This is a genomic window from Microvirga ossetica (assembly GCF_002741015.1).
In the GTDB taxonomy this organism is placed as follows: domain Bacteria; phylum Pseudomonadota; class Alphaproteobacteria; order Rhizobiales; family Beijerinckiaceae; genus Microvirga; species Microvirga ossetica.
Genome location: NZ_CP016619.1, coordinates 230686 through 343737, shown reverse-complemented (window position 1 = coordinate 343737; position 113052 = coordinate 230686). Strand labels below are relative to the sequence as shown.

Here is a 113052-nt window from a genome sequence, read left to right as displayed (position 1 = left end):
AGGCCTGGTCCACGGGCGCCGGAGAACATCTCGGAGGGCTCGGTAGGACTGCGCGTGGTCGCAACCAGCATGTCGACCTGGCTCGTCCCCGGAGCGGCGGCAGGAACCGGGACAAGAACACCCCTGAGGGTCGAGCAACCGCTGAGAGTGAGTGCAAAAGCAAGGCATATGCAGAACTTGAGGGAGGCTGAGGTCATGAACGGGTCCAGCGCCGGTGATGGCGATCATTTCGATATCACATGCAGCAGCTTTCAGGACCGTCTCCTCGCGCGAGACCATTGGGCGTGCCGCGAACTGTTCCAATCGCCTGACCCTGAAAACAAAAGGCCCCAAAACGGGGCCTTTCTCATTGACTCTCCAAAGTGCCTCAATCGAATAGTTCTTCAAGAAAGGACTTCTTCCGCTTGGGATGGCCGTGCTGATGGCCGTGCCCGTACGGCTGAGCGTAGCCTCGATCATGGCCCTGATCGTACTGCGGCTTTGAAAAGGAAGGCTGTTGTACTGGAGCGGCGGCTGGTGCGTCTTGGGCGCTTCGCTCGAGGATCTTGTCGAGTTCCCCGCGGTCGAGCCAAACACCACGGCATTGGGGGCAATAGTCGATCTCGACACCCTGTCGCTCACTCATCACAAGGGAAACCTGACAGACAGGGCATGGCATACCGGCGGCGCTGGTCATAGGCGGACCTCCAAGGCTGGTAATTGGATAATGAGCCTAGCCCACCAATCAGTCTTACACTGACGAGCACCAGGCGTTCTCGCTGCGGTCCGACATCACAGCCACACGACCGTGGTTGTCAGAGGGGCCCGGCCCGCAAAGAACACATGGGGCATGGAGAGGAGCCTTCAAGCCTGACCACACAGGGCAACTTCATGAGGAGCCCGATGGAGGGCCAATATCGTCGCCAGGCGTTTTCTGCTGTTTCACCGGGGACAGGACGCGGAAGGTGAAGATCGTGAACAGGGTGACCACAATGGCGACGTCGTAGCTGCCAAGGCCAACTGCAGCTCCGACCGCCCCCGTTGCCCATAGGCCTGCCGCTGTGGCCGTTCCCTGCACGGCACCGGATTGCTTGATGATGGCGCCACCGCCGATGAAGCCGATGCCGGTAATCAGGCCTTCGATGATCCGCGCCTGCGCCTCTGGTGAGTTCCCGGTAATGCCTTCGGTGGCCTGAACGAAGCCGCAACTTGCAACAGCCACGAGCGGGAAGGTGCGCAAGCCGGCGCTTCGTTCGTTGCGCTCGCGATCCCATCCGATGGGCAAGGCAAGCATATAGGCAAAGGCAAGGGCGGCGACGTGAGGCAACACCCGCAGAGACTCGAACAAGTGCTCAATCTGTTCCATTCAACCTCTTTCCACGGCATCAAACCTGATCCCGGGAAAGACTGAGGACCTAAAGCCTTGGTTCCATGAATGGCGACCCATGAGGACGGGATTATCAACCCCAGCCTGCCACTCTCCAGAAATCACACCTTTCCTGGGCCGTCCGATCCGGAACCGCTCCTCGCCGAAGCTGCATTCGCGCTCACGCCTCTGCTGGTGTCGCTACTGCTCGCCTCGCCCCTCAGCTCACGCTCGGCTTGGTGCCAAAACTCTGCCTCATGGCCCTCGCGACTGCCGTGTTGCTCCCAGAGCTCGTAGGCGCGCTGTCTTACCCGGTCCTGTGTCTCATCGGCATGCTGTTCCATATCATTGTCCTTCCTGCGTTTCCTTCCAGAAGAATACCATCCGCACGATGGCTTATTGAGGGCAGACAGGACGTATTACCAATAAACTTATAGTGGTTTTAGATACCATCCTTATTGAAAATCTGTATGATGCATAGACAAAGCTTCTTAAGAATATGACCTCCTTGAGCAGTTGCTTGCATTAGCGCAGCATCACTTTTGGATTTACCATATAAATCGTACTGGCATCGCGCTGCGGCTTACGGCTCCAGACACGTATGGCCGGCGGCAGAAGGCGGCTTTTGTCTGGCAATCTGCCTTCCTACAGATCGGACCAATGATGAAACCGGCTCGAATTCTCCTTATGGTTACTCTCCTCAGCATGCTCGGCGCCACGCAAGCGGTGGCCGACTGCCAGATCGCTGATGCCAAACTCGAAGAAGCCATCCTGCAAAAGCCCGAACTTCGCGGGAAGGCCAATCGCCAGACGGTTCGCGATCTGCGCAACTTGCGCGACGCCGCGATCACGCTGTGGTCCTACGGGCGTCATGACGATTGCGAGCGCCTCCTGGGCAACATCCGCGAACTGCTCGCCGGCCCGCCGATAAACTCCTTGGGCGGCAACGACGGGGAGGATGCGGAGACGCAGATGAGCGCGCGCACGCCCAAGGTCCAGCGCGGCGCAGTGCAAGGTCGCCGTGCTGACAAGGACGCCAAGCCGCTCGTCCACATTGACGAGCTCGCCCCGGGCCTGAGAGCGGACCAGATCATTGGTGCCGAGGTGCGCAGCGCCGACGACAAGATCGTCGGCGAAGTGCGGAACGTCGTGTTTGGCACCAAAGACCGCCGCGATTATGCGATTGTGGCGTCAGGAGGGTTCTTCACTCCCGGCAAGGACAGCATCGTCGTGCCGATCCGGTCCCTCAAGGTCTCGCAGGAGCGGGACAGCTTCTTTCTTCCTATGCCCGAGGCGCAGGTAAGGATGGTCCCGCACATGCCCGATCAGGATTACAAGTGGCTGTCGGATGACGCATGGCGCACCCGGAACGACGCGCTCTTTGCACGTCGCCCGTAACCGAGTAGAGCCTGCGCCCACGCTTCAGTGCCACGAGCGCTCGCCCGTGGCGCTCTCAGCCCTCACGGAGCAACGCTCGGATCAGCTCGAGCAGTCTTTCAGGACGAACAGGCTTCCCCACGAAATAGGCTCCCGGCGGCAACTCCCCGGGTGCGGGGGCAATGCGCCCCGATGCGATCACGACACCAATATCCTGTCGATCCTCCCGCACTCTGCGGGCCAGCTCGAAGCCATTGATGCTCCCGCGTGGCATTTCCACGTCCGTGACGACCACTTGGACGTCGGGAGCGGCCGCGAGAATATGGAGCGCCTCGTCCGCATGAGCTGCCTCCATGACCTTGAAACCAGCATCTTCCAGCACGTCGACTAGCATCATGCGGACAAGAGCTTCGTCCTCGACAACGAGAATGAGCGCGCGAATGTCAGGTTTCTCCTCAAGCATGTCGAGTGGAATCGCGATCAATCCTCTTCGTTCCTAAGGCCACGATTATATTCGGCGTGTGCGACGCACGGCTTCAATCCGCGTCACCATCTGTTGCGATACCTGGATTGTGTTCTGGCGCCCATTGGGACGCCTCCGGAAACAAGATCGTCACCGTCAACCCAGCATCGCTGCGCACGTCGATCTCACCCCTGATCTGCTGAATGAGCGACCGAACCAAGCCATAGCCGAGCGACCCTTCCCGCAGGCTGGACATGCCGATCCCATCGTCCCGGACGACCAGTTCAACCCAGCCCGGCCGGCTGCGGCGCGCCTGAACGAGGATCGTCCCTGAGCGCGGTGCCGGGAAAGCATACTTGACGGCGTTGGTGATGAGTTCGGTGAGCACAATGCCAAGCGGAACCGCCGTATCGGCGTCCACCAGGACCGCATCCTTCATCTTCGCCTCGAGTTGGATGCGATCATCGTTTTCCGTGATCGGCCTCAAGGCCTGGCACAGGTCTGCCACGTACACGGACACGTCGACGCGTTGCGCTTTCTCCGACTTGCTGAGAAGGTCGTGCACCCGTGCCATGGCGTTGAGGCGATCGTGAGCCTCTTCGAACAGAGCCCTGACCGCCGGGTCCCGCTGCCGTCGGCCCTGGATGGCCAGCAGGGAGGCTGCAATAGCAAGGCTGTTCTTGGCACGGTGGTTGACCTCGACCAGCAGCATCTCCCGCTCGGTGACCAGAGCCGAGAGCCTGCTGTTGACGGCTTCCAACTCCCGGGTTCGGGCCGCCACTCGGGCTTCCAGTTCAGAAGCAAGGGTCCGAAGGTCCTCTTCAGCGACGTAGCGTCGGGTGATGTCGAGGTAGGAGAGGAAGTGATTGGTGACGGTACCCTGGCCATCATCCACCGGACTGGCGAACAGCATGGCCCGAAATGGAGTGCCGTCCTTGCGGTACTGAAGGATCTCCAGGTTCTCGTCCCGTCTCTCCAGGATCGCAGCCTCATAACGCCGGATGGCCTCAGGGTCGGTGCCTTGGCCGTTCATGAAGTGCGGGTCTTGCCCGAGCAACTCGTCCATGCTGTAGCCGGACAGCTTGACGAACGATTGGTTGGCAAAAACGATTGGGTTGCCGGACAGGGTGGCGTCGGTCACGAGCATCGGCATACGGGTCCGGCGAACGGCCTCGACGAACATCCCGCCTTGCTGCCGAACGGCTTCGATGTGGCGTTCAGAGACAGTTCGTTCGGCGGTGTCCGCCTTGTTCTCTTGAAACTCGTTCATGGCCAATCCGGTAGTATGTGAATGCGATAACAGAAATTCGGGTCTTCGGCTGATATTCGGCTCAGCTCACCTGCGCGCCTTGCGGGCGGCATAGCGGGCATCCCGGGCTGCCTTCTGCTCGGCCTCCAGAGCAACCTGGCGCTCGGCTCTCTGGGCTCTCTCGAGAGCCTCGTTCGCTTCCTGAGCCAGGCGCTGCTCCTGTTCGGCCGCCTGCCGCGCCTCCCGCTCTGCGGCCTCGCGGACCTGCTCGGCAGTCTTGGCGGCCTCGCGTTCGGCCAGCCGCGCCTCACGGGCGGTGCTGACAGCCTGCCGTGCTGCCCTGCGCTCGGCCACAGCCGGATCGTCGGCGCCCGGCTTTGCTCGGACGCGTTCCAGCATGGCCTTGCGGGCGTTCTCGGCGGTGCTCAGCCGATCGCCAAAACCTTGTCCCGGAAGCCACTCATGCTCTGATCTCGTGCTCCCGAACGGCACGTTCCGTCGCACCTGATCTGATCCGGTACGAGACTTCACCGGTCTCGTCAGCCGGCATGAGGCGCGTCACCTCGTAGATGCCGCTGCCAGTGGCGCGGCTGTCAGATATCGGCGCACGCACGAGACGCACCATCTGTCGAATCTTGTATTTATGAAGCATGTTGGTTCTCCAGTGTGGGAGAGCGCCGAGGCAGCGCCACGCGTGCAAACAAAAAGCCGCTCCCCATGGGGAGCGGCCTCGATGGCTCAGTGCAGATCAGTCTGCACCGAAGAGACTGGCTTTATGCCATCTCGATGTTGTTGACGGCAATCTTGCCGGAGCGGCGGTCTTCCGCCGTGTCAAAGGCAACCTTCTGGCCTTCGACCAGGCCGCGCATGCCGGCGCGCTCGAGGGCGGTGGCATGGACGAACACGTCCTTGCTGCCGTTGCTCGGTGCGATGAAGCCGAAGCCCTTTTGATCGTTGTAGAATTTTACGGTGCCCGTGTTCATGGGAATATCCTTGGGTATGCGTGAGTGCACGTGAGCTTGAGGTCGCGCAGCAGCGCGGTCCCGTGCTCGGTTCGTCGATGTTTTGGGAGAGTGTCTGAACGTGCGCCCGGCATGCCAAGGCGGAACGGCCCGATTGTTCGGCCAAAGTCGATAAAGTGAATATAGAGGTTTCTCGCCCGATTGCAAGCTTGGATGGAAAAGATACCCTCCGCAGATTCTGTGGCGACGCGGTTTCCTCTCAGAGATGGGGCATGAGCGTGAGCACGTCGGCTGATGAGCACCTCAGCTCATAGAGCTGTTCCGCAATTGGGAACCGTACCTACTCCCGATTGCGCCCGCGTGAAAAGTACCAGACCGCAGCTGCGATAATGACCACCAGCAGGATAACCCACCAGTAATCCATGATGCCCCCGCCGGTGACCCCGGCTGGGGGAGATCCGGGAGTCGCTCCAGGCGCAGGTGCCGAGGTCTGTGCCCATGCAGACGAGACAGCCAGGAAGATGAAGCCAATCAGTGCTGTGAGGTGGCTCATGCAAGTGTCTCCGATTGCGAGGTTCAGGAACCGCCTTGCCGCCAAATGGCTAAGCTTGCGCTCAACCAACGCCTTACCAGGCAACACGTTCCCTGCGAAGCGGCTTCATCAGGGTTGGATCCCGAGGAGGAGGCGGTGGAACTCGCCCGGGGGATGCTGCCGCCCGTCCGCATCTGCGATGAGGACGTCGAGCACTCCGTCAGCGATCAAAGCCCGGGCCTTCTCGACTGCTGCGGCTGCCGTCTCGCAGGTCACCGCCACCAGCCCATTCAGTCCTTGTCCCGTGACGACGAAGAACATGCTCTCTCCCCTTGGCTGGTCATGTCTGCACGAGATGGCCTCGTGAGCCGATCATCAGTCAGTTCGGATGAAGCTGATGTCAACGTCCACGTTGAAGGCTCCAGGAGCCGCCCGATGAGGCGTGAGGAAAGTGTATTGGCTCTTGGCCATTCACCGCCAGCTGGGGGGATCCCCTGAAGCTCAAGAGCCACTCGCTGGAACGGGAGTCCTCAATGTAGTCGACGACGGTCCGGAACATCCCTTTCTGGCCAGCAGCCGCCTCCTTCATGCAAGGTGGAGATGGCCGCTCGGCCCTATGTCTAGATGATGCCCAACGGTCAATAACGTCTCCTCTCTATGGGCTTCCGCAGCAAGGCCCGGAGACTTCGTGGTAATCGAGGATTGGGAGGGCTCCGCCCGGTTTTGCCCCGGCCTTCCTCAACTTGGTGAAGGAGCTACATTGATCATCGTGCACCCGGCCGGGCCCGCCTTGCGAAGAAATGCTACGTTCCGCATCAGCAAGGTCCAGGAGGTCCGTGTTACCCGGCCAATGGAGCATCGACCAAGCATTGGACCCCCGCTGAAGCGAACTCGATCCGCACGTCACCATTAAGGTCGTGAGCCAAGCTGCGTTCGATGAGCCGCGTTCCGAAACCCCGTCGAGCAGGTTTATGAACAGGTGGCCCATCGGTCTCCTTCCACATCAGGTGCAAGCGATCAGGGGTACTGGCGCCATTCAGTTTCCAGTGAACTCTGATTTGTCCGGTGCCATTCGACAGGGCCCCGTACTTCACCGCGTTGGTCGCCAGTTCCTGTAGTGCCATTGCAAGGGCAAGGGCCATGCGTGGCGGTATCTGGATGGGTGGTCCCTGCACGTGGATACGATCTTCCCCGCGACTGCGGTACGGCTCGACTGCTTGCGCGACGATGTCGTGGAGGCCCACGTCAGCCCAGCTTTGGTCCGTGAGGACGTTGTGGACTTGCGACAGGGCAATGAGGCGGCTCTCGATAGCACTGGAGGCGTGGTCCAAGTCTGGCGCGTTGCGCAGGGTCTGCGAGGCAATGGACTGCACCGTCGTCAGGGTGTTCTTCACCCGATGGTTCAACTCGTCGATGAGCAGGTCCCTGTCCTTCACCGCCGCCCGCAACTGATCCACGACCCGCAGGCGCTCAATGGCGGCTCCAAGGAGATTGGCGTAGCTCCTGAGGAACTCGACGTCGGCTTGCGTGAAGCCCCGCGGCCTTTTGCTATCCACCTGGAGAACACCGAATGGTGGGCGTCCGCTGCTGCTCAAGATCAGCACATTCGCGAAAGCCTTCACCCCATGCTCTTTCATGAAGTCGTGGTACTCGAATCGCTCCTCCTTCGCGATGTCGTTCGAGATGACTGCCCCGTCCTTGAGGGTCAGACCCTCGGGTGAGTTTTCAGCAGCGGTGACAATCACATGACCGATGACACCGGGCTCCCAACCGTAGCCTGCGCGGGCCTTGAAGGTCTTGCCATCGGGCAGGAGTTCCATGACCTTGGCCAGAGCAGTATTGAGAGCACGGCCGACGAGTTCGCAGCCTTTGTTGAGGATGTCGTCCAAGGCTTCGGTCTTGAGCGCGAGTTCGCCGAACTCTGCCAAAACCCGCTGCTGTTCCAGCACACCGTCTTGGTTTGTGTCGTATTGGTCAGCCATCTCGCGTCTTGCCAAGGTTGATACAGCAAGGTTTCCAATCCTGTTGATCGCATTATGGTTCCAAGCACGGCGATGACCGTCTCAGTCCTGAGGCTTTGGCTCGTCTGCGAGGGCAAGCCCGTGCCGGTGCTCCTTCTGGCATCGTCAAGTTAACCACTTGAGTCAGGTTCGCCCGTTCAGGAGCATCGGATCAGGCACACGCGGTGTTGCTCACCTCACTCCAGACTCGGAAGGCCTGCGCGAGGGACGTGCGATGATCAGCGGCATTGGCTCTTGCAGGACGGCGGAAGAGGTTGGCCACCTGATCATGCACTGACAGAAAGCGTTGCGCCTGACCGGCTGATTTGAAGCGCTTCATGATGCGCTCGCGTCGCCGCGTCGGCTGATGGCTGTTCTCGGCTCGATTGTTCAAGCCTTTATGCTGGCGATGCTTGACACCCGGCATGATCTCTCGCCTGGCCGCGCCGTAGCTGGCGAGTTTGTCCGTGATCATCACGCGCGGTGCGACGCCCTGCTTCTTGAGCAGCTTGCGCAACAGCCGCTCGGCGGCTTTTGCATTGCGGCGGCTCTGGAGCAGAATATCGAGCACGATGCCGTGCTGGTCGACGGCGCGCCAGAGCCAGTGCTTCCGGCCCGCGATATTGATCGCGACCTCATCCAAGTGCCACTTGTCACCGGGGGTCGGACGACGGCGGCGGATCCGGTTCGCAAAGCTCTGGCCGAACTTCAGCGCCCACTGCCGGACCGTCTCATGGCTGACCAGGATGCCCCGGGCGGCGAGCATCTCCTCGACCATCCGGAGGCTGAGTGGGAACCGAAAATAGAGCCAGACGGCATAGCTGATCACCTCAGCCGGAAAGCGGTGACGGGCATAGCGAGGATGACGGGTCTTCTTCATCCCTCATATATGCCTCAATCCGGTCACCCGCCGGTTAACCTGACGGTGCCTCTTGTCTGCAGGCGCTGTGCATTGATCAGCGGCATCGCCGAACGTTGCGAACGATGACATTTCCATTCGGAAGCCTTGTCCGCTCCCGAACCATTCGGCAATCGGGTGCACAGTTCTGGACATTCCGAACGACGACCGTTCCATTGGGGCGGACCGTCCTGACCCGGTCGGTGGTGCAAGCCATCGATGAATGGATCGTCACGAGCTGACCGGTTCTTGGATCTAGGATCGTCATGGCCGCCTCCTACGCACACTGCACGGGATGAACGCCTCAAGGCGACGATTGGCTCCATCGGGCATCAAACGTGGTTAGGGCTTCGTTACTGCCCAACCAGTTCTCTCAACCAATCCGACGGGCCGAGAATTATTGCTCAGCTGGCCTGTTTCACATCGTCCAGGACAGCCCGTATTTTCGACGCCAGCTCGGCGTAAGTGAACGGCTTGCCGATCAACTGCACGCCGGGGTCAAGCCTGCCGTGGTGGACGATCGCGTTACGGGTATAGCCTGTTGTGAACAGCACCTTCAGCTCTGGTCGAAGGCAACTTGCCTGATCGGCCAACTGGCGCCCGTTCATTCCATCCGGAAGGACAACGTCGGTAAACAACAGCTCAATCTCCGGCCGGCTCGCCAGGATTTTCAAGGCTGTGGGCCCAGTCGCAGCCTCGAAGACCCGGTACCCCAGCTCCCGGAGACTTTCCGTGCTGTAGGTCCGCAACTCCGTGTTGTCTTCGACCACCAGGATGGTCTCGCAGCCCGTTGGCACAACATCCTGCCGGATGTCCTCTTCTGGCTGCTCGGCGGCCGCTACATGGAGACGCGGCAGATAGATCTTGACCGTCGTGCCCTCGCTAGGCTCGCTGTAGATCCTGATATGCCCACCGGACTGGCGCACGAATCCATAGACCTGACTCAGGCCGAGGCCTGTTCCCTTGCCTACCTCCTTGGTGGTGAAGAAGGGCTCGAATACCTTTTCGAGCGTCGCGGCGTCCATGCCGGAGCCGGTGTCCGTGACGGCGATGAGAACGTACTGGCCTGGAGATACACCTTCGACCACCTGGGCGGCGTAAGCCTCGTCCAAGAAGGCATTCGCCGTCTCGATCGTCAGCTTGCCGCCGTTCGGCATGGCATCCCGGGCATTGACAGCTAGGTTCAGAAGCGCGTTCTCCAACTGATTGCCGTCAGCGTGCGTGCGCCACAAGCCACCGGCCAACACGGCTTCCAAGGCAACAGGTTCGCCCAAGGTCCGCCGGAAGAGCTCCGACATGCCCGCCACCAGCTTGTTGACGTCGACCGGCTTCGGATCAAGCGGCTGCCGGCGGGAAAAGGCGAGCAGCCGGTGCGTCAGCGTCGCGGCGCGGCGAGATCCCTCGAGAGCCATGTCCTTCGCCCGCTCAATCCGGTGCGTTGCCGGCGTTGGCGGAAGGGAGGCAAGATGGCGCCCGATGGTATCCAGGCCTCCGATCACAATCGTCAGCAGATTGTTGAAGTCGTGCGCCACACCGCCGGTCAACTGGCCCACGGCCTCCATCTTCTGGGCCTGGACCAGGGCGGCCTCAGCCTTGCGGCGCTCCGCCATCTCGATCTCCAGCTCGTGGGTGCGCTCCGCAACGCGTTGCTCAAGCGTCTCGTTCAGATGGCGCAGCTCGTCATTGAGGCGCGCAGCCTCAGCTAAGGCTCGCTGGAGGTCCCCCGCCTTCAGCTCGATTTCCGCCCGCGCCCCATCGAGCGCCTTGGCGAGAGCAGTCGCACGTCGCGTTGCATCACTGGCTGCGACGGCTAGTCCAGAGGCGACAGCGCAGGTACTTTCGGCTTTCAACAGAGCTGTGAGGAGAGGAAAGGCAGCGGGATCGAGATCCGAGGAGGACAGAGCTGGGTTGCCACCAATCAGGGCGAGGACCGTTCCATCAGCACTGACGAAGGCGCGGACCGATGTGAGGGTCCCTGCATCGGGGAACGCGACTTCGCCGCCGACTTCGCCGGGAGAGCCACAGCGGGCCAGGAATGTTCGCCAACTCGGCCCCCCTGGTAGTGTCTGTGGGAACCCGGGCGCTGGCTTCAGGACCCCGAGTGCGTGATCCCGGACGAGAACAAGGAGTGCGTCCGCTCCCCAATGGCAAGCGAGCTCGGCCGCGCCGGCCAGGCGGCGCTGCGGATCGGCCAGTGCGTTGACCAGCTGAATGGTTGAATGGTCCGCCAGGGTCTCTACTCCGGAAAGATACAGACCACTGCCGTGCAATTGTGGAAACCATCGAACTGTCCGCTGGCCCGAGCGATCTGCCCATGCGTGTTGCACCCGGCCAGGTCGATATCGCCAAGTCTGTCCTTGACCGCGCCCAGCTCGAATCCGAACTGGTCACCCAGCCGAAGCCGGGTTGCAACGCAATCGAAGAAGAGCGCCGCTTTGGGACGATGGCTCCGCAAGCCTTGCAGGGCGGCCTCGGTGGCTTTCTCGGCCGCATCGATCGCGGAGTGTTCCGAGCTGCGCATGATGCGCACGAGACTGCCAACCGGTACTTCTGACGCGCAGAGCACCGAGCCGTCTTCATGCACCGCCAGCGGCACTCGCAGGCGGTGACCGGCACCGACGTCGATCCCCAGGATGTTGTGCAAGAAAAAGGGAATGGGGGAGGCGGTATCGATGGTCTGCCCTGTGGCTCCAGCATGCTGCTGAAAGGCTTCAACGGCGGGAAAGCCATTCAGGCTGATGAGCCGTTTGCCCTCCGCCTCGGTGACCCGGAAGGCTTCACTTGCGGGTTGCCATCCGTGACTGACGCCGATTCCAATCGGCTTCTCGGAGAGGATCTCGAGCGCGACTGCGGCGTCGCTGAACACCTCTGTGCCGCAGAAAACCACGGTGTGCTGAAACTGCGCGTTGTCCCCGGCACCTCCTCCGAAGAACTGATACTGCCCTGCGGTGGCCACTGTGAGCTCATCGACAAGGGCCTCCGCGTGCCCGGCAAGGGCGTCGGCCATGACAAGAGCCGAGCGATAGCCATGCGGATGGTCCGCATGTCCCGCGAACCCGGATGCGATCTGTCGGGCAGCAGCCACGGCATCGCGCTGGAGGTCACGGCCAACGCTGGCAGCAAAGCGGGCATCGGCCCCTTTGAGGGCCAAGGCGCAGGCCATTCCCTCGCCCTGGACGTCGCGTGTGAATTCTCCGGCGGAGGATGCCCCGACCATCACCTTTGGACGGCAGGTATCTGCAAGAGCTTGGAGTAACGCACGATGGTCGTACTTCGGCGACGCGAAGATGATCACCGCATCCGGCGTATCGACCAAGGTCTCCCGGATTTTTGTCCCCAGATCGCGGCCGGCCTCGGACCCGTTCTCCAGGCTGGTATAAACAACGGCTGACTGCATCGCGCTCGCTTCCAAATGATTGCAGGCCAAAGCATCCCCGGGCCCTGAGATATAGTTCTCGGGACGCACAGAGTTTGAATGGCCTGTAGAACCTAGATCAACGCCAAGCTTGGCTAGGAGTTCCGAATACAGCGGTCCAGTTTCCAACCCACATCTCCTATGAGTGTCCCTGATACAGGTGAGGCTTGCGTCCCGAAAGCCCGCTGCGCATTCGCCGCCACGCCGGCCGCTCCTGTGACAGAACCCGTCCAACTTATGTCCGATCAGCCAAGCCCGTGGCAGGCGTGGCAGGAGATACGACTGCATCGCGCCCGTTCACCCCAAAGCCTGGGCATTTCTTCGAGGACTGCGCCGCATCACCAAAAAGGGCATGGAAGGTGGCAAGAGCGCCGACAAGGGTGGCCTTGTCATGGTTTAGTCTCAATGTCATCGAAGAGACTGCATAAGCAAGATTTGCCCTGCGCATGTCTCCTCGCCTGATTTCTTCCCATCCTTCTCCGGAATTTGTGGCCCGATGTCCTCTGTGCGTCTGCATCGCCTGCTGCTGGTGGCCTCGCTCCTGGTGCCTGCTATCGTGTTCGTCGCCGCAGCGGCCTGGAACCGGACGGAGGTCCTGCGCGACAACCAGGAGACGATCACCCGGACGACGGCCATCCTGCACGAGCACGCGCGCAAGGTCTTCGACACAGTGGATCTCGCCATCGGCCGGGTCGACGACCGCATCCATGCCATGTCGTGGGACGAGATCGCAGCGCCGGAGACCAGCGCGTTCCTCCAGCGGCTCAAGGCTCCCCTAGAGCAGGCGGTGTCGATCTGGATCACGGATGCCAACGGCCATGTTCGCGCCGGCAGCCAAGCCTGGGATCCTGCTGTCAGCATCGCTGAGCGTGAGTGGTTTCAGGTTCAGCGCGAGCGAGATACCGGAACCTACATCAGCGCCGCCTTCGAGGGCAAGGCAACCCGCACCCTATCGTTTGCGGTCAGCCGCCGTCGATCTTCCCTGGATGGTCGGTTCGACGGCATCATCCACATCGCGCTCAGCCCCGCATACTTCGTCCGCTTCTTCCAGGAGGCGGCTCCGCCCGGATCCCATGTCGCGACCCTGATCCGTCAGGACGGCGCCGTCCTGGCGCGATCCCCGGTCCAATCCGCCAATGCCCGTCTGGGACCGGAGAGCCCTCTGATGCAGAGCATCGCCGCCCGTCCGGACGCAGGCGGGCTGTCGGGCATTTCCTCCACCGATCAACGTGAGCGCTACTACGCCTACCGCCATGTCGCTCCCTATCCTGCCTATGTTGCCTTCGGCATCGCTACGGAGGCCGTCCTTCAGCCCTGGTACCGCAATCTAAAGGTTTACGGGGCGGTAGCAGCCCTGTCCGCCCTGACCCTCTTCCTCGTCTCCTGGCTCGCCTTGGGCCGGGCCCAGGCTGAACAGGCGGCGCTGGTCCGGCTGCGCCATGAGAGCGAGCAGCGCCTGGCCGCCGAGCAACGTCTGCTGCAGTCGCAGAAGCTGGAGAGCATCGGCCAGCTCACCGGCGGCATCGCGCACGACTTTAACAACCTGCTGGCGGTGATCCTTGGCAACCTCGATCTCTTGCGCAAGCGCATCAAAGACGATGACCGTGGTCAGCGGCTTCTGGAGGGAGCGATCCAGGGAGCACAGCGGGGTGCAGCCCTGACCCAGCGGCTGCTGGCGTTCTCCCGTCGCCAGGACCTCACCCCGCAGGCTGTTGACGTGCCGCAGCTCGTGGCGGGCATGACCGACCTGCTGTCTCGTTCGTTGGGACCGAGCATCCAGATCGTGACGCGGTATCCTCCTGCCCTGCCGCCGGTTAGGGTCGACCCGAACCAGTTGGAAATGGCGCTGTTGAACCTGGCGGTGAACGCCCGCGACGCCATGCCGGTCAGCGGCACAATCACGATCTCGGCGCGGGCCGAGGAGGTTGCCCACAGCAACGACCATGGCCTGAGCCCGGGATCGTATGTCTGCGTCTGTGTCAGCGACACCGGAATGGGCATGGATGCAGCGACGCTGGCTCGCGCCGTCGAGCCCTTCTTCACCACAAAGGGGCTCGGCAAGGGCACCGGCCTCGGGCTCTCGATGATCCACGGCCTGGCGGTCCAGTCCGGCGGGACGCTACGGCTAAAGAGCGAGGCGGGCATTGGGACGACCGCCGAGATCTGGCTGCCGCAAGGCGAGGCGGTAGCAGCCGGTGCATCTGTTGGCGAGGCGATAACGCGTCCGGCCCATCGGACCTGCACCGTGCTGCTTGTCGAGGACGATCCCCTGGTTCTGACCAGCACGGCCGCGATGCTGGAGGATCTGGACCACACGGTCGTGGAGGCCTCATCCGGCGAGGCGGCCCTTCGGATCCTGCGGGAGACCCCATCCATCGACCTTGTGGTGACCGACCATGCCATGCCGGGAATAACCGGGCTGGAGCTGGTGGAGCAGATCCGGGCGACCTGGCCTGCCATGCCGATCCTGCTGGCCAGCGGACATGCGGAGCTGCCGGAACGGACCGGGCTTGCCATCCCGCGGCTGACCAAGCCGTTCCGGCGTGACGAGCTGGAGAACGCCATCGCATCCGTGGTCACGCCGGCCTGTGAACCCGTCAACGTGGTGCCATTTCGCAGGATCTAACCAAAACAGCGGGCAGTGCACGGATCAACCCTGGGTTCTGGCAGTAAGCCGCTCAAGACCGATCTGAGCAGGGCTTCTGTTCAATGGCATGATGCGCTACGCAATCTGCTCTCCTTGTGCCCTTCAGAAGGTTCAGAATGGCTTACAAACTCTCCCGGCTTGCCTCCGGCAGCTATGACGTACTGCTCCATGGGGTGATTATTGCCAGCCTGGTGCGCAGCGGAGAAACCCATCATGCAACCTGGACTGCAGAGCTTTTGGTGAACCTGCCTCCTGGAGAGAGGCCCGCTCCGTTCACCGAGCTTGAGCATGCGTTTGGCAGCCTTGAAGAAGCCCAAAGCTGGCTCGGAGATGCTGAGGTCCATGGAGCCGGTGGAGAGGACTAGGTATGGCAGAAGTCAATGCGTTCCCCAACGTGCGGAGACGAAGACACTCCACTTTGTTGAGAAGCATGCCTTCAGGGAGATCGGCAGCCCCATGCTCTCCCTCGCGCAGGAGCAGTGCCATCCAGACGGACCCCTCACGCTCGTCCTGCTCAGAGGCGTTGACGGGTTCCTGCCGCTGGAGTCATTCGAGCGAACACCGGAAGGGTTCGAGACTGCCCAAACAGCCGGGAGGTGACGTTGCGGGCTCTTGCAGCAGGTCATCTCAACTGGGTGGAGTAGCCGCACGGTGCACCGCTGATGTCCAAAATCAGCACGGGCGGAAACCGAAATGAGAACGCCCCGGCGGGAAGCTCTTCCTTCCTCCAGCCAGGGCGCGTGCGGACCTTGAGGAAACCCGCAGGCCTGAAACTCGGCCCGTTCATCGGAGCGTCAACGCGGTGCATCCGGATCTCGCGCGACTTCCAATCTGATCGCCACGTCCAGATCAGGATTTCTCAAAGGCGATACGAGGGGTGCCTTACCGAGGGTGAACAGGGCAATGACGCTGAAGACCACATGAAGTTTTGACCGAACCATAAAGCACTTGGGTACACGACAACAGGCGCGGGATTTGCCGCCCAGACTGGCTGTGTTGCACCGATCGGTTGGTGGACGTACTAAGCCCACCCCAAGCCTTTGCTTAAGCGATGCGGACGGACTTCGGACGTCCAAGCTCAAGCATGCGGTTCAGGGCCTGAATGGCGATAGCGACCTCCGTCGTGCGACGCCGGTCCGTCCGCGAACGCAGTGCATCTCCGATCACTCGTTTAAGCCGGCCGATAGCTGACTCCACGAGGGCACGACGCGTGTACCCGGATGCCTTCTGCCAGCCGATGTGTCCATGCTCGGCGATGCTTTGGAGATGTCGGTCGCGCTGGGTCGGATCGGACTCCCCATTCTCGCTCAGCACCGCCGTTGATCGGGGTGGAACGATGACTTCAGCATCAGGATAATGCTTGCCGACGGTGCCGTAGACACCCGCTTGATCGTAGGCGCCATCACCGGTGAAGGACGCAAGTGGACCTGCGATCTGGTCGAGCAAGGGCTCAACCTGCGAGCCATCATCAACATCGCTGGTCGTCAGCTCTGAGGCGAGGATCTGCCCGGTCTCAGCATCGATGCCGATGTGCAGCTTGCGCCAGGACCGGCGCCTTCGGGTGCCGGGTTTCTCGATCAGCCACTCGCCGGGTCCGCAGAGCCGCAGGCCTGTGCTGTCGATCAGCAGGTGAATAGGTCCTTTGGAGGTTGGACGGGGCTGTGGGACCTCCAGGGTTTCGGCCCGCCGGCTCAGGGTCGAGTGATCCGGCACCGCCAAATCTAGGCCGAGGAGCCGCAGAATCGAACCGATCAGGCCTTCGGTCTGACGGAGTGCCAGCCGGAACACCGCCCGCAGCGTCAAGGCGGTTCGGATCGCCAGACCTGAGTAATGCGGCTGACCACCGCGTGTGGTGCGAGGTGCGGCCCGCCAGGCTGCGATTGCTTCCTCGGTGAACCATACTGTGAGGCAGCCCCGCTGGCGCAGGGCTGCGTCGTACGCCGCCCAATTCGTCACCCGGTGCCGCTGCTTGGGGATATGGTGACGGCGAGCGGCATTGGACTTGAAGGGCACGGCAGATGTCCGAGATCAGGAAGGGAGTGCTTCTCCTACGGCACCTGCCTCCAGGCGCCAAATGGCTCATTCCTGCAACAAAGCGCTGAAGCGTGCTTCGGCTTGGGCCTCGTACCGGTCGTACCACCGCTCAATGGCGGCCGGGATGGCGGGGACCTTGGACACGCGGTTGTCCCATCAGCCGCCGTCGCAGTCGATGCCGCCGTACACGATGGCAACTTTGCCGCCTTCCTGCAGCTCCGCGAGCTACTTCTTGAGATCAGCGCGTTGGTCAAAGAGATCAAACTTGTCGCGATTGATAAAGCGGCAAATACGGCGACTAGCGCTGCGGTTCTTGGGCGTGACCTGCATTGGATCTCCCTTCCCTTTCGTGGATTTGACGGACTGTCGGGTTCACCCAATGCTCGACTCGGAAATGGCCTTACCGTTTGCGCGTAACGGCTGGAAAATACTGACCAGGCACAGCGCCCCCTCCCCTCGCGCTGCGACGATCTAATACTGAACAGAACAGGGAACTTCGGTTCAGACGACATTCAGCGTGCGGGTGATGTAATCATCCTCACTTCGAGTTTGCGTTAAAGGCTTGGATCGACTCTGGAGACTTCACATGCGTAAGGTCGCAATTCTTGCCGCAGCCGGCATCGTGGCACTTGGGAGCCTCTCGGCATCGGACGCTGAGGCTCGTTCCAGGCGAGGAGCAGGGGCTGCAGTCGCGGCTGGTGTCGTCGGACTAGCTGCCGGAGCCATCATCGCCGGCGCGGCGTCTCAGGCCTATGCGGCTCCATCCCCATATGGTTATGCCGCGCCAGTCACATCGTATCGCTACAGCTATGATGACGGCTATTACGCCAGACCGGTTTATCGGGAACGGCGAGTGGTTCGGTATTATGAAGAGCCCCGTCCCGTGTATCGTCCCCGCGTCGTCCGGTCGTATGACTATGATTATGACCGACCCTATTATGGGCCGGGTTATTATGGCGCCTGGTAGGTACCCACCCACATCGGCATAGAAAAAGGGCGGTCGTCATGACCGCTCTTTTGTTCTTCGCACTGTGCAAGAATCTTTCAGGGGTTTGAAAATTCCTGACTGGCAAGATGACTGATCCAGAAAAAGGCTGGCCTGAACTCAATCAGGGCCAGCCTCGTGAACGGCTAAGGGTGGGAAGCGTCAGGCGGCCGCGGGAATCTGGCCGAGGAAACCCACGACCTCCTTCAGGCGCCCATTGTCCAGAGTGGCGAAGTCAGTACCTTTGATCGGTCCATCTGCGCCTTCAGGTCCGAGTTGCCACGAGAATCGGACATTGCTGCCATAGCTGTCAGGCTGGCCAATCAGGGCGAACCGGAAGGCGGGGAACCGCTGCTGCACCGCGCTGATAAGCCCATCAATCTGGTTATGGCCGCTGCCCTGCATGAGTGGGTCAATGTAAGTACCATCCTCCGCCCAGAGATCGACCAACAGAGCCTGTCGGTGGTCGGCATTCGTCTCATTTCAGAGAGCGATGTAGCGGTTGGCGATCGAGGCGGCGTCGGTCATGAGATGTCTCCTGATGGTGGGCTGGGGCAATCCCGGCATGAGGACCATGGAGGAGATGCAGCATCGGGTCGATTGCGACTGAGGTAATGCTTTACGCAGTAGTAGCGACGACATCGTCTGCCTCAGTTTCCGAGGAATGGCGGATCTCGTAGTAATTCCGAGCGTCGCCATAGCGGGCCTCGGGCATGTTTTGCTTGGCCAACTCTCCGTTCAGGGCCAGCCACTACGGCGAGAACTCTGTGTTTGCCTTTGTAGATGCAGCCTCGAGAAGGCGAAGGATGGTGTTGATGTAGTACGTCACTGATCCTCCTTGGAGAGTTGACAACGAAGGGTGTGAAACATGCCGATGCGCCGCTCAAGCTGCGAGCGGGACACACAAGGGGACGCATCGGGTGAAGTTGGGAGCGGAGCGTACGCTCGGAAGGCTGCCAAACGCAGAAGGAAAAACGCCTTGGCAGAGGTGCTGTCTTAAAACCTCAACCAAGGCGTTCGTGGTCCAAGGGAATGACACCACATTTAGGGAGATAGGCAGCGGACCGTACCCAGTCAACGCTCTCAGAACGAAACGCCCTGACAGAGTTAACCGTGCGGAGCTCACTGTCAGGGCGCATTTTGTGTGATGCCGGTTGCAACACCACATTGCCATAATACTGCAGCTGCTCCGGAGGTTCAACACAAGGCTGTGTATAAGCGAGAGTGCCCCGGCAGGAGGCTGAGCACCAGACCTCCCACCAGGGCGCCTGTGATGTGTTCCGGCATCGCACAATCTATGTCGATGCGCCGACGTCGTGCCGATGTGTGATGACGCACACCATCAGCTCCGAACGAGATCGTCGGATCGCACTGCAACCGAACCGTCAGTCAGTTTGGCTGCGGTCGACGCCAACATCGCGAAGCAAATGCGGGCTGAGTTCGTGACGCAGCGCCTGCTCAAGTTCGTGACGCAATGGTTGCTCGAGTTCGGTACCGCCAGTCTCGGAGAAGCGAGGTGGATGGCATCGCTCACAGCCCATCAAGGTCGCGATCCAGCCACCCGCGCACAGGTCTCACTTAGTCAAGGCTGGCATGAGCTTTTGGGTATCACGTGTGCGATATCGCACAGCCTCGCGAATGCTACTATGATTATATTCCCAGGTATAGCACGCTCTCAGTCGCGGGCGATCTGGAAAGAAACCATGCCCCAAGAGCGTGAAAAAGAACGCAAGCTCAATGGTTCTGTTGCAGCTTTGAACCTTGCTCAGCGCGAGCTACGACAGGAGCGGGCTGAGAGGGGTTGGCGGTGAAGCGAAATAACAAGAACCCGTTCAAGGGTCGGCAATTTACAGCGGAGGTCATCCTGTGGGCGGTGCGTTGGTACTTACAATTCCCGATCAGCTATCGCGACCTTGAGTGCATGCTTGCGGATCGCGGGGTCCGAGTTGATCACACAACCTTGTTTCGCTGGATCCAGGCCTATGCACCCGAGCTGAACAAGCGCATCCGTTCGCATCTGCGCATGACCAACGGTTCCTGGCGCGTGGATGAGACATATATCCGGGTGAAGGGTGAATGGGTCTACCTGTACCGGGCCGTCGATGCTTTTGGGCAGACGATCGACTTTCTGCTCTCGCCCAAGCGGGATGCAGCAGCCGCCCGACGCTTCTTCCGCAAGGCTCTGGGACAACCGCATACGGTCAATCCGCGGACCATCACGGTCGACAAGAATGCCGCCTATCTAATCGCGGCTGAAGCTATGAAGCAGAGTGAAGAACTCTGGCGCTTTGCCAAGCTCCGGCAGGTGAAATTTCTGAATAACATCGTCGAGCAGGATCACCGACGCATCAAGCGGCTGGTCCGGCCCGGGCTGGGCTTCAAGAGCTTCATGACGGCCTCCCGAACAATTGCGGGCTACGAAATCATGGCGATGGTCCGCAAGGGTCAAGTGGCGAGCGCACCAGCGAACGACATGAGGGCCCAGAGCGACTTCATTGCTGCTCTGTTCAGCGCTGCTGCCTGATTTGAGGCATCATTCGGCTTCCGATCAACCTACCTCGCGGCGTGCAACAGAACCGCCCGAGGCGCGTTGCCAATTGGGCATCAGACAAGCTGGCAGGCTCTGACGACTGAGCCGGGGACGACACGGCCTCTGACAGCGGTGTCGGGACGGTGAGTGTGACCTCGAACAGGTCGAGGGTTCTGGGGGAAGATCCCTTGTGCGGCATAGGCTTTATATGGGGATGCGGCAGCCCTCCTCAAAGCCAAGCGGGCCTCCACACCGGCAACTGAGGCTGCAAAAGCGCGCCTTCCTTACCTATACGCACCGCGACCGCCACAAACCGACCAGCCGTGCTCTGTGACTTTGGATCGGACGGTCACGCCTTGGAGGGCCAGGTCGACAGCTCACCCATGGTTGTTTCGTCAGCAGGCTTCCGGTTAGGGTTTCGCACCCCAAAAAGAGTCCGCGCCGCCTCTGCTCAACCCTTAACGCCAAGCTCCTTTCCAAAGCCTCTTCCTTTGGTGATCAGCGCGACCGATCCTCCCAAGCTCAGGCCTCGGTTGGGCTTGGTCGATATGCCTGGATCAAGCCGCCTGCCGATTGATTGCCGCTTCAGCCAACTGGGTCAGCAACTCGTCGGTTTTCTTCTCCTCTTGCAACGTCTGCTCAAGCAGCCTGGCCGCATCGCTCATGCCAAGCTGCGTGGCCCAGGTTCTGAGTGTGCCATAGCGGGAGATCTCGTAGTGTTCGACAGCTTGGGCGGCTGCGATCAATCCGGCATCGAGCGCGTCGGTCCCCTTGAAGTCCTCCATGACCTCTTTGCCCTCCTCGACAATGCCCTGGATCGCTTCGCAGGGTTTGCCGCGGGCCGCTTTGCCCAGCATCTCGAACACCTGCTCCAGGCGTTCCACTTGGCCCTCGGTCTCCTCGCGATGCTGCTCAAAGGCTTGCCGAAGCTGATCCGACTCCGCGGCCTTCGCCATCTTCGGCAAGGCTTTCAGGATCTGCTTCTCGGCGTGGTACATGTCCTTGAGGGTTTCCAGAAAGAGATCGTTGAGGGTCTTCTGCTTGGCAGCCACGGCAGTCCTCCTGTGTGCGTGTCTTAAACTCAACCAACCGGAGGCACGGCAGTTCCTGCCTTTGAAGCGGGGTGAATCGATCACGATAGGGTCTCTGGCGAACGACGGGACCGACCGGCGCCGATGGACGCCGCCTCCCAACGATTGGCGGAGAGACGGAAGATCAAACGTCGGCTTCGGCAGAGGAAGCCGGATGGTCATGGGTCTCGGCGACACCAAACCGTCACCGCTTTAGGATCACTGTGGGCGGTGAAGCGATTATGTGAGGGTCAGGTTTTCGTCAGTCCGGAGCATGGTGCTCCGGACTGCACAATACGGCCTTAAAACTCACTTGCGCTCTGTCGTGCCGGTCCCACTGACCCTGTTGCCGCGCTCGTCTTCGAGCTCGACCTTGGTTTCACGAACAGTGTCGGACACGGTTTCGGTGCGCTGCTCGGCCTCCTTGCGGACGACAATCTCTTCCGCGATTCGTGCCTCCTTGGAGACCACCGCCTCCTCGACCCACTCCTCGGCCTCGATGGTCCGCTCCTGGAAGGCCTGATCGGCGTCGCTCAGGGCGCGGTCGGCCGGGCGGCGCTCAATAGCAACCCGCTCCACGCACAGGCTCACCTGCGCCTCAATCGGGGTTTCCACCACATAGGTGCGGACCCGCACCCGCCCGTGGCTGACATCACGCTTGCCGATCCACAGCCTCTCTTCCACGACTGGAAGGATTTGCTCGCCGCGCTCCGACAGACTGGTTTCGGCACCGGCCAAGCTCGTTTTACCGGGGCGGGCGACCGCGTCGGCATCGCGGTCCTCCGCGCGGACGCTGGCGACAACCGGTGAGACCGAGGTGGCGGAGCCCACCCCCGTTGACGTGCCCACCCAGCCTGCCCAACCCTCCGCGCGCCAACTCTCAGCCCGCTCGTCAATGTCGATGGCGTCCTCGCTGTCCAGGATCGCCATCACGCGAGCATAGTGTTCATCGCCGGTGGTGACCGAGATCAGGTACCCTCCCCGGCTCAGGCCCTCCGCATAGACATGCCGGTCCTCGTCGGGCAGGAGCCAATCCCCGAGAGAGCCCCAGAAGCCGCGCGGCTCTGGGCGGGAGGATGCACCGGCATCATCAGAGGCATCGCCCGGCATCAAGCAAATGCGGTCGTGGGGAACGCCCGCATTGACCAGACGCCCGATAGCGTTCTCCGCAGCGCTGCGACGGTCGAAGAGAGCGGTCACCATCCTTCGAGGAGATGACGAGGTTGGGCCCGTAGCGGAAGTCATGGGTCTGTCCCTGCTGTGTGGTCCTCTGTCCAAATGCATGCGCGCGAGGCTCGCCCCTTGCTCCAGTGGCCCCGCTGCCGATCCCTCGCGCGCAGCAGCACCGCCAGCGCTGGTGCCCCGGCGCAGTCGGGCCTGGCCATGCGGAACCGCCACCTCGTCAAGCCGGTCTTCCAGCATGGCTGGGAGAACTCTACACCCCTCATCGTGGCCACATAGCGGCAAAGGTGATCCACAATGGGGAGTCGTCCGCCAGTGGGCTGTCGGGTTGTCAGAGCAAGCCCCCTGATCGAGGTCTTGCCTACTGCTCAGTGAAGAAGGTCAGCAGGACCTTGCCCTTCTCGCCGATCAGGCAGACGAAGCGGTTCGGCTTGTCGGTGTTCTCGCGCTGCAGATAGGCGTCGCCCATGATCACCATTTTCACGGGGGTGTCTTCGACCTTGGTGTTCGCCTTCGAGATCGCCAGGCCATCGATGTCAAAGGTCAGGTCCTTGATCGCCGGCGACCGCTCCTTCAGCGCCACCAGGCCGGCCAGCCGGCAGGACTCCACCTCCTCCGGCACTTGGGCCTGAGCCGGAACGGTCATGATCGTGGTAGCGAGGAACGCCGACAGGGTGATGGACCGCATGAACCGCTCTCCTCTTGGTCTTTTCGCTCCTGGGAGGCACAACCGGTCTATGGCCGCGCCGGGAGCGGTGGTTGCTCCATCTCGGCCTGCGCAAAGGTCGTCAGGGCTTTTGCCTTCGGGTTAAGGACTGCAGCAACCCAGCCGCCCGGGAACCCGCGCAATTCCTCATTGTGGGTGCGAACCGCGCTGATGAGATCGCTGCGGGCCACCACCAGCCGGTCTTCCTGACGCTGGAATTCGTGCAGGCGGTTCTGCAAGGCCGTGTCACCTGTGAGCTCGGGATAGCGCTTGATGGTCGCGTACAGCTTCTCCAGGGCATCCGAGAGGCGCTGCTGCGCCTCCTCGTAGTGCCGGAAGCGCTCCGGCTCGGACAGGAACCCATCCGCATTCCGAATGGCCACCACCTCCTCATGGGCGGCCATGACCTCGTCGAGCACCTCGCGCTCGCCTGGCGCCTTTTTGCGCACGGCCTCGACCAGCGGCGGCACCTGGTCGGCCCGTTGGCTGTATTGGGTCTGCACCTCGCTCCAAGCCTGATGGGCCCGCTCCCGCAAGGCCGAAACATCGCCAGGGTCACACGCCGCAACGCCCAAGGCGAGGCCGATAGCGAGGCTCCATGGTCTCAGACGGATGATCAACGTCACCTCCTGCCGTGCTGGCGCCGGTTACTCGCTGCTGTCGTCCGGCACGGAGCGGCCGCTCATTTTGTCGGGCCGTGGCACCTTCTGGCTCCCGACCTGCGCCATTCCCGGAGAGGCCTCGCCGGGTGCTGGGGCTTCTTCCTTCGGCTCGGGCTGCTCCTGTTGTGTCGCAGCCAGCTCACCCTCCGCTCTGTACCAATGCTCCTGGGGATCGCCTGAGCGACCCCCCTCTCCCACATCTCGTGGGCCCGCCGGCGGATCCTCTCCTCAGAGGGGCCCGTGTGCTGGTCGCTCCCGTTCGGCTCGGCATCGATCTGATGACCGGGATCGAGGCCAATGCGCGGGTTGCATCCGGACCGGATTTTTCCTGGGTCATGATGGCTCCTGTCGTGCGGTTCGCACATCAATGCCTGGCTGCGGGAATATGTTTCCTCCCAAACCTCAGAGAACTGTGCCCAGCTCGCGCAGGATCGGAATCCCTCGGATGATCGGCAAAAGGGGCCAGTTTCCGACTTCCTGTCCCAGGATCCCTTCTATCGCGTCTCCAGCACCTGGGCCGCGGCCTCCGCTAGCCGCCGGTGGGCCTGGGTGGTGGGATGAACATCATCCCAGAACAGGTGCCCCTCGCAGCGCCGGTGCTGACCACAGGGAGTGGTGATGTCGGTAAAGCCCGCTGCGGCTGGGTTGGCGCGTACCCGCTCCGCCAACTGCCAGACGTCAAGGCGATAAAGCCGCAGGCCACCTTGACTGGCGAAACCGGAGAGCGCCTGATCGAGGGCACGGTTGAAACGCTCAGCGAGCCTGTTCGCCGCCTCAACAGCCTGGCGGCCCTGGGCCCGCACGACCGGCGTGATGCCGATCGCCGGAAGATTGGGGACGAGAATGTCGGTCGCGCCTTGGTGGGCCAGATCGGCCACGATGCTCCTCATGGAGGCAACGGCGGCATCCACCATCGCAAGGGCCTGAGGCTGGCCCACAGCCGCCAGCAGATCGTTGCCTCCCCCATAGACGATGTGAAGGATGCGTCCATGGGGGCGGGACCGTCGCAAATAGGCGCTCGCCTGCGCCCGCAGGCTGGTGGTGCCGGAGCGGGGATCAAGACGAGCCCCACCAACCGCAAAGTTGGATCCGCCCGTCCGGCTCGGCTCGAGCATGAAGCCGAACCGGGTGGCCAGATGCTCGACCCAGACCGGTCCGTTCGAGGCGCGCCCCGAGTTGCCGTTGTCAGACAGGCTGTCTCCGAAGACCACGATCTGATCGAAGGTTGGTAGGGCTTGGGCGGATGAGTTCATGACGGCAGATGCTGCAACGATGAGGAGACAACGGATCAGACGAGGCAGGTTGCTATCCCAGGGAAGTCGTGACGTCACATTGCCAAACTCCTTGCGACGCAGCAAACAAGCGCGGTGATCCAATGTTCCTGTCTGCGAGGCTTTGACACCCCTCGTGACCGCTCATCCTGACAGCATTGGGACAATGACGTGGAGCGCTGTTGCGTGGGCCTAAAGCGGGAACCGTGCTCGACAGGCGCTGTTTCTAGCCATAGCGGGCTTCACACCGTGATGCTGCACCAGTCACGTGGATCGAGCGATGGGCACAGGGAGCGAGAAACATCGCAGCAACGCGAAAAGAACAAGCTGCACCAGAAGGCCAAAGGCTGATCAGCGAAGGCAAAAAGCTGCAAGGAAAGCTTGTGCGATCTGACCATCGCGGGAAGACGGCTGCTTGACGATGCTCCGGCTCGGAGACGCGCCTCTCTGATGCGGCTCTGCCGCACCATCCCGTACGGACCAGAGCATCAGCAGCGGATTGAGGCTGTCGAGACTGCGGCCAAGCGCATCCGAAGCAGCCGGTCTTGTTTCGTGCGGGTTGTCCCGACCGAGGGTGGCGTGTTCTGCGACCTGTACTTGCACGGAACTGATCCACCGGGCCCTGGAGAGATTTTCGTGCTGCGAACAACGGGTGAAGACTTTACGCGCCAAGTGGTGCCCTAGTCTGGCTGCCTCTGTGTTCTGTCAAGTCAGAACCTGCTTTAGAAACCCAGCATTCGCTTTGGTCCCCCACAAAACGGCGCCCAGCATCACTCCGCTCGGCGTCCCGAGGGCTCGCTTCAAACCATTTTGCTCCTAGCCGCTCTTATTCATGATGCGGCTGATGAGGGCTGGCGAGCGTAGCTTAAGCACTTGAAGCAGCGTAGGATTTGGTTGCTGAAGCCGATCCTGCACCCTCTTCAAAGGCTGCCACACCCGCCATGCCGGACGATACATCCGCCACCTTCCCGTTTCCAGCCGTTGGCCGCAAGAAGATCACCGCCGCTTTCGATGGCGGGCGCCTGTCGTCCGACGGCGGCGTCATGCTCCTGGCCCAGGCCGAGCGCCGGCTCGGGATCGCCGGGCGGCTGGCGCGCGTCATCCCGGATCGGCGCGCTCCAGGCCGCGTGACGCACGCGATCACCGACATGATCCGCGCCCGCATCTTCGCCATCGCGTGCGGCTATGAGGACTGCAACGACTTCGGTCCGCTGCGCGCCGATCCGGCGTTCAAGCTCGCCTGCGGGCACTTGCCGGAGACGGGCACTGATCTGGCGTCCCAGCCGACCCTCTCGCGCCTGGAGAACGCCCCGAGCCTGCGCGATGCCATCCGTCTGACCTATGCTCTGGTGGATCAGTGGATGGAAAGCTACGCCACTCCGCCCGACGGCGTGGTGCTGGACATCGACGACACCTGCAACGTCGTGCATGGCCATCAGCAACTGTCCTTGTTCAACGCGCACTATGATGAGCGCTGCTTTCTCCCCATTCATGTCTACGACAGCGCCACCGGCCGTCCGGTTGCCATCGTGCTGCGGCCCGGCAAGACGCCCTCGGGCCTGGAGGTGCGGGCGCATCTACGACGCCTCGTGCGCCGCATTCGCACGCGCTGGCCTCTCACCCACATCACGATCCGCGGCGACAGTCACTATGCCCGTCCCGAAGCTATGGACTTCTGCGAGCAGAACGGCGTCAGCTATATCTTCGGTCTGGCCGGCACGAGGCCGCTGACAACCAAGGTGCAGGATGTCGCCGATACGGTGCGCACCCAACGGGCGCTGGAAGATCGTGACGTCGTCCGTGGCTTTGCCGAGACGACGCACCGGGCCAAAAGCTGGTCGTGCGAGCGTCGCGCCGTTGCCCGCATCGAGGCCACGCGCCTGGGGCTCGACATCCGCTTTGTCGTCACCAACCTGACCGGCACCAGCCCGCGCGTCGTCTACGAGAGCCTGTACTGCGCGCGAGGCCAGGCGGAGAACTGGATCAAGTTCCACAAGGCGCAGCTTGCCTCCGACCGGACCTCGTGCCGGCGGGCCGTGGCCAACCAGGTTCGGCTCGTGCTGCACACGGCAGCCTACTGGCTGATGCTGTCATTGCGCGAGGCCATTCCGGCGATGCGTGATCTCGCCCGGGCCGAGTTCGCGACGCTGCGGCTTCGCCTGCTCAAGATCGCCGTGCGGGTGCAGGAAACCACCAGCCGCGTCCGGCTGGCCTTTGCCTCATGCTGCCCGGACGCGGATCTCGTCCGCCGCCTTGCGGGCGCTCTTGCACCCCAGCCCCGGGCAGCCTCGCCATAAGCGACGGGGCCGCCATCGCCCCGATCAACTCATCTCGTCTCTGCAACGCGTTCCCCATGTTCCAAACCTCGCCGCGGTGGAAGAAACGCAGCGGATCCGCACGCCGGGGCTGCAGATCAAATCATCCCGACCAACTCTGGTGAATACGATGGGCTAGTCATCAATGTGCAGGGTTCTTGGGCTCCCGTTGGTGTTGCTGGTCACTCCTTCCAGGACGGAATGCCCGAGCACGCTTGAGACCCCTACTGCCATGCTTACCCGTGAGCCCGAGACGGTGAGCCTTTCCGATCACGGCATTGCGCGTGACGCCTCCACCAAGCTTCTCCGCAATCATGCGGGCCGTCTCGCCTGAAAGCCAAAGGCGCGTCAGCACCGCCATTCGCCGTTTGTCCCAATGCGCGTTCATGCCGAATCCCGAATCTCACCGCCTCAGCACGCACTCGTTGAGCGCTCAGCCAGCAGACGCCGTCTCTTTCATTCCGAACCAAGTCTTGATCTTCGCAAAGAGAGGTGTGTCGGGAACTAACGTGGGAACGGTCGCTCTGGCCTGGACAGATTCCATCCTGGTCCTCACCTCGTCTGGTGTGGACACGCCTGCCTGCCGCCCAATCGCCAGTGCCCCCTCAAGAACTTTCAGGCCCTCTTGGAACGGCAGCCGCCAGCGCATGCGTACGGCGATGTACGTCTCCCGCTCCTGCTCCACCTGTGGCGTATCGGCACAGGCTAAGCGGGCGACAAACGGCAGCAGATGCTGGCGCTCCTCATCGGAGGCCTCATCGTTCAGCTGCATCGCCAAGGCGCAAATCGGACGCGAGAAACACTTCGGCATGTCGTGAACGGAACGCACAGGCTGGTAGGGGAAGCCGGCTGCCACGATGGCCGCTTCGTTGATGCAGGTGCCGCCGTCCTTTCCCGGGAACGTGTGCGAGCCTTGCTTCAGCTTCCAGTGCAGGATGTGATCGAATTTATCCATGGCGGCCATCCTTATGGCGCACCCCCACTAGGGCATGGTGATCCTCCAGGGTCCCCCCTGTCAATTGCGGGCCGCACGCGTTCTTCGACAAGACGGAGACGGTTGATCACTACGTGGCGTGGCGGTCCTTGCGGCGGGCATGCGGCGTTGTCCCGTCATTGAGTTCTGCGTGTCTTAATCGTCCGCTGCTGGAGAATCTTCAGCAGCCTCGATGGCGGTTCGACAGCGGCATAGCAGCAGTCCACCTGCCCAGTTTCTCCGCCAGGGAGAACACCACAGGTCAGCATCGGTCGCAAATGCTCTTGGTCGCCTTGTCACTCTGCTCCTGAGCGCGCTGCTCCTTCTCGGTTTCCGGTCCGATATTGCCAAGACCAGTCTGGTTCCCAGTGGAACCGGCAGCCCCTGGGCTTTGCCGGGGAACACCAGAACTGGAGCTGACCGGATTGCCACCAGAGCCGGTCGTGCCCGGCGGTATGATGGGGGGCGTCAGCGCTCCGCCCACGGCACTGTTCGGGTTCATCCCGCCGGTTGGCTGCTGGGGTGAGCCTGCGCCACCGGTTGCTGTGCTGGACGGGGTGCTGGTTGGTCCGCCGGTTCCCGCGCTTGGCGCGCCACTGCTCGTGGCTCCGCCACCACTCATGCCAGAGCCGCTTGCACCGCCGCTGGATCCCCCGCCGGAGCCGCCGCCACCTCCGCCTCCGGACTGAGCGACAGCTACAGGTACCGCAGCGAACATCAGTGCAGCCGCAATCGCCAAACTTTGCAATGAACGGGAGATCATCGGCTCCTCCGGAGATTGCTGACACCAGTCAGCATTGTCTAAACGCGATGTGACGTGTGAGGTTTCAGCTTGGTGCTCAGGATCGTGGCCAATCATCTCTGACCCTCACACTCGAGCGATGACAAAACGATGGTGCCGATCATAACAAAATCGGCTCTGCAGAGTTGGTATCCGGCCGTACACAGGCTCGTTGCCTTTGTTGGGTGCCGTAACCACAGAAGGAGACAGACCATGGATCGCCGCATCGTCCTGGCAGGCTTGGCCGCCGCAATCACCGCCCCGGCGCTGGCGCAGACCAGCGGAGCCCCCAGCACCAGACAACCAGGTGCCGCCGCCGGTTCAACCGGGGGAGCCTCTGGGGCAAGCCGCATGGGCGGGCAGCAGATGACACAGGCTGACATGCAGCACATGCAGCAGACGATGCAGCTGGGCCTGGTGGCTCTCGAGATCAGCCGGATCGCGCAGCAGAAGGCGCAGAATGCCGACCTGAAGCGGTTTGCTACCTTCGAGGTGCAGGAGCAGACCACACTGTCCGAGGTCCTTCACTCCATGATGGAGCCTGCCGCGACATCGGCCACGGGCGCTGCGTCAGGGACGAGCGCCCCAGCCATGCAGATGGATGTCCAAAGCCGGGAGATGATCCAGAGGCTTCAGAACACGCAACCCGGCGAGGCCTTCGACCGTCAGTACCTTCAGGGCCAGATGGAAGGGCACAGCGCCCTGCTGCAGGTGCAGACGCAGTATCTGCAAAGCAATCCGCAGAACCGCGAACACGTGAACGTCGCGAAAATGGCCCGCGGGGTGATCACCGAGCATATCGCCTTGTTGGAAGAGATCCAAACCAAGATGAAGTGAGCCTTTTGGCACGCGCGGCGAGCAAGGTGTATCTCGCCGCGTGTGCCGAAGCATTACAAGGGCGATTCCTACAAGGCCTGACATGACCCTGAGCACGGCATTGGCCCGCTCTATTCCTGAAACATGGATCTAATGCCTGCAAATAGAGTGTATCGAGGCTTAGACTTGAATTGATTTGAACGTCACTCTCGGCTCTTGGGTGTGTCAGAGCGATTTGGCAGGAGCCTGAATCGCTGCCTCCAACGAGCCCCGCATCGCGCGGTCGGCACCGCAGGTCCGGCATGATCCGTACGGGTTCATGGAACCGGAATCCGGACGGCACATTGGTAGGTTCACCGGATATGGCACGTACCTGTATGGCTGTGTCCCTCCACTGACGATCCATCACCGACACTCGGGATGGCATTTGCCAGTGAGGATCACCGGCTCCACCACGCGTCACAAGCCGGTTCGATCACGAAAACCTTTCAGGAGCCAACCTCATGTCCAAGACCGTCACGTGCCTCTACCAAGATCAACAGAAAGCCGGCGAGATCGTCAGCCGCCTGGAACAGGCGGGCATTTCGCGCGGAGATATCAGCTTCTACTCGACGCCTTCCGACAACCTCATCGACGATCTGGAAAATGACGGCGTGCCGCGCACTGATGCCTATGCCTATGCGGAGGGGGTGCGCCGCGGTGGGTCTCTGGTCGCGGTCGAGTGCGACGATGACGAGATTGATCAGGTTATCGACATCCTGGACGATGACGGAATTCTCGACCTGGACGAGCAGGAAACCTCGTGGCGCTCGGAGGGATGGCAGGGCTACGATGCCTCGACCTCCGGCGGCACGACCGGAAGGCTCGGCGCTGCGGCGGCCGGACTGGCCGGCAGCCTGACGGATTCGCCCGCTTCAATCCGGACCGACAAGGCGGGCGCGAGTGGACGCGACGAGGTCATCCCGATCGCCGAGGAGGAGCTGCATGTCGGCAAGCGCGAGGTCGGACACGGCCGCGTGCGCATCCAGTCCCGCGTGGTCGAGCGGCCGGTGAGCGAGCAGGTCAACCTGCGCCAAGAGCATGTCGAGGTGGAGCGCCGCCCGGTGTCCGGCACGGCACAGGCCGGTACCCTCGGCGCTGATCCCTTCCAAGAGCGCACCATCGAGGTGGAGGAGCGCGGCGAGGAGGCGGTGGTGTCCAAGGAGGCGCGTGTGGTCGAGGAAGTAGTGGTGCGCAAGGACGTAGAGCAGCGTACCGAGACCGTGTCCGACACCGTGCGCAAGACCGAAGTCGATGTCGAGGACGACCGGAATATCCGCGGCACCGGCACCACAGACTCGGCAGACGGCAAGCGCTGATTTCGCTTCCGTCGAAGCCCGGCACGACGCTGGGCTTCGACACCCTCAGCGAACCTCGCAAGGAACTGCCCGCCCTACCTGTCAGGGACAGGATCATCCGGAGCCTCACGCTCCACGATGGCACGCTGCTTGCGCAAGGTGACCGGCACCTCGACAGATTCGGTGGCGATGCGGCGCCAGATGTGCAGCTCCTCCTTGAGCACCAGGCGCTTCTCGACGACGAGCACTTCCTCGACGATCGGTAGGATCGTCACATCGCCGTCGGTTCTGATCGCGGGTGCGGTCTCGACCACCTTGTCGATGGGCACGCGGGTGACCTCGACGCTCTCGCGCTGCACCTCCGCATGAGCGAGCTCCTCGACGGTGTCGGTGATCGTCTGCACGCGCACGCGTCCAGTCACGACCTGCCGCTTCGCGATGGTCGCGATCTCCTCGGCGAGCGGAACGACCTCCTCGGACGTCGTGTGGGCGCCGCTTCTCGGCGCATCGTCCAGACTCGGCACAGGCTCAGCATCGTGTGGCGGTACGCTCGAAGGGTGAGTTGGGTCGCCCATGGCTGCTCTCTGGTAAGCGAGGACCAACGGGCGCTCGCCCCAGGGGTTCCTTGCGCCTGAACTCCGCGCAATCTTGGCGGCAAGCGCGACAAATCCTTCACCCGCAAGGCAATTCGTTGGTCTGCGCTGAACCATTTCCACACCGGGGGGTTGGCCCGCGAACAGGAGCACCGCCATGACCGACACCCATCATCCCGACACCCCGCGCAATCGCGGCGACACTGATGCCCCGCACATGAGCCCGGTCACCCCGGCTGAGGACGCCCGCACCATCATGCTCAACAAGATCGCCTGGGGGGCGGTGCTCGCCGGCGTCGTGGTCATGCTCGTCACGCAGCTTATCCTCAACCTGCTTGGCATCGGCATCGGGGCCGCCACCCTGGATCCTGCCGCCGGCGCAGGCGAGAACCCATCCGCCTCCAGCTTCTCCATCGGAGCCGGCATCTGGTTCGTGCTCGCCGGGGTGCTGGCTTCGCTCGCCGGCGGCTACGCCGCAGGTCGGCTGGCCGGCAAGCCGAAGGAGTCCACCGCAAGCTGGCATGGCCTCACCGCCTGGGCGCTGGCCACGCTGGTGATCTTCTATCTGCTCACCACCACGGTGGGCGGCCTTGTGGGCGGCGCCTATCGCACGGTGACGAGCGCCTTGGGCAACGTCACCCAGGCGGTCGGCTCGACCGCGCAGACCGCCGCCCAGGTGGCGGCTCCCAACCTGGCCGGCGCGGCGAACCCGTTCTCCGGGATCGAGCAGCAGATCCGGGGCGCCACCGGCGGCAACGATCCCGCGGCCTTGCGCGATGCGGCCGTCGCTTCCGTGCGAGCCGCGCTGACCGGCAACGAGCAGCAGGCCGCAGACGCCCGCAATCGTGCGGCGGATGCTCTGGCTCGGGCCCAGAACATCCCGGTCGACCAAGCCCGCACCCAGGTGCAGCAGTACGAGCAGCAGTACCGTCAGTCCGTCGACCAGGCCCGGCAGCAGGCCACCGAGGCGGCCGATGCCGCCGCGAGCGCCGTCTCGACGGGTGCCTTGCTGGCTGCTCTCGGCCTGATCCTCGGCGCTGTGGCTGCGTGGTTCGGCGGGCGTATGGGCACAGTCGAGCCGACGATCACGGCCCGGCTGGGCTTGAGCCGCTCCGCCGCGACAGAGCCGGTGGTCCCCAGCGGCACCACGAGCACCGTCGTCGAGACGGAACGCACGCCCCGAGCCACGACATCGAAGACAACCGGCAGCACGCGCTCGACCTGACATCACAGCCGGAGGCTGATATTCGCAGGTCCCGCAGATGCTGGAGAGGAATCGTTCGATGCCAGCATCGAGGCCGCGGGAGGATGCCACCTGCGATGCGGATCACCCAGGCGACATCTCCAGCCGGGGCTGGTTCGACATCATCACCAGACTGGTTGGGTCCCTGCGCCAGGATGGCATGTGGCTCAGGTCGGCGGGCGTGGCCTTCTGCGCCATCTTCGCGGCCATTCCGGGCATCTCCGTTCCGGTTGCCCTGTTCGGCCTTCTGGTCGACCCGGAGGCGGTGCATCGCCCCATCGAGATGCTTGGCGGTCTCGTGCCCGGGATCGCCACCACGTTCCTCGCCGATCAGATGCAGGCGATTGCCCGCACCTCCCGAACTCAGCTTGGGACTGGGCTCGGCGGCGGCTTTCTTGCCGCGCTGTGGGGCGCCTGGTCGGGGGCCTCGGGTCTGATCGCGGCCCTGAACGTTGCCTATCGCGAGGAAGAAACCCGCAGCTTCCTGCGCCGGGCACGGGATGCCTTGGTCGTCACGGTCGCCGCCGGGTTGTTCATGCTGCTGGCGTTTGCCGTCGTTGCACTGGTCCCCATTATCCTGGCCCGGCTGCCGCTCGGTCCGATATTGCACTCGGTGGTCTCCTTGGCCCGATGGCTTGCACTGGCGCTACTCTGCGTCGCAGCCCTTGCGATGCTCTACCGCTTTGCCCCGTGCCGGCGCGCTGCCAAGTGGCGCTGGGTCAGTCCAGGAGCGGCAGCTGCAACGGCCCTGTGGCTGGTCAGCTCGACCGGATTCTCGTTCTACGTCGCGCACTTTCCCTCGTACAACCAGACCCTGGGACTGCTTGGGACCATCATGATGCTGCTGACCTGGTCCTATCTGACCGCCTTTGCGGTGCTCCTCGGCGCCGAGCTGAATGCGGAGCTGGAACGGCAGACTTCGCGCGACACCACCACGGGCTCGGACCGGAGCATCGGATTGCGCGGCGCCGCCGTGGCCGACACCAAGGTACAGGCCTCGGAAATGGCTTCGTGACCAACCTTGCAGAGGATCTCGATGGCACGGATGCGGCTCGACCGTAAATCGGCATCGAATACAGACCCTTGAGCCGGCTGCCGTTACGCACATGACGTTGCTAACAAATTCGTAGTATCGGCGGAGTCATCATCGGCGCCGATCGTGACCCCACGGATTCCCATTTTGTGTCGCTAAATCCCGGCGTTGCGCTTCCCTTGGGAGGGGTCAAAGCTTCGGTGCCGTTTCACACCCATTAGAGAACAGCATCGGTCAATCCCTGCTGGTCCTCTACCTTTCGGGAACGTCTGCTCTGGCTGAGATGGCAACGCCCGTGGACCGGCGACAGTCATCACCGTCAACGATAGTGGATTGATTTTCCGCTTCAGATCGCGATCCACTCCGCTATCTTTGGCGCGGAGGCCAGCCCTGACGGAGCGGAGGAATTCGATGCGAGTGCCGGCAATCCTGCTGATGGGCCTTGTCCTGTCAGACTGCGTTTCGTCAAGCGAGCCGCCATCCCAGCCCGTTCCGCCAGCCAATCTCGGGTCGACACAGGCAGCACCTCCCGTGCCCCCGGCCGCCATCCCGGTGGCCCTTCCGCCAGGATACACCCGGCACATCACCTACAGCGATGGCAGGTTCACTCTGCCGGACGGCTCAACGGTGCCGGCCGATCCCAATGGCGGGTTCACGATCTCCACCGGGGCCTATATTCCACCCGACGGAGCAGGCGGAATCACTCTCCCGAACGGGGCGCGCTGCATTTCGGACAATGCGCGGGGCTACTTCTGCCCCTAAGGCCTCCCTCCTCGGCGATTGTTGCCTTCAAGCCGGATGTTCGACCGACAGCCCGCCACCCGCATGATCTGCTGAGGTGCTATCCGCTGTCTCGCTGGAGTTCGCACGGGGACTCCACGCCCACCTCGTCGGGAAAGGCAAAGAACGGGATCACTGCCGTCCAGTTGCGCCGCCAGGAAGCTGCGATCGCCTCGTACTTGCGGCCCCAGACAGAGGTCGCAAACGCCTCCAGGGCCGCCTGGCAGGCTTCGGCACCCTTGGCCCGGTAGATCTCTTTCAAGGCTGCCGCCACGGCTTTGTGATCCTTGTAGGACACGAAGGCCAGCGACGCGCGGATCAGATGCACGATGCAGGTCTGAACCTGGGTCTCGGGGAACACCGCCGTGATCGCCTCGGGAAAGCCCTTCAGGCCATCGACGATGGCAATCAGCACGTCCTCAACGCCACGGGTCCTGAACTCGTTCATCACCCGCAGCCAGAACTTGGCACCCTCGCTCTGCTCGATCCATAAGCCCAGGATCTCCTTGGCCCCGTCCGGCCGCACGCCCAGAGCGAGATAAACCGCCTTGTTGCGCACCGTGCCCTCGTCGCGCACCTTGACCCGAATGGCATCGAAGAACACCAGGGCGTAGAGCGCCTCCAGAGGGCGGTTCTGCCACTCGGCGATCTCCTCGAGCACCGCGTCGGTGACGGCGCTGACCAGATCCGGCGAGACCTCGATGCCATAGAGATCGCGCAGGTGGCCCTGGATCTCGCGCACGCTCATGCCGCGGGCGTACATCGACACGAGCTTGTCATCGAAACCGGGAAAGCGTCGCTGGTATCTGGCGATCAGTTGCGGATCGAAGGTCGCCAGGCGATCGCGCGGGATCTCCAGGTCGATCTTGCCGGTGTCGGTGAGCACGCTCTTGCGGCCATAGCCGTTGCGGCTGTTGCCGGCTTCACTCTCCTGATCGAGATGATGGTCCATCTCGGCATTCAATGCCCGCTCGGCGAGCGCCTTCTTCAACTCGTCAAGCAGGCCATTCTTGGCAAAGGCGGATTGGGCGTCAGCCCCGGCCAGCTGCTGATCGAGCAGGTGGTCGGGAATGCAGGGTTCCTTGCGGCGTGCCATGCGACATCTCATTCCAGATCATCGTAATGGCCCCACACGAAATTCCTGATAGTCCCGACGTGCTCCGAGATATTCTCTCCCGGCGGCCGGTACGCGATCGACGAGGCCTCCTGCATGGCTGCGAGCGTCTTCTCGACAGTTAGCGAGGCAGTCGTCTCTAAGAAGCTCAGCGCTCTTCCTGCGCTGATCGCAATCGCCGTGGCTGCCATCGAGACGTTATCCGACGCCTCCCACGGGTTGTATGCCTCGTGATCGCTGCCCTGCGCCCCATCCGGAGATCATCATCCTGCGCAAAGGCAAGGTGCTCTACGAAGCCCGCGATCCGATCCGCTACACCTACTTCCCGCCTGACGCCATCGTGGGGCTAATCAATGTCCTGGAGAAGGGCCAGTTCGTCGAGGTGGCGCCTTTTGGGCGGGAGGGGCTGTTCGACCTGATCAGCGCAATTGTTTCCCGCGAGGCCTTCGGGCGCTACCAAGGTGCAGGTCCCCGACCCCGCTCTCGCATTGCCCTCGACCGGATCCAGCGGGCCATGTGCGCCCGCGCCCGCCGTCGTCCCCCTTCCCCGGATCCAGCGGCTGGTTCTCCGCTATTCCGAGGCCCTCTTGGCCCAGACCTTCCAGACCGTCTCCTGCAATGCCATGCATACGGTGGAGGCGCGTTGCTGCAACTGGATCCCGAGCACGCGGGCTGGTCCCGTTGGATCGACAGCACGGGGCCGGCGGGCCTATAATGAGAGTGGGGTTGTCATGGAGGCCGGCGATGATGCTGTCCCTCGCCCTTGGGATCCTCCTCGCAGCCGCTCCCGGCGCGGATGCTGCCCCGCAAGCCAAACCGGGGGAACCCGAGGTGCGGAAAACCGCCCAGATGGTCACGGTCTCTGGCAAGTGCACCAAACTGATTCATGCTGGGCTTGCGGTGGACGGCTGCAAACCCATCCTGATGAACCTGAACTACAGCACTGGGGTCAGCGCGTACTGGTTTATGACCGAAGGTACGATCTTGTCCTTCTCGGGCGATGGGTCCTACCAAGTCGAGCAAGACCCAGACGCGGTTGTGCAAGCCATCGAAAGAGTCATCCGGGCGGCGACGATCGGCGTCCTCAGGGAAGAGGACACTAAGGAGGAGACCGCCGTCGGGTTCTGTCGCTTTGGCAACCCAACCATCAAGGGCTCAACGCTTGAGTGCCTGGCCCATACGCAGGCGGGCCGCTACGAAGGGGTTTTCGTGACCGATGGCAGCCCACCCAAACTTGAAGCCTTTCACGTTGATCAGTGATCATTGCGCATTCCAGCACGCGCCGCACCTGCTCACGGGTCCAGGAGCCACCGCGGGCAGCCGTGATGCCCTTGGCGTTCAGCCCAGCCGCAATCTGCCGAAGGGAGAATGCTGAACCACCTCTCCTGGTATGTTGTTTGCGGTCATCGAGGCCAACGGGAGAATAGTTATGGCCAGTGTACATTACCGGATCGTCGAGCACGAAGGTGGATGGGCCTACAAAGTCGGAGACGTGTTCTCGGAACGCTACGCCACCCATGACGAAGCCCGCGAGGCTGCGGAGCGGGCCGCCGCTGAACAGAGGCTGCCGGGCGCGACCGAAGACATCGAGTTCCAGGACGAGGCAGGCGATTGGCACGAAGAAGTGTCTCTGGGACAGGACCGGCCGGAGACAGACGTCACCGGAGGAGCGGCTGGACACCCGCCTAAGCGTGGCAGCCTTAGCCCCAAAGGTATGAATTCTTTTTGAGGCCGCTGGTGGAAGCGCGCTCGAAACCTGCGGAAGCAGCTGCAGTATTCAAAGGGGAGCGAACGTACGCCCAGGAGGCCTCTCCGCCACACAGGGAGCAGGAGATGACGAAGGCGCGAACGCTGTACTCTTGAGAGGAACAGGGGCTTGGGGCCAACGTTGATCCGCAGCCCTTGTGGGCTAAAGGGAAACATGATGCTCAACAGGCTCTACACTTTCACGGTCGTATCGCTGGCTACGGTGAACGTGGCCCTCGCCCAGGCCACGCCACCTGCTGCGCCCGGCTCTCCCGCCGCTCCCGCGACAACGGACGGCGGCACCCCTTGGTTGTGGATCATCATCGGCCTGGCTATCATTGCCGGCCTTGTCTGGTACTTCATGCGCGGACGGTCACGGGCGACAACCACCGGCACGACCGGCCCCTCCGCCACTTCCGGAACGCCCACGAGCCACCCCAAGGTGTTCGACAACGACAAGCGCAAGTAGGCAGCGGTCCACCGCGATCATGCCCCTGTGGCAGCCGGACCGCACAGGGCATGGCTGAAGCCGTCCGTCCTGAGCGGTCCTACCCAGGAACGTTGATGACGATGTGCGGTTGATTTCCTGCGGAGGCAACCTGCGCTCGCGCAGGTCTCCTTGACCGGCTTCCGTAGACTGAGCCCCGTTCACTGCCCGAACGGGGCTCCTTGTCCCTGCAACATCTGGAATGCCTATGAGGCGCAGCCCCTGCCTGGAGGTAGGAAAAGGGAGCGGTGCGGCAAGAACGCCTGTTCTGGGAACCTCGCCACCCTCGACGTGTTCATGACGTTCACACGATAGGAGAGCGGACCATGCAGACATGGTGGCTAACGGCCTTGGGTCTGGCAGCGGGATTGTGCACCAGCCTCAGCTTCGTGCCGCAGGTGCTCAAGGCTTGGCGCGAGGGAGACACAGAAGCGATCTCGAAGCGCATGTACGTGGCGTCGCTGATCGCCTACGGGCTCTGGATCGTGCACGGGCTGATGATCACCAGCATGCCGGTCATCGTGTTCAATGCCGTCAATGTCGTTCTTGCGGGTTTCATCCTGGCGCTGAAGCTGCGCGGCCTGAAAGCGGCCGAGGAACGCTGAGCCATGGAGGTATCGCTTGCTACCCTGATCGGATTTGCGGCCGGCTGCATCGGCCTCTACAGCTTCGTGCCGCAGGTTGTGAAATGCTGCCGGACCGGTGACGTAGCGGCCATCTCTCTGCGCATGTTCGCATTACGTACCTTCGGGCTGCTGCTCTGGACAGTGTATGGCTATGCCCTCGGCAGCTTGCCTGTGCTGATCTTCAGCGCTCTCGGCCTAGTGTTGAGTATAGTCATCCTGGTCCTGAAGGTCCGCGGCGCCCGCACGCAGCCCACTGGCGAAAGCTGCCGTCAGGATCAGCCGGATCAAAAGGATTCAGGCACGGTTGAACCCGTCGCGGGTTGAGTCCCAGATCACCGTGCGGCCCCTCCCCGGCTCGTCGACCATTACCTGAACCGTCCGGTCGGAGTTCGCGGTCCGCGCAGCCACCCGGACCGCCACCCGGATGGCCTCAAGCACAGTGGGGCATTGGGCGAGAATGATCTCGCTGCTGACGGCGGCCCACAGGCCGCCGATTGGCTGAATTACGAAGTGTCGCTGCGTACCTAAGGGTGCCTCATGACGGGCAAGAAGCAAAAAATGATGTCATCCGACCGCGGGCGCCTGGCCCGGCTCGAGCGGAAGCTCCAGGCCGTCGAGGCGCAGATCTCCCGCCTGGAAAAGGACAGGAGCCTGGATTTCGCCAAGCAGGACCACTTCGTCCTCTGCAGGCGGCCGAGCCTGTTTGCTCCCTGGCCCTCGGATCTTCGGCACTAGGAGCCGTCCTTTATCACAGCACCCGTCTCTGTCCCTCATTGTGCGTTCACGTGCCGGCCTACGGACGGCCACCGGTCCTGGCCACTACCTCCATTAGACAGGATTGCATCCGATCGGGCGATCGATCAACGAGAACCAGAGGAAGCCCATGGCCGCGATGCCCGAACGTTCGTCCACCCCATCCACGCCAGGCATTTCCCGCATGTACGCGACAGAACTCCTGCCCCTTCTGCAATCGCTCCTGGCTGACCTCGCCGACCTTGACTTCGAGCATGAAAGCGATGTCGAGACGATTAGGACCAGCACGGCGGAGGAGTGGCTGAAGCAGGCCGCGATCCGCAGGCTGCAAGAGCGCCATCGCGAGCGGTGCACGTCTTACGTGCGGTAGCTCGAGGCCGTGCAGGAGCGCGTTCGGACGATGGCGGCCTGACAGAGCTAGGCTTGGAGGCTGTGCTTTCCGTCCAACTGATCATCCGACGGCTAGTCGCCGATCGCCGCTGATTTCTTCCGCGAGGAGGACCGTCGTCCATCCTTCCGGCGGTCGCTATTGCCGCGCTCTTCGCCCGGCGAACCGCCGAGGGCGCTCGTCACGACCTCCCCTGCGGCTCCGATGGCAGCCGCTGCGACCTCCATCCAGCGGAGCAGCGACGATCTCGACGCCCAGGGTTCCCGCGGCCGATAGAGCGTCCCGACCTTCCTGTGTTCCGCTGCCCTATCCCTGCTCGCCGCCCTGCGGCTTCTCCAGCACATTTGCAATCGCCCGAAGGGCCTCCGCCATCACCGCGCGTCCCTGCGGAGAGGTGAGCGTTGTCTCGAGGCTCGAGAGCCACGCCATCGGGTTCAGCAGGCTGCCCTGCGCCTGCGAGCGGGCCTGCGTCGTGGAACGCGATCGCGATGGGCCGGAGGACGAGCGTGCTGCCGCACGCGATCCTGCGGAGGACCGAGACTTCGCGGGAACAGCCTGGGACTTCGTTGCAGACCGGGAGCCAGCCAACGCTTTGGGCTGAGCACGCTCGGAAGCGCCAGTCTGCTTCTTCGTGGCAGGCCGGGAGGCGGATTTCGACGTCGACTTCACTGGCGCCTTTCGGCTCCTGCTGGGTGGGGAAGTGTCGTCCTTCTTGTTCGTAGCCATGGTCATTCCTTCGTTTGCTGCGGCCGCAAGCCGGCCATGCTGAGGAACAGCGTTCCTCCGCGATGACAATGACGGCGTCGCCGTTCGGTTCGTTCGCACAAATGAGCCGAAGGCAAATTAGCTTCGCCTCAAAAACTCCAGGCCAGCCGGAAGATCGTGCTCCTGCCGTGCCGGTCGCATGGCTTTGATGGACGATCTAGCTCTTGGTGGCGCCTCGTCAGCGATCCAGGCGGCTTTCCCATCGCGTGTCTCCAGCGGACATGCCGCTTCGACGTGGAGCATCGCTTCCTGCAGCCATTCGGCCAGTTGCGTCGCAGAAAACTGCGAAAGAAAGCGTCGGTCTCTCTCATCAAAAGCGATCTCGAGGTTCCCGTCGCCCTTGTCCATAACCTGGATCATGATGTGATCGAGGAGCCGCTCCTCGATGAGATACCCGTCCATCTGGGCGGCGGCTACAGGACCGGTGACTGTGACCAACCTCTTCATGCCATGACCCCTCTGAAAGGCTCAGGCGAGTGTAGGCAGCACCTGTGACGAAACTGTACGCAATTCTGTGAACATCCTTAATCGCACAAGAGCCGGCGCTGCACACAACGCTACAGCTTGTGGACTGAGTTCAGGGGCGATCGGCTTCGGCTGCATCATCCCACACTCATACGCCGATGGCTGCCTTCACCTTCTCGGCCCGGAACGGGATGTCGTAGAGCCGCTTTCCGGTGGCATGCCGGATGGCATTGGCAATCGCCGCCGGAGTGGGACCCTGGGCCGCTTCTCCCGTTCCGAGGAAAGGCTCGCCCGGCCGATCCATGATGCGCACGTCGATCTTCTCCGGCACCGAACCAAAGCGCATGATCGGATAGCTCGACCAGTCGATGCTGGTGATGCCGGTCTCCTCGAAGGTGACAGACTCATAAAGCGTCCAGCTCGCGGATTGAATGATCCCGCCCTCGGTCTGGTTACGGATGCCGTCAGGATTGACGACCTCGCCGCTGTCAATGGCCGCGGTCACGCGGATGATGCGGCTGCGTCCTGTCTCCCGCTCCACCTCCAGTTCGAGCGCCAGGGCCAGATAAGCCGCCAGGTTCTTGTAGCGGGCGAAGGCGAAGCCCCGTCCCCGCCCCTCTGGGAGCGGATCCCGGGACCAGCCAAAGCCAGCGGCAGTGGCTTCGATTACCGCCCGTGCGCGTGGATCCTCCATGTGGCGCAGGCGGAACTCGACCGGATCGGCATTCGCCATCAGGGCGAGCTCATCCATCGTGCTTTCAATCGCGAACACATTGGCATAGGCCCCGAGCGCCCGTAAGGCCGACACCCGCAGCGGCATCTCGGGCAGGAAATGCCAGATCACACGCATGTTCGGGATCGCATAGAGCGGCACCGCGTTACGGTCGCCGTTGCCCGAGGGAGTGATGCTGAGCTTGGCCGGTGGCGGCTGGAATGGCGTCGGCAGGGATTGGGCCGCGATGAGCGAGCCGGCTGGTCCCGGGCGCGTGCTGTGGGTGTTGCTCCACAAATCGTAGTTCCACTCGACGATCTTGCCTGATTGGTCGAGGGACGCGCGTACCTCGGTCAGCATGGCGGGCCCATAAGGCTCCCATGCATGCTCCTGCTCACGCATCCATTGCAGGCGGACCGGCCGGCCCGGCACCGCTTGGGCGATGAGCGCCGCATCAGCGGCCGCGTCGTCGGCCCCGTTGTGGCCATAGCAGCCCGAGCCCTCCACATGGATCACGCGCACCTGTTCCGGCTGGACGGCGAGCATTTCCGAGATGGCCGCGCGGTCAGGATAGACGCCTTGCGTGTGGCTCCAGACGGTGGTGGTGCCGTTCTCGAACTGCGCCACCGCGCACGAGGGGCCGATTGAGCCATGGATCTGATAGGGGCGCGTGAAGGCCGCCTGGAAGGTCTGCGCCGCAGCAGCGCCACCTTGGCTGCGCTCGGCCACTACGCCCTGTTGCGCGGGAAGGCTCGTCAGGGACTGGATGAAGGTGTCCGGCTTTGGAAGCCTTGCGCCGCCTGACCAGTGCGCGGTTGCTTCGAGCAAGCGCATGGCCTGGATCGCCTGGAACTCCCGCTCGGCCACCACGGCCAGGAAGCTGCCATTGCGCACCACGGCCACAACACCGGGCATCCGCTCCACCTCGGCTGAATCGAGAGACGCAAGCGTTGCACCTGGCCGCGGCGGGCGGACCACTCGGGCATGCACCATGTCCGGCAGGCGCAGGTCCTGCACGTAGATCGGCATGCCCGTCACCTTGGCCGGAATGTCGACGCGGGGCATAGGCTTGCCCATCACCCTGAAGCGATCTGTCGGCTTGAGGCGCGATTGCGAAGACGCTTCGACGTGGAGGATCTCGGCGGACACAAGCGAGCCGTAGTCGAACGCCTGTCCGTCGGCCCTGATCACCCTGCCGTTTTCAGCGCGCAGCTGATCCGCGGGGATCTGCCACCGCGCCGCCGCCTGACCGATCAGGATCTCGCGCACCTGGGCTGCCGCATGGCGAATGGCGGTGCCGCTGTTCTGGATCGACTGGCTGCCGGCGGTATAGCCCTCGTCGGGGGTCTGGCTTGTATCGGCTGTGATCAGGCGGATCGCGGCTGGATCGATCTCCAGCTCCTCTGCAGCAATCTGGAGGATGGCAGTCTTGACACCCTGACCCAGCTCCGCCTTGCCGGTGAAGACGGAGACCTCGCCCTTGGCATCGATCCGGATCCAGGCGTCGAGGAAAGGATCACCCGACAGGCTTCCCGGCAGCTTCGGCTTGGGCTGGGGAGGAGGCGCCGTCCCCTGCACCTCACCTTCCTGAGCGAGAGCCTGGGACAGAAGGGCGAAGCTGACGACCAGAGAGCCGGTTCCGGCGAGCACGCCGCGGCGTGTGGGCTTCTTCACATCAGAGCGGGTCATCAGGTGGCACCTCCGCCTTGGGGGTTCTGACGCATCAAGTCGCCGGCCCGCATCACGGCCTTGATGATGCGCATATGCGTGCCGCAGCGACAGAGATTGGGCTCGAGATGGGCGCGGATTGCCGCTTCGCTGACAGAGGGATCCACCTGCAGCAGGGCTTGGGCGCGCATCATCATGCCGGGAATGCAGTAACCACACTGAGCGGCCTGCTCCTCGATGAAGGCCTGCTGCATCGGTCCCGGCTTCGCCAGCGTTCCCAGCCCCTCTACCGTGGTGACGCGACGTCCCTCCAGCAGCAGCAGCGGCGTCACGCAGGAGAGCACGGCCTCGTCATCGACCATCACCGTACAGGCGCCGCACTGCCCGATGCCACAACCGTATTTGGCTCCGTTGAGCTCCAGGTTGTCGCGCAGCACGTAGAGCAGCGGGGTCTCGGGATCGGCATCGACCTGATGGGTCTTGCCGTTGACGGTGAGGTTCACGGCCATGGTGTGGTCCTCATACTGGCTTCCGGTGGAGCCTGCGTCGTGCCATCCATGCGGTAGATTGGCACCTCGCGTTCGCCGCTCATCGTCGCTGTGACCCGCTCTCGCGTGTCAGTCCAAGCCGGCTGGTCGCTGAAGCGGTCGCGCATGTAGTTGAGCAGGGCCACAAGCTGATCCGGATTCAGGACACCGTGATAGGCCGGCATGATGGCACTCGGCTCACCCTTGGCCGCGGGTAGGCCAAAGAGGGTCACATTGATGATGTTTTGAGCATTAGGCGCGCTGACGGCGGAGCTGAGATGAAGGTTGAGACCTCCGAACGGAACAGGGCGCCGGCCGTCATGGCACCCCTGGCAGGCGCTGAGGAAGATGGCCGCGCCAACTCCGTTGCCAGTCGAGTTCGCACGCATGGCGAAAGGCGCTTCGCTTTCCTTCCGAGCCGTCGCCAACGCAGCCTCGCCTCGGGCAATCCGCGCCTGACTCGGACGGCCCATGGCATCACTCACATAGGCCGCAATGGCTCGCACGTCGGCTTCGGGAATCGAGCCCAGATTGGCCGTCACCGGCGCCATCGAGCCGCGGGATGCACCATGGTGCTCATGCCAACCATGGCGCAAATAGAAGGTGAGGCTCTCGGCGTTCCAGGGCACCGGAGCCGGCGAATTCGCGTTGATCGCATAGACGGTCCAGTTCTCGACCTCGGCTCCAGCGAAATACTCATCCTTCTTCTCCGCGCCCAGCCGGTTACGCGGTGTATGGCAGGCGCCGCAATGGCTCAAGCCTTCCACAAGATAGCGCCCCCGGTTCCACTCCGCAGACCGATTAGAGTCGGGCTGGAGCGGCCCTTCGCGCAAATACAGCGCCTTCCAGCCCGCCAGGAGCATTCGGATGTTGAAGGGGAAGGGAAGCTCGTTCGCGGGAGACGCCGCTGACACGGCTTTGCGCGTCATCAGAAACGCGTAAAGAGCCCGGCTGTCCTCGTCGGTTACGAGAGTATAGTGGTCATACGGGAAGGCGGGATAGAGATGCCGGCCTTCCCGATTAACGCCCTCGCGCATGGACCGGATGAAAGCTGCCTCCGACCAGCGGCCAATGCCCGACTCGGGATCGGGCGTGATGTTGGTCGAATAGATTGTTCCGAAGGGTGTCGGAATGCCGAGGCCGCCGGCGAAAGGCGCTCCGCCCGGAGCCGTGTGGCAGACATTGCAGTTTCCGATAGCGGCGAGATCCGCACCGCGAGATACAAGCGCGGGGTCGAAGCTTGCCCGAGCAGGCGGATCAACAGGACCAATCGCCGAGTGCCATGCGTAAGCGACGAAGGCTCCTGCACCTAGGACGAGGAGGATTGCGAGACCTGCGAGAATCCGCCGGGCGCTCATCGCTGCCAACCCCACTCGAGGAGGCAACACAATGCCCATGGGTCGTAGAGAATGCGTCGCTCCAGTCTCATGCGATCCCTCTCATCGGCCGGGGGGGCACGACCAAGTTTGAAACTGGGACAGAATTGACGCTGAACAAGAAGAAATGTTCGCTCTGCCCTTCCCTGTGAGATCAAATGCTCGAAAAGCAGATGAGCCGGCCGCACCTGATCTCCAGCGGGGCAGCCACTGGTTGGAGATCAAACTCAGCCTTTAGGCATGGCCGTAAGAAGGTCAGCTCTTCACTGTGGATGCCTATCGGGCAGCGAACTGCCTCCTGCCCTCCCTGGTCATCGCTGCAGGAGCGGCATGGATCGTAGCAAGGCTACTCTCACGTAATGCATCCGAACCTGGCCTCTTCCGAATGCCACGCTTCGTTTTACTACTAAGCCATTGCAATCATTGAGAGCAAGCGTAACTGGGGAAGCTAATCCGGAAGCAGCTACAGTCTGGTGGTTGGATAAACGCCATATTGCTCGGCTGCATCGTGAGCTGCTCCATCAGAGATCTGATCACGGGCACCTATGTAGGCTTCTCGTTGCCAGTCGAGTCGTTAAAGCCTTTGTTTTTCAAGCACTTTCGCCGACTTTGGGAAAGCCCTCCCCTCGCCTGCTGATTAACAAAATGGCTTAAAAGACGTCTTCAAACGATCAATTGAACGCAGCATCTAACTATGTACAGAATATCGCCTGCGGATAGCAGTTCTTACCAGCTCATACCCTCCCCTACTCCGCCTTTGCTGGTATTTGGCGCTCTTGGACCGGCGTGCGTGAACCGAAGGCTGATCCCGTTGAAGGTGAACACCTGCTCTATTCGCTTCTCACGTCAGAGCCCAACGGCGTGGTCGGACCAATCCATCCGAAAGCGATGCCGGTAATCCTCACCACGCCTGAGGAGTATGACATCTGGCTCATTGCGCCGACTGAAGATGCTCTGAAGCTTCAGAGACCGCTTCCCGACGAGCTCCTTGAGATCGTTGCGGAAGGGAAAAATCTGACAAGCCGGCCGGGTTAGAGCATCTGGAGAAAATATCGTGAGGGCAGAACCATGAGCCCTGCCCTCTGCTACCATCATTCGTGAGTACTGTCTTGCTGGTGTTGAGCTCGGAAGCTGCCGTAGAGTTCGTCGAGCTTTGAGACGAGGTAATCACCAAACTCAGGGGCAAGCTTCCGATTAACCTTTAGAGTGACGCTCTTGTGATCCTTGACGATTCGAGCAATTTTTCGGCCGGTAGGGTCGTTCCAGTAAATTGGCGCGGACTTAGAAGCCGGTATCTGTGAGGCGGGAGCATCCTGGCTGTCCGTGGAAGGACCTGTCGCACCATTTGAGCTAGTGGATGCTGCACTCTCGGAGAGGTCTGTCAGTAAGCGCTGGAAACGGTCAGCGCTCTCTACGTTCCCAAATTCATCACGGCTGATGATTGATTGCGCCCGCTCCAGACTAGCCTGATCCTGAAGGAGATCTGTGAGTTCCAGCCATCGTCCCCGTCCGATACCGGGCGCATGGCCGATCGCCTCAATAACTGTATGAGGAACCTTGTTGGGAACACTGATCAGTTTGGCGAGATTGGATTTATCGATCGAGAGAGCTTCGGTGATTGTAGCGCGCGAGAACCCGCGTTGCTCAAGGCGGAAGGCGAACATTGCCTGCTCGATATAGGTCAAATCGAGGCGTGCGTTATTTTCTTGACCTTGGGCAACGACGAGTTCGTCGTCACTCATTTGCTTGACGACAGCCCGGACCTTAATTCCGAGTTGCGTAACTGCTCTCAGTCGGCGGTGACCATAGGCAACTTGGTAGTGACCAAGCCTGGTCGGATGAGGACGGACGAGGATAGGAACCTGCTGACCACGGGCTCTGATAGCCTCAACGAGGGAATCGTGGGCAGCATCAGACCCGTCCATTCGATCTCGAACGAAGGATCCTTCAATGATCTCAGGGTCGAGTTCGACGATCGCTTGGCCAGAGGCGAGCTGCGCACGTAGCTCACTTACGTCCCCTTGCGCGGACAGTACAGTCTCAAGGGCCTTGTTGATCGCGCCAACGGCGCTGTTCCCGCCGATGCTCCCTCCCTGTGCAAGGGGAGATCGCTTGCGAGGGGCCAGTGACGCGGGATGCGGCTGTACATTGTCAGCGGGGGTGGGCTTTTCGGTGGGGGCAGCAGGGTCAATCGCTCCCGAAAGCATGCTGGCGATGATTTTACGGGTCATTATGCTCTCCCCCAAGCTTTTGTGATGAGGCTCTCGATCTCAGAGTTTACGTTGTTCAGGGATTCAAACGCCCGGTCGTAAGTCGACTTCGTGAACTGCTCGCGCGAAACCTCGTAGAGGGTTTGCTTGGTGATCCCGGCATCCGAAATTGCTGTGCTCTTGAGTACCGGATAGTTCAGGACATGTTCCCCGAATCGCTCCCGCATGAACGAGACCATTTGGTTCTGTGGTCCATCGCCCGGCTCATAGCGGGTAACGAGGTACTTCAACCAGTCGTACTCGAGAGTGGCGCCGGCGTTTCTGACGACGCTCAGCAGGTCTGAGGTCATAGTTAGGAACTGGCACATAGACATGACGTCCAGCATTTGCGGATGCACTGTGACGAGCATCGCGGTGCTGGCGCATAGGGCTGATAGGGTGATGTATCCGAGCTGCGGAGGACAGTCGATGATCACGACGTCGTAATTTTCAGCGACAGGTCCAAGTGCAATACCCATCCGCGCAAAGAAGAGCGGTTGGTTCGGATCTCGGCTCGTTAGGGCCTTGGGTGTCTCGTGCTCAAATTCCATGAGCTCGAGGTTGCCTGGAATGATGTGCAGTCCAGGGAAGTATGTTTCCTGGATCACCTCGCTGATCTCCCTGACCTCGTCATCGTAACGGATTGCGCCGTAGAGGGTCTGGTTCTCACCAACGTCGAATTCTGGTTGGAAGCCATGGAGAGCGGATAGGCTTGCTTGCGGATCTAGGTCGATCGCCAGGACTCTGTATCCGCTGAGAGCCAAGTGCTGTGCCAGGTGAGCAGCCGTCGTCGTCTTGGCGCTTCCACCTTTAAAATTCACAACGGAGATGACCTGAAGGTGCTCGCTTCCTGAGCGATGCTTGACGTAGCCGCGTTCAGACTTGCCGCTTTCGTCGAGATAGGCCCGCAGTGCATTGATTTCCTCAAGACTGTAGAGTCTGCGGCCGTTAGGTGCCATTTCAGGCTCAGGCCCCTTCCCTTCCAAGGAAAGGCGCCGAAGATAGCTGTCGTTGATGCCGACGAGGCGAGCCACTTCTCCCGACGTAAATTTCCGCAATGTTTTACGCGCAGTTGGTGGATACAGCATTAGGCGCTGTTCATTCAGCTTCTCTGATAGACCGCTGGCATGCTCAGCGATCAGGTCTTCAAGAACGGTCTTCAGATCTGATTTCAATAACGCTTGGGCCACGGTTCGCCTCTCGTAGTAACGGTCTGCAGCGCGAAGAACTGCTTTCGTCCGTGAGTAGGCCGTAGAGACGTTAAAAACCTGTTAATGCGTTCGCGGGTACTCAGGTCGTGGTCAGCTGACCACTTAAACCTCCAGCTCGGCATCGTTCTCACAGGCACTACGAGCAAGGGAGGATATCTGGCCCGATAGTTTGGAAATGTCGCCGGCACCTGTGGATTTTGTGGTCAGCTGACCACAACAAGAGCATCTATGCCAGAGTTTGCATTGATATCGCGTTACGATTACCACTGCTGACTACCGGATCTGGAAGGCTATAGCGCGCCCAGCCCGCCGCTGGTGGATCGATCCGGGGTTTGTGGTCAGCTGACCACGGGCGGCAGCTCAACTTGGAGCTCTCAACTTGGAGCTATTAGGCCATGATGAGCACGAGACGAATTTGGTACGTGGACGGCTGTGCGACTGGAACCTGTGTGATCGAGCAAGGGGCCGCCGCATAGGCAACCGGCCTGCCTTCCGTGATTGTCCGCCAGCCTCTACGAGGTGCTTGGTTTGAAAGATCCGTTCTGTGGTCAGCTGACCACAGTGAGGGGCCATAGGGGCGCCCAAGATGTCCGGTGGTCAGCTGACCACCACATGGGTCCAGGGCCAAGCGACGCGGTGGTTGGCTGAGGTCAAAGTCCGACCCGGACCGACATGCTCTGAGCATGTTCCTGCTCGCCGTAGTGCCCAGCGGCCTGCTGGACTGACTTGTGGGCTGACTGGCGCATAGCATCTACCAGTGGGATGCCATCACGTCCCGCTTGGATCATGAAGCCGGAACGTGGTCCGTGGGCGCTGAAATCTGCTGGGTCCAGCCCGGCCATCCGGCAGCGCTTCTTAAGGATGAGATTGACCGATTGCGGGGTCAGCTGGTTCGACCTGATAGAACCATCCTTTCGGATTTCCCGGAAGATCGGGCCCGATGTGATCTCCGCAAAATGCATCCAGTCATGGAGGGCTACAGCAGCGCGGCCTGCGGCGAACATGAAAGCCCCCTGCCCTGCGGTGGTCATTTCCGTTCGTCCCAGTGCAATGCGAATGCAGGTCATGGTTGGAGACGCTGGATCGGCTGGTCGGAGCTTGATCGAATCAACCACCGGGATTTGGGAGTGCCTCAGCGTCGCAACCTCGCTGCGCCGCCGCCCCCCCCGGCCGCGAAGGCAACCAGAAGAATTGCCCGGTCGCGGATGTCGAGTGCCCTCGATCCGCCGCAGGAAGCAAGTAGCCGCTCGAGAACATCTCGGGTAACGGGCTTGCGACTCGTGCGCTGGGGTTCGCGATTTGAGGCCTTCATCGCCAGACGAACGGCCTTCTAGATGCCGGGATGATCAAACGGGGCGTCAACGCCTTTCCACTGGTGCAGGGTCGACCAGTTGGACAGCCGTCGGGATACAGTCTTGGCCGCGTGTGGTCGTTGACTTTCAGGATCTTGCGCTGCCTGAGTTCCTCAATCACGTCGCCGGGCATCCCGTGAGCCGGATCGACAGCCTTCTGATCCGGGTCCCACATGTGATGGGCAATGAACTTCAGGACGAGCTCCGGGTCGACTGGCCATGGGAGGGGGCCTCCGGTCGCGGCGCGGCACTAAGCCTCGAGGTAGGCGAGATCAGAGGCGAGGGCGCGCAGCGTGTTGGCGCCCATTCCCGTATCGGCTAAGTGCTTCAGAGTGGCGACGTCAGCATCGGTCAGGACCTCGGCATAGCGATCGGCCGAGGACATTGGGATGACGGCCGCCAACGCGTCGAGTTGTCTTGCCCCGCTTGAGCTGGTTTGCCGGACTGGACAACACTCTTTGCCCCCTCACCATAGTGCGCCGTCTTCGGATATGATTTGGCCGGACTATGGTCGAGCTCCTCTGATTTGTGAACTGTGACTGAGCAGCCGGGCAAGGGCCCGCCCAGCGTGGAGTCGCACTCCTGCTACATTCCCGTGGTCTGTGCTGCGCCGGCAGATAGGGAAGGAACGCCGCGTGAGCTGGATTACCGATGTCGCGCCAAAGATCAAAACCCTGTTCAAGCGGGATGCGCCTGACAACCTCTGGATCAAGTGCCCGGATTCCGGGCAAGTGGTGTTCCAAAAGGATGTTGAGGCCAACCGATGGGTGATCCCAGGCTCTGGCCACCACATGCGCCTGTCGGCGATCCAGCGCCTGACACTGACCTTCGACGAGGGCCAGTGGACGGACGTGCCAGTCCCAGACGGAGAATCCGATCCGCTGAAGTTCCGAGACACCAAGCGCTACACCGACCGCCTGAAAGAGGCCCGGACGAAAACCGGGTTAGCGGACGCGATCAAAGTCGGCACAGGAACCGTCGAAGGCCTGCCGATGACCGTGGCAGCCCACGACCCAGATTTCATCGGCGGCTCGCTCGGGGTGGCAGCCGGGGAGGCGTTCATCCAAGGTGCCGAAACGGCGATCGAGCGAGCCACTCCCTTTGTGGCGTTCACCGCCTCGGGTGGAGCCCGGATGCAGGAGGGCATCCTATCCCTCATGCAGATGGCACGAACCACGGTACTGATCCAGCGGCTGCGCGAGAGAAAGCTCCCGTATATCGTCGTTCTCACCAATCCGACCACGGGCGGGGTGACGGCCTCTTATGCGATGTTGGGTGATGTCCATATGGCCGAGCCAGGAGCCCTGATCGGGTTCGCCGGACCACGGGTGATCGAGCAGACGATCCGCGAGCACTTGCCCGACGGGTTCCAGAGGGCCGAGTTCCTGAAGGAACACGGCATGGTCGACATGGTGGTCCACCGCCATGATCTGCGCTCGACACTGGCGCGCCTGTGCAGCCTTCTTATGCGACTGCCTGCTAATGGGATCGGGACGACGTCCGATGCCCCGGCGGATGACGGGTCGCATCATCATGAAGCTGACCGTCCGGCACCTTCCATTGAACAGAGCAACCCTTTGTAGGGGAGGGGCCATTCTCTCGCGCAACCATCAGTACCGTCACCGTTTCGGTTGAAGGACGAAGGCGTGGCACCCACTATGGTTAACGAGAGGAAAACGGACTGGAGGGGGAATGGCGCGAAACCCGGTTCGCGATGAGCGTAAAGGAGACCTGTTCGGGGCACCTCCGTTACCTGCCAAGCCAGCCCGCCGGACCTCCCCGCCGAGGCCGGTGCGTGAAGAGACCCGGGCGCCGGAGCCAGTGTCGTTGGGCACGCTCGGCGCGAAGGCAACAAGGCCCGAGATTGACGAACTCCTGGATGGCATGCCGGATCGGGAACTGGCCTATCTCGCGGTAGAGGCTACGCGGCTCGTGAAGCGCAGGCTCGTCCGAAGGCAGGGGAGGGGGCTCTGGCCGATAGGCGCCGGCGGAGGCAAGTCGCCTCTTGATGATGCCCTCTTTCGGATTGGGGGCGAGCTGATGGAGTTTGAGAACCCGGGCGAGACGTGGTGAGCGAATGCGAGCAGCCAGCATCCGTAAGCGGCATGGGTCGGCGAGTAGGGCGGTATTGGGATGCCTCGCCACCAACGTGTAGAAATCTACGAACATCAGGGTATGACGCTCGAAGCTCTGGAGCACTGGCTCCAGCGGAAGCGCCGTCGCGGCTATCGAATCCGTGGCTTGTAGGTCAATTTGACCTACCGGCGACCTGTCCACGACCTGCTGGCAGGTCATCATGACTACCAAGGGTGGCACAAGCTATCCAAGTGTCGCACTTCGAACGCAAACTCTGGTGACAGCATCGCGATCACTGGATTTCGGGGACTGCGAGGCCAATTTTGCGGGCCCGATCGAGTTGGAATTTGACCGAGCTGGCCTTCCATTCTCTCCCGCCCCGTGGCGTCCGCTCTCGCATCCCTTCCAGCTGAGCGCCGATCTCACGCAAGGTAAGGGTCGGGTTAGAGATCGCGATGCCGGCAATCAGGGTCATGATGCGATCGTCCGGCGGACGTCTTCCGGCTTTCCGTAACAACTCCGGCTCAGCCATCCGCTCGGCAACCAATCGCTTGATCGCCCTCCGGAGGCTTTGATCCGTCCACCGCTGGCCTCGTGCATTCAGCACCTGCACGACATCTCGCCAGCTATGGTCCGGCCGCATCTGACGGACGACGGGAAGGAAGGCATCCGCTGCCGTCAAAAGGTCGCCCAGATAGACGCGGTCGCGGGCGAGGGCGGTCTTGCGGATTGCGTCCGGCCGTCCCTCACGCAAACCGGGGTTCCCCGGCCTCTTTCCCTTAGCCACTGCCGCCTTCACGCCAGCCTTCGTGCGCTCCGAGATGAGCGATCGCTCCAGCTGAGCGACGGCGCCCAGGACCTGCAGAGAGAACATGCCTTGCGGGGTCGACGTGTCGATTGGATCCCTGAGGGATTTGAAGTGGGCACCTTTCTCCTCAAGCGTCTCGATCACTTCGAGGAGATGGCTGACCGACCGGGCCAAGCGATCGAGCCGAACGACCACGAGGACTTCGCCCTTCGAGATCTCGCGGATGAGCCGGGAGAGAACCGGCCGAGTTCGGGAGGCGCCGGATCCGTGCTCCTGATGGATAACCTCGCAGCCGGCAGCCTTGAGCTCATCAAGCTGAGCGTCTGTTGCCTGCTCCTCGGTCGAGACGCGGGCGTAGCCAATCAGGCGCTGCCGAGTAGGGGAGGGAGCCATGTGTCAATTTCTGATGAGCTTTCAGCTCTTTGTACATACTTCGCGATCATGAGAAAAGGATCGTTTGAAGACGTTTCTCAAGCCATTTTGCTAACCGGCAGGGGAGGGGAGGGCCGTCGCAGATCAGCCAAAAATGGCTTAAAAAACAATAGCTTCGATCTTCATTTCGTGCCTGTATTAGCCGCTATGAAGTTCTGAGGGCTGCTGGTAGCAACGCGTTCACTCGCAACGAATGTCGCCGAGTAGAATGTCAAATTGCCTCACCCCGTGACGTAGCGAGGCCTTGCCTAGCTTCTCTTTGCCAAGCTACAACCTCTGAGATCAATCACTTAGCTTGAGGGCGCAAGCGTGGCTTTCGGCAGCAGGGCAAGGGAGTTCGACGACGAGGAACGGCTGATCCCCCGTACCTACGACCTCCCGGACCTGCCGTGGGAGACCATCGTCGGTCGGCTCGAGCAGATCACGATCGCCGTTCTCCGGTTCGACGCCCGGCTGGAGGCCTCCGGCTTGGCTGCCGGCTGGCAGTCACGCTGCGACATGACCGAAGCCGTGCGGGCGCTGATCCTCGACGGTCATCTCGTCGATGTCGGCGATCTGGTGCTGCACGATGCCGGCATGGACGTGCGCCACCCCACCCATGAACTGACCCGGGCCGCTGCGGCCCTGAAGTCCCGGCGCACGGCGATGGCGCGCAAGGCGCCCTGGCCCCTCTCGATCGATGGATTGGCGGCTCTGAGAGGCATTGGCGGCGTCGCAGACGAGGTGGCGCAGCGCTCAAAGGTGAAGCGGCCCGATCCAGACGATGACGAGGCCTATCCGCCTCATGCCAACGATGTCGATCCGTGGGCAGCGCACTTTGCCGAAATCGACGCCCTGCTCGACCGCACCAGCAAGGTGCTCGCCGGTGAGACCCCGTTGCGCAAGAACCGCTCGCATCTTGTCTATGATCCGGAACAGGATGAGACTGAGAGCGAGGACCTGTGGCTCGATCTGGTCAAACGGACGTCCCACTGGCCTGCTGTTGCAGCGGCGGCAGTCGCATGGAATGCCTGGCTCGATCTCAACCTCTATACCCGCCAGCCTTGGCTCGGTCTCACGATGGCTGCCTCCATCCTGCGGGCCCGCGGCCTGACGAGCCATCTGCTGCCGCTCGCGGCCGGGTTCAAGCAGTCGAAGTTCCGGCCGCAGGGCAGGGAAGGGGCGAAGGAGAAGCTTGATGGCTACTGCAGCGTCATCGAGGAGGCGCTGACGATCGCCAACAAGGACCTCGACCGGCTGATTCTGGCGCGCGAGCTGATGAACCGGGTCACATCCAAGACCCGCAGCAACTCGAAGCTGCCGGGTTTGGTCGGGCTGTTCCTGTCGCGCCCGCTGGTGACGGTGCCACTTGGGGCCAAGCTGCTCAAGGTCACGCCCAAGGCCATCGACCTGATGCTGGCCCAACTGGGCGGCGCGCTGCCGCGCGAGCTCACCGGCCGCACCCGTTACCGCGCCTGGGGCATCGTTTAGGGTCTCCCGCACAGGTGGCGCCTCCTTGTCGCCTTACTGCCATGCTTCAGGGCTTCCGGACAAACCTCAACTGGGGGAGATAGCTTGTTCGAGGATCATGGGAGCACGCGGATCGATCTAGCATGTCCGCGCTGCCATCAGCTGTTCAAGGTCCGGTTGCGGAAACTTCACTTTGGGGCTGATCTGACCTGTCGGCTGTGCCGGCACGAATTCGCCGCCAGGGAGATCTCGGATCGTCCTGAGGTTCAGGAGGCGCTGGATCGCATGCAACAGATTGTGAAGCAACGCGCGCGACCTATGCAGCCTCGCAGCACCAGGGGCGACGCCGAAGACCATGATGGCGAGATCCAGGACCACCACAGCGCTCGCACGACGAGGCCTGCCCGACATCAGAATGAGGACGGGGTAAGAGCATCACGCTTGATAGCAAGGCCTGCACGGCGCACGAGCTAGCGCCTGACGTGAACAGTCAGGATCGCTCAGGTGCAGCTCTCCCTATGGCCGGCCGAACCGTCGATGATGGCAGAGATCAACGACAGGCTGGAATCTCGGCTTTCTGACAAGCTGTAACGCAGCGGACGCAGCACAGAGCTTGACCGTAACAACATACCAGTTTCAGCCATAATCATCATGTTTGTTGGAGGCCTTGGCGCCGAATCGGTCGGCGCGTCATAGGGCCTGAAATGACCCGCGCTCTGGCTCTCGCCACTGCTCTCCTGTTCACCTGCCTCTCCCACGTACCCACAGCACAAGCCGCAGACCCGGTGCACTTCTGGGATCTCCAGCCGCGGTCGCTCCGTCTTCTCGTGGCATCGCCACAAGTGATGGTCACCCGCACCACAACCGGATGGGACGCCTATTGCCGCTGCCCCGTCGTGCTCGCACCATCAGAGATCCCCGAGGTGATGAAGAAGGCTATCGTGGCTGTTGAGGACAAACGTTACTTCGACCACGGCGGGGTCGATGTTGTTTCCCTGCTCTCCGTGCTCAAAGGAGGTCTCAGCCGGGGTGGCAGCACGATCCCGATGCAGCTCCTCAAGAACTTGGTCTTCCACGATCTCAGAGCGAGTGATGTGCTCAGCCGCCTCGAGCGCAAAGGCGCGGAGGTCTGGTACGCCGGGCTCTTCGATGAGGCGATTGGCAAAGAGGAACTTCTGGCCGCCTATCTCAACCAGATTGAGTTCGGCGGACGCGACATCGTCGGGCTCTACCGGGCGAGCCGGCACTACTTCCGCAAAGAGCCTCAGGATCTAACACTCTACGAGGCGGCACTTCTGGCCGGCATGGTCAAAGCCCCTGCACGCCTGAACCCGCTTCGGGAGAAGACCCGCGACCAGGCGCGCGAGCGTGCGCTTCTCGTCCTGAGGCTGATGGCGGAGCAGGGCTTGATCACCGACAAGGAACGCCGCCAGGCTGAGAAGGCAGGCATCCGCCCTGGCATGCTGCCGGAGTTCAAGATCCAGCCGCAGGCCTTCACTGAATGGGTCGTGGCGACCTGGGGGGACAAGTACGTGCAGCCGGGGGAGACGGTCCGGTTCTTCGTCACTTTGGACCCTCGCATCCAGCATATGGCGGAGCACCAGCTCAGCAGGCTCGTCAAGGACAAGGCTGTCCCACCCGCGTATGACGCCGGCGCGGTGATGATGGCTCCGAACGGACGGGTGCAGGCGATGGTCGGCTCTGTCGACTGGGCTGAGCGACAGTTCAACAATGCCGTGAAGGCCCGTGTGCAGACCGGCTCGACGGCGAAGCTGCCGCTGCTGATTGCCGCCTGCGAGGCCGGCAAAACCCCTGAAAGCCGCGTCCTCGACCAGCCCGTCACAGGAAATTGGCCTTCGAACGGCGAACTGGGCTACCGCGGTTGGACGACGCTGAAGGAGGCGATTGCCTCGTCACGCAATGCCGCGGCGGTGCGGCTGGCGCGAGAGATCGGAGCCGACACCCTCGCGGACGTCAGCCGACGCATCGGCATCGATCCTGGTCGGATGGATGATCCAAGCTTCATCCTCGGCTCTTACTCGAGCCACGTCATGACCATGACAGCAGCCTACGCGTCCGTGGCCAATGGCGGCTACCGGGTCACCCCGTCGGGAGTGCTTGCGGTGATTGACGGGCGGGGCCAGGTCAGAGCTGACTTTCTGACGACCATGCGCAAGAGGGTCATTCCGGAGGAGTGTGTCGAGCCGACACAGACGGTTCTCCGCGAGGTGGTTCAGAGCGGGACCGGGCGCGCGGCACGGTTGAGAGACTGGGCAACCTACGGCAAGACCGGGACATCAACCGGTAACACTGATGCCTGGTTTATCGGCTGGAGTGAGCAGCACGTGCTCGGGATCTGGATGGGCCGGCGGCACGGCGAGACCGGGCCCGCACTTGCCGGCGCTGGTGCCCCCGCGGCTTACTTCGGACGTGTTGCCAATGCGGTGAATGACTGGAGCGAGCGGCGACAGAAACGTGAGGAGCAACGACTGGCGAGCGCGCGGACCAAGCGGCATGCTGAACCGGGAAAGATGACTGATTGGCTCTCTGTGCTCTGGCCGTCCGTGGCCCTCCCGAAGGGGCCATCCGCTCACGATCCTGTTCCTGGAGGGAAAAGGACGTGAGCCCGTCAGGCCTGGAAAGGCGGTGCTCATGACAACGTTGACACAAAGCCTTCGTGCGGCGGCTGCGTTCGTTGGCTTGTGTCTGCTCTTACCAGCCGCCGCAGCCGAGCCAGAGAGCTGCCCAGGATTGATCGCCTTACGAGAGGCTCTGTTCTCCTGGGCTGCCATGCGCCAGGATGAGGTTGGCCTGACGTTTGTTGGCCACGCCACCTTCATGATCGAAACACCGCAAGGGGTGCGGATCGCCACCGACTACAACGACGGCACTCGTCCACCCATCACGCCCGATGTGGCCACGATGAACAAGGCCCATTCCACCCACTTCAGCTATCATCCGGATTCGGGGATCAAGCATGTGCTCCGAGGCTGGAACCCTGCCGGAGGTCCTGCCTACCATGACCTGACGGTGGAGGATGTGCGCATCCGGAATGTCTCAACCAACATCCGCAGCTTCGGTGGAGCAACGGAATACGACGGCAACTCGATCTTCGTGTTCGAGACCGCCCAGCTGTGCATCGCCCATCTCGGCCATCTGCATCACACCCTCACGCCCGAGCATCTGAAGAAACTGGGGCGCATTGACGTTCTGCTGGTGCCGGTGGATGGCGGCTACACGCTCGAGACCTTCGACATGATGGAGGTGCTGCGCGCGATCAACGCGCCGCTCATGATCCCGATGCACTTCTTCGGTCCGTCGACGCTCAACCGGTTTCTCGACTCGGCCCGGGAGCACTTTGCAGTGGAGTTCAGTAACACGGCGGCCATCACCCTGTCGCGCGCCACAATGCCGAAGAGCCCCAAAATCCTGGTGCTGCCGGGGCATTGAGTGGTGGCCGAGCCCGTGCATTAGGCGCTCTGACTTTTAATCAGAGGGTCCTGGGTTCGAGTCCCAGCGCGCTCTCCAAAAATATCAAAGGGTTACCGGCGTAGGCCCTTTGCGCTGTTTTCTCCCAGGTAGCCAATAGGTAGCCAGACGTTGGGGCAAGGGAGGCTCGCCCGTGTTCGAGCCAAGCCGAACCGGAGAGCAGGAACGACGAAGTGAGTCGTTCTAAGCCTATCCTCCGTCCACTCCCGGCTTATTCTTAAGTGTTGTCACGGAACGGTCCGTGATGAAGCCAGAATGGTCTGGTCTCGCGCGATGAGCAGACCTTCATCTGGCATGTCTGTACTTTCCAACTTGAACCGATGCAGACCTTCCGGAGCGAACTCGATTCAGCTCACGGATTCAGATGATCGGCTCCATCGCGCGGAATCGGTGCAAGCCTATCAAGTAGGATCTCTGCATCACGCAGAGCGGATATCTCAAAGCCATCCTTGAACAGGCTGCAGATCGGAGCGAGAAGGTCATGAGCCGCTTGCGTCCGGTGTTGATTGCTCCACAACCGAGCAAGGCTCATTGCCACCTGCAATTCCCAAAGCCTTGCGTTCTGACCCCTCGCTAAGGCGAGAGCTCGGTGGAAGCAGAGTTCTGCTTCCTGCTGATCAGGCTCGCTCCTTGCCAGCAGCAACTCACCCCGAACCCGATGAAGCTCTGCTTCAATCCATTGGCCTCCCGTGTGTCGGATCTGGGTCAGGGCGGCCTCCACGAGGCCAAGGCCTTCCTGCGCACTATCTTCTCGCCTGCTGGCGTCAGCCAGCAGGCCGAGGAAATAGGGCGACCACATTTCCGCGCCTGTCGCTCGGTAGTCGGCCAAACCTTGCCGCATCTCCGCAAGGCCGTCAGCCACTCGCCCGACTTCAGCCTGTGCCCAGCCATGGACGACTGAGCCCGCGGCTCGATAAAGAGGAAAGCCCTGTTCTGTCCCGAGTGCGATTGCCGCCTGCGCTTGAGTCTCGGCATTGTGTGGGTCCCGCAGAAGTTGGTCAAAGATGCACCCCCAAGCCAGGGCGACCGCCGCCGTCCCAGGATGCTCGAGCTCACCCACATGAGCCGGCACGCGGCGGCTAAGGGCCAGAGCCTGATCAGGATCTCCAAGAATGAGATACAGATGCGACAGCCAGGACAAGCACATCACCCGCGTGTCGATGGCATAAACGAGGCCCGAGCCGCGGTCCCGCACCGGATCGTAAAGGGCGAGCGCCGCCTCAAATGCGTCGCGGCTCTCGGCAAAGCGGCCGCACTGGCACAATGTCGAACCAACCATGCGATGACCAATCATCTGCGCAGCCGCGTTGAGCCGCTCCCGGCCTAAGCGCAGCAGTTCGCACGCGATCTCGTGCGCCTCCCTCAGCTCGCCGCGCTGGAAATAGAACACCGATTGCCCATAAAGGACTGGAAAGAGCTGCGGAACATCGCCGAGTTCAAGGCAGAGTTCGCGCGCCCGTGCGTAGGCCCGGCCGGTCTCGGGCGCGGCAAATCCCTTCCCGGCGATGGAGGCCTGACCAAGTGCCAGTTGCAGACGGAGCTCGTGCTGTTGACGCTCTTGCCCCAAAGCAAGACTCCGCAATACAGCCAGCCCTTCGGTCAGGTGCGTGACCGCTTCGGCCATCGCAGAGCGGGCAAGCGCCTGTTCTCCGGCCCGGCGCCAGTACTCGACCGCCTGTTCCGTGAGTCCAGCCTCGGTATAGTGTCGAGCAAGCAACTCCGGCTCCATATCCCAGGACTCGGGGAAGTGCTCCTCCAGCGCTTGCGCGATGCTGGCGTGCAACTGCTGCCGCCGATCCTTGAGCAGGCTCTCGTGAGCTGCATCCCGCACCAGAGCGTGCTTGAACGCGTAGTGGGTCTCGGGCGGCGTGCCACGCCGGAAGATGAGTTCGGCGGCGGTGAGCCGGTCGAGCGCGGACTGCAGGTCCGCTTCCGACACTGGAGAGACTGCCGCAACAAGCGAGTACGAAAACTCCCGCCCGACGCAGGCTGCTACCTGCGCCACTTCTCTCACGCCCGTCACCCGGTCGAGCCGGGCCAGGAGCGAGGCATAGAGCGAAACTGGCACGGCTCCTGGGGCTGTCATTCCGGCCTCCAGCACCGCCTTGGTCAACTCCTCGATGAAGAGCGGCACGCCGTCGGTTCGGGCTGCGATCTCCCTGAGCACGGCGGGCGGCAAGCTTTGGCTGCCGCTCAGGCGCGAGACGATCGCTTCTGTCGAGCCGCGGCCGAGGCGGTTAAGGGTGAGGCGCGTCACATGCGGGTGGCCCCCCAGGTTCGGCTGGTTATCGGGCCGGCTTGTCAGCACCATCAGGACCCGGGCATTCGCAATCCGATCCAGGACCTGGCTAAAGAGCTCAAGGGTCGTGGGATCGATCCAATGGACGTCCTCAATCACGATCAGAACAGGGTGCCGACGCTCGAGCCCGAGGAGCTGCTGGATCAACGCAGCCTGTGTGCGGGCACGCCGTTGCTGGGAACTCAGCTCCTGAAAGGGATAGGGCGATTCCGCCTCGATACCGAGCAGGGAGGCGATCAACGGAGCGGCCTCGGAAACATCATCCGTTCCTCGGCGCAACAGTGCCTCGGTCTTCTGCCATTTCTGCTCGTCACCGTCCTCGGGTACGAACCCGGCTGCAAAGCCGAGCTGTTGCACGACCGGCCATAGCGGCGTACCGGTGTATTGAGGTGAGCACTGATAGCGCAGGACGATGTGAGGGTCCTCGGCAGTCTCATCCAGCAAGGCCTGCACCAGGCGGGACTTGCCGATGCCTGCCTCACCGACCACCAGCACTGCTTGGCCTTCGCCGGCAACGGATTGGCGCCACCGCTCCAGAACCAGCGCCAGCTCCTGATCGCGTCCGAACATGGGTAACGAGCGATCTGGGTGACGCGCCTCGAACCGGCTCTCGGCCAAACGGGGGCGAAGAACCTCGAAGCTGTTGACCGGTCGATCGAACCCCTTGAGATAGACGGGACCGAGATCGCGCAAATCAAATGTGTCACCGAGAAGCCGGCGTGTGCCGGCGGCAATTACTACGGCGCCTGCGGGGGCGGCTTCCTGCAGCCGCGCAGCCAGGTTCGGCGTTTCACCAACCACAGCTTCCTCGCGAGCCGCGCCCTCACCAATGAGGTCGCCGACGATGACGAGGCCCGTGGCAATACCCACCCGCGCCGCAATCGGCTCCCCGAACGGAGTGGAAAGCCGCCCGACAGCCTGAACGATGGTCAAGCCGGCCTGTACGGCACGCTCAGGATCGTCCTCGTCCGCGCTAGGCCAGCCGAAATAGGCCAGCACCCCATCGCCCATCAGCTTGGCAAGGTTTCCTCCCAGGCGAGCGATCTCACCGGTCACGGCGTTCTGATAGGCATGCAGGACCTTCCGCATATCCTCCGGGTCGAGGCGAGACGAGAGAGCGGTTGAACCGACCAAGTCGACGAACATGACGGTCAATTGTCGCCGCTCGGCTTGAGGCGTACGATCCAGCACAACCTTGGGTTTCTCTTCATCTGGCTTGGTCAGCTCTGGGATAGCGGCCAGAAGCCGCTTGCGGTGACCGAGCGACAGAATGCCGAGTTCGCGCAGGTCACCGTCGGTCAACGTCGGAAGCAGGCTCGCGTCGATGTCGTTGTCGCGGAACGCCTGCTCGTACTGACCAAGCCCCAAGCCTTGCAGCCACGCTTTGATGCCTACCGCATCCCCATATCAGGACCTCTCGCCTCGCTTCGAATACAGTCTACACAAAAATGACCGACCCCGCATGGCTTGCAGCAGCGAGAAATCCAACCAGCTCTCCTGTCACTTCTCGGAACGAGCAGCTTGGTCAGATTGCGCCAGGAGGACGGTACCTTGCCGACGCCGGGAAGCGGCCAAGCCAGCTCCCTCTTCCGATGTGATTGCCCGCCTACTTTCTTGCCCCACAACTGCAGTTCGGCTGCAGCTGTGGGCTACAATAATTGGCAACCTGGAGCCTACAGGGAGAAGCGCCCATGAAACGCCGTCAGTTCTTGGCCACCGCAACCGGCGGCATTGCCGCCAGCATCCTGCCGGCCCCCGCGATTGCTCAAGCCATGCCCGACGTTCGCTGGCGCTTGCAATCCGCCTTTCCGAAGTCGCTTGATACACTCTGGGGAGGTGCCGAGCTGTTCTGTCGTGTCGTCTCCGACCTGACAGATGGCCGTTTCCAGATCCAGCCCTTTGCTGCGGGCGAGATCGTCGGTACCTTCCAGGTTGCTGATGCTGTGGGGGATGGCACGGTCGAGGCCGGCCATGCCACCACATACTACTATGTGGGCAAAGACCCCACATTCGCACTTCCCTGTGACTTTCCGTTCGGGCCAAATGCTCGCCAGAAGAACGCATGGATGTACCATGGCGGTGGCCTGGACCTGTGCAACGAGTTCTTCGCCAAATACAGAATGTACGCGGTTCCGGCCGGCAACACCGGTGCCCAGATGGGCGGATGGTTTCGGAAGGAGATCAAGACTGTTGCAGACCTGCAGGGTCTCAAGATACGCATTGGGGGCCTCGGCGGCCAGGTGCTACAGCGGCTTGGGGCTGTTCCACAGCAGATCGCCGCTGGCGATATCTATCCGGCTCTTGAGCGTGGTACGATCGATGCGGCGGAGTTCGTTGGACCCTACGATGATGAGAAGCTTGGGTTCAGCAAGGTTGCCCCCTTCTATTACTACCCGGGCTGGTGGGACGGCGGTCCGGTCATTCACGTGATGATCAACATCGATCGATGGAACGCGCTCCCCAAGCTATACAAAGCGGCGGTCAACGCCGCCGCGGCACAGACGAATGTGGATACGTTAAGTAAGTACGACGCTCGTAACCCAGCGGCCATACGCCGGCTGTTAGGGGCTGGGGCGCAACTGCGCCCGTTCAGCCCTGAGGTTTTGGAAGCTGCCTTCAAGGCTTCCAACGACCTCTATGACGAGATCTCGGCCAAGAATCCTGATTTTAAGAAGATCTATGATACCGTCCGCGCGTTCCGGAATGAGGAGTATCTCTGGTTCCAGATTGCCGAGTACGCCTATGACAGCTTCCTGATCCGTTCCCGAGGAAAGTGATCTGCGCGGGGCCGGCAGCGAGGCCATCTCACCTCGGCATTCTCTGAGGGGCTAAAATACCGTGTTAGCGCACTCTGGCGCAGCAGAAGGTCCACGTGTGAAGCAACTTGGGTCCTACAGGGGAGACCTTACCTCGAGTTCCGGATTTTGTGCACTGCCTCCAGCAATTATTCTCATTGCTGGCGGATTGAAACTGTCACGCAGCTGTCGCCGCCCCGCAAACCGCACTGTCGCGACGACATTGCGAATATTGCATAATGGCACTCCTCGGACGAAAGCATTTGGCCAGCTCAAGGCATGTCAGCCGACCTTCATTTCACTTGCCGTTCGTTACACTTTGACCCAAACCAGACAGTCGCTAGAGCGTAATTTCGACAGCTTGATTTCGGTTGTGGTGGAGTTGACTGCTCCGAACCGTCGCGCGCTCCCAGTCCAAAGCGTCACGCGCAATCCCTCGCCTGTGAGCTATCTTCTGGTATCCTTTCGTGAAGACGGAGGCCAGCCATGCGGATCGCAGTGATTGGGGCAGGCGGGATCGGTGGATATGTGGGCGCGCTGCTTGCAGCCGCTGGCGAGGACGTGGCCTTTGTGGCTCGCGGTGCTCACCTCGATGCCATGCGTCGCGACGGTCTGCGTCTTGAGAGCCCCACCGGTGACCTGCATCTACCGGGCGTGATGGCCACGGATGACCCCGCTGAGATCGGCCCAGCGGACCTCGTGCTGTTTACTGTCAAGCTCTATGACAGCGAGGCAGCCGCAGCGGCACTTGCGCCTCTGGTCGGCCCACACACCCGCGTAGTGACGCTGCAAAACGGGATCGACAGCCTCGACATCCTCTCGCGCTTTGTTCCCCCTGAGTAACTTATTGGCGGATCGATCTATGTCACAGCCGTGATTGCGCGGCCGGGGGTGATCAGTGTTCCAGGAGGAGCCAGGCGCCTGCTGGTCGGGAACGCTGCCGATCCCGTGATCGAGGCTCTTCAGGCGGCCTGTGAGCGGGCGGTCGGCATCGAGATGGAGGCGGTAGCCGAGATCACCCCCATGCTGTGGGAGAAGTTTGTGATGCTCTGCGCCTTTGCCGGAGCGACTGCCCTTATGCGGGCGGGCATTGGGGCGATCCTGGCTGATCCAGAGGCCAGGACCTTCCTTGAGCAGCTCCGCGATGAGGGTTTGGCAGTGGCGGTGACGTCCGGCCATCCCATCCCGGACGAGCACCAGCGGCGGTTCATGACGCTCTGGGAGAGCCTGCCGCCCGAGGCAAGATCCTCTATGGCCAACGACCTCGCCTGCGGCAAGCCGCTCGAATTGGAATGGCTATCCGGGCGCATGCATGCACTGGGCATGAGCCTTGGTGTGCCGACCCCAGCGCACACGGCCGTGTATCGTGGCCTGCACCTCTACGCGCGGCCCTCGATCAGGAAATCAACGGAGTAGGAGACAGCAAGCTGGCTCGCTGTTCCATGAAGAGCGTTCTCAAACGCACGTAGAAACCGGTCAGAAGTCAAACTGTGGTAGGTTGCGTACCAGCGCAAACGTCGCCTAGTGGCAATCGTGAGACATAAGCGCTTGGTCTGCTTCAGCGCTCAAGAGCCGATGTTCGTCGAGTGGCCGGAACGTGAGGGTTTGACCCACTGCGGACCATCCCGTGGTTGGAAGCTATGCCTGGAGGGAGGGCGGAATGCCATTGCTGTAAATCAGCTTCGAATGCTGCCCCCGAGCCGACTGCCAATAAATGCATGACTTTGCTGGCGAACTCATAGCGTCGGCGGGGTCATGATCGGCGCCGATCATGACCCCGTCGAATTCCATTTTGTGTCGCTAAGCCAAAGCACTGCGCTTCCCTTGCGAGGGGTCAACCTTCGGTGCCGCTTCACACCTGTGCTCGACCGTTACAGGCTTTGATTTTGCGCCTGGTGGCGAGCAGCGTCACTGGCAATCGCCCGAGGCTGAACTGCTTGTCATCAAGGTGCAGCGCTTCTGCGAATTATGCAGCTAAAGCAGGTGCACAGGCGTAAGCTATCCCTGATCCCGAGGAGGGCTTGCCATGCGGTGCCTGCTCCTGGCGGGGGTAATCCCGTGCTGTGTGTTCTCAGCCCTAGCCTCCGAGCGCATGGAGGGCGAAATCGCTTTGTCAGCCCCACAATGCACCTTGTTGGTGGTTCAGACCGGCCCCGGCTTCTCGTTGCTGCGGGAAGATAGCTATTACACCGTACGCGAAGGCGATCAGGTTCGGGGACCGCTCCATGTCCTCGGTTCACACGACGTCGAGATCGTCGGCGAAGTCACATTGGGTGTGACAATCGAAGACTGGGGCCTCAACCTCATTCAGGCAAAAGCGATCTTCTACGCTCGTTGCCAATAGTGACAGTTCTAAAAAGGAAATTCTGCGAAATTACGTCTCGGTACGGGCGATGCCGCTACTCAAGTAGATGATCGGCATGTTATCGGCTTCGGCCAATTTCAGAGCCCGTTCGCGCGCATCTTCGAGCGTGTGGCTGGAGAAACTGCCGGGCGCCTGGCGATCCGGATCAAGGCCCTTCCGGTCACTATGCACTGCTTCCCGATCGCCGGCTTGTGTATGCCTTCAATGAGAATAAACTTCTCTAGATCAGCAGGCTTCTTGCCCTCGGCCCGTTGCTTGAAGTCAGGCATGGATCCCTCCTCTGGCGCGCCTGACCGCGATTATCCACCGGTCTCAGAGATCCTGATAGCCCCGCCTCCGCTCGGCCTGGGCCTCCCACGCCTCTTGCAGAAGAACCGGCGCTATTCGGTTGCCGCTTCAGGCGGTGGATCCTCGGTGAAGCGATAGGCGTCCCACGCGGCTCTGCCCTTCGGGGTGATCCTGTAGCGAACAATCTCGTGGCCATTGGCAGCACGGGTGGCGGCGCGCTCCAGATAGCCCACCGGCACCAGCCTCTTGGCTTGTGCGTCGGTACAGCCATAGGGCAAATGGTCAATGCCGTTTGCAGCCTCCGCCAGCGTACCGAGCATGAAATAGTCTCGTGCCGTCAACTCAAACGCATTGTGGCCCAACCTGAGGTCCTCTTGCAGAACAACGATCACCTGTTCGTAAAGAGATGATATTCTGCATCAGGCCATGGTTGCTCTGGACCTTCGCGCTATGCCTCGGATGAAAAGCGGTAATCACGAAGCTTGGTGCAATTGGTGAGAGACTTGGTAGCCGCGCCGGCTGCGATCTCGTCGGCATGGAACTCGACCAGATCCTGCTCCTTTGTGCCGATCCAGCCGAAAAACGCGTTTCCATACTGACAATTACGCGAATTATTGTCACATCAGAAATTGGCGGCTTCTCCCGTAGTCCGATGCGCCGATATGCATTTGGCTGTATGCTTGGGTCTCATGCGCAACGCTTAATGGCCTGAGTTGAACGACAGCACGCCGCGCGGCCGAGCCGAGGTAAGGCAATGCAACGCCGTTATTTGATCACGTTGTTCGGTAGCGCGGCGATCGCGTGGGCACTGGCGGCACATGCGCAGCCGGCAACGAAGCTGCCTCGGATGACTTTGGTGCACAATTCCGATGTGGGCCGCATTCCGCCCCTGATGCTGGAGTTCAGGCGATGCGCTCGGACACCGGCATGCCCAGGTGGGTCATGATGTTGATGACCTTGCAGCCGATGGCCACCTCGGTCCTTTGCTTTGGCAGAGTCCGGGCGTGGAGGCTGCGGCCAATCACGGTCTTGTAGCGCATCATCGCAACCTCACCCAATGATCGACGGCCGTAGTTCACCGCCTTCTGCCAACCAAGCCGCCCGCGCTCGTGGATCATCTGGAGGTGCCGGTCCCGCTGTGTGGGCGCCGACGCGGCTGTGTTGCTCGGCACCGCCGTTGAGCGGGGCGGGATAATCACGGCAGCGGTAGGATCGCGCTCGGCAATGATGCGGTAGACGGGCTCCCCATCGTACGCGCCATCCGCCGTGACCGAAGCGATCGGGCCCGAGATCTGATCCAGCAAGGGCTCAACCTGCGAGGTATCACCGTCTTCGGTGGTCATCAGCTCTGAGGCGAGGATCTCGCCGGTACCTGGATCAACAGCAAGGTGTAACTTGCGCCAAGTTTGCCCCCATGCTTTTCACGCTGCCATTCGCCGGCGCCGAACACCTTCAGGCCAGTGGAGTCGATCACTACATTCACTGGCCCGCCTGCTGTGCTCAGTGCCTTGGCGACGCTCAGGTCGGCACTGCGGCGAGAGAAGGTGGTGTGATCGGGGACTGGAAGGTCCAGGCCGAGCAGACGCATGATCGAGGCCAGCATTCCCTCAGTCTGGCGCCAGGGCCGCCCAAAAGCCAGCCGCAGCATCAGCCCGGTCTCGACGGCGATTGCGGAGTATTGCTGCGGTCGGCCGCGCCTGCCATTGCGAGGCGGCGTCCATGCAGCAATCGCGGCGGGCGTCACCCACACCGTCAGGTCGCCCCGTTAGCGCAGGGCCGTATCATAGGCGGGCCAGTTCTGCACACGATAGCGAGCCTTTGGAATTTTGTGACGGCGCTTTTCATTGACCTTGTAGGGCATGCGGCTCTCGGCTTCCGGGCGATAAGCCTATACCTCACCGTCAGACGGGCGAAACCCCGAACCGATTTATGCGCCAACGTCGCGCCGAACCCGTCTTCAGTGGGAAGGGCAGCTATGGCACTCGTGGGACCTACGCCGGAGGACAGCCATCCTCGCAGAACCAGACGTTCCCCAAGGCTGGCCAATTTCACTGCCCGACCCGACCTCCAGCGACGTCCGTGACCCTCGATTCCGCTCGAATTCCACCCCCTGGTCAGGCGCCGGCCGAGGCTTGTCCAAGCTCGGTGGCTATGCCGCGCAACGCCTGCTCGAAGGCACCAGCCGGCTGACCGCCGGAGATCAGCCATTTCCCATTTATGATGATGGCGGGGACTGATCGTATGCCGCGGGAGATCCATGCCTGCTCAGCATCGCGGACCTCCTCGGCATAGCGCCCCGACGCCAGGACCTCGCGCGCCTCATCCCCGTCGAGTCCGGCGGCGGCTGCAGCCTCCACCAGCACCCCATGGTCCGACATGTTCGCGCCATCCGTGAAGTTCGCCTTGAACAGGGAGTGCTTCAGCTCCCGTTGGCGCCCGACGGTCCCGGCCCAGTGCAGCAGGCGGTGGGCATCGAACGTGTTGTAGATCCGGCTCTCCTCCGACATGTTGAACGTGAAGCCAACCTCGGCCCCGCGCGATCGGATCATCGCGCGACTGGCGGCCGACTGCTCCGCTGTGGAGCCATATTTCTCCGTGATATGCTCCCCGAGGTTCTGTCCCCCTGCGGGCATTCCGGGATTGAGCTCGAACGGTTGGAAGGTGATGTCGGCCTCCACCGCATCCGCAGCATTGGCCAGCGCCTGCTGGAGCCCCCGCAGGCCGATGACGCACCACGGGCAGGCCACGTCGGAAACAAAGTCGATCTTCAGGTGCTGAGTCATGGCGCTGCTCGTGGTCGTTCTTGGAAAGCGTAAGGTCACGGGATCGGTGAGATACCATAGTGTCGAGACGTCCAGGGATGAACCTTCAAGGCGCTCGTTCACTTTCAAGAGATCCCTACGGCGGGTTCGCGCCACCGGATGCGAAACCGAGGCTTCGCAACCTCACCGATTGAAGCGCAAGGCCTCATCGTGCGTTATAAGCGTCCGGCAACGGGGTTCGCCGATTCCAGATGCTCACCCCGCGGATGCCAGGAGCAGCAGGAATGACCGATACATCCGACTACGTGCCGCCGAAGGTCTGGACCTGGAACAAGGGTAGCGGCGGGAGCCCCGTCACAAGCCTCAACCGGCCGACCGCCGGAGCCACGCACGAGAAGGAACTGCCAGTCGGTTTTCACCCATTGCAGCTCTACTCGTTGGGAACGCCCAACGGCCAGAAGGTCACCATCCTGCTGGAGGAACTGCTGGCACTGGGTCATTCCGGCGCGGAGTACGACGCTTGGCTGATCAGGATTGGTGAGGGCGACCAGTTCGGTAGCGGCTTCGTGGCAGTGAACCCTAACTCCAAGATTCCTGCTCTGGTGGACCGCTCTGGTCCGGATCCAATCCGGGTCTTCGAGTCGGGCGCAATTCTGCTCTACCTCGCGGAGAAGTTTGGCGCCTTCCTGCCGAGGGAGGCCGGCCCGCATGCCGAATGCTTGTCCTGGCTGTTTTGGCAGATGGGAAGCGCACCCTATCTGGGAGGAGGCTTCGGGCATTTCTATGCCTACGCCCCAGTGAAGATCGAGTATGCGATCGATCGGTTCGCGATGGAAACGAAACGGCTGCTCGATGTGCTCGACAGGCGGCTCGCGGACAATGAATATGTGGCGGGATCTGAGTACACGATCGCCGACATGGCCATCTGGCCGTGGTACGGTGGCCTGGTTCAGGGGCGGCTATACGAGGCGGGTGAGTTTCTGTCCGTGCAGGACTACCGGCACGTCCGACGCTGGGCCGATGCGATCGGCGGACGCCCTGCCGTCAAGCGTGGCCGGATCGTAAACCGTGCCTTCGGCGAGCCCTCCGAGCAGTTGCACGAACGACATGATGCCAGCGACTTCGATACCCTGACCCAGGACAAGTTGGCCGGGCGGGGGTAACAACTCGGGAGGGATCATCGCTCTATTGGCAGAGGCAGAAAGCCGATCAGGTCAGCTCCCACAATCAGCAAAGGTGATCAGTCGCATTCCATCACTGCATTGGTTTTCGGTCGGCTGCGCTGATAGGGAACGGCTGAGCCCAATCAGCCTTCGGAGCCCGCCGTGCCCCGCTTTCCGTACGAGACTGTCGACGTCTTCACTGACCGCCCCTTCGGCGGCAATCCGCTCGCTGTCTTCACCGACGCGCGCGGGCTGTCCGACGCGCAGATGCAGGCGCTGGCGGCGGAGATGAACTACAGCGAGACAACGTTCGTCCTGCCAGCCGACGATCCGGCCAATGACGCCCGTGTGCGTATCTTCCATCGCACGGCCGAGATGCCCTTTGCCGGCCATCCCAATGTCGGCACGGCTTATGTGCTGGCGCGCCATGGCCGCGACCGCGACGGTGTGCTGCGGTTCGAGCAGAAGGCTGGCCTCGTCGAGATCGCTGTCGAGCGCGATCCGGCCGGAGCGGTGACAGGGGCCGGAGCGGTGACAGGGGCGGTTATCGCCGCGCCGCAGCCCTTGTCCCTCGGTATGGAGTTGCCTAATGACGAGATCGCCACCTGCGTCGGGCTTTCACGTGACGATATCGCTACAGCAGCCCACAAGCCGGTGCAGGCTTCGGTCGGCGTCAAGTTCGTGCTGACGCAGGTCGCGCCGGAAGCTCTTGCCAGAGCGACGCCTGATCTCGCCGCTTTTCGCAAGCTCGTGCGGCTGCATGGCGATCTGGCCGGACGCTTGTCGCTGTTCCTCTATGCGCGTGACGGCGGCTCGATCCGGGCCCGGATGTTCGCACCGCTCGCAGGCACCTGGGAAGACCCGGCCACGGGAAGCGCCAGCGCCACGCTCGGCGCTCTGCTGCTCTCGCTCGATGGTGGAGACAAGGCCGCCTTCACCATCACTCAGGGCGTCGAGATGGGCCGGCCAAGCCTGCTCAAGGTGACGTCGTGGCGCGCCGAGGATGGCTATCACTCGCGTGTCGGCGGCAATTGCACCCCGATGTTCCGGGGCGAAGCGCTGCTTTAGAGGACCGAGTGCGCGAGGAGCGTCTTTCCGGGACATAAAACGGAACCCGGGAAGAGCCGCCCCTGGCACGTTCCGGACAGGGGGCGAACTTCCGATTTGGACAGGAACATCGGACGTTCCTGTCAGTGAACGAATTTCACTACCTGACCCTAAAGAGACTTTAGCTCGAGTTCGATCGACAGCACTTGGTTGGCAGATCTATACTGAAACCCGAGCTATGATGGAGGCATGCTATGAAGCTGTCTCTGGCGATTGCCCTCTTCTTTGCGGCCACGACCAGCGTGGATGCCGCCCCTCAGGCGAAGTTGAAGAATCAGGCCGAAACCACCAAGATCGCCCAGATGGTCACCGTCTCCGGTGAGTGCACCAAGCTGGTTCACGCAGGTCTTGCGGTAGAGGGCTGCAAGAACCTCTTGGTGAACATGAATTATAGCACCGGGGTGAGTTCGTACTGGTTTATGACCGAGAGCACCATTCTGTCATTTTCTGGTGATGGCTCCCGGCGGATTGAACAAGGCCCGGACATCGTGGTCCAGGCGATCGAGAAAGTCATTCTGGCTGCGACGACTGCTGCCCCCAATAACGAGGAGGGCAAGGAGGATACCGCAGTGGGCTTCTGCCGCTTTGGCGACCCGAACCTCAAGGGATCGACGATTGAGTGCGTGGCTCACACCGAAATCGGCCGCTACGAGGGGGCCTTTTCCACCGATGGAAGTCCGCCAAAGCTCGAAGCATTCCAAATCGCGCAATGACTGTTGTCTGTTCCAGTGGATCTGTCGCAAATCCAGACTTGAGCCGAAGAAATGGGAACATTCCGCGCTGGCTATTATACGGCGAGCCGCTCGAACTGATCCGCAAGGGATAGCCGCTGATTGCGGGCGTACTTCGCCTGCTGTTTGCGCATCATGTGGATCATCTCGATCGCGCCCAGGATCGCGCGGGCACTGCCAACGGTCTGAAACCCGAACCTCGGCCGCATCCGCCGTTTGATGGCACGATGATCCTGCTCAATGCGATAGTTTAAGTAGCGGCACTGCCGGATCCGGATCGACTTCTTGCGCCTTGATCCGTGACGAAGTCGGTCCGTCATATCACAGGCCACGATCGCCACTCGGTCGGTGTGACTGCCGTCGATCACGATTCGCCCTGGTTGGCCATGGCTTAAGCGCCTTGCGCAGAAGCCGTTTGGCAGCGGTGAGGTTTCGCCGCTCGCTGAACCAGAACTCGACGGTGTCGCCATTGCGGTCGATGGCGCGGTACAAGTCTGGGAACTGGAGGAGCAACTCCTCCAAGAGTCATGTTAAGCGAAGTTTATGCGTTCTGGATTGGCTTGCATAGGAACCTGCCCTCCCACGCTGCGTTCCCTGAGGAGTTCAGCTTAGCAATACATGCAAAAGCTGTGCTGGACCTCCTCAACCGGAGACGCAGTCATGAACAAAGTCACGGCCTTCATGGGTTTTATCTTCCTGGTTGTATCGTCCGCATGGGCGCAGACCCCGCCCGCCACGCCCAGCCCTCCTCCGGCCGGCGATGCCGGAGCAGCCGGAGGCGGGATCATGGACTACTGGTGGGTGATCCTGCTGATCATCATCGTAGTTGCAGCGATCTGGTACTTCTCGCGGCGTGGCAGGAACGTGTAGGGATGTGTCGCTACAGGAACGGCAGCAGGGCATCGAGCGTTGATCAGAAGCCGTTTTGATGCTCCTGACTGCCCACCGATCCGAACCCGGCCCACAGGCCGGGTTCTTTATCTGCTTCGGCGGCCGATTGTTGCCAACATTCCCTCAAAACGCCTCTGTGAACTTACGTCTCTGTACGGTTAATGCCGCTGCTCAAGTAGATGATCGGCACGTTCACGGTCTTGGCCAATTCCAGAGCCCGTCCGCGTGCATCTTCGAGCGTGTGGCTTGAGAAACTGCCGGGCGGTTGGCGATCCCGATCAAGACCCTTTCCAGTCACGGTGTACTGCTTCCCGATGGCCGGCTCGTGAATGACCTCAATGAGAATATACCGGTCCGGATCGGCAGGCTTTTCGCCTTCGGCTAGTTGCTTGAAGATAGGCATGGATCCTCCTTTTGCGGCTCAATCCCGATTGTCCTCCGCTTTGGGATCTTGGTAGTCCCGCCCGCATGATAATCGGCGAGGCCTTGCCGACACAAGCGGAGCACTCGTGCCTAATCTCCTGCACCAAGGGGCATGATGTGATCGAGCGGGGCGAATTGATGCTCGTCTGCATCGATGTGTCAGCTGAGCTTAGCGCTGTTCTTAGGCACGCGCTCCAGCCCGCCCCAAAAGCGCGGCGGCTTCCACATTGTCATTGATGGCCTCCCGCAGGCGATCGTGCATCCCATGCAGCGTCAGCATAGGAAAGAGATGTTCGTCCTGAAGGGTAGCCAGCGGCTCAAGCTCCTCTTTCAGGTCCACAAACAGCCGCTCGCGCGTTTTGACCGCGTTGTTGGACGTGGCGAGAAGCTTGTCGAAGAGTTCGTTCGCCTTGTCCAGCGGGGCTTGGCTGAATCGTGTGATCGCCATTGTCCCTCACAAGCTATGAAAGAGAGGGCCTCAAGGGCTGCAGCTAGGACCCCTGGGTATGACACTGGCATGTCGGTTGCACTCCTCGTGGGATCTCGATCATGAGATGGATGTCAGGTCGAGCGTCGAAGGTGGACCTTCGTCTCCAATTGAACGGCCGCTCTCGCGCATCGCCCGGGCACATCTGGCGAGAAGCAAAGCAGGTCCGGGCAGCAGAAGGTAACAGATCGCCCCAATCCGAAGCGTCGTATCGATGCCGAACTCGATGCTTGTCAGCACGGCGACGCTGGCCGCGAGCACACCGGCTGCTCCGTTGATGCCCCAGAACCAAGGGGTTGGTTTCTTGTCGATCGCCGACACCAGCCGCATTCCGGTCGGAAACCCGAAGCCCATGAGGAAGCCGGCTGGCGAGAGAACCAGCACCGCCAGTCCGGCTCGGAGCAAGAGGCCTGCGCTCTCAAGCCGGAGCAGGATGTCGGGCAGCCAGAAAGGCAGGAGAAGGAGGTACAGACTGGTCAGAGCCGACCAGCTGACGAGCCTCGCGCTGCTGTCGAGTGGGGCACGCTCGGACACCAGGCTGCCGATGCCGGTCGACAGGATCAGGCTGAAGAGGACGACGCTGAGAGCATAAACCGGGTGGCCCAGAAACACGCTGATGCGCTGAAGCAGGCCAATCTCAACCATCATGAAGCCGATGCCAATTAGGCCGAAATAGAAGGTTCCGGCGCCGATCAGCCCGGATGGCCTCGAACTCACCATAGACCGCAGCGGAACGATGATCGTCGCTGCGACGAGAATGGCCGAGATGAGGATCAGCATGGCGAGTGTCAGGGTCGCGCTCAGATTGCCTCCATAGACGCCCACCCTCGAAGCCAGAGTGAAGACGTCCTGATCAAGCAGGCGACCGAGCCGCAACTGGTTGAAGAAGAACGGGCGTGCATCAGTCGGCGGGCTCAGGTCGAGGTAGGAGGCCTCGGTGGCCCGCGCGAGAGCGCTGCGATCGGGCGCCGCCACGATGCGCTCGAGCAGCGGCGAGGCGGCCGGTGCCTGCGGGCTCAGCAGGACGGAGAACGCGTAGGTGTGCGCAGCTTGCCGGAGCGCCGCCAAGGCTTGGGCCGACAGCGGCGAGCGCGACATGACCAAGGTCGCCACATTGTCTGACGCTGCCATGAAGAGGTGTCTCTTCGGGTCCGTCGCCCCAAGGGATTGGAGCGTTGCCACAGCCAGGCTCACCATGCGGCCGGTCTCGTTGACCTCGCCGGGGGCGTACCAACGGCTCACGGTGAAGACACCCGACGGCGTCAGGCGCTCGAGGAAGATCCGCCAGGCCTCGACCGTGTAGAGGCCGTTCTCCGACAGGGTGAAGGCGCCGGCGCCAGTGGCCGCCCAGGTGTCGATCAGGCTCATCTGGATGACGTCGAAGGAGCGTTCGGCGCGGGCGAACCAGCTTCTCGCCTCATCGACTTCGAAGGAGAGGCCGGGCTGCCGACCGATGGCGGTGTCGTTCGCGAAGCGCCGGGTCAACAGGTCGATGAAGATCGGGTTGATCTCGACGCCGACCACTTCTGAGACACCAAACACGCGCGCTGACAAGAGGTCCCGGCCGCCGCCGACGCCGATCACCGCCCCGGTCTGCAGGCCGGGAACAGCATAGGCGAGGTTGGTGACGTCGTAGCGGAGGAAGGCCAACTCGTTCAGATCGCCGGAGAAGCGATAGACCGCGGTCCCGGCACCGCCGTCGATGTTCATCCAGCGCTGCTCGATCGGATCTGCGACAAAGCGTGGGGACGGCCCCCAGAGCGCCGGTCGCGTCCTCTCAGGCTGGCCGACCGTGATGCGCGAGAACGAGTTCCATTTCTCATAGGCGATCGTCGCCGGATGCTCGATCTGGTCCTTCACCACCGTCGGCCGGACGCCCTCGATCAAGCTGTTAGCGAAGGCGAGGATCGCAAGGCCTGCAAGCACAGGGCCGCGATACCGGAAAAGCCAGCCGGCCACAGACCGGCCCAGTGGCACATCCCCGAGATCCGCCCGCGCGAAGAACTGGCCGCCGGCGGCAATAAGGACCGCAATCCAGAGCACTGCCGAGGGACCACTGACCAGATTGAGCAGACCGAGGGCCCCTAGGCAGCCGAGAGCCGCGCCGAGCAGGTCGATCCCATAGACCACGCCGACGGGGAAGGGGCTGCGGGTCAGGGCTAGGCTGACGACGATGCCGGAGAAGAAGAACGGGAGAGACAAGGCAACGGCGAACTCGGTCCAGACGACGAGTGACATGACCGATGCGGGCAGGCTCGTGACAATGGTCAACTGCACCAGGAGCGCCAGGATCGTCGCGAGGGCGAAGTTGAGTGAGGCGGCGCTCAGGTGATAGGACAGCTGCCCCGGGCGGTACCGCTCGGGCCGGAGATAGACCCAGACCGCTCCGGCCGTGAGGCCGAACATCGCGATGCTGATGACGAAAAATGCCAGGTGATACCAGGATGTGACGGAGATGATCCGGGTTTCGACGATCTGCAGCATCAGGGTTGCTGCGGTGATCAGGCCGAGGCCTGTATAGAACGACAGTCGCTGCGCAATCTTCTGCACTTGTCGTCCCCGTATCTTGGCGGATCGATCGCGGCTCTTGCCATTCAGTCAGCCGAACGGTCCCGGCAGGCTCATCGGCAGGAGATCCGACGCAAAAGAACTTTCCCACAAATCGCGAGCGATGTCAGCTTGGCAGCAAAGCCGTCCAGCTTCGGTTGCTCATGCAAGCTCAGGGCGCCAAATACCGCTTGACGGTGTCCTTCCGGAAAGCCGGAGAAAGGCGTCGTAGTCTTCAAGCGCGCAGACAATCGGCAAGCAGGTCCAATAGGTGAGCAGTCAAAAGGTCGGGGTTTTCGAGGCTCGGCAGATGGGCGACGCCGGGCAGGATCTCAAGCCGAGCATCCGGAAGCGCCACCGCCAGCTGGCGGCAGCGCTTCCGGATGTGGGGGACGTCGAGGTCACCGCAAAGGACGCGCACGGGACCGGCAATCTGGTCGAGCTGGTCCCAGGCCAAGGCGGGTTGCTGAACGCGACCGATCACCGGGGCTGCTAGCGCAATGCCATTCATGGCCAGGAACAGTTCGCGCGCCGGTTCTTTAACGCGACCCTGGTCCGCCAACGGTCCATCCAGCCAGAGCGCCGCTTCCAGCCGATTCACCTGATCGAGATCGCCTGACTTCTCGGCCCGATCAATCGCATCGAGCAGGCGGCGGACAGCCTCGTGGGGTGTTGCCGAGGGCGCTCCGCTGACCGACGGCGCGATTAGGACGAGCCCTGCGACGCGATCGGGCGACGCGAGGGCGGCATCGATCGCGATGTGGCCGCCCTGCGAGCGGCCAACCAGGACAACCGGCCGACCCCCCTCAACCAGGTGGTCGAGCACGGCAAACGAGTCGGCTGTTTGGCTGTAGGCCTCGTCGACAGCCGGCGCCTCACCGAAGCCTCGGCGGTCGAATGCGATCACGTGATAGCCCGAGGCTAGCGCAGCAAGCTGGTGATGCCACATCCGACGGTCCGCGACGGCGGCGTGCAGGAAGACAACCGGTTGGCCGCCGCCGGTCCACTCGGCCGCGATCTGGGCGGGCCGACAGGAACGATCCCCGATGTCGTCTGCATTTTGTCCAAAATTGGCTATGGTACGTTGGGCTAAGATGACCCTAATCTCGGGCCGCGGCCTAATCAGCCGATCATCCCTACAACATGACCCTGTGGGGTGGCCGAGCCGGGGATCGGGCTGGGTCGGCGTACTCGACGGGCGCCATCCAGACATGACGATGCCCCGAACCGCACCGGCTGTGGCACCGCTGGTCTCTGCGACGCGATGGCGGGAGCAATAGGGCCGCGGCAAAAAGGACTCCGTTGCAGCGACTGAGAATGGAGCACAATGAACGCACTCAAAGGCGTTAGATCCGCAAACGAGTGGCCCTAACTTTATCTCGCACGCCTTCGGGGAAGCCAGCGAAGCCAAGATCGGCTTCTCGCAGGAACCGGGAGCGCCAACAGAATGGCGCCTTCATCGGTCTTGCGGATATGCAGTGTACGGGCATGGAACTGATCCAAGCCGGGCCTATGGCCGATAGACAGTACCGATGCACGCGCGAGCTCTTGCGTAAATATGGCCAGCATCGAGGCCTGATTATCGTCGTCAAGAGCCGATGTGGCCTCATCCATGAAGACCCATTTCGGCTTGTGAAGAAGGACGCGCGCGAAGGCGACACGCTGTTGCTGGCCAAGCGAAAGCGATCTGTCCCAGCGCTCGGCGCGATCGAGCAGCCCAGCAAATTCATGCAAGCCGACCCGGTGCAGAGCCGCCTTGACTGTTGCATCGTCGAACGCATCAGGGCCCGCGGGATAGCATATCGCCGAGCGGAGACTGCCAAGCGGCAGATAGGGCCGCTGCGGCAGAAACATCATGTCACTGGCAGAAGGTGTGCGGATAACGCCAGATCCCCAGGGCCAAAGCCCGGCGATCGCGCGAAACAGCGTGCTCTTGCCCGATCCAGAGACTCCGATGATCAGAACGCGCTCTCCGGTTCGGACCTCGGCCGTCGCTTCCTCGATGAGGATGCTACCATCATTCAGTGCAATGGAAAGGTGTTCGAAGCTGAGCCACCCGTCGGGATGATTGCAAATCTCGATGCGTCGAGTGCCCATCGCGATACGATCGAGATCAAGCGCAGCCTGTCGAAATCCTGCCAGTCGCAACACGGCCGATCGCCAGTCTGCGATTTTGGGGTAGTTATCGACAAAGTATCGCAAGGCGGCCTGAACTTGGTTGAAGGCTCCGACGACCATCATCATCTCGCCGAAAGATAGCCGCCCGCTGAAGTAGCCTGGGGCGGCAGCAAGGATCGGTACAACGATGGCGAGCCAACCGTAACCCGACGTGATCCAGGTCAGTCGGGCCAGAGCGCCAGACAGTCGGCGGGTCGACAGGAGGACAGCGTCAAGGAAACTATTGAGATTGCGACGTTCGTCCGGTTCCCCGGAATAGAGGGAGATACTCTCGGCACTCTCACTCACTCGAACGATAGCAAAGCGCAGGTCCGCTTCTCGCGCATATCGCTCGGTGTTCAGGCGGATGAGAGGCCGGCCCACGAGCCACGTCAACCCTGACCCGATACCGGCATAAGCGACAGCGACCCACACCATGTAGCCCGGGATCACGATCTCACGCCCTTCAAACTCAAAACTGGCGTAGGAGGAGAGTGTCCACAAGACGCCGAGAAAGCTGACAAGCAGAAGAAGCGCCTGGAGCATACCCACGCCAAGCTCGGTGGTAAATTCCGAGAACAGCCGGCAGTCTTCCTGTAGACGTTGATCGGCTTGGGAGCCGGAAGGACCAACGTGGCCCAGCTGGTAGGCTCGGGCTGGCTGGAGCCAGCTATCGAAAAGGGTGTGGGTCAGTCGCTCCCTTAGGCGTATTTTGAGCCGTTGCTGAAGCCAAGTCTGGGCCACAACCAGTGCCAGCAAGGCGGCGATGATGATGAGAAAGACAAGGAGCTGGTTGAGGAACGCCACAGAGTTCCGCTTCTCAACAGCGTCGAAGAATGCGCCGTTCCACTCGTTCAGCCGAACCTGCCCGAACATATTGCCGATGAGCACCACGACAATGGCAAAGACGAGCCGGACGACCGGCCAGCCTGTCCGACCTTGCAACATGTCACGGAAGATACGGTAGAGATCCTCGGCAACGCCTTCTCCGCGTGGAGGTCCGTCAGCCTCCGCGTTCAGGACGTGCTGGGTCGCCTGCTCGACAGCTTCGACCGTCTCAATCGGCGGACTGAGATTGGCCTCTTGCTCAACCCCGGTAGCGGCGGCAGGAAGAGGGCTATGGCGGCCCGACAGGCTCTTTGGTTCATGCATGCATCTGTCGTGGCACAGCTTGTCGCCCGCTCCCCAGTCCGAGGCCCGCTTGCGCAGGCCGGAAATTGCGGGCGCCTGCGAATGCGCGACGATCGCGTGCGGCCACACACAGCACAACCTCGCCATCCACATGAGCTTTTTTAAGGTGACGGCGAGCTGTCTCATGGAAATCGGTAGGTTCCAGGAAACCTGAGATCACAATGTTGATGGCAACGGCCAATCGTAATAACGGCTATGCTTGTCAGACGAGAGAGCTGATGCGGTTTGCAGCGCGCAAGTATGATATCTATGGGATCTGCGGTCGCCGCAGCATAGGGGCCATTGCTTAGCGGATTGTATCTGTTGGCCGCCAAGTGCAGAATGATGCTGCGTCGAATGGAGAAGTACGCATGTACAAGCCTTACATGGGCGTCTGCCTTATGGTCTCTTGGATCGTGGCTGGACAGGCGACCGCGCAGGCTCCCTCGTCGCCGCCGCTCTCAGCGGGGGAGGGCACTTCGCCCACAGGCTCAGCGACTAAAGGCCCTGTCTTCCTTGAGTATCGCCAACCGGATCAATTTCGCTCAACCAACTTGCGTGGAACACGTGTGTACGGGGCAAACAATGAGAACATCGGGGAGATCAATGATGTTCTGATAAATCGCAATGGACAGGTGGTGGCGGTCATGATCGGCGTGGGTGGCTTCCTGGGGATTGGTGAGAAGGATGTCGCCATTCCAATGTCGATGTTGCTGTTTCAACCTGGGGCCGTTGCAGCAGATTCGCAGGACACCTCACTGATGGGCAAGACGGTGAGCCCATCTCCACCGGTCACTAATGCCCAACCAGGAGCGGCGACAGGCACATCTCCTCCAGCGACCAGCGCAGCTGCACGGCATGATAATGGGATTCCAGACCGCCTCATTCTGACGATGACCAAAGAGCAACTCCAGAGCGCTCCCGCCTTCCGGGACAATGTGAGTGACAGCTCCTCGAACATCGAGAGTTCAGGCGCCACCGCTCCTGCTCCACCGGCAACTCAAAGGCCCTGAATGAGGCTGAACAACAACCGATGGGCTTGATCGGTTTTGCGTTTCGGCCTCTTCCCGCATGCTTTAACTTGCTATGGTGCATCAATCGGCCGGAGCATATATTCATTTGCGGCGAGACAGCCTCCCAATCCTAGTCGGGTGCTTGACACGGTAGGGGCACCATCAGCTTAACTTGGAGGTGACGGGATGTTGGCATAGGTAGGGAATGAGATCGACCCCTCATCCTCACTACGCCCGTCACCGCTTCCCAGCTGAGGTGATCAGCTATGTCGTCTGGTTGTACTTCCGATTTCCGTTGAGCCTGCGCATGGTCGAGGAGGTGCCCGCTGCCCGAGGTAACTTGGTCAGCCACGAAACCGTCCGGCAGTGGGCGCTAGATGTTCAGTCCCACGAAGTGGTGATACGATCATCTCTTCTTGGAGGGACAGCTTATGGGACAGCTTCTCCACGGCAGCGCCACCACGACAGAGGCAGTTCGTCGCGCAATCCAAGTTGGTCAAGAAAGCGTAAGAGCTCTGGCCCGGCGCTACGGCATCAGCCCCACGACCGTGCAGAAATGGCGCAAGCGCGCGAGCCTCCGCGATGCGCCCATGGGCCCGAAGCAGGTTCGTTCGACCGTGCTGACGCTGGAGGAGGAAGCCGTCGTGGTGGCCTTCCGCCGTCACACGCTGCTGCCCCTGGACGATTGCCTTTATGCGCTCCAGCCCACCATCCCGCACCTGACCCGCTCATCCCTGCATCGCTGTCTGCAGCGCCATGGTATTAGCCGCTTGCCTGAGGTGACCGGTGACAAGCCGGCCAAGAAGAAGTTCAAGGCTTATCCCATCGGCTACTTCCACATCGACATCGCCGAGGTGCACACGGAGGAAGGGCGGCTGTACCTGTTCGTGGCCATTGATCGCACCAGCAAGTTCGCTTTCGCTCAACTGCATGAGAAAGCCACAAGACAAGTCGCTGCTGACTTTCTGCGCGCGCTGATCGTGGCGGCGCCGTACAAGGTGCACACCGTGCTCACCGACAATGGCACCCACTTCACCACGCCTGGCAACACCAGTTCGGCAGCCCCTCTGATCAAAGAAGCCATGGAACGAGGCGAGATCTTCCGCGCTCATGCCTTTGAGTACGCCTGTGCCCAGAATGACATCGATCACCGCCTGACCAAGCCGCGTCACCCCTGGACCAATGGTCAGGTCGAGAGGATGAACCGCACGATCAAGGACGCGACTGTCAGGCGCTACTACTACGACAGCCACGACCAGCTCCGGCATCACCTGCAGCTGTTCCTGGATGCCTACAACCATGCCAGGCGGCTCAAGACCTTACGGGGCCTCACCCCCTACGAGTACATCTGCAAAACCTGGACCGAGCAGCCAGATCGGTTCATCATTGATCCGACACACCACACCTTGGGACCGAACATCTAGGTTGGCCAATCTCCAGGTCCCTCACCACGTCTTGCGTCTGTCTTGAACTGAGGTCCCTTTCCTCGACCAGCGTTGACTGGCTTCAGCGGTACTACGGACCTCTCCGCCACCCCAGGGCGCCCGGCCTGTCCCTCGCGGGCCTCCGGTTGGTCATCCCTGACCACGTCCTGGGGCTTCCCGTGTTGCGTGCGCTTTCCTTGTGTCCATGCTGCCGCCACTACCCCGGTGCAGCGCCTGGGCGTACTCTTTGCTCATTCACCCAGCCGTATCAGCCTTCCCCGAAAGGGTTGTCGGGTCGGCCTGCACATCGTCCTTTTCGAGGCTTGCTCAGCGTTCACTCACGTTGCGGCCTGCACACTCGCGCGGTCACCAATTCGTGACCCGCTCTCCGAAGGCTTCAGCCATTTCGTTACCTCCATGACTGCTCCGGTTGCTTCCGGCTGGAGCGGTGGCCGGGTGGGACTTGCACCCACTGGAAAGCGTCGCCTTGTCACGGCGCACACCCTGAGCAGACTTTCAGATGTTAAAGGTGATTGGTTGGGCTTTTGCTGGAGGTTGCAGGGAAACGCCCGCAGGTCGATTAGGTCGGGTTCAGCTTCCGGGTGTGGCGGCCAAGAGGCAAACCCGCTAAGAAGTACGACACCACCTATCCGAGTGCGGAGGGGTTCGATGACGATCCCGCAATGGGCACTCCTCGGCTTTGCGGTCTGGACGCTGCTCGTGCTCTTCGGAACCGTTGGTGTCTACCGATGGTCGAGGATCCTAACAGGACGGGTGAGGATCTCTGAATGGCAAGCTGACCAGCCCCAAGGCAGCGACTGGTATCGGCGAGCCATGAGAGCGCACATGAACTGCGTCGAGAACCTGCCAGTCTTTGCCGCAATTGTCCTTTGCGCCACCGCTTCCGGGGAGAACAGCCGCTTCCTAGACCTGCTGGCCGGAGCCATTCTGGTCGCGCGGGTCTGCCAAACGACAGTCCATCTCGCTTGCACCCCCTCCGAGGTTGCCGCCTCGGTCCGGTTCGTATTCTTCTTCGTGCAGGCACTCGGCATGCTTGCAATGGCCGCAGCCGTCGCAGTCTCGGCGATTGGATAGCGGGCTCAGCGATCTCGTCCGTTCCCCAACGCATCCCGGATCGCTTGCTCGATCTCATCGATCCAAGCTGGATCGGGGGACGGGATCAATCGAGCAAGATTGCCTTCCGTGGCGGCGGATCGGACCTGTGATGCCGCGGAACGAGCCTGCTGTCGGTCGCCAAGTCGCGTGCAGCACAGAGCAACCATCTTGAGGGCGGGGATCCAGTGCGGGCGCACGGACAGGGCCCGGCATGCAGTGCTCAGCCCGGCCTCGGCATTTCCGGAGAAGGTGTAGGCTGCGGACAACAGGAACAGCCACGTGAAGTTCTGCGGATCGAAGGGCGAGAGGCGCAGCCCATGCTCCAGCGACTCGATCGCCTCCCGCAGGCGACCGGTACTCAGATAGGCAACCCCGAGGACCAGGTACCCAAGGGCGAAGCTGGGACTGAGGCCGATGGCGCGCCGAGCGGCTCGAATGGCGGTTTCGTACTCGCCGCCAAAGACATGGGTCACGGCCACGGCATAATGCGAGTAGGGGTTCTTCTCATCAAGCTGGACGGCCCTCAGGCCGGCTTCCATCCCGCTCCGCAGACCGGCCTCGGGATCGTTCCCCCATCCGTAAGCGGCAAGACCGGCTTCGATCCGCGCCAGCCAGATGTACCCATCGGCAGAGTTAGGCTCGGCCTCGATTGCCTTCAGGAACAGCTCACGGGCGCGGTGGTGCGAGTCGGGCCTGATCTTGTGGAACTCCCACATGCCCCGCCGGACGAGATCCCAGGCGGTCAGGCTCCGGGAGCGCTCGGCCCCGCGCTGCCCCTCGTTCCTGAGGAGTTCGGGCTCGATGGCTCCCGCGACCTCCTCTGCTATCTGATCTTGGAGCACCAGCACATCGCCGATGTCGCGGTCATATCGCTCAGCCCAGATGGAGCCGCCGGTCTCCGCCTCGGTGAGTTGGGCCGAGACGCGGACGTGGGAGCCGCTCCGGCGCACGCTGCCACTGAGGATGTAGCGAACGCCCAAGCGACGGGCGACCTGCTCTGTCTCGACGGCTTTGCCCTTGAACGCGAAGGAGGAGCTGCGGGATGTGACGAACAGCCAGCGGGTTTTCGTAAGGGCCGTGATGATGTCGTCCGTGATGCCATCAGCGAAGTACTCCTGGCTGGGGTCGCCGCTCAGGTTGGCGAACGGGAGAACGGCAATGGAAGGTTTATCGGTCTGGTTTTGGCTCGGCCGGGCGGCCGTCGGCTCGCGGGGCGAGATGTCCGCGGCTTTCAAGGCATAGACGTGGAGGGGCCGTGCGATGTTCTTGAGGCGCTGCTCCCCCAGGTCCTCGAACGGCAGGGACAGCTTGCCCTCAAGCTCGTCGAACACCTTGCCGGAGATGCAGATGCCGCCGGGATCGGCCACGCTCTCGAGGCGGACGGCGACGTTCACGCTGTCCCCGAGAATGTCGCCGTCCTCGTCCAGCACGACGTCGCCCAGGTTGATCCCCATCCGAAGCTGAACCGCGTCCTCGCCGTCAGGCCGCTGCCGGGCAAGGTCACCGACGGCCGCCTGGGCCTCTACTGCACACAGCACGGCCTCGACGGGGCTGGCGAACTCCAGAAGCGCCCCATCGCCCATGGTCTTCACCAAGCGCCCCTGATGCTGCGCCGCGGCGGGTTCGATGATGTCCGAGAAGACCGTGTGGATGGCCGCAAGTGTGCCTGGCTCGTCCTGCTCCATGAGACGGGAGGAGCCGACGACGTCAACGGCTACGACAACTGCGAGCCGCCGCTGTGACCTGAGCGTTGGATCGGCCATGGGCGTGTTCTCATGCCACTCAGAAGGAGCTTGTGCTGGTGTTCCGCCGATGTCCACTGGCTCGGCCTTATTGGGCGGGATTGTTTCCCTCTTCTCCTCCAAGGCAGGAAGTCCGGTGCCGATGATCACTCCAGCAGGCCCCCGTCCCGCAAGCCTTGAGCTTAATGGGATAGAAAACCCGGATCGCCCGGTGCCACTTCGATCGCCTTTGGCACCATCTACTCCTTGCCGGTCTCCCGGCGCACCTTGCGCTGACCCCATCATGGCGTTGCTGCGGGCGGACGCCCAAAGGGAGCCGAAGCATGCATAAGGGTTGTACGTCACGGGTTTAGCGTGACCTTAAATGGGCTGGTTAGAGGTAAGCAAAATCATTATCTGCCCGTAGCAATCTCTACTGCTTGGATACACAAAGCAGGGCTATCGGCAGAGCCGGTCATTTGATGAAATCGCATAGCGAAACGAGAACCGTGGAATGTCGATCTACTGGATGAAAACCGCCAACGTGTATCCGGATGCCAGATGGCACGACCAGGCCTTCATTGCCTTCGATCCGGACGTGCGTTTCCCGCGCTTTAACCCGACCGAAGGCGACGAGATTATCGGCACCGTCGCCCTGGTCGACGGCGGCCCCAATTCCGGTCGTTGGCAATGGTCCATGACAGTGTCGCTACCCGGCCCGGCCTATCGCTTGCCGGCTAACGGGACTGAGACGGACAGGAGCACAGCAACCGCGCGCATGATCGAGACATATCGGCACTATCTCTCGACACGGCCGAAGCAATACCCGCGCCATGCCTGACGAACTCCGGGCACATTATCGGCTGGTGCTCGCTGCCTCACAGTCGGCAGAGCCGAGGCGGTTGAGGGCAGGGCAGAGTTAGGTTCTGGAAGGATGGAGGAACAAGAGTGATCAGGTGGCTTGATGTGAGTGCCGCGCCGCGTAATGGCACACCCGTGATCCTATGGATTGAGGATAGCGACGCCCCACCAACCTATCCGGTCACAGTCGGCGTCTGGGAAACAGACGACATCAGTGAAGTAAGCTGCTGGCGCGTCTTTGCGGACCACGACGGCACCCATAACTACTTCGATCAGCACATCCGCGGCTGGATGCCACTGCCTCGACTACCGAATGCCTGACGCGTCGTCCCGAACGGGGCATTCGGCAAAGCCGAGGCGGGTGAGGGAAGGACGGAGTGAATTCTGAAACCGGGGAACAGCCTTATGAATCACTCTGATTTCAAGATCGGCTGCGAGTTTACGACTCTGGTGGGCCGCTGGCGCTGCACGGATATTGGCACCCGTACTATCGTGGCGATCAGGATCGACTTGGTTGAAACCAGGACCATTGTCGATGGACACCCAGTCAGACGGTATCTCACGCAGGACGAGGCCGAACTCGAAGGATGGTTCAACGGTCCACCCTATGTGCTCGCCAAGGTCGTTTTCGATGAGGATGGCATACTGGAGTGCGAACCTGTTCGATCAGGGGACTGATGCCTGACGACCTCCGGTCCCCAATCAGGCACCATCTGGTGCTGCACCGGATCGACCCGGAGCAGGGCATCCGGCGCTTCTACAGCCTGATGATCGAACGGGACCTGTTCGGGACCATCCGTCCGGTGCGCAACTGGGGCCGGATCGGCACGAACGGACAGGAGCTCGTCGCGACCTTCGCGAGCGAGAAGGAGGCCGGCCAGGCGCTCGAAGCGCTGGCCGGGGCGAAACGCCAGCGAGGGTATCACGACCTATGACGCTGGCCGATCCGGTCATTCCTGCCGGCGTGACAGGACGCAACTGAGATCGCCAGACCGGCCGACCGCTCCCATCGCAAAAGGTTTTTCCTGCGGGTGGGGCTCCTCGTCGGACTCGCTCGTCGGATTGCAGGCCTCACCTGGAGTCGGCCCATCGTACTCCGCCCTTCCGCCTTGGCGCATGAGCTGGCCGAAGGACTGCGTGCGCGAGGCTGTGGGATCCCCGAAATAGCCGTCGTTCAGGCCCGAGTAGCGGCAGGCCGACTGGCCAGTCGATTCGCGGTGCGCGATGGGGTCGCCGGTTCCCTTGATTTCACCGGCAGTGACCGGAGCTGAGGCGGCTACGCAAACAACAAAGACAGCTAGGATCCTTGTGTGCATGTCAAACCCTCCCTTGGAGGGATGAACGGCGCCTTTTGCGTTGTGGCGCAGCAAGAGCCTGCCATAGAGTCAAGGAACGGCAGGCGACGTGAAGGATAGACCACCGGGATCCGACAAGCTACCTCCAGAAGCGAAGTCCATTCCTCGGACGAGTTGTGACCGCCCGGCCAGCAACCGCGGCAGTTCACTGATGTCTGAGAAAGGGCGGTGTCGTAGATGCCCATTTATGGAACGGTGAATAAGGCACTTGGGCTAACGTGAGTGCCGTCCGAGCACAAAGCCGACGAGCAGTACCGCTACGACCAGCCCAACCATTGTGGTCGCCCAGGCGAACAAGGCCACATCACTCGGTGACAACATATTGCAGCCTGAATAGCCGATCAGTTCACAAGCCCATCTCGCCACCGTGTCCATGCTTACCCCCGATCCGGACCACAAGGCGCAACTTGGAATTTTAGCAGATCAGATCTGGGCGCCGAAAGGTCATACCTCACCGCACGCACGGTCTGCGTAATTTCGCGGAAGGCCGTGTGTGGACCAGCGAACGATGGCCTCTTTTGGCCGTTGGTAGGCGAGAAACCTCTGACCCGTGCGGGCAACAATTTCATTGAATCCATGGCTCGCGCCCTGTTGCGCGAGCGGATCGAGGCCACGCCGTGGTTTCGGATCAAGATGACCCAGGAACAGCGCCGGGCGGCCATTGAGCGGGAAGCCGATGCCTATTGGCACCTGTTCATTGCCGATGCCACAGAGCGGCTGCTCGCGCTTGGCGACGCGAGCCAGCACATAAAGCATTCGCTCGAGAAGCATTGTTCGAGCGAGGCGGCCAAAGAAAAAGCGTCCCGCAAGGGGCGCTTCGAAGGTGCCGACCCGTGGGGCAGAATTGGGCCGGTGATAGGCAGCGACGCGCTCGTGCCACCTCGGTTTCATCAAGGATTAACTTTTGCGACGAGGGATCTTGCGCCTGAACGCGCCTATCTAGGCCAAAGGGCTTAAGCCTAATTACTACCTTTTGGTTAACTCCGAATCGCCATACGATCACAAGCATTGATCAAGCAATTGCGGTAAGAAAACAAATATATTAAAAGATAAACTTCCTATTGAGCGGGGGCGGATGTAGGATCAAGGCCGTGAACTCGGGGGTAGACCCTAAGCGCGGCTTTTTCTTTCCTCCTAGGACCCTCCTAGTACATTGCGTGTATCGTTTTAAGAGCATTCAACAAAAACAATACTAGGCTAGGGGCAGTACGAATGACCATCAGTGAGGCGCAACTGCGCACGCTTAGGCTTCTCAACCAGCAAGCCGCTCACCGCGTTTACCGTTCACAGCGAGCCGATGACTATACCTGGACGCATGAGGATTCCCGCATCGCGCTCACCTCAACGCTGCATCGGTTATTCAGCAGCGGATACGCGACAGTGAGCAGTGATAACAGGGACGTGGCTGTGATCACTCAGAAGGGCCGTGCAGCGGTCGCCGCAAGGGGCTCTGTTTAGAAGGCTCCACCCGCCGCGGTAACTGTCCTGTAACCACACCTTCAATACAAGCTGACCGAAGTCGGGTATGCAGCGTTTGCTATATGCCTGAACGGGAGGGGGCTGCCCATGACCATTCTCGATCCGATCACCGGAAACCGCGTCACCATCGATACATCGAGCAGACCACGCCCTTGAGCCAGATCCGGGTGAAGCGGGAGCCGAGTTATCTGATCTGCGAGATGCGCGTAGGATTGAGATGCGCCAGCTCTTCACGCAGGTCGGCCTCGTAGAACTCGGCCCTCAGCTCATAAGCCCACCGGAAAGCCGGTTCCTCGTCAGCCTTCCGTTTCCACAGCGCAATCCTGAACTTCAGCCAGTCGATCTTGGCGAGCCGAAAACGATCCTCGAATGTCATTGGAGATCCTCCTGACCTCATTGTCTCAGAGGCAGGAGATGGAGCGGTAGAGGGAGTCTCGTGTGCGAGGCCTTTCCTCCTGCCCACGTTCCATACTGAGCATTTCGCGCAGAAAATCGGGGAGGTGGTAGAGGTGGTATAAGCCAAAGGATAGCTTTGGAGCGACCGCCTGAACGGCTAATATGAGGTCTGCGGCCTCTCATGGCTTGGTCTGTGAGACTGCTCTGATAGCGAGGCCCCGACGCCGGCCGATTGGGAGGTTCTTCAACCCCCATCGCGCCGGCGTTGCCTTTTCGGCTGGAGGGCCGAATTTCGCTGAAGGCCGTTTATGGAACTCGACAAAAAGTAACGCCCCAGTCGCGATTTGGGGCGTTTGAGTTGCTAGATAGGATGGTTTGAATCTAACCCTTCTCTGGCTCGAAAACTGTGAGCCAGCTCACACAGGCGCTTTATCCGCGAAAATCCTTGAGCACTGCGCGGGGCGCCCTTGCCCGAGGCTGAACCGTAGTGCGCTGCATCTTTACGCACACACGAGGGGTGACGCCCCCTTCTGGGGAATAGGCCTCCTCGCGTGGCAAGGCTCATGGACTGCGCAACAGCGGTCGCTTCCTCATGCGCGGCTCCACAAAAAATAAGAAGTTCGCCTGTGTGATCCAGTTCACAGTCCCAGTCTGCAAAGTAGTTCAAAGTCCAATCATCGCCGACAGAGAAACGCATCTCAGGCGGTATGAAGCGCAACACTTACTTGCAGAGGATTATCTCATGGACCTCAACGTTAATGCCAGCCCGATCACTCAAGTTGCTACCACGACTGCTGTTGGTGGACCCGGCATCTTCGGTGATGGTGGCGATGCCACCGCGGTGACGAGCCAGCACGCCGACAGCTCGAACATCCAGCTGGGCGACAACCACTTCCCGTGGGGTGGTGGTTATGACTACGGTCCTGACCTTAACGTGAATGCCAGCCCGATCACGCAGGTGGCCGACACCACTGCTGTGGGCGGCCCCGGCCTCTTCGGCGATGGTGGTGACGCCTTCGCGCTCACGCACCAGGACGCCGACATGTTTAACGTCCAGGGCTAACCATTACCTCTTGGAGCGCCATCGGCTGCGAGCCGTTGGCGCTCCGTTTCTTCTTGCGTCGCTTTCCCGCCTTCCTGATCTCTCGGGAGACTGGCGCGCCCATCAACAGGGAGCGTCCCATGCCTCGCTTCTACGACACCTGCGCAGGGCCCATCGGCGGTCTCTATCTGCCTCCCGTCGCCTGGGACGTGCTTCAGCGGGAGAAGATCCGGACCCTTGAGCAACTCGTGGATATTGCTGACCGGCTCGAGCAGGTCGAGGGGATCGAACCCAGGATGGCGGAAGTGATCCGGGAGGCCCTCGCCCGTGTCGCACCACCTGAAGAGCAGAAAGTAGGTGAGATGCTGCAGGCAACATGGTGCGCGTTCTCGGCGCAATCCAGAAATGGCACTCCGCGTGCAAAGTTGACATGACACCCTGGGTCTAAAACCGGTTGGGGAGGGCGCCCCGGCGGAGCTGGTCGGGGTTGCTCCGCCGGGGCGCCTTACGGTGTCTTGAACATGTGACGCTCACCCTGCCCCCGCCGGCGCGGCGCCTTGGCCGAGCGCTGCTCGTCCCGCTCCTGCTGACGCTGCGCCACATAGGCCAGCACCTCACTCAGGCGCTTGTTCTCGACAATCGCCGCCTGCGTCACCCGCCGCAGCTTGTCATAGGTGCGGTATGGCAGGTCGACCCCGTTGTGCCGGATCGCCAGCCGTCCGTCCGGATAGTCGATCACCGTCACACGCTGGCGGGCGAGAGGGCGCGTCAGCTCAGTGGGCTCGAGCAGGAACAGCACCTTGTCGTACTGGAGCGTCAGATTGCGGGTGACGGTGCGCTCCTCTTTCCAGGCGAAGATATCCTCCAGCACCATGTCCTGCGGCACCGGACGGTGCGCATCCGAGGGGCTGATGGGCTCCTTGGCGAAACGCCGGTTATGATCGGCCAGGAACCCCGGCAGGAAGGCGTTGGCTGCCTCGATCGTCGATATGCCGGCAAGCCGCATCTCCTTGACCAGGCGATCCTGGAGCGTGCCGAACGAGCGCTCGATGCGGCCCTTGGCAGCCGGCGTGTTGGCGCAGAGGATGTCGATGTTGAGCTCATGCAGGGCGCGTCCGAACTGGGTCATGCCGTCGCCGCCGTCCGCCGCTGTGTTGCTGACCCGGAAGATGGCGTGCTTGTCGGAATAGAAGGCGATCGGGCGGCCATGGGCTGCGACGTATCGATGGGTCTCACGCAGATAATCGAAGGTGGATTCCGAGGGCACGAAAGCCGCATGCATGAGCTGGCTGGTGGCATCATCGATATAAGCCAGAAGCGTGCATTGTGGGCCACGGTTCTCGAACCACCAATGCTTGGAGCCGTCGATCTGGATCAGTTCGCCCCTGCGCTCCCGGCGATTGCGTGGCTGATGAACCGAAGGAAGGCGTCGGCGGCGATCCAGCCACAGACCGTCTTCGATCATCCATTTGCGGACCGTCTCTCGGGACACGGGACAACCATGGGTCTCCCGCAGCTTCTCAGTAGCCAGCGTCGGACCGAAGTCTGGATAGCGCTCCTTGATGATCGTCATGACCAAGTCGCGGACTGACGCGGGAAGCCGGTTGTTGCCGGGCTGGCCGCGCCGCTTCGACACGAGGCAGACAGCTCCATGCTGCCGGAAGCCCTTCAACAGCCGGAAGACCTGTCGGCGTTTGAGCCGGAGCAGGCCGCAAGCGTCCCGAACGGTCACCCGACGGGCTTCTAAATCCATCAGCACATCCAGCCGGGAAAACTCCTTGGCGCTCATCGACACCACCGTCATACGGCACGTCCTCCTGCAGCCCCGAAAAGCAGGAGAGTGCCATTTGAACTTTGCAGAGGGGTGTCATCTCTATATTGCGTCTACACGCGTAATTCGCATAATGCCCAGTATGGAACCGGTGCACGTCGCTTCGTCGCGAGGCTGAACTCCTTTCTCATGTGCGGCTCCACAAAAATAAAGAATTTCGCCGGTGTGACGCAGTGCACAGTCCCCGTCTGCAACGTGGTTCAAAGTCCAATCATCGCCAACGGAGAAGGCCGATGATCAAGGCATACGGAATCGCACTTGCTGGGTTCTTGCTCGCTGGGCTCGGGCCTACGTTCGCGGCGCCTGGCCCTCAGGAAAGACAATGCATGGTGGGGGAGCAGCGTATCAACGGCGTGTGCCAGGCCTTATCGGAAGGCGCTACCACGCACGACGATTGAGGGCTGCAAGACCGAGCGCGGCCCTTTTTCGTTGGAGCTTTGGCTTGGTAGCGAGCGCGAAAACCGGCGAGTAATTTCGCATAATTGTCATTAGGGAATAGGCTGGATGCGGCGTTCACGAAGGGCGAACGCTGGTTCAAAAATCGCTGTAGCGTTTGGCGGTAGGATGGCACAGCGGGTTGCATAGCCCAGCCTGTAGCCATTCCCATCTTGGATACGCCCGCACCAATGCCGCCCGGCTGTTTCACCCGTGTCACCGAGCAGCGCTCGATACTGGATCGTAAAGTCTGGCACAACGATCCACTCGCCATCGACGAACATTTGCACCCTGGTCGCTGTCATCCGGTAAGGCGCCGGTCGACAATCCTTCTCATTGCAACAACTGCCCCGAACCTGTCCCTCAAATGCGAGTAGATGTCGTGGGCTTGGGTGGACGGATCGAGACCGACCAGGAAGACGACCGCAAGGAGGTCAAGCTTGAGAGACATAGGCCGCTCTCCCTCATGATGGGCAGGCGGCGCTCGTCAGAGCGTCAGGAAACGCTACTCCGGCCATTCTACTCCCGATTGAGACCTCTGTCGCGCACAGCCAAGGAAGTCTGCGAATTTCCGATAAGCCGTTTATGGAACTGGATGCGATTGGACGCCGATCCTCCTTGGGAGCCCACAAAGGCATCCCTATCGTGCTGCTCACGCCTTCTTTAGTCTGGCGGCTGTATTCGGTGGATGGCTTTCCCCGAAACCCAGAGTGAGCCCGCACCGTACCGAATGGCATCGCCCATGGGACCCCATCCAGTGAAATGGCGGACCAGCGTGTTTGTCTTGGGGTCGATCTGTGCAACGGGTGTTCCGAGGGCGCTAATCCAGACGTAACCGCCTCCGCAAACGATGTCGCCACCATCCAACGGCCCTATGATTTCAATTGTCGCCTGCACCTCGCCGGTCTTCCCGTCGATCCGCTGAACGGTGCCATCACCCTGGTTCAGCACCCAGATCGAACCTTCGCCAGACGTGATGAAGCGCGGCTGGTCATTGAGCTTGATGGTGGAAATCACGGCATTGCTGTTGGGGTCGATCCGGTAGAGTTCGTCGTTCTCGTACCCAGTGACCCAGACCGAGCCGAAATCGACCACGACACCAGTGCTATCTGAAGGGAGCGGGATATTTGCCTCAACAGCTCCAGTCCTGGGATTGTAGCGAGTCAGAACGGTGTCCCTGGTCGCACTGGACTCAGCGGCGGTCACGACCCAGACCCCGCCTTCACCCACACCGATGCTCCCCTCGCTTTTGACCATCCGGGCCGGTATTTCCTGAACCAGCTTGTTGGTGTTGGGGTCGATTTTGAGGATCAGTCCTCGTCCCGAGGCGGGCACCCACACCGCGCCTTCGCCGATGCCCATGGCGCGATACTTGCCGTAACTGTTGAGCTGGATGTCGGTGACGCTGTTGTCCGCGACGTTCACCCGGACCAGAGGTCCGCCGCCCAGGGTTGGATCGGCAGGCCGGGCCATCATCCAAAGGGAGTCGAACCCAAATCCCATGAAATCGCCGGCGCGAGGGACCTCCGCCTGAATGGTCAGGTTGGTAGTGGGCAGCTCTTCTGCCGCGAAGCTCAAGTCCAGCGAAACCAGGATTAGAAGCGGCAGCAAAATCAGCGTCTTGACTGTGCTCATTCTCTCCCTCCCGGAGGGAATGTTGTCCTGGAAGACATGCCCTGTTGGACCGATTATATCACTGTGGTCCCGTAATTCGCAGAATTGCCTTTATGGAACGCAGTTGCTATTAGGTTGCGTTAGCTCTCAATCCACTCCAAGGCGCCTCACCTGAGACGTCAACCATCTCAAGCCCTGCATCGCCGACAGACGGGCCAAAGATCGCCAGCACTCTTGCCTCATCGGCACCGATGGCGAACGAGGCATGCACGACCCCAGGCGGGATAAAGATGCTGTCACCCGGGCCAAGGGTGCGCCTCTCGCGCTCGAGCCACTGCTCGACTGTGCCGGAGACGACGTACAGGATCTCTTCCTGATTAGGATGGTAGTGGAAGTTATGGCCCTTACCGGGGGAAATATCGCCGTCGATGATGGTGAGTTGTTTCGCGCCGGTGGAGGGCGGATGGCTCAGCATGCGCAACTGACCCCAATCCAAGACGTCCGGTTGAACATCCGCGCGCAAGGTGAATTTGCCGGCCATAGCAACCTCCTTCGGGGTCTGCGGATCGGTAGAGGATGCGCCCAGTCCCAGGAAAATAAAAGCTCCGAAGGGATGACATTCGCGCGCGAGAAACCTGCCGCGCAATTTCGCATAAGCCCCAGTATGGAATGGGCACCACGTAAGTCTACCGTGATGGTTACGGCAGCGAGGTGTCCAAGGGGACGGACACGATGACATTGCCGAACGGATCCTCGACATCGATCCGCCAATCCTCCCAGTCCTTGGCGGTCTGGTCAGGCTCCTTTTGAACCTCGCGGATCAACCGGGGCACCATGTGTTGCACTGTTGCAGGATCTCTGATCTCGACCCCTGTAGTATCGAGGATGATCTGCTGGCTACTTACTAGGTGAAAGTAGTAGCGCATTGGTCGCTCGATCCACGGCAGGATGATGCTTGGCCTGGAGCGTGATGTCTCAAGTACTATGAAGCAATCTATCATAGGATTGATACGCCGTACGAACTGCTCGGCCCCGCGCGTGAAAACCGGCTCGCTGCCGACAATGAAACGCCCCGGCCAGGGGAGTCGTGGTCCCTCAGCCAGGGCGTCCTCCACGCTTGGAGGCAATGGAGCACGGTCGGGCTGATACGCAACGCGCCCGGTGCCCGCAGCCTGAAACGGTCAAGGGTGGCCGGAACTCTTCCGCCCCAAGGACTTTATTTCAGCAGTCTACCGGCTAGCTCTGGGGGACGCCATGTCTCGCTTCTACCTTCACATCCGCTGCAAAGATGGAGGTATGAGTTACGACGATTTCGGCCTCGATTACCCGGATGTGGAGACTGCCTGGAGAGCAGTGGCGTGGGCTGCCCAAGACCTCAAACATGTGTTCGCAGCCCGAGGCCACGATCCACGGGACTATGCCATTGAGGTTGAGGATGATACCGGCAAGATAGTTTTCCGCCTGCCGTTCTCCGAACATTTGAGATCATCTTTGCCGCAATCTCACGCCACTTACAAAATCGTCGGCAGCAATCTCGGCTGGCTGATTTATTGCAACGATGAGTTTGTTGGCGGCTTCGCACAACGGGTGCCGGCTGAGTTGCTTGTCTGGGGGATGGTTGAGACCCGATGCGCCGAGCACAAGGCGTCTCAAGTCCTGGTTGAAGACGAATTTTTCTGCGAGAAGCACCTTTGCCGCTGCTTCAAGGAAGCGCCTCCCGGAATACTGCTGTCTTAGGCAAAGTAGCAGCAAGCGCATTCTATCAAGCGCATTCTATACTGTGGCTTATGCGAAATCACGGCCTGTCCTGAGCGGACGCAGACTGAGGCGGCAGAACTGCACATTTCGTCAGGTACACGGCATTTGGATTGCCAAAGTCTGGTTTATAGGCTGAACCGCACCAATGGCCTCCGCCCGTCTCGCCGGTATCTCCCAGCAGGGCACGATATTGGATCCGGTCATCTGGCACGTCGATCCATCGCTGATCTACGAGCATCTGCACGCCACTTGAGCTCACTCGGTAAAGCGCAGGGCGGCAATCCCTGTTATCGCAGCAGCTTGCGCCCACCTCGTCCAAAAGATGCGAGTAGATGTCATGGGCCTGAAGCGGCAGCGATAGGCTGGCGGCGAGAACAACGGCTATCAGGGCAGTTCTTGAAGACATACGCCCCTCCCTTACGGGCCCGGTCCCTCATGGGCGGATTGGGGCGTGTATCAGAGCCCCAGGGGGCTGCGAGAGAGGCTAGGTCAACGACAGGCCTGAGAATACGCCTATTTTGCCAAGCCTACAATCAAACCGGGCCGAGGGAGCCTGCTTCCGGTTCTATACTGGAGGTTATGCGAAATTCGCGGTTTGTTTCGCACGAGGCGAATGTTCCTACCACTTTGGGTCAATGTTCTTGACCGTTTGGCTGACAGCTTGGGACACTTTCCGGTTTGTTCGTCAAAATGGGGCTTATGCGAAATTGGCGTTGCAGCCAGATAGGAGTAAGCTGCCTCTGATCTCAGGAAGGGCTGGCCATGCAGGGCCTGCTCCTGTCGGCGATAGTCTCGTGCTGTGTCGTCTCGGCGGTGGCTTCGGACCACATCGAAGGCGAGATCGCTTTGTCAGCCCCGCAATGTGACTTCTTCGTGGTACAGACGGGACCCGGCTTCTCGCTGCTGCACGAGGATGACTACTTCAGTGTCTTCGAAGGCGATCCAATCAGGGGATCGCTCCATACCTTAGGCTCACAGGAGATCGAGATCGTGGGCGAGGTCACATTGGGGGTGACGATCGAAGATTGGGGTCTCCCCCTCTATCAGGCAAAGACGAGTTTCTACTCTCGCTGTCGACAGTAACGCGTTCCATGCCGGACCTTATCGGAATTTCATATCATCATCGTCAGCGGCCCACATGGATCCGATTATTCGATCACCTCATCTGCTCGGACAAGGATGTCCCGCGGCACCTCAATACCGATAGCCCGAGCCGTCTTGAGATTGATGCCGAGGGCCGGCACGCTGATGTCCTCAATCGGTAGATCCCCTGGTCGGTCGCCGGCGAGGATTCGCTGGACGAATTTCGCCGCCAGACGTCCCAATTCACCATAGTTGAGCCCGTAGCCCGCAAGCGCGCCGCGGCGGACGATATCCAATTCAAGCGCCATCGTCGGGAGCCGGATGCGATTGGCCGCATCGGTGATGGTGTGCTGTTGTCCGATGATCGTGGCGTCACTGATGAAGTAGTAGCCATCAACCACGAGTCTGCTTAGCCCTTCAGCCTCTCGGCGAATCTCCTCGGGCGAAGTGACCTGACGCTCGACGAGGTCAAGCCCGAAGATCTGGGCGGCGTCCCGCGCCAAACCCATGGCAGATTGGGCAACCGGATTGCTGGGATTGTAGAAAATAGCGACCCGCCGAAGGGCTGGGACCAGTTCGCGGAAAAGCTCGAGGCGCTTGCCCGTCAGTTCAGCTTGGAGGTGGTGAACGCCCGTAACCCGCCCGCCGGGCTTCGCGACGCTGTTTGCGAGCCCCCCGGCTACCGGATCGGTTCCTCCCACATACACCATCGGCACGGTGGTTGTTGCGCGCTTGACGGCGAGGATCGGCGACATTCCGAATGAGACGATCACTGCAACGCCGTTGCGCTCCAATTCGGCGGCTGCTCCTTCGGCCGCCTTGAGATTACCCTGGGTATCACGGACGGCCAAGTTAAACTGCTTGCCCTCCGCCGCTCCAAGCTCCGCAAGGCCTTTCCGCAGTCCCGAGAGACCGACGAGGTGAGCGTCGCCCTGCACGATGACGCCAACACGTGGGACCTCATTGACCTGCTGCGCCCATACTCCCAAGGGCCAGAGGAGAGTTGCTCGCCCGAAGAGCGTGATGAACTGGCGACGCCTCATTCGCCACCCCGCTGGATCTGATCAGCTAGAGCTCAATCTTACCTGAACCGAAATGAGGGTGAAACCAAGGGCAGGAGCAATTCCGTACACGGCTCAGCGAAGTTCAACCTATGAGCGCGGAACGTCGCTTCCTGGCACGGGGCCGACCTTACCCTTATTTCAGCAGTGGGGCTGCAAGGCGACCTTCAAGTGACCTCAATTGACGACTCAGTTCGACATCGATCCACTTCGGACCATCCTGAGATACTGTCGGCGAATTCCCTGTTGGCTATTCAGCAAGAGGAGGAATCCATGAGCCTTCATCCCGAGCCGATTGGTGAGATCCCGGCCGAGACCGTGCGAGTCGCCCGGGCAGCTTTCCCTAAGGGCAACATTGTGACCCGGCTCCGGGATGAATTTAGCATCCTCTACCAGGATGAGGACTTCCGACGGTTCTACCCGAGCCGGGGGCAACCCGCCCTTGCGCCGTGGCGGCTGGCTTTGATCACGATCTTCCAGTTCCTCGAGCACCTCAGCGATCGACAAGCCGCTGACGCTGTCCGGGCCCGGATCGACTGGAAGTACGCCCTGGGGCTCGAGCTGACTGATCCCGGGTTCCACTTCAGCGTGCTCACCGAATTTCGGGCCCGCCTTGTCGCCGGCCAGGCCGAGCATCTGCTGTTGGACACCATGCTCGAGCGGTTCAAGGCCCGCGGTCTGATCAAAGCGCGCGGCAAGCAACGCACCGACAGCACGCATGTGTTGGGGGCCGTGCATGACCTCCATCTTCTGGAACTCGTCGCTGAGACGCTGCGCGCCACTCTCGATGATCTGGCCGCCGTTGTTCCGGACTGGGTTCGCGTGATCGCTCAGCCGGCTTGGTTCGAGCGCTATGCACATCGCATTGAGGACTATCGTCTGCCCAAGAGCCGGGAGAAGCGTGAAGCTCTCTCGCTGGAGATTGGCACGGACGGGTTCTTCCTGCTCGACGCCTTGGACGATGCGAGCGCACCGGCTGCGGCGCGAGCGGTGCCGATGGTGCAGACGCTGCGCGACGTGTGGCGGGTGCATTACGCACGGGACGATGGGCGGCCGCGCTGGCGGGCTGGAGCGGAACTGCCACCGGTCGGCGAACGGCTGCAGTCGCCCTATGATCCCGAGATGCATTACTGCACAAAGCGTCAGATGGAGTGGTCCGGCTACAAGGTCCATGTCACCGAGACCTGCGATGACGATGCCGCGCACCTGATCACGCACGTCAAGACCTGCCCGGCGATGGAGCAAGACATGACGAGCACGGCCGAGATCCATGCGTGCCTGGCCGCCAAAGGCCTCCTGCCTTCTGAGCATTACGTGGACTCGGCCTACATTGATGCGGCCCTGTTGGTCAGCAGCCGGCAAGACCACGGGATCTCGCTCGAGGGGCCGGTGCGGGGCGTATCGTCCTGGCAGGCCCGCACGGGACAGGGATATGATCTGCCCAACTTCGTGATCGACTGGGAGCGCGAACAAGTGACCTGCCCACAGGGTAAGGTCTCCGCGACTTGGCGCGTCGCGCGCAGAGAGGATGGGAGCCCGCGCATCAATGCCGTGTTCAGCCGCTCTGATTGTGGAGCCTGCGCCGTCAGAGCGCTGTGCACGCCCGCGAAGGAAGCCCGCCGCGCCGTCTACTTCCACACGCGCCAAGAGTACGAGGCATTGAATGCAGCCCGATCCCGGATGCACGATCCAACATGGAAGGAGCGGTATCATATCCGGGCTGGCGTCGAGGGCACGCTCTCACAGGGTGTGCGGGGATTCGGAATGCGCCGGAGCTGGTATATCGGGCTCCTGAAGACCGGCCTCCAGGAGGTGTGTTCGGCGGCTGCGATGAACGTCTTGCGGGTCGTACACTGGTTGGACGGATGGCCGCGCACCAAGACGCGCGTGACCCGCTTTGCTGCGTTGGCGCCAGCCCTCTGAATTCGCCGACAGTATCTCACCTATGTCGGGACACATGGCTATTAGAGCGATTGATCCAATTAGGCCAAATCCATAAGCCCCGCTCCGTGACACAATTCTCTCTTATCGACAGGGCACGACGAATCTGCGCCTGCACATGAGGAACGGCCATATTCGCCGACCGGCTTCGAGCAAAGAGATCTGGATCCATTCCACCTTTGTTGGCCGTGCATCGGCTGGCGCTCTCGGCAAAGACTACATATCGTGAGCCTATAGGTCAGAGCAGATTTGATGCTTAACTTCTCGATCTCAAATCAAGAGCAACCAAAGAGCTTTGAGCTCCCCGAGATCCCTTGGGAGAAAGTCGTCGGTCGTCTGGAGAAAGTCGCGCTCGAAATAAAATCCTTCGACGCCCGCCTTGAGGCGTCTGGATTAGCCGCTGGCTGGCAATCCCGGTGCGACATGAACGAAGCGGTGAGATCCCTTCTGCTGGACGGTTATCTGGTCGATATCGGCGACTTGGTGCTGCATGACGCCGGCATGGACGTGCGGAGTCCGACTCACGAGCTCACGCGAGCTGCATCAGCTTTAAGGGCGCGACGGGCTGCAATGGTCAGGAAGGCGCCCTGGCCAATTTCCTATGACGGTTTGGCGGCTCTGCGAGGAATTGGACCGCTGAAACCCGATGAGCCGAAGGCCAAGGGCAAAAGAAAGGTCGATCCGGACGATGAGGAGGCCTATCCAGCCTTCGCCAACGATGCCGATCCGTGGGAAGCGCACTTTGCGGAAATCGACGCGCTGCTTGATCGGACTGATAAGGTTCTGGCCGGCGAAACTCCGCTCCCGAAAAGCCGATCCCATCTGGTCTACGATCCGGATCGGGACGAGGCTGAGAATGAAGATGCCTGGCTTGATATGGTGAAGCGGGTTTCCCACTGGCCGGCAGTCGCCGCGGCCGCCGTCGCCTGGGACGCCTGGCTCGATCTGAACCTCTATACCCGGCAACCATGGCTCGGATTGATCATGGCCGCGTCGATCCTCCGGGCTCGAGGACTGACAAGCCACCTCCTGCCGCTCGCGGCCGGGTTCAAGCAATCGAAGTTCCGGCCGCAGGGCAGGGAAGGGATCCTCGAAAAACTGCAGGGCTTCTGCCAGGTGCTCGAAGAGGCCGTCGAGATCGCGAACAAGGATCTGGAGCGGCTAATCCTCGCCCGGGAGCTGATGAACCGGGTGGCCGATAAATGCCGCAGCAATTCCAGGCTGCGCGAGCTCGTGAACCTGTTCCTGTCACGCCCTCTTGTGACGGTGCCACTGGGCGCGAAACTGCTCAAAGTTACGCCCAAGGCCGTGGACCTGATGCTCCTGCAGCTGGGAGGGGCGCTGCCGAGGGAATTGACTGGCCGGCGGCGCTATCGGGCCTGGGGGATCGTGTAGCTCCTGCATGTCAGCCAAATTATCCAATCCTAACGTTTCGATAGCCTTGTTCTTGTCCATGCTCATCACGGCTCCGCTTCTGTAATTTCTGAGTATTGACTCTACCTGATATGAAATCCGAACACCAGAACAAAGCATGAACTAAGATAAGTTATGAGTCCTATTTGCGGTTAAGCTTACATCTACATCAGGAGGCCAATGGTTTCACATCCTGTACGCGGCGACTCCAGAGCCTCTCTCCGTTCGAAATCATCTGAGATGACGGCTTTTTGTTTTAGTCCTCATCAAGACTAATTCGTATCATGGAGGGTTGCCCCATATCCGAGGACAAGCATTCAAGCCGATCCCTTTGTGAACTGAGCGGTGTGCGGGATAGAACAGCCGTTCTGCTTCAGCCACGTGTTGGACAAATACCGCCATCCGTCCGGGCTCACGCCGCAAGGCCCCCTAAAAGTGCGGGAGCGAGCATCAGTGCGAGCTCCCTCAGTTGCTGTGACATCTGCACCACATGGGCAGCTCGTTCTGTGTTAAGCTCGGATTCTGGAGGAGGCGACGATGGTTGATGTCTTCCGAGTCCCGATGGATGTTACCTATGCGCTCGCAGGCGGCGAGCCCGCCCTAATGGCTTATCGCCGATGGAGGAACATCTCGCGCGATGACCTCGCCGAAAAGAGCGGCATTTCCAAGGAGGCCATCAAAGCAATTGAAGAAGGCAACAAGGATATCGAGGAGGAGATGCTCGAAATCCTCTCAATGGTCCTCAAAGTGCCTCAGGATCAGCTGATCTAAGGCCCCGCTATTCTGATTGGCGAGCTCTATGCAAGGTGCAGGAAAGCCGTTGCTGAATTCTCATAGGCGGATGCCGGCGTGCTTTGAGAACAGCAGAGCGAAGCCTTCCGGAACATCACTTGACAGCTGCTTTCTCAGCGTAAGACAAGTTGTATTATGCTGAGGCTCGCCGTGTCGGTCAACACGCCGTCAAGATCAAAGATCGCTGCATCGAACTGACGGTGCTGGATTGTGGCCGTTGGGCTCATGACATTCAATCGCGTCATACGCGCGGAGGGAAAGTTAATCTACCAAATGATCCGTGTCGCCAAGTCGATTTCAGCGAAGGTCGCCTGAAGAGCCCTATGCCACATCCAGCTGCGCACTGCCCAACCTCCATGCACCAGCGCCGTGCTGTGGCGCTCAAATCAGGGACTGCGCTACTTCGCAAGCAAAATGCGGGCATCGCCCGCGCGCTTTAAGACATTCAGCGACACATCCTGTCCATACCGATGTAGTCTCAGATCAAACGTTGAGGCATTCACGCGAAGCTCGTGGATCAAGACCTCGTCCAGGAAGCTTGGCAAGGTTGGATCGTTGAACCGAACCGCATTTCCCTCATGATTGAGTTCCAGCCCCAAGCTCGATCCAAGAAGCGCGAACGGTGTCGCCGCGGCCCACGCCTGCGGTGAGCAGGCAACCGGGTAGGCCGTTGGTCCCCGGTGGCGCCGGCGCGTAAACCCGCAGAACAGTTCGGGCAAACGGCGCAATTCCTGATAGCTTGCGACCTCGAACAAGGCCCGGAAAACCTGCGCCGCCTCATGCTTCAGGCCATACTGCGCCATACCGAGCGCAATCATCCCATTGTCATGCGGCCAGATTGAGCCGTTGTGGTACGACATTGGATTGTACCGCGCTTCGCCCCGCGCGAGCGTGCGGATGCCCCAGCCGCTGAAAAAGTCGGGGCTCATCAATGTCCTCGCAACCCGGCGGGCCCGCTCCGGTGCAGCAATGCCGGCAAACAAGGCATGCCCGGCGTTGGATGCCCGCACACGGCAGGGCCGCTTAGCTCCGTCGAGTGCCAAGGCGTAGGTGCTGATATCCTCACACCAGAATGCTGCCTCGAACCTCTCACGAAGGTTGATGGCTTCCTTGGCAAGCCGGTTGCTGATATCTGCTTGATTGAGTGTCGTCGCCAGCCGCGCGGCAGCCTGCTTGGCTGCGAAGACGTATGCCTGTACCTCGCAGAGTGCGATCGGACCTTCGGCTCCCGAGCCATCCGCGTGGAAGATGGAATCGTGGCTGTCCTTCCAGCCCTGGTTGGCTAGCCCCTGATCCGTTTCCCGGTGATACTCGACAAAGCCATCGCCGTCGCGATCACCGTACTCATCGCACCAGCGCAGGGCCGCTTCGATATTCGGCCAGATTGCCTTGATGGTCTCCTGGTCGCCCGTGCGCTCGTAGTATTGGCCTGCCAGCATAACGAAAAGGGGTGTTGCGTCCACTGTGCCGTAGTAGCGCCGGAACGGGACCTCGCCGAGGCGAGCCATCTCGCCCAAGCGACGCTCGTGCAAAATCTTGCCGGGCTGAGCATCGGCGGCAGGATCGACGTCGGTAGCCTGCATCTCAGCCAGGTAGCGCAGCACGCCTTTTGCAATGGATGGGTCTGCCCACAGAAGCATCATTGCGGTGATGATGCCGTCACGACCAAAAACCGTGCTGTACCAGGGAATGCCGGCATAAGGGTAGAGGCCGCACTCGGTGGGCGTGACCAGCATGTACATATCGGACGCGGAGCGGGAGATAACCTCGTTGAAGAGGTGGTTCGAAGTTTTGATCTTGGCGATCTCCCGCGTCGTCGCCCGCAAGGCTCGACGGGTGTCTCGGTAGGCCTTGAGGAAGTTAGGTACCTCGGGACTAAAGATCTCCCCAGTTTTCTGCTCCTCACATGCCACCGAGATCAGGATCGAGCGGCGCTCGTCTGGCTCCAACGCCATCTCGTAAATGGCTCGCTTAGCCTCAAGGCGTGTTGGCCACGGCTCGAAGTGCAGCATGGACTGACGGACGATCCCGTCGAGTCCCTCATAGCTGAACACGATCCGGTCGGGAGTCACGGTCTTGATTGAAAGGTGACCGCGATGATCCCGCTGCATACCGCGGACCTCGAACAGGTCGCAGAAATCGGCGTCGAACCGACATTCGAGGCGGAAGACCCGCCGGTGAGCGTCATAGTTGCGCAGGCCAATTCGCTCGTAGAGAACCCCCTTCCAAAGGAACTTGGTTCGATTGAGTGCGATGATGTCCCGCGGCAGCGCGGTGTCCTCCCCCGGCCTTATGTCGGGATTCGTCAGGTCAACCGTGAGCGCTGCATTATCGTCCTGAATGACTGAGCCCAGCAGCAGGGGGCGCTTGCCCTCAAACCGCATCTCAAACCGTGAAAGGTAACGAGTATCCTGGAAGAACAGGCCTTCTGGACTATCCGGCACGGTACCGCAGTCGCCATGGGTATCGAGCACCACGAAGGCGTCGCCCGTCTTCAGCGTTCGCAAACTCCGTTCGACCAAGGATGTTTGAGCCTCAATGTAGTGTTCCGAAAGCTGCTCCGAAGAAGGTTCTGGATGGTCCGAGGCCGGTCCCATGACGCGTTCGCTCATGCCAATTTCCTCGTTGTTGATGTTCTGTATAGGCTCAATGCTGCCATGGCCGGCTTAGCCATACGCTCATGGTGCTCGGAAGCGATCGATTGTTTACTCTGCCGCAACCAGATGGCGCTGATCAGTGCCGCCTTTTGTCAGCAGGGTGTCGTAAGCATGGACATAGTCTTTGGCCATGCGAGCCACCGTGAAGCGGCACTCGAAGACTTCCCGCACACCCGCTCGACCCAGGCTCTCAACCTGACGAGCGGCCGTGACCGCTTCATCCATTGTCTCGACGATGAAACCAGTGACGCCATCAGCAACAACCTCAGGGACTGAGCCGTTGCGGAAGGCGATCACAGGCGTCCCGGCCGACATGGCCTCAATCATCACCAGACCGAAAGGCTCGGGCCAATCAATCGGGAATAGCAGCGCCAAAGCACGCCCGAGAAAGTCGCCCTTGGCGCTCTCATCGATCTCGCCGATGAACTCAACCAGGGGATGGTCGAGCAGCGGCGCGATGGCCTCGTCATAGTAGGCCTGATCCGCCGGATCAACCTTGGCAGCGATCTTCAATGGAATACCGGCCTGTGTCGCGATCTGGATCGCACGGTCCGGTCGCTTCTCCGGTGCGATGCGGCCCAGGAAGGCGAGATACTCCCCACCCACTTCGTGGAAGGGACAGACGCTGGGCGGCAATCCGTGGTGAACCGTAGCAAGCCAGTTCACATGCGGCGGCATGGGGACCCGCTGACTGTTGGAGATGGAGACCAGCGGCATCTCGTTGAAGGTCCGGAACACCGGCATGTAGTCGGGCAGATCCAACCTGCCATGGAGGGTTGTGAGACACTTATGCGCCAAGTCTTGGAACAGGACGTGCTGCAGCAGGTCGACATGAAAGTGGATGACGTCGAACTGATCCGCCCGCGCCCGCACCTCGTTCAGCATGACGAGGTGACTGGCGATATGGTCCCGGATCCCTGCAAGGCGCAGCGCCTGGGGAACACAGGGGACGAGTTTTGCGGCTGTCTTGGAATCGCCGCTAGCAAACAGGGTCACATCATGACCCTGACGCACGAGCTCCTCAGTCAACCAGGACACCACCCGCTCGGTCCCTCCATAGAGTTTAGGCGGGACGGCCTCGGCCAAGGGGGCAACCTGTGCGATCCGCATCACAACATCTCCGGTGCTGCAGGTCTCAGATCCTGCCGAGCGGTCAACGGTCAACCGTCGTGACCGTTCCTGAGCTGCGACAGCGTGCACAAATGTTCCGTCCTGCGGCTGAAGAGACATTCACTTGTCGATCTGAGAGGACGACGATCTAGTGTTCGAATCTCCTCTCCTTGCGAACTGGCATTGTAGGGATAAGCAGTATTCTGCACCCTAAAGCCATCCGGTCCGGAGCCTGCCCTTAGTCATCGCCGAGCCCAAGTCACAGGCTATCGACCATCTTTTATTACCGTTTCCGGTTACCGGCGGTCTCGGTACGTTACCTGGCTTTGGATGCGGGCAACGTCCTCCATGACCGCCTTGAGCTCCCGGACGAGGTGTGCGGAGGACACCGGTTTCGCCACAAGGCCCAGGTCATGCTGATGCCGACCAACTTCCTCGGGCACGGCACCTCCTGTGTAAACCAAAGTTGGAATGTGGCGTGTTCTCAGAACGTCCAGAACGGGGGTAATCCTTCCATCTGCCAGGTGCACGTCGAGCAGGGCCGCATCGAACGACTACCCTGTCTTCAGTAACTGCTTGGCTTCGGCGATGCTCAAGGCGGGACCGAGAACCTCGGCCTCTGCCTCCATCAGGAACTGACTGACCTCCTCGGCGATCAGCGCGTTGTCCTCGACGATCAAGATCTGACAGGCCGTCAGCATGTGCGAGCTCCATCCCCAAACCGCGGCAAGGATCTGATCGGCCCGAGTTCCTCCATGGCACTTGGACCGCCGGCTCGCCCAGACACAGTCGTCATGCTTCGCTGGAACACAGATAGTGAGGTGCCGTTGATGTTGACTGAGTCGCTGTCTGGCCGAAAAGGTCTCAACGTTCGTGGTTGGCAGAAGGCAACCCTGACAGGAAGCAAGCGACGACCTAACTCGATCCCGGACCCTTGGGATCAACCGTGTCCCAGAATTCCTCCCGATCAGCGCGGTGCGTGCGCTCGACCTTCCCGTGTCAGATGGGGAGATCTGGGCGGGATCGGCCGAAACTTGATGGCCCAGTCCATCAGGCGCTGCTGAACCGTCTCGGCGAAGAATTCGCGCCCGCGATCGGTTTGGATTCGCTGGATCGGAAACGGCATCTCCTCGATGACCCGCTCCAGAAAGTCGAGGGTGTTGGCGCCCGTGGCGCGGTTGTAGATTCCGAGCACCTTGTAGCGGTTGCAATCGTCGATCGCGGTGTACTGATAGACGCCTGGCCTGCTCTTACAGACGTCCATCTGGACACGGTCCCCAGGGATCGGGCGGCTGTAGCGGCGTGTTCCCTTGCACCACCGGCGTGGTCGCTTCAATACCTGCGCGCCATGGCGGACGAGCGTCCGATGGATGGTGTCGAGCGACAGCGTCAGATCGTGCTGCCGGATCAGCTCATTGCGCAGTGGCTTGACCCCGAGCCGCCGCTCCCGGCGAAGCGACAGGATGAGCGCTTCTTGGTCGCCAAAGACCTTCTGGGCGGCCAGACGATGATGGCGGCGGCTGTGCTCCACCAGGCCCGCCTCGCCATCAGCCTGATAGCGGCGCCACCACTTGCGCAGGGTGGGTCGAGAGATGCCGCAGCGACGACACACCAGTCCAGCATCCCCGGTCTTGGCTTAGAGTTCGACCCACACGAGGCGCGCCTTCGTCAAATCCATCGCTTTCCCCGCAGCAACAGGATCAGCATCGCATCTCAGAGACTGATCTGACGATCAGAAAGTTGAAACGATGTCGTCGGACCTCACAGCTGTTGGGGTAGGTCCGCCCGAAGCGCAGGCCCCACTCACGGACAGTCTCGTAGCTGACCACGACGCCTCGCGCTGCGCGGATCAACTCGACTTCACGTACACTCAGACTGAAGCAGTGATACAACCAGACAGCTTGGTTGATGATTTCCGCCGGAAAGCAAAAGCCGCGGCAAGAACTGGATGTCGTGTTCATGCCCAACACCCTGCTACTGGCCCCAAGCGGTTACCAATCTGACAGTACCCTCTGAGGGCTGTCCCAGGCATCCCCTTCAAAGACAACACCGGTTTCACTCTTCATTAAGCTTGATCCGAACAGAAGCCATCCACCACGGAGCTTTTGCTAGCTTGAATGGTTCTCCCTAAAGATGAAATCCCTTTTGAGGATTGCCCAATGCCCGGAAAAGCCTTCTGCCTTACTGCTCTCTCAATCTTACTGCTGACGGCAGCATGGCAGCCCGTCCAAGCCGCCAGCTTCGACTGCACCAAGGCCGAAGCGGCCGACGAGGAGGCTGTCTGTGCCGATCGCCATCTGAATGATGAGGATGCTGAGATGTCCGTCCTCTACACTCAACTCAAGCCTCTTCTCGGCATGGGCTCCCACGGCGACCTCGATGAAGCACAGGTCGCCTGGCTCAAACGGCGCGCCGGTTGCAAGGATAATCGTATCTGCCTGAGCAAAGCCTATTCCGACCGGATCTTGCAGCTGAGAGGAGGCTTCGAGGCACTCACCAAACGCAGTCCTTCCTGACCACGCTGGCAAGGGAGGCGGCTTGGGTTCGGTTCAGCCCTACACATCCTTTGACGCTCGCCTGAGCTAGAGGTAGCCCACCAGCATATGCGTTGCATCCTTGACGTCCTGGTCAGAGCTCCTTCCGCCCTCGTTCCCGCTCGGCGCGTCGTAACGCAGGCAACCGGTTGATATGATCATCGGGGATGGGTCACCCTCAACCCCCGCGAACAGATTATGTTGCAAGTCTTGGCTCAGGTCATGTGAGAGCCGGTTGTGTGCCCGGTGAGGCGGTTGCGCTCAACAATGCAGAAATGAAGTCGGTCTGACCCTTCATGTCATTCGCTGGTGCGCTCACCACTTGTCCCTTGCGGATTATCGCCACCACCTCATAGCCAGCAATTGTCTGGGCGACAGACACGAAGCTCTTGAAGCCCAATCTTGACCGGACCAGCTGCTTGATGCGCCCATGATCCTGCTCGACGATGGTATTCAAGAATTTCGCCTGCCGAAGTTTGGCGAAGCGCCAGAGTGTTCCCTCCGGTTTCAAAGCTTTCGCTGCAATGGGGTAGGCTGCGCTCTTATCCACTGCGATGGTACGCGGATTGAGCGTATGCAGCTGCTTCAGCGCCTTCCGGAAGAACCGTCGAGCAGCAGCCGCATCCCGCTTGGTCGAAAGCATGAAGTCAATTGTCAGCCCGGCCGCAGCGACAGGGTATTGTCAGGTTGGCGAGAGTTCGGGATCTGTGGCAGGGTCTCCGATATGAGCACGATGTCCAACCCGTACCGCGGCTTCCGCTTTCCCGCTGAAATCATCAACCAGGCGGTCTGGCTGTATCACTGCTTCAGCCTCAGCCTGCGGGAGGTTGAACTGATCCTGGCCGCTCGCGGCATCGTGGTCAGCTACGAGACCATCCGTGAATGGAGCCTGCGCTTCGGCCGTGACTATGCCAACACCCTCAAACGGCGCCGGCCGCAGCCTGGCGACAAGTGGTTTCTGGATGAAGTGTTCGTGCGCATCCGAGGCAAACTGCACTACCTCTGGCGGGCCGTTGATCAGCACGGCAACGTGCTTGATGTGCTGGTGCAGAGTCGCCGCAACAAGACGGCCGCCAAGCGCTTCTTCCGCAAGCTGCTCAAGGGCTTGTGCTATGTGCCCAGGGTCATCGTGACCGACAAACTTGGATCCTATGGTGCCGCCAAGCGTGAGATCCTGCCAGGCGTTGAGCATCGGCAGAGCCGGTATCTCAACAACCGCTGCGAGGTGTCGCACCAACCCACCCGACGGCGGGAGCGTCACATGAGGCGGTTTAAGTCAGTCCGGCAGGCACAGCAATTCCTCGCCACTCACACTCCGATCCACAACCACTTCCAACTCCGCCGTCACCGTCTTTCCGCCAGTGAGTATCGCGTGGCCCGCGATTGCGCTTTCATTTCTTGGCGCGATGCAACCGGGACTGCCCTCGTAGGCTGATCTGGACTGGCTTGAGGGGGGCAGCACCTGCGGCAGCTGTGCCGACCGGGCGTCAAGTTGACAATACCATCTGGAGACCGGGCCGCCAACTCCAGAGAGCCGAACCGTCTGGCCCGGAGCATGAACTGGAACAGGTGGATGCCCTCCCAGCCCATCACGACCTGGATGATACCGTGCAACTCCCGCAGCGTTAGGCTGGCTGGCACCTGAACCCGCCGCCAGATCATGGGGCTGATGCCGAGCAGCCAAATCTTGAGCTGCAGAATCTCCGGAGCTGGAGAAGGACCCGGCGGCCCGGGTTTGGATGGAGTGCGCTTTGGCAAATGAAGGTGTCCCGCAGCCTTGTTTCGTCTGGCTGGAAACCATGTACCGCCGACCCCTTACCAGTCTGTCCCACAAAACCTCATGCTCTCCATGGCGGGAGATACTTCACTAGATGACGATGCCGAGAACGGTCATCTTTGGTGAGGCATCCTTGCCGGATCCAGATACGGAGCGTTCGCCGCAAAACGGCGTGCACATCAGTATCGTGCCCAAGGCAGGCCATTCAAGGGCTTGGGAGAACCCGTCCGGACTGGCCGAAGCCTTGCTGCGAGCGCTCTCCTGATCATCCACGGAGGAATTCTGTCTGGGATGAACCTGCCTTGACATGCAGGTAAATGCCTGCATATGATGTTCGCAGACGAGAATGACCGATGGACGCTGACAAGGTTTTCAAGGCGCTGGGAGACCCGACCCGCAGGAAGCTGCTCGACCTTTTGTGCGAGCAGAACGGGCAGACGCTCGGCCAGCTCTGCGAGAACCTCGACATGGCCCGGCAGTCCGCCACCCAGCACCTCGGGATTCTTGAGGCTGCCAATCTTGTGAGCACGGTGAGGCGCGGCCGGGAAAAGCTGCATTTCATCAACCCAGTGCCACTCCATGAGGTTTACGAGCGATGGGTGCGGAAATTTGAACGGCAGCGGCTCAGCCTGCTGCACGATCTTAAGAAGGAACTCGAAGGAGAGTAACAATGACCAAAGAGACGACGAGCTTCGTTTACGTGACCTACATTCTCTCGACCCCAGAAAAGGTGTTCGAGGCCATCACGAAACCGGACATCGCCCGGCGTTACTGGGGCCACGAGAACGTCTCCGACTGGAAGCCCGGATCGAAATGGGAACACATCCGTGCCAACGATGAGCGGACTGTCGAACTCGTCGGCGAGGTCGTTGAGGTCTCGCCGCCGACCCGACTTATCTTCACCTGGGCCAATGCCTCGCAGGCGTCCGATCCGGCAAGCTACAGCCGGGTGACATTCTCGATCGAGGAATACGACAACATGGTCCGCCTAACGGTCACACATGACGAGCTCGAGGCCGGCAGCGGGATGGTGGCCGGGATCAGCAAGGGTTGGCCGATGGTCCTCTCAAGTCTGAAATCCTTCCTGGAGACCGGCAGCGCGATTGACGTCTTCGCAAAACCAAAGGCGGCCTGATCCCTTCGCAAACAGGATGGGTTTTCGACGCCAACAATAGGAAGGTGAAATCATGAGGATTGGCGTTATTGGCATTGGCGAGATGGGGGGAACTCTCGCCCGCCGATGGAGCGAGAAGGGTCACGACGTGCGGGTCGCGAATTCCCGCGGCCCCGAGGCAGTCCAGCAATTTGCGGATGAAATCGGGGCAACCGCTACGGATATCTACGGCGCCGTAGAGAGCGCGGACGTCGTGCTGCTATCCATGCCATTTCCCGCTGTGGCGAAGCTGCCCAACGACTTGTTCGATCGCGCTGCGACAGGCGTGGTGATCATCGATACAGCGAACTATTACCCCGACGTGCGCGATCCGCGCATTGCGGAGATCGACGCCGGCATGCCGGAAAGCGTCTGGACATCAAAGCAGCTCGGCCGCCCCATTTTCAAGGCGTTCAACAGCATCATGTTCCACGCCCTCTCTGAACTGGGAAAACCCGAAGGCTCGCCGGATCGGATAGCTATCCCAATCGCAGGTGATGATGCTTGGGGAAAACAGGTTGTAGTGGGCCTGGTGAGTGAAATGGGGTTCGATCCGGTCGACGGCGGTTCGTTAGAGGAGTCGTGGCGACAGCAGCCTTCGACGCCTGCCTATTGCTGCGACTACGGCGTGGAAAAGACACAGGAAGGAATCCGGGCGGCGGCTAGGGGCAAGGCGGAGAAGATTCGCGACAATGAGTGGAGAGAGAGTTATGGTAAGCTCTTTGCCAACAAACCGGCCTATGCTGACGTCCATGCCGATGTCATCGCACTGAACCGTTCACTGAATCCACTCTGACACAGGGATTCAGGCGCAAGACCCCTCACCGGGCCATCGACATTTTCGCCAACCCGAACTCGGCCCGATCACGCTGCCACTTAAGAATTCTGCTCGAAGGAGAATGATGATGCCCAACCCTTATACCGGCGGATGTGCGTGCGGAGCAATCCGTTATGAAACGACCAGTGAACCCATCTTCGAGAACCACTGCCAGTGCCGCGATTGCCAGAAGCGAAGCGGCACCGGGCACGGATCTTATCTGACCGGCACCGTCAATTTAACGAGCTGAAGGCAAGGCGCCTTCCTGGGTCGCCCGATCAGAAGCTCACGGCAACGCCTGTTACTTCGGCCCAAGCAGTAAAGGCATGCGAGCGGGCCTCGCGATGGTCACCTGCATTGGTGTTGGCAGGACGGCGGAAGAGGTTCGCGACCTGATCACGGACTGATAGGAAGCGTTGCGCCTGCCCGGCTGACTTGAAGCGTTTCATGATGCGCTCCCGTCGTCGGGTTGGCTGGTGGCTGTTTTCCGCTCGATTGTTTAAGCCCTTATGCTGGCGATGCTCGACACTCGGCATGATCTCTCGTTTTGCGGCACCGTAGCTCGCGAGTTTGTCGGTGATCATCACGCGCG

Annotated in this window: 109 protein-coding genes, 1 tRNA gene and 10 pseudogenes (2 of these 120 cut by a window edge); 56 read left to right on the top strand and 64 right to left on the bottom strand. The window is 61.3% G+C overall.

The annotated features are described in order from the left end of the window. From BB934_RS39625 to BB934_RS39610, 4 genes are all read right to left on the bottom strand, one after another. Positions 1–197, bottom strand: the 5' end (the start) of a protein-coding gene (locus tag BB934_RS39625) for an alpha/beta hydrolase (protein ID WP_099515151.1). The gene continues 1027 nt to the left of window position 1, outside the view; only the first 197 of its 1224 coding nucleotides appear in the window; its start codon is at positions 195–197; the stop codon falls past the left edge of the window. 170 nt (positions 198–367) lie between these two features. Continuing rightward, the gene (locus BB934_RS39620; RefSeq protein WP_099515150.1) at positions 368–676 is read right to left on the bottom strand and encodes a TFIIB-type zinc ribbon-containing protein; all 309 of its coding nucleotides are present in this window, start codon (positions 674–676) and stop codon (positions 368–370) included. Positions 677–868: 192 nt separating this feature from the next. Further along, positions 869–1345: an MgtC/SapB family protein gene (locus BB934_RS39615; RefSeq protein ID WP_099515149.1), complete on the bottom strand. Its 477-nt coding sequence runs from the start codon at positions 1343–1345 to the stop codon at positions 869–871. A 122-nt stretch (positions 1346–1467) separates the two neighbouring features. Continuing rightward, on the bottom strand, positions 1468–1689 hold the full coding sequence (locus BB934_RS39610) for a DUF2934 domain-containing protein (RefSeq protein WP_099515148.1): 222 nt from the start codon (positions 1687–1689) through the stop codon (positions 1468–1470). A gap of 361 nt (positions 1690–2050) precedes the next feature. On the opposite strand from BB934_RS39610, the gene BB934_RS39605 reads away from it, so the two are divergent. Beyond that, a complete protein-coding gene (locus tag BB934_RS39605) occupies positions 2051–2743 on the top strand; it encodes a PRC-barrel domain-containing protein (protein WP_237050748.1) in 693 nt (230 codons plus the stop codon). Between the two features lie 55 nt (positions 2744–2798). Here the strand turns inward: BB934_RS39605 and BB934_RS39600 are convergent, their stop codons facing one another. From BB934_RS39600 to BB934_RS39550, 11 genes are all read right to left on the bottom strand, one after another. After that, positions 2799–3206: a response regulator gene (locus BB934_RS39600; RefSeq protein WP_335645681.1), complete on the bottom strand. Its 408-nt coding sequence runs from the start codon at positions 3204–3206 to the stop codon at positions 2799–2801. A 52-nt stretch (positions 3207–3258) separates the two neighbouring features. Continuing rightward, positions 3259–4455, bottom strand: a complete 1197-nt coding sequence (locus tag BB934_RS39595; RefSeq protein ID WP_099515147.1) for a sensor histidine kinase — start codon at positions 4453–4455, stop codon at positions 3259–3261. 66 nt (positions 4456–4521) lie between these two features. Next, on the bottom strand, positions 4522–4833 hold the full coding sequence (locus BB934_RS39590) for a DUF6481 family protein (protein ID WP_237050747.1): 312 nt from the start codon (positions 4831–4833) through the stop codon (positions 4522–4524). 61 nt (positions 4834–4894) lie between these two features. Then, positions 4895–5086, bottom strand: coding sequence for a hypothetical protein (locus tag BB934_RS39585; protein WP_099515146.1), 192 nt, complete (start codon positions 5084–5086; stop codon positions 4895–4897). 121 nt (positions 5087–5207) lie between these two features. Beyond that, positions 5208–5417 carry a cold-shock protein gene (locus BB934_RS39580; RefSeq protein WP_099515145.1) on the bottom strand — a complete coding sequence of 70 codons (210 nt, stop codon included), beginning with the start codon at positions 5415–5417 and terminating at the stop codon, positions 5208–5210. 319 nt (positions 5418–5736) lie between these two features. Then, positions 5737–5949 (bottom strand): hypothetical protein, encoded by a 213-nt coding sequence (locus BB934_RS39575; protein ID WP_157934610.1) that lies wholly within the window; start codon positions 5947–5949, stop codon positions 5737–5739. 108 nt (positions 5950–6057) lie between these two features. Further along, positions 6058–6249 carry a hypothetical protein gene (locus tag BB934_RS39570; protein ID WP_099515143.1) on the bottom strand — a complete coding sequence of 64 codons (192 nt, stop codon included), beginning with the start codon at positions 6247–6249 and terminating at the stop codon, positions 6058–6060. 518 nt (positions 6250–6767) lie between these two features. Further along, entirely contained in the window at positions 6768–7910 is a 1143-nt protein-coding gene (locus BB934_RS39565; RefSeq protein ID WP_099515142.1) for a sensor histidine kinase, read from the bottom strand. A 190-nt stretch (positions 7911–8100) separates the two neighbouring features. Continuing rightward, a complete protein-coding gene (locus tag BB934_RS39560) occupies positions 8101–8808 on the bottom strand; it encodes an IS6 family transposase (RefSeq protein ID WP_099515141.1) in 708 nt (235 codons plus the stop codon). 422 nt (positions 8809–9230) lie between these two features. Continuing rightward, entirely contained in the window at positions 9231–11096 is a 1866-nt protein-coding gene (locus tag BB934_RS49850) for an ATP-binding protein (protein ID WP_237050745.1), read from the bottom strand. Beyond that, positions 11063–12223, bottom strand: a complete 1161-nt coding sequence (locus BB934_RS39550; protein ID WP_099515140.1) for an FIST signal transduction protein — start codon at positions 12221–12223, stop codon at positions 11063–11065. The genes BB934_RS49850 and BB934_RS39550 overlap by 34 nt, the downstream gene beginning before the upstream one ends. A 514-nt stretch (positions 12224–12737) precedes the next feature. On the opposite strand from BB934_RS39550, the gene BB934_RS39545 reads away from it, so the two are divergent. Both BB934_RS39545 and BB934_RS39540 read left to right on the top strand, forming a co-directional pair. Then, complete coding sequence (locus BB934_RS39545) at positions 12738–14867, top strand: hybrid sensor histidine kinase/response regulator (RefSeq protein WP_099515139.1); 2130 nt, start codon at positions 12738–12740, stop codon at positions 14865–14867. A 137-nt stretch (positions 14868–15004) separates the two neighbouring features. Continuing rightward, positions 15005–15253 carry a hypothetical protein gene (locus tag BB934_RS39540; RefSeq protein WP_099515138.1) on the top strand — a complete coding sequence of 83 codons (249 nt, stop codon included), beginning with the start codon at positions 15005–15007 and terminating at the stop codon, positions 15251–15253. 679 nt (positions 15254–15932) lie between these two features. Here BB934_RS39540 and BB934_RS39525 read toward each other — a convergent pair. Then, the gene (locus BB934_RS39525) at positions 15933–16901 is read right to left on the bottom strand and encodes an IS5 family transposase (protein WP_099515135.1); all 969 of its coding nucleotides are present in this window, start codon (positions 16899–16901) and stop codon (positions 15933–15935) included. A 607-nt stretch (positions 16902–17508) separates the two neighbouring features. Between BB934_RS39525 and BB934_RS47980 the strand changes: the two genes are divergently transcribed. Further along, entirely contained in the window at positions 17509–17889 is a 381-nt protein-coding gene (locus tag BB934_RS47980; protein WP_157934609.1) for a hypothetical protein, read from the top strand. Between the two features lie 180 nt (positions 17890–18069). Here BB934_RS47980 and BB934_RS39520 read toward each other — a convergent pair whose 3' ends face one another. Next, positions 18070–18357, bottom strand: coding sequence for a nuclear transport factor 2 family protein (locus BB934_RS39520; RefSeq protein WP_418294832.1), 288 nt, complete (start codon positions 18355–18357; stop codon positions 18070–18072). A 1357-nt stretch (positions 18358–19714) separates the two neighbouring features. On the opposite strand from BB934_RS39520, the gene BB934_RS39505 reads away from it, so the two are divergent. Further along, complete coding sequence (locus BB934_RS39505; RefSeq protein WP_099515642.1) at positions 19715–20431, top strand: IS6 family transposase; 717 nt, start codon at positions 19715–19717, stop codon at positions 20429–20431. A 563-nt stretch (positions 20432–20994) separates the two neighbouring features. Here the strand turns inward: BB934_RS39505 and BB934_RS49845 are convergent. The 5 genes from BB934_RS49845 to BB934_RS39475 form a co-directional block, all read right to left on the bottom strand. Continuing rightward, entirely contained in the window at positions 20995–21435 is a 441-nt protein-coding gene (locus BB934_RS49845; protein WP_237050799.1) for a YciE/YciF ferroxidase family protein, read from the bottom strand. Positions 21436–21816: 381 nt separating this feature from the next. After that, positions 21817–22710 carry a YsnF/AvaK domain-containing protein gene (locus BB934_RS39495; protein ID WP_237050743.1) on the bottom strand — a complete coding sequence of 298 codons (894 nt, stop codon included), beginning with the start codon at positions 22708–22710 and terminating at the stop codon, positions 21817–21819. A gap of 340 nt (positions 22711–23050) precedes the next feature. Further along, positions 23051–23377 carry a hypothetical protein gene (locus BB934_RS39490; RefSeq protein WP_099515131.1) on the bottom strand — a complete coding sequence of 109 codons (327 nt, stop codon included), beginning with the start codon at positions 23375–23377 and terminating at the stop codon, positions 23051–23053. A gap of 47 nt (positions 23378–23424) precedes the next feature. Next, entirely contained in the window at positions 23425–24015 is a 591-nt protein-coding gene (locus tag BB934_RS39485) for a LemA family protein (protein WP_157934608.1), read from the bottom strand. A 536-nt stretch (positions 24016–24551) separates the two neighbouring features. Continuing rightward, positions 24552–25310 carry an SGNH/GDSL hydrolase family protein gene (locus BB934_RS39475; protein WP_099515641.1) on the bottom strand — a complete coding sequence of 253 codons (759 nt, stop codon included), beginning with the start codon at positions 25308–25310 and terminating at the stop codon, positions 24552–24554. A gap of 959 nt (positions 25311–26269) precedes the next feature. Between BB934_RS39475 and BB934_RS39470 the strand changes: the two genes are divergently transcribed. Beyond that, entirely contained in the window at positions 26270–27625 is a 1356-nt protein-coding gene (locus BB934_RS39470; protein WP_099508542.1) for an IS1380 family transposase, read from the top strand. Positions 27626–27785: 160 nt separating this feature from the next. Here BB934_RS39470 and BB934_RS39465 read toward each other — a convergent pair whose 3' ends face one another. Continuing rightward, complete coding sequence (locus BB934_RS39465) at positions 27786–28004, bottom strand: GcrA family cell cycle regulator (protein WP_237050798.1); 219 nt, start codon at positions 28002–28004, stop codon at positions 27786–27788. Between the two features lie 72 nt (positions 28005–28076). Next, positions 28077–28598 carry a hypothetical protein gene (locus BB934_RS39460; RefSeq protein ID WP_099515640.1) on the bottom strand — a complete coding sequence of 174 codons (522 nt, stop codon included), beginning with the start codon at positions 28596–28598 and terminating at the stop codon, positions 28077–28079. Positions 28599–29610: 1012 nt separating this feature from the next. On the opposite strand from BB934_RS39460, the gene BB934_RS39450 reads away from it, so the two are divergent. Both BB934_RS39450 and BB934_RS39445 read left to right on the top strand, forming a co-directional pair. Continuing rightward, positions 29611–30234, top strand: a complete 624-nt coding sequence (locus BB934_RS39450; protein WP_157934607.1) for a DUF4142 domain-containing protein — start codon at positions 29611–29613, stop codon at positions 30232–30234. Positions 30235–30716: 482 nt separating this feature from the next. Then, the gene (locus BB934_RS39445; protein ID WP_099514600.1) at positions 30717–31571 is read left to right on the top strand and encodes a YsnF/AvaK domain-containing protein; all 855 of its coding nucleotides are present in this window, start codon (positions 30717–30719) and stop codon (positions 31569–31571) included. A gap of 74 nt (positions 31572–31645) precedes the next feature. On the opposite strand, the gene BB934_RS39440 is transcribed toward BB934_RS39445, so the two are convergent. Further along, entirely contained in the window at positions 31646–32074 is a 429-nt protein-coding gene (locus BB934_RS39440; RefSeq protein ID WP_237050741.1) for a YsnF/AvaK domain-containing protein, read from the bottom strand. Between the two features lie 226 nt (positions 32075–32300). Between BB934_RS39440 and BB934_RS39435 the strand changes: the two genes are divergently transcribed. The 3 genes from BB934_RS39435 to BB934_RS39425 all read left to right on the top strand — a co-directional run bounded on the left by BB934_RS39435 (position 32301) and on the right by BB934_RS39425 (position 35181). Beyond that, entirely contained in the window at positions 32301–33368 is a 1068-nt protein-coding gene (locus BB934_RS39435) for a PhnA-like protein (RefSeq protein WP_418294831.1), read from the top strand. A gap of 58 nt (positions 33369–33426) precedes the next feature. Next, positions 33427–34401, top strand: coding sequence for a YihY/virulence factor BrkB family protein (locus tag BB934_RS39430; RefSeq protein WP_157934606.1), 975 nt, complete (start codon positions 33427–33429; stop codon positions 34399–34401). Between the two features lie 429 nt (positions 34402–34830). Next, complete coding sequence (locus tag BB934_RS39425) at positions 34831–35181, top strand: hypothetical protein (protein ID WP_099515125.1); 351 nt, start codon at positions 34831–34833, stop codon at positions 35179–35181. A gap of 121 nt (positions 35182–35302) precedes the next feature. Here the strand turns inward: BB934_RS39425 and BB934_RS39420 are convergent. Next, positions 35303–36295, bottom strand: a pseudogene (locus BB934_RS39420) (IS256 family transposase); the annotation flags it as partial. 8 nt (positions 36296–36303) lie between these two features. Next, positions 36304–36504, bottom strand: a complete 201-nt coding sequence (locus BB934_RS39415) for a hypothetical protein (protein ID WP_099515124.1) — start codon at positions 36502–36504, stop codon at positions 36304–36306. 32 nt (positions 36505–36536) lie between these two features. On the opposite strand from BB934_RS39415, the gene BB934_RS39410 reads away from it, so the two are divergent. The 8 genes from BB934_RS39410 (at position 36537) to BB934_RS39370 (ending at position 40295) form a co-directional block, all read left to right on the top strand. Next, the gene (locus BB934_RS39410) at positions 36537–37028 is read left to right on the top strand and encodes a hypothetical protein (RefSeq protein ID WP_099515123.1); all 492 of its coding nucleotides are present in this window, start codon (positions 36537–36539) and stop codon (positions 37026–37028) included. A gap of 29 nt (positions 37029–37057) precedes the next feature. Next, entirely contained in the window at positions 37058–37573 is a 516-nt protein-coding gene (locus BB934_RS39405; RefSeq protein WP_099515122.1) for a hypothetical protein, read from the top strand. 169 nt (positions 37574–37742) lie between these two features. Then, entirely contained in the window at positions 37743–38042 is a 300-nt protein-coding gene (locus BB934_RS39395; RefSeq protein ID WP_099515638.1) for a DUF2188 domain-containing protein, read from the top strand. A 192-nt stretch (positions 38043–38234) separates the two neighbouring features. After that, positions 38235–38528, top strand: coding sequence for a hypothetical protein (locus tag BB934_RS39390; protein ID WP_157934604.1), 294 nt, complete (start codon positions 38235–38237; stop codon positions 38526–38528). A gap of 344 nt (positions 38529–38872) precedes the next feature. After that, positions 38873–39151 carry a SemiSWEET family sugar transporter gene (locus BB934_RS39385; RefSeq protein WP_099515120.1) on the top strand — a complete coding sequence of 93 codons (279 nt, stop codon included), beginning with the start codon at positions 38873–38875 and terminating at the stop codon, positions 39149–39151. Positions 39152–39154: 3 nt separating this feature from the next. Beyond that, complete coding sequence (locus tag BB934_RS39380) at positions 39155–39496, top strand: SemiSWEET family sugar transporter (protein WP_099515119.1); 342 nt, start codon at positions 39155–39157, stop codon at positions 39494–39496. A gap of 234 nt (positions 39497–39730) precedes the next feature. Further along, positions 39731–39907 (top strand): hypothetical protein, encoded by a 177-nt coding sequence (locus tag BB934_RS39375; RefSeq protein WP_237050737.1) that lies wholly within the window; start codon positions 39731–39733, stop codon positions 39905–39907. Between the two features lie 148 nt (positions 39908–40055). After that, positions 40056–40295: a hypothetical protein gene (locus tag BB934_RS39370; protein ID WP_099515117.1), complete on the top strand. Its 240-nt coding sequence runs from the start codon at positions 40056–40058 to the stop codon at positions 40293–40295. Positions 40296–40619: 324 nt separating this feature from the next. Here the strand turns inward: BB934_RS39370 and BB934_RS39365 are convergent, their stop codons facing one another. The 5 genes from BB934_RS39365 to BB934_RS39345 all read right to left on the bottom strand — a co-directional run bounded on the left by BB934_RS39365 (position 40620) and on the right by BB934_RS39345 (position 45808). Beyond that, on the bottom strand, positions 40620–41039 hold the full coding sequence (locus BB934_RS39365) for a hypothetical protein (RefSeq protein ID WP_157934603.1): 420 nt from the start codon (positions 41037–41039) through the stop codon (positions 40620–40622). 117 nt (positions 41040–41156) lie between these two features. Beyond that, positions 41157–41525: a hypothetical protein gene (locus BB934_RS39360; protein WP_099515115.1), complete on the bottom strand. Its 369-nt coding sequence runs from the start codon at positions 41523–41525 to the stop codon at positions 41157–41159. Between the two features lie 166 nt (positions 41526–41691). Next, on the bottom strand, positions 41692–43944 hold the full coding sequence (locus tag BB934_RS39355; RefSeq protein WP_099515114.1) for a xanthine dehydrogenase family protein molybdopterin-binding subunit: 2253 nt from the start codon (positions 43942–43944) through the stop codon (positions 41692–41694). After that, positions 43944–44432 carry a (2Fe-2S)-binding protein gene (locus BB934_RS39350; protein WP_099515113.1) on the bottom strand — a complete coding sequence of 163 codons (489 nt, stop codon included), beginning with the start codon at positions 44430–44432 and terminating at the stop codon, positions 43944–43946. Before BB934_RS39350 ends, BB934_RS39355 begins: the two co-directional genes overlap by 1 nt. Next, positions 44423–45808: a cytochrome c gene (locus BB934_RS39345; protein WP_099515112.1), complete on the bottom strand. Its 1386-nt coding sequence runs from the start codon at positions 45806–45808 to the stop codon at positions 44423–44425. The genes BB934_RS39350 and BB934_RS39345 overlap by 10 nt, the downstream gene beginning before the upstream one ends. 762 nt (positions 45809–46570) lie before the next feature. On the opposite strand from BB934_RS39345, the pseudogene BB934_RS39340 reads away from it, so the two are divergent. Then, a pseudogene (locus BB934_RS39340) lies at positions 46571–46861 on the top strand (SOS response-associated peptidase family protein); the annotation flags it as partial. A 56-nt stretch (positions 46862–46917) separates the two neighbouring features. Here BB934_RS39340 and repB read toward each other — a convergent pair. From repB to BB934_RS39325, 3 genes and pseudogenes are all read right to left on the bottom strand, one after another. After that, complete coding sequence (gene repB, locus BB934_RS39335; RefSeq protein ID WP_099515111.1) at positions 46918–48057, bottom strand: plasmid partitioning protein RepB; 1140 nt, start codon at positions 48055–48057, stop codon at positions 46918–46920. Continuing rightward, positions 48057–49265: a plasmid partitioning protein RepA gene (gene repA, locus BB934_RS39330; RefSeq protein ID WP_237050735.1), complete on the bottom strand. Its 1209-nt coding sequence runs from the start codon at positions 49263–49265 to the stop codon at positions 48057–48059. Before repA ends, repB begins: the two co-directional genes overlap by 1 nt. 671 nt (positions 49266–49936) lie before the next feature. Beyond that, positions 49937–51023, bottom strand: a pseudogene (locus tag BB934_RS39325) (tyrosine-type recombinase/integrase). 250 nt (positions 51024–51273) lie between these two features. Here BB934_RS39325 and accD point away from each other — a divergent pair. Both accD and BB934_RS39315 read left to right on the top strand, forming a co-directional pair. Further along, positions 51274–52221 (top strand): acetyl-CoA carboxylase, carboxyltransferase subunit beta, encoded by a 948-nt coding sequence (gene accD, locus BB934_RS39320; protein WP_099515110.1) that lies wholly within the window; start codon positions 51274–51276, stop codon positions 52219–52221. A 109-nt stretch (positions 52222–52330) separates the two neighbouring features. Next, the gene (locus tag BB934_RS39315; RefSeq protein ID WP_099515109.1) at positions 52331–52711 is read left to right on the top strand and encodes a hypothetical protein; all 381 of its coding nucleotides are present in this window, start codon (positions 52331–52333) and stop codon (positions 52709–52711) included. Between the two features lie 295 nt (positions 52712–53006). On the opposite strand, the gene BB934_RS39310 is transcribed toward BB934_RS39315, so the two are convergent. Beyond that, positions 53007–53915 carry a recombinase family protein gene (locus BB934_RS39310; RefSeq protein ID WP_099515108.1) on the bottom strand — a complete coding sequence of 303 codons (909 nt, stop codon included), beginning with the start codon at positions 53913–53915 and terminating at the stop codon, positions 53007–53009. A 348-nt stretch (positions 53916–54263) separates the two neighbouring features. On the opposite strand from BB934_RS39310, the gene BB934_RS39305 reads away from it, so the two are divergent. From BB934_RS39305 to BB934_RS39285, 4 genes are all read left to right on the top strand, one after another. Continuing rightward, complete coding sequence (locus tag BB934_RS39305) at positions 54264–55424, top strand: RHE_PE00001 family protein (RefSeq protein WP_237050734.1); 1161 nt, start codon at positions 54264–54266, stop codon at positions 55422–55424. Positions 55425–56107: 683 nt separating this feature from the next. After that, positions 56108–58027: a transglycosylase domain-containing protein gene (locus tag BB934_RS39295; protein WP_099515106.1), complete on the top strand. Its 1920-nt coding sequence runs from the start codon at positions 56108–56110 to the stop codon at positions 58025–58027. A gap of 28 nt (positions 58028–58055) precedes the next feature. Continuing rightward, the gene (locus BB934_RS39290) at positions 58056–58853 is read left to right on the top strand and encodes an MBL fold metallo-hydrolase (RefSeq protein ID WP_099515105.1); all 798 of its coding nucleotides are present in this window, start codon (positions 58056–58058) and stop codon (positions 58851–58853) included. Continuing rightward, a tRNA-Lys gene (locus BB934_RS39285) sits at positions 58852–58931 on the top strand. The genes BB934_RS39290 and BB934_RS39285 overlap by 2 nt, the downstream gene beginning before the upstream one ends. Positions 58932–59244: 313 nt before the next feature. Here BB934_RS39285 and BB934_RS39280 read toward each other — a convergent pair. Beyond that, positions 59245–62559, bottom strand: coding sequence for an ATP-binding protein (locus BB934_RS39280; RefSeq protein WP_237050733.1), 3315 nt, complete (start codon positions 62557–62559; stop codon positions 59245–59247). Between the two features lie 323 nt (positions 62560–62882). Between BB934_RS39280 and BB934_RS39275 the strand changes: the two genes are divergently transcribed. The 4 genes from BB934_RS39275 to BB934_RS39265 all read left to right on the top strand — a co-directional run bounded on the left by BB934_RS39275 (position 62883) and on the right by BB934_RS39265 (position 66330). Then, the gene (locus BB934_RS39275) at positions 62883–63968 is read left to right on the top strand and encodes a TRAP transporter substrate-binding protein (RefSeq protein ID WP_099515103.1); all 1086 of its coding nucleotides are present in this window, start codon (positions 62883–62885) and stop codon (positions 63966–63968) included. Between the two features lie 504 nt (positions 63969–64472). Then, entirely contained in the window at positions 64473–64829 is a 357-nt protein-coding gene (locus BB934_RS49840; RefSeq protein ID WP_237050732.1) for a ketopantoate reductase family protein, read from the top strand. Positions 64830–64877: 48 nt separating this feature from the next. After that, positions 64878–65402, top strand: a complete 525-nt coding sequence (locus tag BB934_RS49835; RefSeq protein ID WP_237050731.1) for a ketopantoate reductase family protein — start codon at positions 64878–64880, stop codon at positions 65400–65402. 610 nt (positions 65403–66012) lie between these two features. After that, the gene (locus BB934_RS39265; RefSeq protein ID WP_099515102.1) at positions 66013–66330 is read left to right on the top strand and encodes a hypothetical protein; all 318 of its coding nucleotides are present in this window, start codon (positions 66013–66015) and stop codon (positions 66328–66330) included. Between the two features lie 98 nt (positions 66331–66428). Here the strand turns inward: BB934_RS39265 and BB934_RS39260 are convergent, their stop codons facing one another. From BB934_RS39260 to BB934_RS39245, 4 genes and pseudogenes are all read right to left on the bottom strand, one after another. Continuing rightward, a complete protein-coding gene (locus BB934_RS39260) occupies positions 66429–66620 on the bottom strand; it encodes a hypothetical protein (protein ID WP_099515101.1) in 192 nt (63 codons plus the stop codon). 111 nt (positions 66621–66731) lie between these two features. Next, positions 66732–66959, bottom strand: coding sequence for a hypothetical protein (locus BB934_RS39255; protein WP_099515100.1), 228 nt, complete (start codon positions 66957–66959; stop codon positions 66732–66734). 582 nt (positions 66960–67541) lie between these two features. Continuing rightward, positions 67542–68500 (bottom strand): annotated as a pseudogene (locus BB934_RS39250) (IS5 family transposase). 253 nt (positions 68501–68753) lie between these two features. Continuing rightward, positions 68754–69422, bottom strand: a complete 669-nt coding sequence (locus BB934_RS39245) for a DsbA family oxidoreductase (RefSeq protein ID WP_099515099.1) — start codon at positions 69420–69422, stop codon at positions 68754–68756. Positions 69423–69685: 263 nt separating this feature from the next. Here BB934_RS39245 and yghU point away from each other — a divergent pair, with 263 nt between their 5' ends. The 3 genes from yghU to BB934_RS39230 all read left to right on the top strand — a co-directional run bounded on the left by yghU (position 69686) and on the right by BB934_RS39230 (position 72384). After that, entirely contained in the window at positions 69686–70564 is an 879-nt protein-coding gene (gene yghU, locus BB934_RS39240) for a glutathione-dependent disulfide-bond oxidoreductase (RefSeq protein WP_099515098.1), read from the top strand. A 162-nt stretch (positions 70565–70726) separates the two neighbouring features. Then, positions 70727–71632, top strand: coding sequence for a PhzF family phenazine biosynthesis protein (locus BB934_RS39235; protein ID WP_099515097.1), 906 nt, complete (start codon positions 70727–70729; stop codon positions 71630–71632). Between the two features lie 233 nt (positions 71633–71865). After that, the gene (locus BB934_RS39230; RefSeq protein ID WP_099515096.1) at positions 71866–72384 is read left to right on the top strand and encodes a hypothetical protein; all 519 of its coding nucleotides are present in this window, start codon (positions 71866–71868) and stop codon (positions 72382–72384) included. 74 nt (positions 72385–72458) lie between these two features. On the opposite strand, the pseudogene BB934_RS39225 reads toward BB934_RS39230, so the two are convergent. Beyond that, positions 72459–72894, bottom strand: a pseudogene (locus BB934_RS39225) (DDE-type integrase/transposase/recombinase); the annotation flags it as partial. 168 nt (positions 72895–73062) lie between these two features. On the opposite strand from BB934_RS39225, the gene BB934_RS39220 reads away from it, so the two are divergent. Further along, positions 73063–73272 (top strand): hypothetical protein, encoded by a 210-nt coding sequence (locus BB934_RS39220; protein WP_099515095.1) that lies wholly within the window; start codon positions 73063–73065, stop codon positions 73270–73272. A 163-nt stretch (positions 73273–73435) separates the two neighbouring features. On the opposite strand, the gene BB934_RS39215 is transcribed toward BB934_RS39220, so the two are convergent. The 4 genes from BB934_RS39215 to BB934_RS39200 all read right to left on the bottom strand — a co-directional run bounded on the left by BB934_RS39215 (position 73436) and on the right by BB934_RS39200 (position 77699). Next, positions 73436–73696, bottom strand: a complete 261-nt coding sequence (locus tag BB934_RS39215; RefSeq protein WP_099515094.1) for a hypothetical protein — start codon at positions 73694–73696, stop codon at positions 73436–73438. Between the two features lie 201 nt (positions 73697–73897). Beyond that, positions 73898–74164, bottom strand: coding sequence for a hypothetical protein (locus tag BB934_RS39210; RefSeq protein WP_099515093.1), 267 nt, complete (start codon positions 74162–74164; stop codon positions 73898–73900). Positions 74165–74263: 99 nt separating this feature from the next. Beyond that, positions 74264–76753 carry a class I SAM-dependent methyltransferase gene (locus BB934_RS39205; RefSeq protein ID WP_099515092.1) on the bottom strand — a complete coding sequence of 830 codons (2490 nt, stop codon included), beginning with the start codon at positions 76751–76753 and terminating at the stop codon, positions 74264–74266. Between the two features lie 232 nt (positions 76754–76985). Continuing rightward, positions 76986–77699 carry an alpha/beta fold hydrolase gene (locus BB934_RS39200; RefSeq protein ID WP_237050730.1) on the bottom strand — a complete coding sequence of 238 codons (714 nt, stop codon included), beginning with the start codon at positions 77697–77699 and terminating at the stop codon, positions 76986–76988. Between BB934_RS39200 and BB934_RS49830 the strand changes: the two genes are divergently transcribed. Then, complete coding sequence (locus BB934_RS49830; RefSeq protein ID WP_237050729.1) at positions 77691–77843, top strand: hypothetical protein; 153 nt, start codon at positions 77691–77693, stop codon at positions 77841–77843. The two genes, BB934_RS39200 and BB934_RS49830, sit on opposite strands and share 9 nt — an antisense overlap. A gap of 281 nt (positions 77844–78124) precedes the next feature. Here the strand turns inward: BB934_RS49830 and BB934_RS39195 are convergent, their stop codons facing one another. Beyond that, positions 78125–79801 carry an ABC transporter ATP-binding protein/permease gene (locus tag BB934_RS39195; RefSeq protein ID WP_210422185.1) on the bottom strand — a complete coding sequence of 559 codons (1677 nt, stop codon included), beginning with the start codon at positions 79799–79801 and terminating at the stop codon, positions 78125–78127. A 647-nt stretch (positions 79802–80448) separates the two neighbouring features. On the opposite strand from BB934_RS39195, the gene BB934_RS39190 reads away from it, so the two are divergent. The 4 genes and pseudogenes from BB934_RS39190 to BB934_RS39170 all read left to right on the top strand — a co-directional run bounded on the left by BB934_RS39190 (position 80449) and on the right by BB934_RS39170 (position 83609). Next, on the top strand, positions 80449–81090 hold the full coding sequence (locus BB934_RS39190) for a PRC-barrel domain-containing protein (RefSeq protein ID WP_099515089.1): 642 nt from the start codon (positions 80449–80451) through the stop codon (positions 81088–81090). 205 nt (positions 81091–81295) lie between these two features. Next, a pseudogene (locus tag BB934_RS39185) lies at positions 81296–81460 on the top strand (IS6 family transposase); the annotation flags it as partial. Between the two features lie 61 nt (positions 81461–81521). Further along, a complete protein-coding gene (locus tag BB934_RS39180; protein ID WP_099515088.1) occupies positions 81522–82514 on the top strand; it encodes an IS481 family transposase in 993 nt (330 codons plus the stop codon). A gap of 669 nt (positions 82515–83183) precedes the next feature. Beyond that, positions 83184–83609 carry an MAPEG family protein gene (locus tag BB934_RS39170; protein WP_099515087.1) on the top strand — a complete coding sequence of 142 codons (426 nt, stop codon included), beginning with the start codon at positions 83184–83186 and terminating at the stop codon, positions 83607–83609. Between the two features lie 5 nt (positions 83610–83614). Here BB934_RS39170 and BB934_RS39165 read toward each other — a convergent pair whose 3' ends face one another. Continuing rightward, positions 83615–85393: an adenylate/guanylate cyclase domain-containing protein gene (locus tag BB934_RS39165; protein ID WP_162299270.1), complete on the bottom strand. Its 1779-nt coding sequence runs from the start codon at positions 85391–85393 to the stop codon at positions 83615–83617. Between the two features lie 472 nt (positions 85394–85865). Between BB934_RS39165 and BB934_RS39160 the strand changes: the two genes are divergently transcribed. The 3 genes from BB934_RS39160 to BB934_RS39145 all read left to right on the top strand — a co-directional run bounded on the left by BB934_RS39160 (position 85866) and on the right by BB934_RS39145 (position 87147). Further along, complete coding sequence (locus tag BB934_RS39160) at positions 85866–86192, top strand: hypothetical protein (protein WP_099515085.1); 327 nt, start codon at positions 85866–85868, stop codon at positions 86190–86192. A 425-nt stretch (positions 86193–86617) separates the two neighbouring features. Further along, on the top strand, positions 86618–86890 hold the full coding sequence (locus BB934_RS39150; RefSeq protein ID WP_099515083.1) for a hypothetical protein: 273 nt from the start codon (positions 86618–86620) through the stop codon (positions 86888–86890). Then, entirely contained in the window at positions 86890–87147 is a 258-nt protein-coding gene (locus BB934_RS39145) for a WGR domain-containing protein (RefSeq protein WP_099515082.1), read from the top strand. The genes BB934_RS39150 and BB934_RS39145 overlap by 1 nt, the downstream gene beginning before the upstream one ends. A 15-nt stretch (positions 87148–87162) precedes the next feature. On the opposite strand, the gene BB934_RS39140 is transcribed toward BB934_RS39145, so the two are convergent. After that, complete coding sequence (locus BB934_RS39140) at positions 87163–87528, bottom strand: hypothetical protein (protein WP_099515081.1); 366 nt, start codon at positions 87526–87528, stop codon at positions 87163–87165. A gap of 564 nt (positions 87529–88092) precedes the next feature. Here BB934_RS39140 and BB934_RS39135 point away from each other — a divergent pair. Then, positions 88093–88524, top strand: a complete 432-nt coding sequence (locus BB934_RS39135) for a hypothetical protein (protein WP_099515080.1) — start codon at positions 88093–88095, stop codon at positions 88522–88524. A gap of 706 nt (positions 88525–89230) precedes the next feature. On the opposite strand, the gene BB934_RS39130 is transcribed toward BB934_RS39135, so the two are convergent. Further along, positions 89231–89422, bottom strand: a complete 192-nt coding sequence (locus tag BB934_RS39130; RefSeq protein WP_099515079.1) for a hypothetical protein — start codon at positions 89420–89422, stop codon at positions 89231–89233. A gap of 762 nt (positions 89423–90184) precedes the next feature. Here BB934_RS39130 and BB934_RS39125 point away from each other — a divergent pair. Together BB934_RS39125 and BB934_RS39120 are read left to right on the top strand one after the other, a co-directional pair. Then, positions 90185–90505 carry a hypothetical protein gene (locus tag BB934_RS39125; protein WP_099515635.1) on the top strand — a complete coding sequence of 107 codons (321 nt, stop codon included), beginning with the start codon at positions 90185–90187 and terminating at the stop codon, positions 90503–90505. A 119-nt stretch (positions 90506–90624) separates the two neighbouring features. Continuing rightward, positions 90625–90918 carry a hypothetical protein gene (locus BB934_RS39120; protein ID WP_157934602.1) on the top strand — a complete coding sequence of 98 codons (294 nt, stop codon included), beginning with the start codon at positions 90625–90627 and terminating at the stop codon, positions 90916–90918. A 71-nt stretch (positions 90919–90989) separates the two neighbouring features. Here BB934_RS39120 and BB934_RS39115 read toward each other — a convergent pair whose 3' ends face one another. The 5 genes from BB934_RS39115 to BB934_RS39095 form a co-directional block, all read right to left on the bottom strand. Then, the gene (locus BB934_RS39115) at positions 90990–92288 is read right to left on the bottom strand and encodes an ISNCY family transposase (RefSeq protein ID WP_099513774.1); all 1299 of its coding nucleotides are present in this window, start codon (positions 92286–92288) and stop codon (positions 90990–90992) included. A 763-nt stretch (positions 92289–93051) separates the two neighbouring features. Next, positions 93052–93201: a hypothetical protein gene (locus BB934_RS47970; protein ID WP_157934601.1), complete on the bottom strand. Its 150-nt coding sequence runs from the start codon at positions 93199–93201 to the stop codon at positions 93052–93054. 212 nt (positions 93202–93413) lie between these two features. After that, entirely contained in the window at positions 93414–94385 is a 972-nt protein-coding gene (locus BB934_RS39105) for an NHL repeat-containing protein (RefSeq protein ID WP_099515076.1), read from the bottom strand. A gap of 109 nt (positions 94386–94494) precedes the next feature. Continuing rightward, a complete protein-coding gene (locus BB934_RS39100; protein ID WP_157934600.1) occupies positions 94495–94905 on the bottom strand; it encodes a cupin domain-containing protein in 411 nt (136 codons plus the stop codon). 157 nt (positions 94906–95062) lie between these two features. Continuing rightward, a complete protein-coding gene (locus BB934_RS39095; RefSeq protein ID WP_099515074.1) occupies positions 95063–95290 on the bottom strand; it encodes a DUF6894 family protein in 228 nt (75 codons plus the stop codon). A gap of 328 nt (positions 95291–95618) precedes the next feature. Here BB934_RS39095 and BB934_RS39090 point away from each other — a divergent pair, with 328 nt between their 5' ends. Continuing rightward, positions 95619–96101: a DUF6894 family protein gene (locus BB934_RS39090; protein ID WP_157934599.1), complete on the top strand. Its 483-nt coding sequence runs from the start codon at positions 95619–95621 to the stop codon at positions 96099–96101. A gap of 783 nt (positions 96102–96884) precedes the next feature. Continuing rightward, a complete protein-coding gene (locus BB934_RS39085; protein ID WP_099515072.1) occupies positions 96885–97205 on the top strand; it encodes a hypothetical protein in 321 nt (106 codons plus the stop codon). 65 nt (positions 97206–97270) lie between these two features. Here the strand turns inward: BB934_RS39085 and BB934_RS39080 are convergent, their stop codons facing one another. After that, positions 97271–98248, bottom strand: a complete 978-nt coding sequence (locus BB934_RS39080; protein ID WP_099515071.1) for an ABC transporter substrate-binding protein — start codon at positions 98246–98248, stop codon at positions 97271–97273. Positions 98249–98539: 291 nt separating this feature from the next. Between BB934_RS39080 and BB934_RS39075 the strand changes: the two genes are divergently transcribed. The 3 genes from BB934_RS39075 to BB934_RS39065 all read left to right on the top strand — a co-directional run bounded on the left by BB934_RS39075 (position 98540) and on the right by BB934_RS39065 (position 102391). Further along, complete coding sequence (locus tag BB934_RS39075; protein WP_099512264.1) at positions 98540–100189, top strand: IS1182 family transposase; 1650 nt, start codon at positions 98540–98542, stop codon at positions 100187–100189. A gap of 270 nt (positions 100190–100459) precedes the next feature. After that, positions 100460–101602: an RHE_PE00001 family protein gene (locus tag BB934_RS39070; RefSeq protein ID WP_249777997.1), complete on the top strand. Its 1143-nt coding sequence runs from the start codon at positions 100460–100462 to the stop codon at positions 101600–101602. A gap of 555 nt (positions 101603–102157) precedes the next feature. Further along, entirely contained in the window at positions 102158–102391 is a 234-nt protein-coding gene (locus tag BB934_RS39065; protein ID WP_099515070.1) for a helix-turn-helix domain-containing protein, read from the top strand. Between the two features lie 419 nt (positions 102392–102810). On the opposite strand, the gene BB934_RS39060 is transcribed toward BB934_RS39065, so the two are convergent. From BB934_RS39060 to BB934_RS51295, 5 genes and pseudogenes are all read right to left on the bottom strand, one after another. Next, positions 102811–105024, bottom strand: coding sequence for an amylo-alpha-1,6-glucosidase (locus tag BB934_RS39060; RefSeq protein ID WP_099513503.1), 2214 nt, complete (start codon positions 105022–105024; stop codon positions 102811–102813). 93 nt (positions 105025–105117) lie between these two features. Beyond that, on the bottom strand, positions 105118–106179 hold the full coding sequence (locus tag BB934_RS39055) for a glycosyltransferase family 4 protein (RefSeq protein WP_099515069.1): 1062 nt from the start codon (positions 106177–106179) through the stop codon (positions 105118–105120). 554 nt (positions 106180–106733) lie between these two features. After that, complete coding sequence (locus BB934_RS47965) at positions 106734–106880, bottom strand: hypothetical protein (RefSeq protein WP_157934598.1); 147 nt, start codon at positions 106878–106880, stop codon at positions 106734–106736. Positions 106881–107112: 232 nt separating this feature from the next. Further along, a pseudogene (locus BB934_RS39050) lies at positions 107113–107794 on the bottom strand (DDE-type integrase/transposase/recombinase); the annotation flags it as partial. Between the two features lie 130 nt (positions 107795–107924). Further along, positions 107925–108140 (bottom strand): annotated as a pseudogene (locus tag BB934_RS51295) (IS6 family transposase); the annotation flags it as partial. Between the two features lie 156 nt (positions 108141–108296). Between BB934_RS51295 and BB934_RS39040 the strand changes: the two are divergent. After that, positions 108297–108695 carry a lysozyme inhibitor LprI family protein gene (locus tag BB934_RS39040; protein ID WP_418294830.1) on the top strand — a complete coding sequence of 133 codons (399 nt, stop codon included), beginning with the start codon at positions 108297–108299 and terminating at the stop codon, positions 108693–108695. A gap of 238 nt (positions 108696–108933) precedes the next feature. Here BB934_RS39040 and BB934_RS39035 read toward each other — a convergent pair. Beyond that, positions 108934–109386, bottom strand: a pseudogene (locus BB934_RS39035) (DDE-type integrase/transposase/recombinase); the annotation flags it as partial. A 51-nt stretch (positions 109387–109437) separates the two neighbouring features. Here BB934_RS39035 and BB934_RS39030 point away from each other — a divergent pair. Beyond that, positions 109438–110148: an IS6 family transposase gene (locus tag BB934_RS39030; RefSeq protein WP_099515067.1), complete on the top strand. Its 711-nt coding sequence runs from the start codon at positions 109438–109440 to the stop codon at positions 110146–110148. Here BB934_RS39030 and BB934_RS49825 read toward each other — a convergent pair. Then, positions 110058–110375 (bottom strand): plasmid pRiA4b ORF-3 family protein, encoded by a 318-nt coding sequence (locus BB934_RS49825; RefSeq protein WP_237050794.1) that lies wholly within the window; start codon positions 110373–110375, stop codon positions 110058–110060. The genes BB934_RS39030 and BB934_RS49825 overlap by 91 nt on opposite strands. Before the next feature lie 468 nt (positions 110376–110843). Between BB934_RS49825 and BB934_RS39015 the strand changes: the two genes are divergently transcribed. The 4 genes and pseudogenes from BB934_RS39015 to BB934_RS49820 all read left to right on the top strand — a co-directional run. After that, positions 110844–111158, top strand: coding sequence for an ArsR/SmtB family transcription factor (locus BB934_RS39015; protein WP_099515065.1), 315 nt, complete (start codon positions 110844–110846; stop codon positions 111156–111158). Between the two features lie 2 nt (positions 111159–111160). Next, positions 111161–111625, top strand: coding sequence for an SRPBCC family protein (locus BB934_RS39010; RefSeq protein ID WP_099515064.1), 465 nt, complete (start codon positions 111161–111163; stop codon positions 111623–111625). A 52-nt stretch (positions 111626–111677) separates the two neighbouring features. Further along, on the top strand, positions 111678–112439 hold the full coding sequence (locus tag BB934_RS39005; RefSeq protein ID WP_099515063.1) for an NADPH-dependent F420 reductase: 762 nt from the start codon (positions 111678–111680) through the stop codon (positions 112437–112439). 109 nt (positions 112440–112548) lie between these two features. After that, positions 112549–112686: pseudogene (locus BB934_RS49820) on the top strand (GFA family protein); the annotation flags it as partial. A 52-nt stretch (positions 112687–112738) separates the two neighbouring features. Here the strand turns inward: BB934_RS49820 and BB934_RS38995 are convergent. After that, positions 112739–113052: the final stretch of an IS6 family transposase gene (locus BB934_RS38995; RefSeq protein WP_099515062.1), read on the bottom strand. It continues 397 nt past the right edge of the window; the window shows 314 of its 711 coding nt (coding positions 398–711); its start codon lies beyond the right edge, outside the window; its stop codon occupies positions 112739–112741.

Coding starts and splice junctions, on each gene's coding strand:
- BB934_RS39620 (WP_099515150.1), bottom strand. CDS start 676: ATGACCAGCGCCGCCGGTATGCCATGCCCTGTCTGTCAGGTTTCCCTT.
- BB934_RS39615 (WP_099515149.1), bottom strand. CDS start 1,345: ATGGAACAGATTGAGCACTTGTTCGAGTCTCTGCGGGTGTTGCCTCAC.
- BB934_RS39610 (WP_099515148.1), bottom strand. CDS start 1,689: ATGGAACAGCATGCCGATGAGACACAGGACCGGGTAAGACAGCGCGCC.
- BB934_RS39605 (WP_237050748.1), top strand. CDS start 2,051: ATGCTCGGCGCCACGCAAGCGGTGGCCGACTGCCAGATCGCTGATGCC.
- BB934_RS39595 (WP_099515147.1), bottom strand. CDS start 4,455: ATGAACGAGTTTCAAGAGAACAAGGCGGACACCGCCGAACGAACTGTC.
- BB934_RS39590 (WP_237050747.1), bottom strand. CDS start 4,833: ATGCTGGAACGCGTCCGAGCAAAGCCGGGCGCCGACGATCCGGCTGTG.
- BB934_RS39585 (WP_099515146.1), bottom strand. CDS start 5,086: ATGCTTCATAAATACAAGATTCGACAGATGGTGCGTCTCGTGCGTGCG.
- BB934_RS39580 (WP_099515145.1), bottom strand. CDS start 5,417: ATGAACACGGGCACCGTAAAATTCTACAACGATCAAAAGGGCTTCGGC.
- BB934_RS39575 (WP_157934610.1), bottom strand. CDS start 5,949: ATGAGCCACCTCACAGCACTGATTGGCTTCATCTTCCTGGCTGTCTCG.
- BB934_RS39570 (WP_099515143.1), bottom strand. CDS start 6,249: ATGTTCTTCGTCGTCACGGGACAAGGACTGAATGGGCTGGTGGCGGTG.
- BB934_RS39565 (WP_099515142.1), bottom strand. CDS start 7,910: ATGGCTGACCAATACGACACAAACCAAGACGGTGTGCTGGAACAGCAG.
- BB934_RS39560 (WP_099515141.1), bottom strand. CDS start 8,808: ATGAAGAAGACCCGTCATCCTCGCTATGCCCGTCACCGCTTTCCGGCT.
- BB934_RS39550 (WP_099515140.1), bottom strand. CDS start 12,223: ATGCAGTCAGCCGTTGTTTATACCAGCCTGGAGAACGGGTCCGAGGCC.
- BB934_RS39545 (WP_099515139.1), top strand. CDS start 12,738: ATGTCCTCTGTGCGTCTGCATCGCCTGCTGCTGGTGGCCTCGCTCCTG.
- BB934_RS39540 (WP_099515138.1), top strand. CDS start 15,005: ATGGCTTACAAACTCTCCCGGCTTGCCTCCGGCAGCTATGACGTACTG.
- BB934_RS47980 (WP_157934609.1), top strand. CDS start 17,509: ATGCGTAAGGTCGCAATTCTTGCCGCAGCCGGCATCGTGGCACTTGGG.
- BB934_RS49845 (WP_237050799.1), bottom strand. CDS start 21,435: ATGTACCACGCCGAGAAGCAGATCCTGAAAGCCTTGCCGAAGATGGCG.
- BB934_RS39495 (WP_237050743.1), bottom strand. CDS start 22,710: ATGGTGACCGCTCTCTTCGACCGTCGCAGCGCTGCGGAGAACGCTATC.
- BB934_RS39490 (WP_099515131.1), bottom strand. CDS start 23,377: ATGCGGTCCATCACCCTGTCGGCGTTCCTCGCTACCACGATCATGACC.
- BB934_RS39475 (WP_099515641.1), bottom strand. CDS start 25,310: ATGAACTCATCCGCCCAAGCCCTACCAACCTTCGATCAGATCGTGGTC.
- BB934_RS39470 (WP_099508542.1), top strand. CDS start 26,270: ATGCCGGACGATACATCCGCCACCTTCCCGTTTCCAGCCGTTGGCCGC.
- BB934_RS39465 (WP_237050798.1), bottom strand. CDS start 28,004: ATGGCGGTGCTGACGCGCCTTTGGCTTTCAGGCGAGACGGCCCGCATG.
- BB934_RS39460 (WP_099515640.1), bottom strand. CDS start 28,598: ATGGATAAATTCGATCACATCCTGCACTGGAAGCTGAAGCAAGGCTCG.
- BB934_RS39450 (WP_157934607.1), top strand. CDS start 29,611: ATGGATCGCCGCATCGTCCTGGCAGGCTTGGCCGCCGCAATCACCGCC.
- BB934_RS39445 (WP_099514600.1), top strand. CDS start 30,717: ATGTCCAAGACCGTCACGTGCCTCTACCAAGATCAACAGAAAGCCGGC.
- BB934_RS39435 (WP_418294831.1), top strand. CDS start 32,301: ATGACCGACACCCATCATCCCGACACCCCGCGCAATCGCGGCGACACT.
- BB934_RS39430 (WP_157934606.1), top strand. CDS start 33,427: ATGCCAGCATCGAGGCCGCGGGAGGATGCCACCTGCGATGCGGATCAC.
- BB934_RS39425 (WP_099515125.1), top strand. CDS start 34,831: ATGCGAGTGCCGGCAATCCTGCTGATGGGCCTTGTCCTGTCAGACTGC.
- BB934_RS39415 (WP_099515124.1), bottom strand. CDS start 36,504: ATGGCAGCCACGGCGATTGCGATCAGCGCAGGAAGAGCGCTGAGCTTC.
- BB934_RS39410 (WP_099515123.1), top strand. CDS start 36,537: ATGCCTCGTGATCGCTGCCCTGCGCCCCATCCGGAGATCATCATCCTG.
- BB934_RS39405 (WP_099515122.1), top strand. CDS start 37,058: ATGATGCTGTCCCTCGCCCTTGGGATCCTCCTCGCAGCCGCTCCCGGC.
- BB934_RS39395 (WP_099515638.1), top strand. CDS start 37,743: ATGGCCAGTGTACATTACCGGATCGTCGAGCACGAAGGTGGATGGGCC.
- BB934_RS39390 (WP_157934604.1), top strand. CDS start 38,235: ATGATGCTCAACAGGCTCTACACTTTCACGGTCGTATCGCTGGCTACG.
- BB934_RS39385 (WP_099515120.1), top strand. CDS start 38,873: ATGCAGACATGGTGGCTAACGGCCTTGGGTCTGGCAGCGGGATTGTGC.
- BB934_RS39380 (WP_099515119.1), top strand. CDS start 39,155: ATGGAGGTATCGCTTGCTACCCTGATCGGATTTGCGGCCGGCTGCATC.
- BB934_RS39375 (WP_237050737.1), top strand. CDS start 39,731: ATGATGTCATCCGACCGCGGGCGCCTGGCCCGGCTCGAGCGGAAGCTC.
- BB934_RS39370 (WP_099515117.1), top strand. CDS start 40,056: ATGGCCGCGATGCCCGAACGTTCGTCCACCCCATCCACGCCAGGCATT.
- BB934_RS39365 (WP_157934603.1), bottom strand. CDS start 41,039: ATGGCTACGAACAAGAAGGACGACACTTCCCCACCCAGCAGGAGCCGA.
- BB934_RS39360 (WP_099515115.1), bottom strand. CDS start 41,525: ATGAAGAGGTTGGTCACAGTCACCGGTCCTGTAGCCGCCGCCCAGATG.
- BB934_RS39355 (WP_099515114.1), bottom strand. CDS start 43,944: ATGACCCGCTCTGATGTGAAGAAGCCCACACGCCGCGGCGTGCTCGCC.
- BB934_RS39350 (WP_099515113.1), bottom strand. CDS start 44,432: ATGGCCGTGAACCTCACCGTCAACGGCAAGACCCATCAGGTCGATGCC.
- BB934_RS39345 (WP_099515112.1), bottom strand. CDS start 45,808: ATGAGCGCCCGGCGGATTCTCGCAGGTCTCGCAATCCTCCTCGTCCTA.
- repB (WP_099515111.1), bottom strand. CDS start 48,057: ATGACCCGTAAAATCATCGCCAGCATGCTTTCGGGAGCGATTGACCCT.
- BB934_RS39315 (WP_099515109.1), top strand. CDS start 52,331: ATGGCGCGAAACCCGGTTCGCGATGAGCGTAAAGGAGACCTGTTCGGG.
- BB934_RS39310 (WP_099515108.1), bottom strand. CDS start 53,915: ATGGCTCCCTCCCCTACTCGGCAGCGCCTGATTGGCTACGCCCGCGTC.
- BB934_RS39295 (WP_099515106.1), top strand. CDS start 56,108: ATGACCCGCGCTCTGGCTCTCGCCACTGCTCTCCTGTTCACCTGCCTC.
- BB934_RS39290 (WP_099515105.1), top strand. CDS start 58,056: ATGACAACGTTGACACAAAGCCTTCGTGCGGCGGCTGCGTTCGTTGGC.
- BB934_RS39275 (WP_099515103.1), top strand. CDS start 62,883: ATGAAACGCCGTCAGTTCTTGGCCACCGCAACCGGCGGCATTGCCGCC.
- BB934_RS49840 (WP_237050732.1), top strand. CDS start 64,473: ATGCGGATCGCAGTGATTGGGGCAGGCGGGATCGGTGGATATGTGGGC.
- BB934_RS39265 (WP_099515102.1), top strand. CDS start 66,013: ATGCGGTGCCTGCTCCTGGCGGGGGTAATCCCGTGCTGTGTGTTCTCA.
- BB934_RS39260 (WP_099515101.1), bottom strand. CDS start 66,620: ATGCCTGACTTCAAGCAACGGGCCGAGGGCAAGAAGCCTGCTGATCTA.
- BB934_RS39255 (WP_099515100.1), bottom strand. CDS start 66,959: ATGCTCGGTACGCTGGCGGAGGCTGCAAACGGCATTGACCATTTGCCC.
- BB934_RS39245 (WP_099515099.1), bottom strand. CDS start 69,422: ATGACTCAGCACCTGAAGATCGACTTTGTTTCCGACGTGGCCTGCCCG.
- yghU (WP_099515098.1), top strand. CDS start 69,686: ATGACCGATACATCCGACTACGTGCCGCCGAAGGTCTGGACCTGGAAC.
- BB934_RS39230 (WP_099515096.1), top strand. CDS start 71,866: ATGAAGCTGTCTCTGGCGATTGCCCTCTTCTTTGCGGCCACGACCAGC.
- BB934_RS39220 (WP_099515095.1), top strand. CDS start 73,063: ATGAACAAAGTCACGGCCTTCATGGGTTTTATCTTCCTGGTTGTATCG.
- BB934_RS39215 (WP_099515094.1), bottom strand. CDS start 73,696: ATGCCTATCTTCAAGCAACTAGCCGAAGGCGAAAAGCCTGCCGATCCG.
- BB934_RS39210 (WP_099515093.1), bottom strand. CDS start 74,164: ATGGCGATCACACGATTCAGCCAAGCCCCGCTGGACAAGGCGAACGAA.
- BB934_RS49830 (WP_237050729.1), top strand. CDS start 77,691: ATGCCACATCCGACGGTCCGCGACGGCGGCGTGCAGGAAGACAACCGG.
- BB934_RS39200 (WP_237050730.1), bottom strand. CDS start 77,699: ATGTGGCATCACCAGCTTGCTGCGCTAGCCTCGGGCTATCACGTGATC.
- BB934_RS39190 (WP_099515089.1), top strand. CDS start 80,449: ATGTACAAGCCTTACATGGGCGTCTGCCTTATGGTCTCTTGGATCGTG.
- BB934_RS39180 (WP_099515088.1), top strand. CDS start 81,522: ATGGGACAGCTTCTCCACGGCAGCGCCACCACGACAGAGGCAGTTCGT.
- BB934_RS39170 (WP_099515087.1), top strand. CDS start 83,184: ATGACGATCCCGCAATGGGCACTCCTCGGCTTTGCGGTCTGGACGCTG.
- BB934_RS39165 (WP_162299270.1), bottom strand. CDS start 85,393: ATGGCCGATCCAACGCTCAGGTCACAGCGGCGGCTCGCAGTTGTCGTA.
- BB934_RS39160 (WP_099515085.1), top strand. CDS start 85,866: ATGTCGATCTACTGGATGAAAACCGCCAACGTGTATCCGGATGCCAGA.
- BB934_RS39150 (WP_099515083.1), top strand. CDS start 86,618: ATGAATCACTCTGATTTCAAGATCGGCTGCGAGTTTACGACTCTGGTG.
- BB934_RS39145 (WP_099515082.1), top strand. CDS start 86,890: ATGCCTGACGACCTCCGGTCCCCAATCAGGCACCATCTGGTGCTGCAC.
- BB934_RS39140 (WP_099515081.1), bottom strand. CDS start 87,528: ATGCACACAAGGATCCTAGCTGTCTTTGTTGTTTGCGTAGCCGCCTCA.
- BB934_RS39130 (WP_099515079.1), bottom strand. CDS start 89,422: ATGACATTCGAGGATCGTTTTCGGCTCGCCAAGATCGACTGGCTGAAG.
- BB934_RS39125 (WP_099515635.1), top strand. CDS start 90,185: ATGGACCTCAACGTTAATGCCAGCCCGATCACTCAAGTTGCTACCACG.
- BB934_RS39120 (WP_157934602.1), top strand. CDS start 90,625: ATGCCTCGCTTCTACGACACCTGCGCAGGGCCCATCGGCGGTCTCTAT.
- BB934_RS39115 (WP_099513774.1), bottom strand. CDS start 92,288: ATGACGGTGGTGTCGATGAGCGCCAAGGAGTTTTCCCGGCTGGATGTG.
- BB934_RS47970 (WP_157934601.1), bottom strand. CDS start 93,201: ATGTCTCTCAAGCTTGACCTCCTTGCGGTCGTCTTCCTGGTCGGTCTC.
- BB934_RS39105 (WP_099515076.1), bottom strand. CDS start 94,385: ATGAGCACAGTCAAGACGCTGATTTTGCTGCCGCTTCTAATCCTGGTT.
- BB934_RS39100 (WP_157934600.1), bottom strand. CDS start 94,905: ATGGCCGGCAAATTCACCTTGCGCGCGGATGTTCAACCGGACGTCTTG.
- BB934_RS39095 (WP_099515074.1), bottom strand. CDS start 95,290: ATGCGCTACTACTTTCACCTAGTAAGTAGCCAGCAGATCATCCTCGAT.
- BB934_RS39090 (WP_157934599.1), top strand. CDS start 95,619: ATGTCTCGCTTCTACCTTCACATCCGCTGCAAAGATGGAGGTATGAGT.
- BB934_RS39085 (WP_099515072.1), top strand. CDS start 96,885: ATGCAGGGCCTGCTCCTGTCGGCGATAGTCTCGTGCTGTGTCGTCTCG.
- BB934_RS39080 (WP_099515071.1), bottom strand. CDS start 98,248: ATGAGGCGTCGCCAGTTCATCACGCTCTTCGGGCGAGCAACTCTCCTC.
- BB934_RS39075 (WP_099512264.1), top strand. CDS start 98,540: ATGAGCCTTCATCCCGAGCCGATTGGTGAGATCCCGGCCGAGACCGTG.
- BB934_RS39070 (WP_249777997.1), top strand. CDS start 100,460: ATGCTTAACTTCTCGATCTCAAATCAAGAGCAACCAAAGAGCTTTGAG.
- BB934_RS39065 (WP_099515070.1), top strand. CDS start 102,158: ATGGTTGATGTCTTCCGAGTCCCGATGGATGTTACCTATGCGCTCGCA.
- BB934_RS39060 (WP_099513503.1), bottom strand. CDS start 105,024: ATGAGCGAACGCGTCATGGGACCGGCCTCGGACCATCCAGAACCTTCT.
- BB934_RS39055 (WP_099515069.1), bottom strand. CDS start 106,179: ATGCGGATCGCACAGGTTGCCCCCTTGGCCGAGGCCGTCCCGCCTAAA.
- BB934_RS47965 (WP_157934598.1), bottom strand. CDS start 106,880: ATGCTGACGGCCTGTCAGATCTTGATCGTCGAGGACAACGCGCTGATC.
- BB934_RS39040 (WP_418294830.1), top strand. CDS start 108,297: ATGGTTCTCCCTAAAGATGAAATCCCTTTTGAGGATTGCCCAATGCCC.
- BB934_RS39030 (WP_099515067.1), top strand. CDS start 109,438: ATGAGCACGATGTCCAACCCGTACCGCGGCTTCCGCTTTCCCGCTGAA.
- BB934_RS49825 (WP_237050794.1), bottom strand. CDS start 110,375: ATGATCTGGCGGCGGGTTCAGGTGCCAGCCAGCCTAACGCTGCGGGAG.
- BB934_RS39015 (WP_099515065.1), top strand. CDS start 110,844: ATGGACGCTGACAAGGTTTTCAAGGCGCTGGGAGACCCGACCCGCAGG.
- BB934_RS39010 (WP_099515064.1), top strand. CDS start 111,161: ATGACCAAAGAGACGACGAGCTTCGTTTACGTGACCTACATTCTCTCG.
- BB934_RS39005 (WP_099515063.1), top strand. CDS start 111,678: ATGAGGATTGGCGTTATTGGCATTGGCGAGATGGGGGGAACTCTCGCC.